This is a genomic window from Coleofasciculaceae cyanobacterium, assembly GCA_036703275.1.
Taxonomy (GTDB): domain Bacteria; phylum Cyanobacteriota; class Cyanobacteriia; order Cyanobacteriales; family Xenococcaceae; genus Waterburya.
Map to the genome: position 1 here is coordinate 1 of DATNPK010000011.1, position 115,343 is coordinate 115,343.

General features: G+C 39.2%; 85 protein-coding genes and 1 tRNA gene. 50 read left to right on the forward strand and 36 right to left on the reverse strand.

Features of this window, described 5'->3' with window-relative positions; all coding sequences use genetic code 11:
- Positions 1–849 (reverse strand): hypothetical protein (locus V6C71_01160; GenBank protein ID HEY9767098.1); only part of this gene is annotated, 849 nt, incomplete at its 3' end.
- 687 nt (positions 850–1,536) lie between these two features.
- On the opposite strand from V6C71_01160, the gene V6C71_01165 reads away from it, so the two are divergent.
- The 3 genes from V6C71_01165 to V6C71_01175 all read left to right on the forward strand — a co-directional run bounded on the left by V6C71_01165 (position 1,537) and on the right by V6C71_01175 (position 3,581).
- Positions 1,537–2,778 (forward strand): alpha-L-fucosidase, encoded by a 1,242-nt coding sequence (locus tag V6C71_01165; GenBank protein ID HEY9767099.1) that lies wholly within the window; start codon positions 1,537–1,539, stop codon positions 2,776–2,778.
- Between the two features lie 52 nt (positions 2,779–2,830).
- A complete protein-coding gene (locus V6C71_01170; protein ID HEY9767100.1) occupies positions 2,831–2,998 on the forward strand; it encodes a hypothetical protein in 168 nt (55 codons plus the stop codon).
- Positions 2,999–3,284: 286 nt separating this feature from the next.
- On the forward strand, positions 3,285–3,581 hold the full coding sequence (locus V6C71_01175) for a hypothetical protein (protein HEY9767101.1): 297 nt from the start codon (positions 3,285–3,287) through the stop codon (positions 3,579–3,581).
- 140 nt (positions 3,582–3,721) lie between these two features.
- On the opposite strand, the gene V6C71_01180 is transcribed toward V6C71_01175, so the two are convergent.
- Together V6C71_01180 and V6C71_01185 are read right to left on the reverse strand one after the other, a co-directional pair.
- Positions 3,722–3,919 carry a hypothetical protein gene (locus V6C71_01180; protein HEY9767102.1) on the reverse strand — a complete coding sequence of 66 codons (198 nt, stop codon included), beginning with the start codon at positions 3,917–3,919 and terminating at the stop codon, positions 3,722–3,724.
- Positions 3,920–4,354: 435 nt separating this feature from the next.
- Positions 4,355–4,687 (reverse strand): hypothetical protein, encoded by a 333-nt coding sequence (locus V6C71_01185; protein ID HEY9767103.1) that lies wholly within the window; start codon positions 4,685–4,687, stop codon positions 4,355–4,357.
- A gap of 602 nt (positions 4,688–5,289) precedes the next feature.
- Between V6C71_01185 and V6C71_01190 the strand changes: the two genes are divergently transcribed.
- The 4 genes from V6C71_01190 (at position 5,290) to V6C71_01205 (ending at position 7,677) form a co-directional block, all read left to right on the forward strand.
- A complete protein-coding gene (locus V6C71_01190; GenBank protein ID HEY9767104.1) occupies positions 5,290–5,937 on the forward strand; it encodes a COP23 domain-containing protein in 648 nt (215 codons plus the stop codon).
- Between the two features lie 115 nt (positions 5,938–6,052).
- Positions 6,053–6,814, forward strand: a complete 762-nt coding sequence (locus V6C71_01195) for a serine protease (protein ID HEY9767105.1) — start codon at positions 6,053–6,055, stop codon at positions 6,812–6,814.
- 232 nt (positions 6,815–7,046) lie between these two features.
- The gene (locus V6C71_01200; GenBank protein HEY9767106.1) at positions 7,047–7,331 is read left to right on the forward strand and encodes an IS1-like element transposase; all 285 of its coding nucleotides are present in this window, start codon (positions 7,047–7,049) and stop codon (positions 7,329–7,331) included.
- 223 nt (positions 7,332–7,554) lie between these two features.
- The gene (locus tag V6C71_01205) at positions 7,555–7,677 is read left to right on the forward strand and encodes an IS1 family transposase (protein ID HEY9767107.1); all 123 of its coding nucleotides are present in this window, start codon (positions 7,555–7,557) and stop codon (positions 7,675–7,677) included.
- Positions 7,678–7,766: 89 nt separating this feature from the next.
- Here the strand turns inward: V6C71_01205 and V6C71_01210 are convergent, their stop codons facing one another.
- Both V6C71_01210 and V6C71_01215 read right to left on the reverse strand, forming a co-directional pair.
- Entirely contained in the window at positions 7,767–9,527 is a 1,761-nt protein-coding gene (locus tag V6C71_01210) for an ABC transporter ATP-binding protein (protein ID HEY9767108.1), read from the reverse strand.
- 423 nt (positions 9,528–9,950) lie between these two features.
- Positions 9,951–10,253 (reverse strand): hypothetical protein, encoded by a 303-nt coding sequence (locus tag V6C71_01215; GenBank protein ID HEY9767109.1) that lies wholly within the window; start codon positions 10,251–10,253, stop codon positions 9,951–9,953.
- 395 nt (positions 10,254–10,648) lie between these two features.
- Between V6C71_01215 and V6C71_01220 the strand changes: the two genes are divergently transcribed.
- Positions 10,649–11,689, forward strand: coding sequence for a hypothetical protein (locus V6C71_01220; GenBank protein ID HEY9767110.1), 1,041 nt, complete (start codon positions 10,649–10,651; stop codon positions 11,687–11,689).
- A 145-nt stretch (positions 11,690–11,834) separates the two neighbouring features.
- On the opposite strand, the gene V6C71_01225 is transcribed toward V6C71_01220, so the two are convergent.
- From V6C71_01225 to V6C71_01235, 3 genes are all read right to left on the reverse strand, one after another.
- Positions 11,835–12,119 carry a hypothetical protein gene (locus V6C71_01225; protein ID HEY9767111.1) on the reverse strand — a complete coding sequence of 95 codons (285 nt, stop codon included), beginning with the start codon at positions 12,117–12,119 and terminating at the stop codon, positions 11,835–11,837.
- A gap of 89 nt (positions 12,120–12,208) precedes the next feature.
- On the reverse strand, positions 12,209–13,258 hold the full coding sequence (locus tag V6C71_01230; protein ID HEY9767112.1) for an ABC transporter permease: 1,050 nt from the start codon (positions 13,256–13,258) through the stop codon (positions 12,209–12,211).
- Positions 13,259–13,304: 46 nt separating this feature from the next.
- Positions 13,305–14,024: a DUF3120 domain-containing protein gene (locus tag V6C71_01235; protein ID HEY9767113.1), complete on the reverse strand. Its 720-nt coding sequence runs from the start codon at positions 14,022–14,024 to the stop codon at positions 13,305–13,307.
- Positions 14,025–14,395: 371 nt separating this feature from the next.
- Between V6C71_01235 and V6C71_01240 the strand changes: the two genes are divergently transcribed.
- Positions 14,396–15,538 carry an alpha-D-ribose 1-methylphosphonate 5-triphosphate diphosphatase gene (locus tag V6C71_01240; protein ID HEY9767114.1) on the forward strand — a complete coding sequence of 381 codons (1,143 nt, stop codon included), beginning with the start codon at positions 14,396–14,398 and terminating at the stop codon, positions 15,536–15,538.
- Between the two features lie 16 nt (positions 15,539–15,554).
- Entirely contained in the window at positions 15,555–16,106 is a 552-nt protein-coding gene (locus tag V6C71_01245) for a hypothetical protein (GenBank protein ID HEY9767115.1), read from the forward strand.
- Between the two features lie 139 nt (positions 16,107–16,245).
- Here V6C71_01245 and V6C71_01250 read toward each other — a convergent pair whose 3' ends face one another.
- From V6C71_01250 to V6C71_01275, 6 genes are all read right to left on the reverse strand, one after another.
- Entirely contained in the window at positions 16,246–16,806 is a 561-nt protein-coding gene (locus V6C71_01250; protein ID HEY9767116.1) for an N-acetyltransferase, read from the reverse strand.
- A gap of 91 nt (positions 16,807–16,897) precedes the next feature.
- The gene (locus tag V6C71_01255) at positions 16,898–17,863 is read right to left on the reverse strand and encodes a PRC-barrel domain-containing protein (GenBank protein ID HEY9767117.1); all 966 of its coding nucleotides are present in this window, start codon (positions 17,861–17,863) and stop codon (positions 16,898–16,900) included.
- Between the two features lie 346 nt (positions 17,864–18,209).
- Complete coding sequence (gene rbsK, locus V6C71_01260) at positions 18,210–19,139, reverse strand: ribokinase (protein ID HEY9767118.1); 930 nt, start codon at positions 19,137–19,139, stop codon at positions 18,210–18,212.
- Between the two features lie 181 nt (positions 19,140–19,320).
- Positions 19,321–20,637 (reverse strand): adenylosuccinate lyase, encoded by a 1,317-nt coding sequence (purB, locus tag V6C71_01265; protein ID HEY9767119.1) that lies wholly within the window; start codon positions 20,635–20,637, stop codon positions 19,321–19,323.
- Positions 20,638–20,686: 49 nt separating this feature from the next.
- Positions 20,687–20,759 (reverse strand) — tRNA-Thr (locus V6C71_01270).
- Between the two features lie 78 nt (positions 20,760–20,837).
- Positions 20,838–21,485: a response regulator transcription factor gene (locus V6C71_01275; GenBank protein HEY9767120.1), complete on the reverse strand. Its 648-nt coding sequence runs from the start codon at positions 21,483–21,485 to the stop codon at positions 20,838–20,840.
- Between the two features lie 407 nt (positions 21,486–21,892).
- On the opposite strand from V6C71_01275, the gene V6C71_01280 reads away from it, so the two are divergent.
- The 18 genes from V6C71_01280 to V6C71_01365 all read left to right on the forward strand — a co-directional run bounded on the left by V6C71_01280 (position 21,893) and on the right by V6C71_01365 (position 67,338).
- A complete protein-coding gene (locus tag V6C71_01280) occupies positions 21,893–22,477 on the forward strand; it encodes a nitroreductase (GenBank protein HEY9767121.1) in 585 nt (194 codons plus the stop codon).
- A 605-nt stretch (positions 22,478–23,082) separates the two neighbouring features.
- Entirely contained in the window at positions 23,083–28,563 is a 5,481-nt protein-coding gene (locus V6C71_01285) for an amino acid adenylation domain-containing protein (GenBank protein HEY9767122.1), read from the forward strand.
- Complete coding sequence (locus V6C71_01290) at positions 28,563–33,305, forward strand: SDR family NAD(P)-dependent oxidoreductase (protein HEY9767123.1); 4,743 nt, start codon at positions 28,563–28,565, stop codon at positions 33,303–33,305. The genes V6C71_01285 and V6C71_01290 overlap by 1 nt, the downstream gene beginning before the upstream one ends.
- A gap of 68 nt (positions 33,306–33,373) precedes the next feature.
- Positions 33,374–34,492, forward strand: a complete 1,119-nt coding sequence (locus V6C71_01295) for an LLM class flavin-dependent oxidoreductase (GenBank protein HEY9767124.1) — start codon at positions 33,374–33,376, stop codon at positions 34,490–34,492.
- 9 nt (positions 34,493–34,501) lie between these two features.
- The gene (locus V6C71_01300) at positions 34,502–35,746 is read left to right on the forward strand and encodes a glycosyltransferase (protein HEY9767125.1); all 1,245 of its coding nucleotides are present in this window, start codon (positions 34,502–34,504) and stop codon (positions 35,744–35,746) included.
- 42 nt (positions 35,747–35,788) lie between these two features.
- Positions 35,789–40,597: an amino acid adenylation domain-containing protein gene (locus V6C71_01305; GenBank protein HEY9767126.1), complete on the forward strand. Its 4,809-nt coding sequence runs from the start codon at positions 35,789–35,791 to the stop codon at positions 40,595–40,597.
- 43 nt (positions 40,598–40,640) lie between these two features.
- Entirely contained in the window at positions 40,641–41,642 is a 1,002-nt protein-coding gene (locus V6C71_01310; protein HEY9767127.1) for a TauD/TfdA family dioxygenase, read from the forward strand.
- Positions 41,643–41,684: 42 nt separating this feature from the next.
- Positions 41,685–46,265 carry an amino acid adenylation domain-containing protein gene (locus V6C71_01315; protein HEY9767128.1) on the forward strand — a complete coding sequence of 1,527 codons (4,581 nt, stop codon included), beginning with the start codon at positions 41,685–41,687 and terminating at the stop codon, positions 46,263–46,265.
- 37 nt (positions 46,266–46,302) lie between these two features.
- The gene (locus V6C71_01320) at positions 46,303–49,623 is read left to right on the forward strand and encodes an amino acid adenylation domain-containing protein (GenBank protein ID HEY9767129.1); all 3,321 of its coding nucleotides are present in this window, start codon (positions 46,303–46,305) and stop codon (positions 49,621–49,623) included.
- Positions 49,624–49,697: 74 nt separating this feature from the next.
- A complete protein-coding gene (locus V6C71_01325) occupies positions 49,698–54,449 on the forward strand; it encodes an amino acid adenylation domain-containing protein (GenBank protein HEY9767130.1) in 4,752 nt (1,583 codons plus the stop codon).
- Between the two features lie 60 nt (positions 54,450–54,509).
- A complete protein-coding gene (locus tag V6C71_01330) occupies positions 54,510–58,937 on the forward strand; it encodes an amino acid adenylation domain-containing protein (protein HEY9767131.1) in 4,428 nt (1,475 codons plus the stop codon).
- A gap of 121 nt (positions 58,938–59,058) precedes the next feature.
- Positions 59,059–60,501, forward strand: a complete 1,443-nt coding sequence (locus tag V6C71_01335; protein ID HEY9767132.1) for an aspartate aminotransferase family protein — start codon at positions 59,059–59,061, stop codon at positions 60,499–60,501.
- A 151-nt stretch (positions 60,502–60,652) separates the two neighbouring features.
- The gene (locus V6C71_01340) at positions 60,653–61,456 is read left to right on the forward strand and encodes a cupin-like domain-containing protein (protein ID HEY9767133.1); all 804 of its coding nucleotides are present in this window, start codon (positions 60,653–60,655) and stop codon (positions 61,454–61,456) included.
- Positions 61,453–62,430, forward strand: coding sequence for an ABC transporter substrate-binding protein (locus V6C71_01345; protein ID HEY9767134.1), 978 nt, complete (start codon positions 61,453–61,455; stop codon positions 62,428–62,430). The genes V6C71_01340 and V6C71_01345 overlap by 4 nt, the downstream gene beginning before the upstream one ends.
- Before the next feature lie 3 nt (positions 62,431–62,433).
- Positions 62,434–63,762 carry an MFS transporter gene (locus V6C71_01350; GenBank protein ID HEY9767135.1) on the forward strand — a complete coding sequence of 443 codons (1,329 nt, stop codon included), beginning with the start codon at positions 62,434–62,436 and terminating at the stop codon, positions 63,760–63,762.
- Between the two features lie 101 nt (positions 63,763–63,863).
- On the forward strand, positions 63,864–65,888 hold the full coding sequence (locus tag V6C71_01355) for an acylase (protein HEY9767136.1): 2,025 nt from the start codon (positions 63,864–63,866) through the stop codon (positions 65,886–65,888).
- 164 nt (positions 65,889–66,052) lie between these two features.
- On the forward strand, positions 66,053–66,415 hold the full coding sequence (locus V6C71_01360; protein HEY9767137.1) for a four helix bundle protein: 363 nt from the start codon (positions 66,053–66,055) through the stop codon (positions 66,413–66,415).
- Positions 66,416–66,450: 35 nt separating this feature from the next.
- On the forward strand, positions 66,451–67,338 hold the full coding sequence (locus V6C71_01365) for an AraC family transcriptional regulator (GenBank protein ID HEY9767138.1): 888 nt from the start codon (positions 66,451–66,453) through the stop codon (positions 67,336–67,338).
- A 3-nt stretch (positions 67,339–67,341) separates the two neighbouring features.
- Here the strand turns inward: V6C71_01365 and V6C71_01370 are convergent, their stop codons facing one another.
- The 3 genes from V6C71_01370 to V6C71_01380 all read right to left on the reverse strand — a co-directional run bounded on the left by V6C71_01370 (position 67,342) and on the right by V6C71_01380 (position 70,998).
- Positions 67,342–67,704 (reverse strand): DUF1636 domain-containing protein, encoded by a 363-nt coding sequence (locus V6C71_01370; GenBank protein HEY9767139.1) that lies wholly within the window; start codon positions 67,702–67,704, stop codon positions 67,342–67,344.
- A gap of 58 nt (positions 67,705–67,762) precedes the next feature.
- The gene (locus V6C71_01375) at positions 67,763–70,303 is read right to left on the reverse strand and encodes a TonB-dependent receptor (GenBank protein ID HEY9767140.1); all 2,541 of its coding nucleotides are present in this window, start codon (positions 70,301–70,303) and stop codon (positions 67,763–67,765) included.
- 329 nt (positions 70,304–70,632) lie between these two features.
- On the reverse strand, positions 70,633–70,998 hold the full coding sequence (locus V6C71_01380; GenBank protein ID HEY9767141.1) for a DUF6464 family protein: 366 nt from the start codon (positions 70,996–70,998) through the stop codon (positions 70,633–70,635).
- Positions 70,999–71,289: 291 nt separating this feature from the next.
- Between V6C71_01380 and V6C71_01385 the strand changes: the two genes are divergently transcribed.
- Together V6C71_01385 and V6C71_01390 are read left to right on the forward strand one after the other, a co-directional pair.
- Positions 71,290–71,925, forward strand: a complete 636-nt coding sequence (locus V6C71_01385; GenBank protein HEY9767142.1) for a hypothetical protein — start codon at positions 71,290–71,292, stop codon at positions 71,923–71,925.
- A 72-nt stretch (positions 71,926–71,997) separates the two neighbouring features.
- Positions 71,998–73,305, forward strand: a complete 1,308-nt coding sequence (locus V6C71_01390; protein HEY9767143.1) for a hypothetical protein — start codon at positions 71,998–72,000, stop codon at positions 73,303–73,305.
- Between the two features lie 220 nt (positions 73,306–73,525).
- Here V6C71_01390 and V6C71_01395 read toward each other — a convergent pair whose 3' ends face one another.
- Positions 73,526–74,737 carry a glycosyltransferase family 2 protein gene (locus tag V6C71_01395; GenBank protein HEY9767144.1) on the reverse strand — a complete coding sequence of 404 codons (1,212 nt, stop codon included), beginning with the start codon at positions 74,735–74,737 and terminating at the stop codon, positions 73,526–73,528.
- 261 nt (positions 74,738–74,998) lie between these two features.
- Between V6C71_01395 and V6C71_01400 the strand changes: the two genes are divergently transcribed.
- The 3 genes from V6C71_01400 (at position 74,999) to dnaB (ending at position 79,720) form a co-directional block, all read left to right on the forward strand.
- On the forward strand, positions 74,999–75,946 hold the full coding sequence (locus V6C71_01400) for a glycosyltransferase family 2 protein (GenBank protein ID HEY9767145.1): 948 nt from the start codon (positions 74,999–75,001) through the stop codon (positions 75,944–75,946).
- 211 nt (positions 75,947–76,157) lie between these two features.
- Complete coding sequence (cobJ, locus tag V6C71_01405; protein HEY9767146.1) at positions 76,158–78,020, forward strand: precorrin-3B C(17)-methyltransferase; 1,863 nt, start codon at positions 76,158–76,160, stop codon at positions 78,018–78,020.
- A 365-nt stretch (positions 78,021–78,385) separates the two neighbouring features.
- Positions 78,386–79,720, forward strand: a complete 1,335-nt coding sequence (gene dnaB, locus V6C71_01410; protein HEY9767147.1) for a replicative DNA helicase — start codon at positions 78,386–78,388, stop codon at positions 79,718–79,720.
- A 46-nt stretch (positions 79,721–79,766) separates the two neighbouring features.
- Here dnaB and V6C71_01415 read toward each other — a convergent pair whose 3' ends face one another.
- The 3 genes from V6C71_01415 to V6C71_01425 form a co-directional block, all read right to left on the reverse strand.
- Positions 79,767–81,338, reverse strand: a complete 1,572-nt coding sequence (locus tag V6C71_01415; GenBank protein HEY9767148.1) for a DHA2 family efflux MFS transporter permease subunit — start codon at positions 81,336–81,338, stop codon at positions 79,767–79,769.
- A 28-nt stretch (positions 81,339–81,366) separates the two neighbouring features.
- Positions 81,367–82,536: an HlyD family secretion protein gene (locus tag V6C71_01420; GenBank protein ID HEY9767149.1), complete on the reverse strand. Its 1,170-nt coding sequence runs from the start codon at positions 82,534–82,536 to the stop codon at positions 81,367–81,369.
- Between the two features lie 316 nt (positions 82,537–82,852).
- Positions 82,853–83,317, reverse strand: a complete 465-nt coding sequence (locus V6C71_01425) for a MarR family winged helix-turn-helix transcriptional regulator (GenBank protein ID HEY9767150.1) — start codon at positions 83,315–83,317, stop codon at positions 82,853–82,855.
- A 598-nt stretch (positions 83,318–83,915) separates the two neighbouring features.
- Between V6C71_01425 and V6C71_01430 the strand changes: the two genes are divergently transcribed.
- The 4 genes from V6C71_01430 (at position 83,916) to V6C71_01445 (ending at position 86,398) form a co-directional block, all read left to right on the forward strand.
- Entirely contained in the window at positions 83,916–84,299 is a 384-nt protein-coding gene (locus tag V6C71_01430) for a helix-turn-helix transcriptional regulator (protein HEY9767151.1), read from the forward strand.
- 13 nt (positions 84,300–84,312) lie between these two features.
- Positions 84,313–84,936 carry an ImmA/IrrE family metallo-endopeptidase gene (locus V6C71_01435; GenBank protein HEY9767152.1) on the forward strand — a complete coding sequence of 208 codons (624 nt, stop codon included), beginning with the start codon at positions 84,313–84,315 and terminating at the stop codon, positions 84,934–84,936.
- A 251-nt stretch (positions 84,937–85,187) separates the two neighbouring features.
- The gene (locus tag V6C71_01440; GenBank protein HEY9767153.1) at positions 85,188–86,051 is read left to right on the forward strand and encodes a M48 family metallopeptidase; all 864 of its coding nucleotides are present in this window, start codon (positions 85,188–85,190) and stop codon (positions 86,049–86,051) included.
- 62 nt (positions 86,052–86,113) lie between these two features.
- Positions 86,114–86,398 carry a DUF427 domain-containing protein gene (locus tag V6C71_01445; GenBank protein ID HEY9767154.1) on the forward strand — a complete coding sequence of 95 codons (285 nt, stop codon included), beginning with the start codon at positions 86,114–86,116 and terminating at the stop codon, positions 86,396–86,398.
- Positions 86,399–86,510: 112 nt separating this feature from the next.
- Here the strand turns inward: V6C71_01445 and V6C71_01450 are convergent, their stop codons facing one another.
- Both V6C71_01450 and V6C71_01455 read right to left on the reverse strand, forming a co-directional pair.
- Positions 86,511–87,158 carry a DUF2834 domain-containing protein gene (locus V6C71_01450; GenBank protein ID HEY9767155.1) on the reverse strand — a complete coding sequence of 216 codons (648 nt, stop codon included), beginning with the start codon at positions 87,156–87,158 and terminating at the stop codon, positions 86,511–86,513.
- 271 nt (positions 87,159–87,429) lie between these two features.
- Positions 87,430–87,600 (reverse strand): hypothetical protein, encoded by a 171-nt coding sequence (locus V6C71_01455; GenBank protein ID HEY9767156.1) that lies wholly within the window; start codon positions 87,598–87,600, stop codon positions 87,430–87,432.
- A 371-nt stretch (positions 87,601–87,971) separates the two neighbouring features.
- Here V6C71_01455 and V6C71_01460 point away from each other — a divergent pair, with 371 nt between their 5' ends.
- Complete coding sequence (locus tag V6C71_01460) at positions 87,972–88,535, forward strand: ferritin-like domain-containing protein (protein ID HEY9767157.1); 564 nt, start codon at positions 87,972–87,974, stop codon at positions 88,533–88,535.
- 107 nt (positions 88,536–88,642) lie between these two features.
- On the opposite strand, the gene V6C71_01465 is transcribed toward V6C71_01460, so the two are convergent.
- Both V6C71_01465 and fldA read right to left on the reverse strand, forming a co-directional pair.
- Positions 88,643–89,389, reverse strand: coding sequence for an alpha/beta fold hydrolase (locus V6C71_01465; protein ID HEY9767158.1), 747 nt, complete (start codon positions 89,387–89,389; stop codon positions 88,643–88,645).
- 501 nt (positions 89,390–89,890) lie between these two features.
- Positions 89,891–90,406, reverse strand: a complete 516-nt coding sequence (gene fldA / locus V6C71_01470) for a flavodoxin FldA (protein ID HEY9767159.1) — start codon at positions 90,404–90,406, stop codon at positions 89,891–89,893.
- A gap of 645 nt (positions 90,407–91,051) precedes the next feature.
- Here fldA and V6C71_01475 point away from each other — a divergent pair.
- Positions 91,052–91,762 (forward strand): (2Fe-2S) ferredoxin domain-containing protein, encoded by a 711-nt coding sequence (locus tag V6C71_01475; protein ID HEY9767160.1) that lies wholly within the window; start codon positions 91,052–91,054, stop codon positions 91,760–91,762.
- Between the two features lie 223 nt (positions 91,763–91,985).
- On the opposite strand, the gene V6C71_01480 is transcribed toward V6C71_01475, so the two are convergent.
- Positions 91,986–93,242 (reverse strand): sodium:proton antiporter, encoded by a 1,257-nt coding sequence (locus tag V6C71_01480; protein HEY9767161.1) that lies wholly within the window; start codon positions 93,240–93,242, stop codon positions 91,986–91,988.
- Between the two features lie 215 nt (positions 93,243–93,457).
- Between V6C71_01480 and V6C71_01485 the strand changes: the two genes are divergently transcribed.
- Positions 93,458–93,778: a hypothetical protein gene (locus tag V6C71_01485; GenBank protein ID HEY9767162.1), complete on the forward strand. Its 321-nt coding sequence runs from the start codon at positions 93,458–93,460 to the stop codon at positions 93,776–93,778.
- 67 nt (positions 93,779–93,845) lie between these two features.
- Here V6C71_01485 and V6C71_01490 read toward each other — a convergent pair whose 3' ends face one another.
- From V6C71_01490 to V6C71_01515, 6 genes are all read right to left on the reverse strand, one after another.
- Positions 93,846–95,321: an alpha-amylase gene (locus tag V6C71_01490; GenBank protein HEY9767163.1), complete on the reverse strand. Its 1,476-nt coding sequence runs from the start codon at positions 95,319–95,321 to the stop codon at positions 93,846–93,848.
- 214 nt (positions 95,322–95,535) lie between these two features.
- Positions 95,536–96,618 carry a TIGR00341 family protein gene (locus tag V6C71_01495; protein ID HEY9767164.1) on the reverse strand — a complete coding sequence of 361 codons (1,083 nt, stop codon included), beginning with the start codon at positions 96,616–96,618 and terminating at the stop codon, positions 95,536–95,538.
- A gap of 148 nt (positions 96,619–96,766) precedes the next feature.
- Positions 96,767–97,357 (reverse strand): DUF1003 domain-containing protein, encoded by a 591-nt coding sequence (locus V6C71_01500; GenBank protein ID HEY9767165.1) that lies wholly within the window; start codon positions 97,355–97,357, stop codon positions 96,767–96,769.
- A gap of 128 nt (positions 97,358–97,485) precedes the next feature.
- On the reverse strand, positions 97,486–98,493 hold the full coding sequence (locus V6C71_01505) for an MBL fold metallo-hydrolase (protein HEY9767166.1): 1,008 nt from the start codon (positions 98,491–98,493) through the stop codon (positions 97,486–97,488).
- Positions 98,494–98,523: 30 nt separating this feature from the next.
- Positions 98,524–98,790: a hypothetical protein gene (locus V6C71_01510; GenBank protein HEY9767167.1), complete on the reverse strand. Its 267-nt coding sequence runs from the start codon at positions 98,788–98,790 to the stop codon at positions 98,524–98,526.
- Positions 98,791–99,215: 425 nt separating this feature from the next.
- Positions 99,216–99,722 (reverse strand): MarR family transcriptional regulator, encoded by a 507-nt coding sequence (locus V6C71_01515; protein HEY9767168.1) that lies wholly within the window; start codon positions 99,720–99,722, stop codon positions 99,216–99,218.
- Positions 99,723–99,949: 227 nt separating this feature from the next.
- Here V6C71_01515 and V6C71_01520 point away from each other — a divergent pair, with 227 nt between their 5' ends.
- Together V6C71_01520 and V6C71_01525 are read left to right on the forward strand one after the other, a co-directional pair.
- Entirely contained in the window at positions 99,950–101,389 is a 1,440-nt protein-coding gene (locus tag V6C71_01520; GenBank protein ID HEY9767169.1) for an efflux RND transporter periplasmic adaptor subunit, read from the forward strand.
- A gap of 67 nt (positions 101,390–101,456) precedes the next feature.
- Positions 101,457–104,654, forward strand: a complete 3,198-nt coding sequence (locus V6C71_01525; protein HEY9767170.1) for an efflux RND transporter permease subunit — start codon at positions 101,457–101,459, stop codon at positions 104,652–104,654.
- Positions 104,655–104,709: 55 nt separating this feature from the next.
- Here the strand turns inward: V6C71_01525 and V6C71_01530 are convergent, their stop codons facing one another.
- A complete protein-coding gene (locus tag V6C71_01530) occupies positions 104,710–105,927 on the reverse strand; it encodes a PQQ-dependent sugar dehydrogenase (protein ID HEY9767171.1) in 1,218 nt (405 codons plus the stop codon).
- A 307-nt stretch (positions 105,928–106,234) separates the two neighbouring features.
- On the opposite strand from V6C71_01530, the gene V6C71_01535 reads away from it, so the two are divergent.
- The 7 genes from V6C71_01535 (at position 106,235) to V6C71_01565 (ending at position 111,667) form a co-directional block, all read left to right on the forward strand.
- Positions 106,235–106,765, forward strand: coding sequence for a pentapeptide repeat-containing protein (locus tag V6C71_01535; GenBank protein ID HEY9767172.1), 531 nt, complete (start codon positions 106,235–106,237; stop codon positions 106,763–106,765).
- A 107-nt stretch (positions 106,766–106,872) separates the two neighbouring features.
- On the forward strand, positions 106,873–107,595 hold the full coding sequence (locus tag V6C71_01540) for a class I SAM-dependent methyltransferase (protein ID HEY9767173.1): 723 nt from the start codon (positions 106,873–106,875) through the stop codon (positions 107,593–107,595).
- 201 nt (positions 107,596–107,796) lie between these two features.
- Positions 107,797–108,882, forward strand: a complete 1,086-nt coding sequence (gene mgtE, locus V6C71_01545) for a magnesium transporter (GenBank protein HEY9767174.1) — start codon at positions 107,797–107,799, stop codon at positions 108,880–108,882.
- 76 nt (positions 108,883–108,958) lie between these two features.
- Complete coding sequence (locus V6C71_01550; GenBank protein HEY9767175.1) at positions 108,959–109,042, forward strand: hypothetical protein; 84 nt, start codon at positions 108,959–108,961, stop codon at positions 109,040–109,042.
- A 187-nt stretch (positions 109,043–109,229) separates the two neighbouring features.
- Complete coding sequence (locus V6C71_01555; GenBank protein HEY9767176.1) at positions 109,230–109,922, forward strand: hypothetical protein; 693 nt, start codon at positions 109,230–109,232, stop codon at positions 109,920–109,922.
- Between the two features lie 53 nt (positions 109,923–109,975).
- Positions 109,976–110,878, forward strand: a complete 903-nt coding sequence (locus V6C71_01560; protein ID HEY9767177.1) for a metallophosphoesterase — start codon at positions 109,976–109,978, stop codon at positions 110,876–110,878.
- A gap of 111 nt (positions 110,879–110,989) precedes the next feature.
- Positions 110,990–111,667, forward strand: a complete 678-nt coding sequence (locus tag V6C71_01565) for an HAD family hydrolase (GenBank protein HEY9767178.1) — start codon at positions 110,990–110,992, stop codon at positions 111,665–111,667.
- 274 nt (positions 111,668–111,941) lie between these two features.
- Here the strand turns inward: V6C71_01565 and V6C71_01570 are convergent, their stop codons facing one another.
- Positions 111,942–113,189, reverse strand: a complete 1,248-nt coding sequence (locus V6C71_01570; protein HEY9767179.1) for an ATP-binding protein — start codon at positions 113,187–113,189, stop codon at positions 111,942–111,944.
- Positions 113,190–113,205: 16 nt separating this feature from the next.
- Positions 113,206–113,886, reverse strand: a complete 681-nt coding sequence (gene rppA / locus V6C71_01575; protein ID HEY9767180.1) for a two-component system response regulator RppA — start codon at positions 113,884–113,886, stop codon at positions 113,206–113,208.
- Between the two features lie 205 nt (positions 113,887–114,091).
- Between rppA and V6C71_01580 the strand changes: the two genes are divergently transcribed.
- Positions 114,092–114,481, forward strand: a complete 390-nt coding sequence (locus V6C71_01580) for a hypothetical protein (GenBank protein HEY9767181.1) — start codon at positions 114,092–114,094, stop codon at positions 114,479–114,481.
- 63 nt (positions 114,482–114,544) lie between these two features.
- On the opposite strand, the gene V6C71_01585 is transcribed toward V6C71_01580, so the two are convergent.
- Positions 114,545–115,240: a DUF2996 domain-containing protein gene (locus V6C71_01585; protein HEY9767182.1), complete on the reverse strand. Its 696-nt coding sequence runs from the start codon at positions 115,238–115,240 to the stop codon at positions 114,545–114,547.
- Positions 115,241–115,343 lie beyond the last annotated feature (103 nt).

The window sequence follows — 115,343 nt, forward strand, 5'->3', positions numbered from 1 at the left end:
TCCTCCTTTGAGTAAGATGTCTTCGCCATAAGTTCCAGGTTGATCCATGTGATATAAATACACAGTAGCTTTGCCACCTTCGCGCCACATATATCTAGAAGTAAAACCGTTGTTGCCGTTAGGTTTTGTTCCTCCAGAAGCGAGATCGCCTTCACCTAGTCCTGGTAGCTTACCACCACTATGTTTAGGACCGTCAAAATCAAAGCCTTTGTCGAACTTTAGCCAGTAGGAAAGATAATATTCTTTCTGTTCAGGAATTACCCACTTTGCCCCAGCATTAGATTGTTCATTATTCGGATAGTTCATCTTGAGAGAATTGTTACCTGAATGAGCGTCTGAACTAGAAATAGAAGCAAACTTGTCCATCTGATTAGACCAGTCAACGTTCCAGTCTTTACTTTGAGCTGCATTACTATACACGGTGCCGCCTTTGTGATTCTCAAATCCGACGGAGATAGCGCTTTTACTTAGTTTGGGTGCAGGCGCAGATATAGGATCGCTAATGGGTGACCCCATTAAAGAAGTGAATTTGGGGACAATTGCATTTTTACCCTGATCGTCAATAATAAAGATCGCTTTAACGGTTTCTCCTGGGTCTAGAGTCTGCCCGTTGCCTTGTCCGTCGATTGTATAGTTGCCCTTACCGTTATTGATGTTATACCCTTGTGGTACTAAATCTACGCCATAAGCTCCTCTGATACTGTAGTCGGCCAGGTTAAAGTTTAACTTCCAGTCTTTAGCAACTGATTCTGAAGTTAAATCTACTTCGAGTTTGTATCCTCCTTTCCAGTCTTGTGATACGTAGGTATTTGCCGAAAGGCTTGAGTTAGAAATTTTAGTGATAGCCATAGTACTTTAAGTAACGAGGTAATTGAATTAATTTGTTTAACTTAATTACCTTTATAAAAGCTTTATCTTGGCTAAAGAGTGACTTCACCAGTCTGGGATCGGACTTTAGGATCACACGGGTTAAGTGAGATAAAAGTTGTCTAATGAGTTAAAGCTATTGGCGATAAACCAAGCGCAATACGATGTAAATTATTAAAAGCGATCGCGATCGCACCAATCTATTTGTCTACATCTGCAATGGTGCTACCACCAGGAATATGAGCGGTAATATTTTGTTCGTGAGCCACTTTATTTTCTGATTGTTGTTCGTAGGTAAGCTCCTGCTCCTTTTGTGCTGCATCTGATGTGCCTTGTTTATCTGCTTCTCGTTCGATATAACTAGAAGGTTTTTTAGCCTCAGAAAAGTCTACGGGTTGATTATTTTAGTTGGTCATGTCTTTTAATTAAAGTTAACGCTTTACTTCACAGTATTGAAAAAGCTTTAATTAAAATAATTCTTCTAAGCAAAAAAAAAGTCTTAACAAGGCGGTAGTCTCCTGTAATTACTGCTCCACCTTGGATCGAGCTATAAAGTTCTCAATATAAATCCCAAGATCAATTGAACCATCTCCTGCCCCACCACGTCTTATTTATAATCTTCGGTAAACCTGCTAGCTTATTTGAGTAAACTACTGTGGAAATTTAAGCATGAATTGGTTTGAATCTGCACGATTGGGTATGTTCGTTCACTGGGGACACAGTTCCACAAAAGGATGGGAGTTATCCTGGCCTTTGGTTGGTGGTGTATTCAGCCTTCCTTATTGTCAAGATGTGGCAGTTGCCGAGTATCATCAAAATGCCGAGAATTTCAATCCTACCGCTTATAATCCCCGACAGTGGGCAACCCTGGCTAAAAGTTTAGGGGTACAGTATGTCATCTTAACCACCAAGCATCACGATGGTTTTGCTCTTTTTCCCACTGCAACCAGTAACTTTTGCTATGCTATGGGCGAACGACCAGACCTAGTTAAACAGTTCGTCGAGGCAATGCGTGAAGCTGGCTTAAGAGTAGGTTTTTATTTTTCCCTAATCGACTGGCATCATCCCGACTATCCCGCCTTTACCGAAGCCGATAAGCCCTATCGTTTTGACAAGCTGCCTCAACCCACACCGCAGCAATGGTCGCGTTTTACTGAGGTAATGTTTGAGCAAATACAAGAACTGCTAACTAACTATGGTCGCATAGATATCATTTGGTTTGATGGTAGCTGGGAACGTACCCCCGAACAATGGCGTAGTTCGGAATTAGGGCAAATGATTCGACAGCTACAGCCAGACATTCTGATCAACGACCGCCTGCCAGGACAGGGAGACTTTGCTACCCCAGAACAGTTCGTACCGCCTCAGTCCCCCAATGGTCTTTGGGAAGTATGTTTGACGATGAACGAAAGCTGGGGTTATAATACTGCCGACAACAACTACAAATCAGCCAGAGCTTTGGTACATACCCTTTGCGAAATAGCTGGCAAAGGAGGAAATTTACTGCTCAACATTAGTCCGATGGGTGACGGTTCAATTCCACCAGCCCAACAAGAGCGTTTATCAGCCGTTGCTGAATGGATGTCGCGCTATGGAGCGAGCATTCTTAACACTCGCTCGGGACTAGAACCCTGGCAGTTTTATGGTTCATCAACTCGCCAGGACAATTTTTACTATTTACACTTGTTAATGAAACCTTACGAAACCATTTCGGTACGCGGTATTCCCATCAAGCAAGTAAAATCAGTTAAAGTCGTCGGAAGTAACGAACCTCTAACTTATAGCACTCGCTGTTCGATCTTAGATGAGCTTACCCAACCCAATCCAAAGGGGGAATTAACAATTAGCGTTCCCGAATCGGTTATCGACCCTTTAGCTACTGCAATCGCCATAGAATTAGCGACCTCTTGACGAACAAAGTAGAATAATATTCTTGAGATCTCTAGCAATAGGGTAAATTTATATGTGGATAGTTGAGAAAAAAGTAGGCATCTTCACTCACTATTTAACCTTTTCGGGTAAGTTCCAGCCAGGAATGGAAAAAGCCAAACATTTCGCCTCTAAAGAAATGGCAGAGATTATGGCTAAAGCTCATGGTGGGGTAAGTCGCCAATTAGATGGGAGTAAGTAAATTGCTTTTCTACACTATTAGAAGATTTTAGAAGAGTTAGCTGGTTGATGGAGAGCGATCGCACATCTATTATTGTCGCTTCGCGGTTTTATCGCTTTTCCCCTCCGCCCCTCTGGGGAACCCGATTCACCTGCCTCTGGTCGTCTGTCTTCTCAGCTGGGTAAGCATCACACAGCAATCTCAGTATAATGACTTCAATAATGTCGCCTCGCGGTTTATATGCGGGGTGTCCCCGCACCCCGATATCGCTTGTCAAGGGCTTACGCAAGCTGCGCCGGTTTAGTCTGTGTTGCCCCTCGTTCTTGCTGACGTTCGGGTTTCGGTTGGTTCGGGGCGTGGCGTTGACTTGGTTTGTCGGTCTTTCTTTGCTGGTTCTGTTTCTCTGCTGGTGTTTTCCGTTGCTTCTGGTCGGTTTGGTTCGGGGCGTGCTGCTTTTGCCCGTCGTTCTTCTCGCTGTGTGCTTTTTGTGGCTTCGGGTTTTCGCGGTTTGCTGGTGGTCGTTCCCGTCGGTGCTTGCCCTGCTGGGGTTCGCTGGCGTGAGAATGACGCAGCCAATGGCGAGAAACGCTACCTTCAATTCTAGTCTCAGCAGCAGTATCGTTCACAATTTTTCTAATTTGTCTCGTTTGGAGAGGTTTATCGCCTTTACGAGAAGCAAAGACCCTGAAACAGCAGTCTTTGCTTCTCTTGGTAGCGAGTAAATCAGATCGGGGCTATAGTGAATCATGCACGGGCTACTCGATCTACCATTACTTGAATATCTAAATCTTTAGCGGACATCCCAGGAACTTCTAATTTTAGATGTAAAGCATCATCAGTTTCGGTCAATTCCGCAGCAGGAACTTTAGCTAAATTACCAAACTCACCAAGATGATCGAAAGTCAAAGCATCATCGAACAAGCGGTTTAATTGGCGTTGCATTGAGTTGATTTCTTGCCAAGGGTTGTAAAATTTGGACTTTAGATTAGACCTCAATGCAAAGACAGAAGAACAATGAACTCCAGCAGGATATTCATTTTACGATGGTCAACTAATTCGCGCTCCGTAGGCTAAGCTCAGCTTAATCGCTCTCATTACAGCCAATCAGAACAGATAAAAATGCTAAATAATCATCCTTTTTTTTACGCTTTGTGTGTCCTCAATGCAGACATAAGTTTAATCGAGAAAACCAAATAGTTCACTTTGATTGTTTTGAATGCGATTTTATTGATGATTCAGTGTGGCGATCACTACGGGTACACCCATTCGGGTAATCGCCTGAACATCTAACTCAAAGGCTGACAAAAAGAATCAGCCCTGGCTAAATAAACCAGGACTCGATTGTTGAGAGTCTAGAAAACAATGATGGTATGAATCTTAGTAGCCGTGAGGAAGGTATTGATTTACATCAACTTGGTCTTGAACATTAGTTTGATTCGCATCTTGACCGATGACGTTACCAGTACCAATAGCAGCAGCCGAATTAGCGTTTAATTGGACTGAAGTTTGAGCATCGGGAGTGGAAGGAATTCCATAACCACCCAAGTCTAATTGGTTTTGGTAACTGGTTTGGTCGGTGTTTTGGTGGATGAAGTTACCAGTGCCGACAGCAGCAGTCGAATTTTTATTGTTTTGAATGCTAGTCTGAGCGTCTTGAGCTTGGGCTACGCTCGGGTTTCCCGAGCTTGTAGAACCAAGCTGTTGTGCCAAAGCAGTTAGAGGAGCGAAAGCGATAACAGCAGTAAGAATCGATCATGTAGTTTTTTTCATGAGTTAAGACCTCGATCTGGTAAAAGTAAAATTTAGTAGTTGTTTTGCTTACATTCACTAGTTACGTAAAAGCTATTTTTTTTATGCAGATTTACTTTTAGTTGGTCAAGAAGCGATCGCAACATCTATAACGTCGCAAAGGGAGGCGGTTGCCAAGCAAGTCGTTAGACTCAGCTAGTCCTTTAGAGCGGTTTAATTGCTTTCCCCTCCACCCCTCCTCAAAAGGGTAGGTTTTTTACAAAGAGGTGAGTAACGGCTTGACTAAGAGTGTATAAGTAAAAAATTACTCAAAAGACTAGAGAGCATCAAATGGGATCTCTGGCATGGCAATGTTTTTGAAGCTTTACAGCAAATAGACGTATGGCAACGATTCACGAATTAAAGGGTCATATCGACGTCAAAGAATTGCACAGCAATAGTTTGAATCGTATTCCTTAAACTGTAAAGCATAAGAAATTGTTGATTAATTATAAGCATATTTGAAATTGGTCTTACGATTAAAATAAGATAATTTCAATGTATAAAATTACAATATATTGGTTATGAAACGTAAAGCAAGCTTGATTTATATTGTTATGGCAAGTTGTCTGGGCGCGATCTCTCTACCTAGTCTGGCTCAATTTCCTAATCCTACTCAAAACCCCGTGCCGACAGCCCAACCAGTAACAACTTCTGCTTCAACACCCCAGTCTGGCTTTTTTTGCGATACTAGTGGAAAAGTTCCGACAACTATGTATAAAAGTAGACAAGGAAATTCAGAACCCTGGATTCAGTGGGTCAGCGATCATTTTTCTGGTTCTGGATGGAGTCCAGATACACGTTGCAAAGAGGTCAGCTCTCGCTTGGAAACCTACCGCAAGGACAAGAAACTAAAATATGTGACTTTAGGCACGGTTAATAATCAATCAGTCATTTGTGTTGCTAGCAAAGATCAAGGACCATGTGAAGGAATTATCTACACTCTTAAGCCTGGTCAAGACGGAATACAAGCGTTAAATAATCTCTTTGCTTGGCGTCAAGGAGAGCAAGGCTTGGAGTCAAATTACGAATCAGTTATAGCAATTCCCTATATTAATGTAGGAACAAGACTAGATAAAACCACAGCCGAAGCAACATCAGAACCCAAAACTGGCACAACTAAAAAAACTGCACCGCAACAAGTAACTCCCGACAAATATAGAGAGTTATAAGCAAGCATGGCGCTCGAACAGAATGAAAATTTGTCGCAGACAATTCCCACTAAAAATTCTTAACTACGCGGTTCTATCTTTGCTAAATAACTATAAATGGAAAGTAAAAATACTCTTGCCTACTGTCATAATTTGTGGAGGTGTTTGGCAACAACCCGTACAAACCCAAGCAGTACCGAGTTACGTTCTTCCTGACGATACCTATAGTCAAGATATTTATGAATTAGCACAGTCTAGCACTGTCAGAATTATTTATGATAATGCTGCTGGAACGGGGGTCATTATTTATCAAGCAGGACAAACATATACTGTTCTTACTAACTGGCACGTTGTAGGGACTGATAATGTTTTTCAAGTTATGACTGCTGACGGTCAAATACATCAATTATTGCAACCTCCACAACAGCTAGGTAATTTTGATTTGGCTATTGTCCAGTTTCAAAGTCTTGAGAATTATCAAGTAGCTACCGTTGCTTCTGATAATCTAAAAGTAGGAGAAAAAGTATATGCAGCGGGTTTCCCTCTCTACGAACAAAATGATAGTTCGGTTAATACCATTTCCTTGGGAACTCAAGCATTCAGACTGACTCAAGGGGAAATATCTTTAATTCCGCCTAAGTCATTACCAGAGGGGTATCACTTAGGATATACCAATAATACAGAAATAGGCATGAGTGGAGGACCTATTTTTAATACCAAGGGTTTTTTGGTCGGGGTTCATGGTCGAGGTAAGTATCGTGACCCCGATTTTGGTGTATACACTTTTGAAGATGGTAGCGAACCAACGCCCGAAATGCTGGAAACCATGATTAACTCTAGCTGGGGAATTCCCATTTCAACTTATTTACAATTTACTTCCCAAGCATCACAAAACTAATTTACATATGAATCGTTTTTTTTAAATTCTAGTTTACTAACAAGTATTATATCGGGAACGGCAGTTACGGCAGCACTAATCATAATTCAATCTTCGGTAGTGTAGCAATAGTGTTGACAAGATAAGAAGATTTACGAGGCAATAAATCAGTGTAAAAATTGAGAAAATTATTAAATGACGGTTTCGATAGCAGTAACTTGTCCTAGTTGTAAATCTACCAAGGTGGTAAGAAATGGCAAATCATCTCAAGGAAAACAACGCTATCGTAAGGAGCAATAGTCAATGTTCTGGTTGTACTTTTAGCTTAGATTACGAACAAAACGGTAACAAGCCACAAGTCAGAGGAAAAATTACGCAAATGGCAGTCAATGGTAGTGGTATACGCGATCTAGCTAGATTACTCTCAGTAAGTACCCATATAGTCATGAAGACACTGAAAAAAACACCCCTTAATAGAAAACGTCAATCACCAATGGTGAGAGAATTTTGGTTCGCCAGAGCTAGTTGTCGAAGTTGAGAAAGTAGAAGTAGACCAAATGGCGAGTTTGGTTGGCCAAAAAATTTACTCGCGATGGCTGTGGCACGCTAAGTTGAAACAGCTACTCAAGCCGTTGGCAATTACCAAATTTTATCCGGATAAACTTAAAACTTACCCTGGTCATCTAACCAAAGATGAAAGGCAAATCAGTAAGTACAAGATGCAAAAGATTGAGCGCGAGACACGGCGAATTTAGTTCGCCATGTGTAATCGCGCTGTTGAGAAAAAGCATTTGACCTTAAGAACCAGAATTAAAAGATTACAGCGAAAAACTATCTGTTTGTCTAAAATAACTCAGATGCACGATTTAGTAATTGGTTTGTAGATTAACAAGTATGAATTTGGTAGAGAAATCTAGCTGTTTCAACACTGTTGCTACACTACCTTGCCATGACTGGATTACGACAGTATCTTTTAGCGCATTTCATTTATTGTTCTGCTACTTAGTTTTTCATCTTGAAATTGTCGGGCATAAAATCTAGCGTATACGCCATTTTTATCTAGCAATTCTTGATGACTTCCTGACTCAACTATTTGCCCTTTCTCTAAGACTAAAATGCGATCTGCTCGTCGTACGGTAGCTAAACGGTGGGCAATGACAAACACGGTACGATCCTGCATAATTCTTTCTAAAGCTTCCTGTACTAAGGCTTCAGATTCTGAGTCTAAAGCTGAGGTGGCTTCATCTAAAATTAGGATTCGAGGATCGAGTAAAATAGCACGGGCGATCGCAATTCTCTGTCTTTGTCCTCCTGATAAATTGACTCCTCTTTCTCCCACATAAGTAAAATAGCCTTGGGACAGTTCGCTAATAAACTGATGTGCATTAGCAATTTTAGCAGCGGCTTTAATATCTTTGTAAGCGAAATTGCTTTTTCCAAAAGCAATATTCTGAGCAATCGTACCAGAAAATAAGGTATTTTCTTGCGGAACAATTCCTATTTGTTGACGCAAGCTTTTGAGCGTAACATCTTGTATATTGACACCATCTATAAAAATTTGCCCACAATCTGCATTATAAAAACGAGGCAATAAATTTACTAAAGTAGATTTCCCAGCTCCTGAAGAACCGACTAAGGCAATAGTTTCTCCAGGGTAAGCTAGCAGGCTTAAATTATTAATTACAGGAATGCCTTTTTGATAGCTAAAGCTAACAGCAGCATATTCAACTTTACCCGTTACTGACTGTAAAGCGATCGCCTTTTCTGTTTCGATTACCGCTGGTTTAATTGTCAATAATTCAAAAATCTTATCTACTGAAGCTTGTCCTTCTTTGAAACTATTATAATTACTTGTGGTATGAGTAATCGGATCGATTAATAGTGCTACCCCCGTGATATAGCTCACAAAATCTTTTCCTGTAAGATTACCCAAGGAAATCTGCCAACCGCCTAAGAAAAAAATAAATAATACGGTCATTACCAACAAAAAACCGACCACCACAAATTGAAATGCTTTTGCCTTCTCTGCCTGATATTTAGCCTGTCGGTTAGCTTCTGCTTCATGACTAAAACGTTCCAGCTCATAACTTTCGGCGGCAAAAGCCTGGACTAAGCGAATACCTCCCAATACCTCGGTTAACAAAGCAGATAAATTAGAAATGCGGTTTTGACTACGCCGTGAATATTGCAATAACTTTTCGCCAAACGCCCCAATAATTAATCCCATTACTGGAGCTAAGATCAAAGTTGCGATCGTCAACTGCCAATTAAGCCAAAGCATATAGCCCAGCACCACAACTAACTGCAAAATACAGGGAACAAAATCATGAAAAAACTGATTAATTACTTCCCCAATGCGATCGATGTCTTCGGTTAAACGATAAGTCAGATCTCCTGTTTTAGCTTTTTCAAAGTAGTTTAAACTTAGCTTTTGTAAATGGCTATAAACAGACTTTCGCAGGTCTAAGGTGATGTTGAGAGCCGCTTTCGCCATCAATGAATCTTGTCCGTATTGAGCAACGCCCTGTAGGAGAAAAACAATCGCAGTTAATCCTGCTAGTCGAGCAATACTACCAGGATCTCCTTTGCCAATGTATTGACTTACTTCTCCTGCCAACCATGCTTTAATCGGCCAGAATACTGTAAATATGAGAGTACAGACAAAAGCCCAGACTATGATTAGACTTTGCGGACGAATAAACGGTATGAGTTGCCAGTAGCTACGATTCTTCAAAGCTGCCTTATAGAGTTTATGGTAGTCATCAGTCTACACTAGAGCTTGTTGCTGTCAATTAATTTTGTATTTTTGAGCTATCTATTCAAGGCTAATTGTCAAAAATTGACAAAAAAAAAGTGCGTTGTCTAAAGACGCACCCTGAAAATTGGTAAATAATAATGAATATCTAGTCTTAATATTTATTATTTCACAGCTTTTTTTAATCATCGCTATATTCATATAATCTTGTTTAAATAACAACAATCTTTATCTTGTCTTTATATAAATGCATTTGCGGTGATTTAGTAACCTTCAGATTTATGGCTTTTTAGCTATTGACTTTCGGTTTTAAATCATTATTTATTGTTCTAGAGTTGAGGTCAAAAACTGACTTTTTAGGCTCTGACTTATCAATGCCATGATTAACTATTAACAGCCAGGCTAAAATTCGTTCTCTTCTATATAGCGTAAAGCTAAATACATTAGTCCGACAAAGACAGCCATACCAATCAAAATTATGCCAATGAGGCTATTTCCTGCCCTAAAGGCGATCGCGATCGCTGCCAAGAAAGGAATAACCAAAACTGCCAACACTATACTCAGCTTAACAGGAGTCCAGTGAATATCTTTCCAGGTAGTTTCAATCTTACCGTTGCCTCCTATCTGTGGTAATTCCGCCTTTTGAGATTTAGCAATTCTGCCTTGGACTAATCTTTTGGGTAGGTTGTGCTTTTCTGGTGTCATAGCTAGGGAGCAAAAATTAATTAAAGTTTGCACGATCAATATTCTTTCGTGATTGACCAGGGCTTCGCCCTTCGAGGTATGAGGTATGAAGTATCAAGCTAGCTGCTTACTTGCTCCTGACTTCAAGACACAAGCCTTTTTCAAAGAGCGTGAACTTCGTACTTCATACTTTTTTTGACCAAACAAAATATCAAACTCAGGCATTCAGATTAACCACTTAACCGAGAGAATGACAGGATCTGCGTAAATATAGTTATTAATACTTAAAATATTGTGATAAATATTAGTTTAAATTCATTAAACAACCAAAGCTTACTAGTTTTCTGTAGACAGCGCAATTTTGCTCGTTTAACCTTTCAGTAGATCGAGACTGTATTAAATATGAATGAGGCTGTATGAGTGGAGATGCGATCGCCTTGGCTAAAAAGATCAAAATTCAGTTTGAACATTGCCAAAAGCGAAGGCAATATTCTCAGATGGCAAAACTGATAACTTATGCTTTACAGGTAATTCCGAGTAATTATAATCAGCAGATTTTTGGCTATATTCCCAATCTATTTTCACAAGTTGAACTAGATCTTACTTCTCAAATACAGGCAAAGGAGTTATTGATTGGCGAACCTGTAGTTTATAAAATCTATTATCCTGCTCAACAAGAACTATACGGCATTCCCTATTTTTATATTTTTTGCTATCTTCAAGAAAATTCTCAACAGCTCAATGTTTATTTTCAAAGCGCACATCCACGCTCTAAAAATTTATCTCCCGAGCAATACTATTTAAACCAATCAACCATAAATTTTGAAGGGGGTATATCCGCTTTTAATTCTAACAACCTATCGGTAATTAGCATTAGCGATCCTGGACATTTTATTCCTGGATTAACCTCTAGTTACTATGCAGGATCGGCAGAATTAAACTTTACCAAACTAATTGCCCAGGTATTAGAACAAATCTGTAATTTAGCAAAGATTAAGCTTAATAATACAATGCTGTTTGGTTCTTCAGCAGGTTCATTTGGCGCATTGCTTAGCAGCACCTATTTGCAGCAAAAGACTAACGTTTTAGCAGTAAATAGTCAAATTTACTTACAAAATAGAAACCATTTAATGAAGTTTTTGTTTGGAGTTAATCAACCTCAAAAGCTCTTGACAAAATTTGGCAATCAAATTGACTGTTACTATAGATTTAAACAAGATTTGAGGAGCATTCCCAACATTTATATCTTGGCTAACATCAACGACCATCTACATCAAAGAAACTTCGATTTTTATCAATTATATTTATCTAGATTTACTCAAAAAGGTCTTAATAATCAATCCGTTTTTGATAGCTACTATGGCATAGAAGGTCATGGTCGCCCTGAAACAGCTTCTTTAAAAGCTAAAATCGAAATTGCTAGAAAAATTTTAACCATGAAGTCAAGCGATCAATAATTCAACTTAAAGCAAAATAGGATAATTAAAGCGATTACCCGAAGGGTATCCGTGATAGAGTCCTTTAGGGGACATTTATTTCTACAGCCAGATCTCAGGCACCTCAGTCTACTACTAAATCTCTGATTACTTTTGAGCAATGCTATTAAGCGACAAACTGAATATCCGGTAATAGCGGATCTTTAACAATACCAAAACCAGCGTAATTCCAACGCTCCATTAAGCCTTTGAGTTGAATTGGCGAAGCTGTTTCTACGGTAAGGCGATCGCGAAATTCTTGACCGTGAGTATTAATGTAGCTCATGGCATCATAATCATGCTGAAAGACTAACAGATAACTTGCTTCAACACCTCTTGATTCGGGCATCCGAGCCACTAAATATTTGCCGTCTTGCTTAGAACGAATTAAGTAATTAATTTGTAGTAACATTCTTGCTCCTGCATCCCGATCTATATTTCTGGATGGAACTTAATTTTAAAGCATTGCATTTGTCTTGTATCAGCTTAGCGAACTGATGGCTACTTGAGATCTGCCAATTTAATTTTGGGGTCAACCGCTTTTAAGAGCAAATCCGCCAGCAAGTTACCGATAATCAACATAGTTGCTCCCATCATCAGACTTGCCATAACTAGATATTTATCTTGAGCTTGAACTGCCTGCAAAGTTAAACGTCCCAAGCCTGGCCAATTAAAGAAAAATTCAGCGATAAACGAACCACCGAGCAAGCTGGCAAATTCAAAACCTAACAAAGTGATTAGAGGATTAATGGCATTGCGCAGTGCGTGAACATAAATAACTTTGTTTTCTGGCAAACCCTTGGCACGAGCGGTTTGAATATAGTCTTGACGCAGTACATCTAGCAGTTGACCTCTGGTTAAACGCTGCAATCCCGCGAAACTAGTAATACTCAAAGCTATGGTAGGCAACACCATATGCCAGGCAATATCGAGTATCTTACCCAGAGGCGATAGCTCTTCATGATTGATAATAGTCATGCCACCTACGGGAAAAAGAGGAGACAAAAACTGAGCAATAATTAAAAAGATTAGGGCGGTAATAAAGCTGGGAAATCCTTGTCCAAAATAACTCAGCACTCGCAGAACTTGATCGACACGACTATTTTGCTTGACTGCGCTGAGAATCCCCAAAGGAATGGCGATCGCCCAAGTCAGCACGATCGAAGCGATCGCTAAAGCTAGGGTGGCAGGAATCCTTTCGATCAGTAGCGAAGAAACGGAACGAAAGTAAACGAAGCTTTCGCCGAAATCAAACCGAGTAATTACTCGCCACAGCCAGCGAAAATATTGAACCATGGCTGGCTGATCTAAGCCAAACTGTTCGGTTAGCTCGTTAATCCGTTCGGGGGTAATCTGAGGGTTTTCTCTGAGGGTATCAAGATAGTCTCCTGGTGCTATTTCGACAATGGCAAAACAAAGAGCAGAAGCCAAAAGTAGAGTTAATACAGCCTGGAATAATCTCTTGAGAATGTATAGAGTAGTTTCACTATAGAGAATATTTTGAAGCTGAGATAATGGCGATCGCGCGATCGCATTGTTACTTTGAGCCATAGATTTATCCAGTTAACTCGTTAATCAAACAATAGCCGAGTGGCAATTAAGCGAAATAGGCTGCAATCCAAAATAAACTATCGACTAAAATTGTGCTTAAAACTGCCCCAGCAAACGCCCACCAGTGTAGCTCGGTTTTTTTCAAAGACCACCAGCTAACCGCTAATAAAATATTAACCAAAACAATTGCCCAACTAATACCCCAAAAAGTTTGAACTTGAGTCAAGGCGGCTTTAAATATTGGCGAAGCCAAAGCAGGATCTAGATCGACAGTCATTAACTCGCGCCAGTAAGGAATTACCTCAACCAGATAAAAGTACAAATCGGTAATAGCTGTACCCAGCAACGAGCCAAGATAAAAGAAATTACCAATTTTTCCCCAACCGCGCCAAATACACCAGAGGGCAAAAGGTAGACCAATAGATTCAATTGGAAGATGAATTAAAGGTTCAGACCTCAACCAACCCCAATAAATTGAACCAGCCAGCCAACTCCAGCTAAAGCCTAAGATAATATCACCCCACCAGCGGCTTTGAGGTCGTTCCCACAAATACCATCCTAGTCCCACCCAAAACAGAGTCAACAGCAGGCTAACCTTAGGAAACAGTCTGACTATTGGAGCTTGAAAAAATACTGGTACGGAAACCAAAAAAGAAGCTGTAAAAAATACGCGCCATGCTTTACGCTCTTGGCTTTGTTGCAGAGTCAAACTGAGAATGTTGGGGGTCGTCGCTGAAGAGCAGTCGGAACTTGAAGAAGATGTCACAAGCAGAATAAATAATTGTGTTGGGTGGACTAAGTTTAATTTTTGTTACTTATCTTTACCTTTATTCAAAATACCACAGTTTTTTGGTCGGGGATCTGCATAACCAAGATTAAGAACAGGATTAATTTTAGTCCTAAATAGAATATCGACCTTAAATTATCTAAATCGCCTTAAGCTTTTTTAAAGATTTGCTGCTAATTTTAAAGCCCAAGTGATATTTGCATTTAAAGACTTTACAGCCGAGCGCCAACATGAATCGTAATAATTAAATATTATTTTAATATGATTAATTCAAGGCTAAACCTTCCTTAACTTATCTTTGACCATAAATGTCCTAAACTGCAAGTTAATTATAGATAGAGCTACAACAGATGCAGGAACAAATCTATACAAATTACCGCTTGCTCTTACCTACAGAAGAAGTATTAGGCACGATCGCAGTTAAAGATGGCATCATCTTAGATATACAACCAGGGATAGTATCCCAAGGGCAAGATGGCAATGGTAACTATCTTGTACCTGGATTAATTGAACTTCATACCGATAACTTAGAAAAGTGTATTTCTCCTCGCCCTGGAGTCAGGTGGAATTTAGCTGCTGCCGCAGTCAATCACGATCGCGATTTAATCAGTTCGGGTATTACTACAGTATGTGATGCGATCGCGATTGGTGATGTTACCCCCAGAGACGATTCTTTGAGGTTACATCATTATGCACCAATGATCGAGGCGATCGCCCAAGGACAAGCAGCAGGAAGGTTTAGTGCCGATCATTGGCTACACTTGCGGTGTGAATTAGGTTACGAACATCTTTACGACATCATTGAACCCTTAGCACAGCATCCTTTACTAGCACTGATATCTTTGATGGATCATACTCCTGGTCAACGTCAGTTCGTCAATACTGAGAAGTACAAACAATATTACGTCGGTAAGCATGGAATACCAGTTGAGAAGATGGAAGAGTTTATCAAGATGCGTCTAAACAACCAGAGACAATATGCGGTTGAAAACCGACAGGCGTTAGTAAAAATGACGACAGAAAAAGGAATATCTCTAGCTAGTCATGATGATGCGACAGTGGATCATGTACGAGATGCGATCGCCGAGGGAGTCGTTTTGGCTGAATTTCCCACTACGATTGATGCAGCCCAAGAAGCACACAGCAACGGTTTATTAGTGCTTATGGGTGCGCCAAATCTGGTTTTGGGTGGTTCGCATTCTGGTAATGTTTCGGCAATAGAACTAGTGAAATTGGGTCTAGTTGATATTATTTCATCTGATTATGTTCCTAGAAGTTTATTACAATCAGCATTTATTATCACTCAACAAAGTAATCAACCACTGTATCAAGCGATTAAGCTGGTTACGCTCAATTCAGCTAAAGCGATTAATTTAGATCGGCAAATTGGTAGTTTAGAAGTTGGGAAGGTAGCCGATTTTATCACAGTGCATGACGATAAAATTGTCCCCAGAATTTTAGAAGTATATAAACAAGGCGATCGCGTTGCTTAAACCAGAGGAATAAAGGATGAAGGATGAGATAAACCATTGTCAGTATATTATTTATGCATGTCCTGTCAAAGACTTGAATACTCAACTTGAAACTTATTTTGCTCAAAGCCTTAAGTTGTTTGGTGAGAATACGGCACATAAATATATGCCACACTGCACTTTGACTGGGTTTTTTAACGCTCCGTTGAGTTTAGTTGCGCTTTATCTTCAGGCTTTAGATCGAGCCTATATAGAAGCCAAAAATAATTTAGCTTTAGATATAAATATTAAACAACTAACTTTTAAAGAAAATTGGCATGGTTTAGAATTACGGGCTGATGGAGTAAAACAATTAATTAGCCATTTTGCTCGCTTAGAAAATTCTTTAACTCGCCCAGAAAAGCTCAGATTAAAAGATTGGCTGCACCTCAGCTTGGCTTATGGTTTTAGTTCTAAAGATAGCGATAATTTACGTAAGTTGGCAACAGAAACTATCAATCTAAAAGCCGATGTAAATTGGCAATTACGTTTCTATCAAAAAAATGCCGATTGGTCTTGGAAATGCTTAAAAACTTGGGATCTTGATTAAAAACATCTTCTAAATATATAGCAAGCAAATTATAGTCTAAGGCTTGAAAATTTTGTTAAAAAGGGAATAGAAAGTTGATTGAAAATGACCTGCTATGAGAGCGATCGCCAAGATTTTCTCAACTAAAGGACTCGCATTATTAGACATTGTTAAAAGCTAAAGGACATCTGATTTTCCCTCGATAATTTTTACTATCTTGGGTTAAAAATTTCACCATAAAATATTCATTAGGTACATCAAAGGGTGATTGAATCCCATAATCACTTGCGGGTTTAAATCCAAATCGAGCATAAAATTTAGCATCACCTAAAACTATAACTATTGGTGCTAATATTTTGTCAGCTATTTCTAAACCAGTTTGAATTAATAAGCTGCCTATTCCTTTATTTTGATATTCTGGTAACACTGCCACTGGTGCTAAGGCTAATACTTGAGTAACTTCTTGGGCAATTAGATCTATGTAGCTAAATATAATATGACCAATTATTTTCTCGTCTAATACCGCTACTAAAGATAGTTCTGGAATATAGCGATCGCTGTGTCTGATTTTGTCTATTAGTTGTGCTTCATTCTCTTGTTCAAATGCTAAGTTGTTAACCAAAGCTATCTTGGAATAATCTGGTAATTCTTCAGCACGTATTGTTAAATTATTGATTATTTGACGATCGCGCTCGCCTTTTATTTTTGGTTCTTTGCTCATTCGCCTGACTAATACTAAACATAAAATAAAAACTGCTTGCTCTTTTATTAGCAAACAGTCTTTAATTACTTCTTACTTCCGCAAAGCGATATTAGCCTGGTTCTTCTTCATATTCAGGAGCTTTTTGCTTCTCAGGAATATTTACTGGAGGAGGGTTATAAGGCTCGGGTTTGATATCGTCATCCCAGACATCTTCTGTAGTTGCTTTCTCATATTCATACTCTTTCACTGGAGGAGCGTCGTATACCTGTGCTTTATATACCTCTGGTTCAACGTCTTCCCAGTTGTTTTCTTCGTATTCTTCCTCATAAGGAATTGCTTCTGCCTGTTGTCTCATCGGAGGCGGTGCAACGCGAGCTTCTTGCCATTCATCCTCATCCCAGCGTTCCTCTAATACAGGCTCTCTAGTATCTACGGTCGTAGATATTGGCGGACGAATAGGAATTCCTGTTGGTAGCTGATTTTCGGCTTTAATAGTTTGAGGATAATATTCCTCGCGATCGTTTTCCCAAGGTGGACGACCAATACCAAGGCGTTCCAAAAGTCCAACAGAGATTTGCTGGATACGTTCTTCCGAGCCTTCAAAAACAATTAGGCGATTTGGACCACTACTAACTACTTCTTCAATAGATAATTCATAGGTACTAATGAACTGTTCGGGGATTTGCGGTATCCCCAAAGAAGCAATTACGATCGAGTTGACTGCACCATTTTCGGCATCAAATTGAAAGTCCCTAACTTTGCCCAAAGGTTCTCCAGCTTCGGTAATAACCTCGCAATTGATCAGCTTGCTATATATTTCGATATCGATATCTTCGATGGCATTCTCATCGTCTACTAAAATTACATCTCCAGTTTGACGAATGCTCTCGAGATACATATATTTTGGTATACCAGACACCGAAAGTAAGTTATCTCGTAGTCCCAAAGCTACCACTTCTCTACGGTCTATATCTACCAAAACCTCTTTTACCACCCCCAATCTCTTGCCACTATTGCGCGCAATCACTTGAGTGTTAATAAATTCAGAACGTAGATGTATGTTTTCAATTGTCATTTTGCTGTTTGGTTAATGTAAGCTACTGCTTGCACTTGCTGCTTATATAGTATTTTTTTTAAATCTGGAACAATTTAAGCTGTTGTTTCAAAATGATGCCATAAAAGCTACCAAGGTTCTTATTTTACAATTATTGGAATTAATCTTCCGTAGTTTTTTATAAGATCATTCTAGCTAATCCCGCAGCAATTGCCCTATTGGAGCATGAATACTAACTTTTGGCAAGAACATAAATTGAGTTACACTAAACTCACACAGCTAAAGCTAAGCAACCTATTTGAGCAAAAAATCCGAGTTGCAGATTATCTCCATCTAATGTTATTTTCGAGATCTACAATAAGAGCTATTAGTCTAATGGTACTTGTCGATTTAGTAACTGCTGAAAACTATTTAGGTTAGGCAAAGATGATTGTGCGCCATTTTTAGTCACAGCCAAAGCCCCTGCTACTGTCGCCCACTGTACCGCTTCCTTAATAGATTTGCCTGATGCTAAAGCAACTGCCAAAGCACCATTAAAAGCATCGCCAGCAGCTACGGTATCTACAACAGGTACAGCAATAGGTTTGATCCAAAAATCTTCTGCTTCGTTACTATAGATTGAGCCTTGGCTTCCTAAAGTAACAATGACGTTTTTAACTCCCATCTGGTGTAAAAAAGAAGCTGCTTGTTTAGCAGTAGTGACACCATCGACAGTAAAGCCTACTAGTTGACTGGCTTCAATCTCGTTGGGTGTAATAATATCTACTAAGCTGTATAGCTCTTCGGGTAGATTTGAGGTAATTGGAGCAGGATCGAGTATTAGTAAACAATCATGAGCTTTCGCTTCTCTAGCCGCGGTTAAAACTGTGGCAAGGGGAATACCTAGTTCTAACAGCGCGATTTTAGCTTTGGGAAGTAAAATCTTAAATTGCTCTATTTCTTTATCTCTAACTAAATTATTTGCTCCTGCCGCACAAGAAATTGTGTTTGCACCTTGGCGATCGACTACAATCGAGGCAATACCTGAATAAGTATGAGGGTTTACGATAATTCCGCTGGTATTCACCCCCGCCGTTTGTAAACCTTCGATCAAAGTTTTACCAAAGCTATCGTCACCAATTTGACCAACCAAACTCACGGCTGTACCTAGTTTAGCGATCGCCACCGCTTGGTTGGCAGCTTTTCCTCCAGCAGCCGAAAAGAAGCGATCGCCAATTACCGTTTCTCCCTTTACAGGTAAATGAGAAACCTCGATCGTCAAATCTAAATTAATACTGCCCAAGACAACTACGGTCATTATGCTTTATATCTAAATCTCGGATGTTTATTGATTATAAGTCTTACTTACTTACTCGACAAATCGGCAATTGCCATAAACCCCTCTATCTAAAATTTCAGAATGGTTGGGTTAGGGATAAAACTTAGAGGCAACGATCGCACCTCGCTGGCAAAATCGGTTAACCCAACCTAAGAAACAATTAAATACCCAAGCGTTGATAAATTTCATCCAAATTTTTTAAGTGATGATTTGGATCGAAACAAGCATCTATTTCAGCGGGGGATAAAGTGTTCGTTACTGTCTCATTCTGAGAAATTAATTTACGGAAGTCGCCATCAATTTTGTTCCATGCCTCATGAGCGCATTCTTGCACTACCCGATAAGCTGATTCACGATTCATGCCTTTTTCAACTAGGGTAAGCAAGACTCGCTGACTAAAGATTACTCCACCATAAACATTCATATTGCGCTTCATGTTTTCTGGATATACCAGCAGGGTTTTCACCAAACCAGTAATTTCTTTGAGCATAAAGTGAGTCAGTATGCAGCTATCAGGCAAAATAACTCGTTCTACAGAACTATGAGAAATATCTCGTTCATGCCACAATGCCACGTTCTCTAAAGCAGCTACCGCGTTACCACGGACAATTCGCGCCATCCCAGTTAATCGTTCCGAACGAATTGGATTGCGTTTATGAGGCATAGCGGAAGAACCTTTTTGCTTTTTAGAGAAAAATTCTTCAACTTCTAGGACATCTGTACGCTGTAAATTACGAATCTCTACGGCAAAACGCTCAATAGAGGCAGTTAGCAAAGCCAACTGCTGAACATAATCAGCATGGCGATCGCGAGAAATAACTTGAGTTGAGGCACAATCTGGTTCTAAACCCAACTTCTGACAGGCGATCGCTTCTATTTGAGGATCGACGTTAGCATAAGTACCTACTGCCCCAGAAATCTTACCTACAGCAATTTCTTTACGTAATCTGACAAGGCGATCGCGGTTACGTAATACTTCAGCCAACCAGCCAGCCAGCTTGAAGCCAAAAGTAATCGGTTCGGCATGAATTCCGTGCGATCGACCTACCATTACCGTATAGCGGTGTTGCTGCGCTTGATAACGAATTGCCTGAATAAGCTCTTCTAGACATTCTAGGATTAGATTGAGGCTAACCACCATCTGTAGAGCAATTCCAGTATCTAAAACATCGGAACTAGTCAATCCTAAATGAATATATCTGCCTGCATCGCCGACATACTCATTGACGTTGGTTAAAAAGGCAATAACATCATGGCGCACTTCAGCTTCAATTTCCAAAACCCGTTGTGGATCGAAATTAGCCTTGGCTTTAATCTCATCAACAGCTTCTTGGGGAGTATAACCTAGTTCTGCTTGTGCCTCGCAGACTGCTATCTCAACCTGTAGCCATGTTTTGAGTTTATAGTTATCAGTCCAAATTTCGCCCATTTCGGGCAGGGTGTAGCGTTCAATCACAGTCTGTTCAGCAGAATACAACTGTCAATTGTACAACTATGTATGTAAAAGTGAGTTAATCTATTTCTTAAGCTGGCAACAGGACTTGAACCTGCGACCGGCTGATTACAAATCAGCTGCTCTACCAACTGAGCTACGCCAGCACTAGAAATACATAATAACAGACTATTTAATATCTAAGCAAATTTTTTTTAGATCTAACTGTAAAATAAACCTAACCCTCATGCCATACTGCTTTCAATTGCCCAGCGGGCCAACTCAGTACGATTATTCAAGCTGGTTTTATTAAGCATATTAGAGACATGACTTTCAATGGTTCGTTGACTAACATTCAATTGTTTGGCGATTTCACGATTTGCCATCCCCTTAGCTACTAGTTGAACTACCTTTAATTCTGTAGGAGTCAACTCCACATTGTGAGGAACATGAATGGTTGGTGCACCATCCAAACCTTTGGGACGGCCTTGTTCCCAACGTTTAATTTGTTTAAGAGAAGACTCAACTTGGGCAACTAATTCTTCTGGTTCAAAAGGTTTGGACATATATACATCAGCACCTTCGTTTAGACCTTTAACTTTGTCTTGACTTTGACCCTTAGCAGAAAGAAATAGTACAGGAATACGATTGGTCGTTGGTTCTTGGCGAATATGCTTAACTAGAGAATATCCATCCATCTCTGGCATCATTACATCACAAATAATCATGTCAGGAACGTTATGATCTAAAACCTCTAAAGCTTCTCTACCATTTTCGGCGGTATCTACGTTATATCCTCTAAATTCGAGATAGTCTTTAACTAGCAAAATCAAATTAGGATCGTCATCTATGAGCAGCAGTTTCTTATTATCTCTCTGAGGATTGTCTTTCATAGGTATTAATATTTAGTCTTTAGCGTAAGCACGGATTTATTCCGCTTTAGTTATGTATCCCTGTCTATAATTTAAGTCTGGGAGGGAATATTCAATTGATAAATTTAAGAATATGTTAATTCAACTAGATCATCGGCAACTTATTGTTGGCTGATATAACTGTAAAATTACACAATACCTAATTTAACCTCAATCTTGTTTTTCGACACCCTTTTGCTAGCAAATAGCTTGAAACTAAATTTAAGTCCCCAATGTAGTTATCCCTGATTATCAATATTATGATTAATAATCTCCAAATTGACTATTTTTTATAATTCAGTAATCATCCTGATTATTTTAGGTACAAATTTTTTAAAAGATCATATTAAATAAGTTTTATTAACTTTAGACATATTATTTTTTCAATCATGGTCATTTTTACCGAGCAAGTAAATGAATTAATGAGATCGCGGCGTTCTACTAAACCAAGATTATTTAACGGCAACAAAATTAACGACAACATCATTTGGGAAATCCTGGAAAATTCTAATTGGGCACCCAATCATGGTTTGACTCAACCTTGGCGATATAAAGTTTTCAATGGTTCTGGATTAAATAAATTAGCAGAGTTTCAGGCAAATTTATATCAACAAACTACGTCAGAAGCCGAATTTAAGCTAGAAAAATATGAGCGGATGAAGACTAATATACTTAAGTCTTCTCATGTAATTGCTATCTGTATGGAACGGCAAAAATCCGCCAAAATTCTGGAAATAGAAGAAATAGAAGCTGTGGCCTGTAGCGTGCAAAATATGGCACTAACTGCTGCTGCCTACCAAATTTGCAGTTTTTGGGGTTCTGGTGGGGTGACTTATACTCAAGAGTTAAAAGAGTTTCTTGGTTTGGGAGCAAAAGATAAATGTCTTGGGTATTTATACTTGGGATATAGTGACAGTCCAACTACTAAAAGCCGTCGGGATCCAATTAAGCAAAAGGTAGAATGGATTACCTAGAGTATTTTTCAGTTTTTAATATCGCAACAAAAAACTAATCTCGATGTATTGCTAGATTATCTTAACCGCCATACGGATATAGATCGACATTTAATCGGCTTCAAGTTTTGCTCTTCGGATTAATTGTTTTATAGTTAATAAAAAATATTTGCAATAAACTATACCCTATTTTGAGAGCGAGTTACAAATATTAAGATTTTATTGGGCTTTATTAGCTAACTTACAACTCTATCACTTATTGAGGCTACAAGCTAGTTAAGGCAAAGTTTAAAAGGTCATTTTAAATAAAGTCTAATGCCTGAAACTAAATAGCGTCTAGAATTTATGACCTAATTAATCAACTGTTTTGAATCAATAGTGTAAATTAATGTGAATAAATTATTGATATTAATTAGCAATAAATGGTAGCTTGATTTCAGCGAAAAATCATTGCAGTTCCATTCTGGATTAACTAAAAGCCAAATGTTTAATTCAGCCGAAGTTACTGCATTTTAATGAGTTTGAATAAGTTTCAGCATGGAGTTATCAGTCAAATCAAATAAGATTTTGAGACTGGAGAACTTCATCAAGTTAAAAATCACTTTGATAGTGAGAGGAATTTTGTGATGGATAATTGTTCGACGATAGTAGAGCTTTTGCAATATAGAGCTTCGTCACAATCTCAGAAAGCGTCTTTTACGTTTTTAGAGGATGGAGAAATAGAAACAAAGACACTAACTTATGTAGAGTTAAACCGACGAGCAAAAGCGATCGCCAATAAACTACAAACACTAGACTTAAGAGAAGAAAGGGCGTTATTACTCTATCCCTCAGGATTAGATTATTTAGCTGCTTTTTTTGGTTGTCTGTATGCAGGAGTGATTGCTGTTCCTGCTTATCCTCCTCAGAGTCAACGGAAAACTCCCCGAATACAAGCTATTACTAAAGATGCGCAAGCTGCGATCGCTTTAACTACTGAGACACTTTTGCCTAGAATGCAGTCTTTGTTAGGCACAATAGATAATTTACAATGGCTCGCTACAGATAACTTAAAGGTGGGAATTGAAGCTAGTTGGCAACAACCAGATTTAGATACCAACACAATTGCCTTTTTACAATATACATCGGGTTCTACTGGTACGCCGAAAGGAGTGATGGTAAGTCATGGTAATTTATTGCACAATGCAGCAATGACTTATCGCTGTATGGGGCATTCTCTTGAGAGTAGGTTTGTTTCTTGGTTGCCGATTTATCACGACATGGGGTTGATTGGTGGTATTTTGCAACCTCTCTATGGCGGTTTCCCTTGTGTGTTGATGTCGCCGACTTCTTTTTTACAACGCCCTTATCGTTGGTTACAAGCTATTTCTAAATACAAAGGAACTACTAGCGGTGCGCCTAATTTTGCTTACGAACTATGTATTAATAAGATTACTGATAAACAACGTGCCACTCTCGATTTAAGTAGTTGGCAGGTGGCTTTTAATGGGGCTGAACCTATTCGTCATGAGACTTTGGAACAATTTAGTAATAGTTTTGCTGGCTGTGGTTTTCGTCGGGAGGCTTTTTATCCTTGTTATGGGATGGCGGAAGCAACTTTGTTGGTTTCTGGAGGGAGGCGTAAAGACGCGGAGACAGAAAGAAATGAGATTGTGTTTCAAAGTAAAGCTATAGATAGGTTGGCTTTGGCTGAAGATCGGATTGTCAAGGTGTTTGGGGAAGAAGATAGTAAGGTTTTGGTTGGTTGTGGTAGCAGTATTCCTGGGCAAGAAGTTGCGATTGCGAAGCTAGCCGTCCTAAAGGATACCGCTTCGCATAAAGGCATCGTTAATCCTGAAACTCGTGTAATTTGCCCGTCTGGAGAAGTAGGGGAGATTTGGGTAAGAGGAGATAGTGTAGCTAAGGGTTATTGGAATCGTTTGGAGGAGACTGAAGAGACGTTTCGGGCGATCCTCCCTAACCCACGGCAGTCGCTACAACGGAGGAAACCTCCGCAACGCGCTGCCTCCCCTTATCAAGGGGAGAAAAGCACAGGGGAAGATTTTAAGGAAGAGTATTTTTTGCGTACTGGTGATTTGGGGTTTTTGGATGATTCGGGGGAGTTGTTTGTTACTGGGAGGCTTAAGGATTTAATTGTTATTCGAGGGCGTAATCTTTATCCGCAAGATATTGAATTGACGGCGCAAAGAAGTCATGACGCTTTGCGTTTGGGCAGTAATGCTGCTTTTTCGGTAGAGATAGGTAATGAGGAAAGATTAGTAGTCGTACAAGAGTTGGAGTTTCGGGCTAAACCGAATTTGGAGTCGGTGGTTACTGTTATTCGGCAAGCGGTAACTGAAACTCATGAGATAGAAGTTTATGGTGTGGTTTTGATTAAGCCTGGAAGTATTCCTAAAACTTCTAGTGGTAAGATTCAACGTCGGGCAACTCGAAATAAATTCTTGAAAAGTACATTAGATATAGTTGCTAGTAGTGTTGTTAAAACTAACGAATTTGCTGATACAGAAACTAACTTAACTAGGGAAGAACTTTTACAACAGTCTCCTCAAGAAGCCCAGTTACTTTTGGAAGCATATCTGCAAACAAGAATTGCACGGGTACTTAAAAGATTGCCTCAAGAAGTTGAACTTGATCATCCTTTAACTGGTTTGGGATTGGATTCATTAAAAGTTTTTGAATTAAAAAATCAAATTGAAGCTGATTTAGGAATAACAATCGCGATCGCGGATCTCTTTTCTGGATTAAATACGCGATCGCTTTCTACAAAAATATTAGCTCAATTAGAAACAACTAATTCTACAGAATCTAGATGTTTAAAAAGAATTACTACAGATAATAATATTCATCCCGTTTCTTTTGCTCAAGCCAGACTTTGGTTTCTCGATCGTCTTAAAACTGGTAATCCTGCTTATAATATTTCGTTTGCAGTGCGAATTACAGGCAAACTGAAAGTTAAGCGTTTAGAAGACTCTATCAATCAAGTTATTTCTCGACACGAAATACTTAAAACTTCTTTTTCTACATCCGACGGGAACCCAGTACAGGTTATTAATCCAACTTTAATATTACCCTTATCAGTAGTAGATGTATCAGAGTCAGAAGTTAAGGTAATTACAACACAAGAACATCAACAGCCTTTTGATTTAACTACAACACCTTTATTAAGACTGAAATTATTACGTCTGGCATCAGAAAAATATATTTTACTGTTGACGATGCACCATATTATTGCCGATGGTTTGTCAGCAGAAGTCTTTATCACGGAAGTTGCCCAATCCTACCAACGATCAACTGTTCCAGAATTACCCATACAATATAAAGACTTTGTTTATTGGCAGCGTCAACAGCTTGAAGAAAATTTTCACCAACACTTAGATTATTGGCGAGAAAAATTAAAAGACGCACCACCGCTTTTACAACTACCTACAGACAAACCTAGACTATCAGTACAAAGTTATCAAGGTAGATGTCAGTCTTGGGAAATATCAAGCAGTTTGACAAAACAGTTGCAAAGTCTCGCCCAAAGTGAAGGTGTTACTCTGTTTATGTTGTTGCTGGCAGCATTTAAAACCTTACTATATCGATATACTGGACAAGAAGATATTATTGTTGGTTCACCTATTGCTAACCGTAACCATGAGCAACTTAAAGGTTTAATTGGCTTTTTTGTTAATACTTTAGTATTGCGGAGTAATTTAGCAGGAAATCCTAATTTCTCAGAATTATTATCTCAGATACGTCAAGTAGCTTTAGAAGCCTATGTCCATCAAGATTTGCCATTCGATAAATTAGTAGAAGCATTACAACCAGTAAGAGATTTAAGTTATACACCTGTATTTCAGGTAATGTTTGCTTTACAAGATGCGCCTCAGTTAGCAACAATACCTAGCTTAATTTTGAGTGAGTATAAGGTTGATAGTCAGATAGCGCAATTCGACTTAAGTGTCTCCATTGAGAAGAAAGACAAAACCCTAATTGCTACTTTTGAATACAATACAGATCTGTTTGATGATGCCACTATTACCAGGATGGTTAGTCATTATCAAAATTTACTCGAAGGTATTGTATTTAATCCTCAGCTCAGACTATCAGAGTTACCTTTATTATCAGATAAAGAAAAACAGCAATTATTAGTTGATTGGAATCCAACTTTAGTTGATTATGCTCAAGTTTCGATTCAGGAGCTATTTGAGAAACAAGTACAGAACAATCCTAATGCTGTAGCGATAGTTTTTAATAACCAAGAATTGACTTATCAACAGTTAAATAATCAAGCAAATCAACTGGCAAATTACCTACAAGATCTTGGAGTACAACCAGAGGTATTAATTGGAGTATATCTAGAACGTTCTTTAGAAGTTTTTATTGCTATTTTAGGAATTATTAAAGCAGGTGGTGCTTATCTTCCTCTTGATCCAGAATATCCTCCTGAACGAATTGCTTGGATGCTGCAAGATGCTTCTTCATTTATTATTTTGTCTCAAGAATATCTAAAAGAACAACTATCAAATCATTCAGCTAAAGTAATTTGTTTAGATACTGAAGGGAATAATATTACCCAAAAAAGTCCGAAAAATTTAAATATTCAAACAACACCAGAAAATGCTGTCTATACAATTTATACATCAGGTTCGACAGGAAAACCTAAAGGGGTAGTTTGCACCTATGGCGGTTTAGTTAATACATATCTGGCTTGGCAAAACGCTAACTTGTTACCTTACGGTAACGGCGATTCGCGAATCGCCCCTACGTGTTATTTACAAATGGCGAGTTTCTCTTTTGATGTTTTTACGGGAGATTTAATTAAAGCCTTATGTTCAGGAGCAAAATTAGTTATTTGTCCTAAAGAGTTGCTTTTAGAATCCAAAAAACTTTATCAATTTATGGTGCAAGAAAAAATTACTTGTGCCGATTTTGTACCAGCAGTTTTAATGAATTTAGTAGATTATTTAGAGCGAACTGGACAATCTCTAGATTTTATTAAATTATTGATAGTTGGATCTGATCGCTGGTATATCAGAGACTATCAAAGAGTTAAAAAGTTGTGTGGTTTAGATACTAAATTAATTAATGCTTATGGTGTGACTGAAGCAACTATTGATAGTACCTATTTTATAGCAGAGGGCGAACTGCCGTTAGCCCTTACAAAAAGCGATCGCCTTGTTCCTATTGGTCGTTCTTTTCCTAATACTCAAGTTTACTTATTAGATAATAATTTAGAACCTGTTCCTATTGGAGTTTGGGGTGAAATTTATCTTGGTGGTAGTAGTCTGGCAAGAGGATATTTAAATAATCCTGAATTAACCAAAGAACAATTCATTGCTAATCCATTTAATAATCAACAATCAACAATTAATAATCAACGATTATATAAAACAGGAGATAAAGCACGCTATCTATCGAATGGAAATATTGAGTTTTTAGAACGAATTGATAATCAAGTTAAAATTCGTGCTTTTAGGATTGAGGTAAGTGAAATTGAAGCAGTAATTAATCAGCATGAAGATATTAAGCAAGCGGTAGTTATTGCTAAAGAAGATTTGGCTGGCAATAAAATTTTAGTGACTTATATTGTTTTAAAACAGCAAGAACAAAATGAAGATATAGGCAAGACAATTCAACAACTAAAAAATTATTTAAAAGAGCATTTGCCAGATTATATGATACCTGCTGATTGGCAAGTATTAAAAGAATTACCATTAACTTCTAATGGCAAGCTTGATCGCCAAGCTTTGAAAACAATTAAACGCAAGGGCAAACAGCCGTTCATCCCTACTAGCAATCAACAGGAACAAATTATTGCTGAGATTTGGCAAGAACTACTTCAGCGAGAAAATATTGGAGTTAATGATAACTTTTTTGATGTTGGCGGTCATTCTTTACTGTTAGCTCAAGTTCAAGCAAAGTTAGAACAATCTTTAGAAATAAATATAGCTATAACGGATTTATTTAAATATCCCAGTATTAGTTCTTTAGCTAATTATCTCAGTCAAAAAGAAAATGATTTATTAACGAGCAACGATAAATCAGAACAAGTTTTTAGTCGCATTGATAAACAAAAAGCAGCATTAGCTCGTCAAAAGCAATTACGTCAGGTAAAGAAATAATGAATAATACAGCAAGTTTAAATATTGCAGATAGCATTGCAATCATTGGTATGGATGGTCGTTTTCCTGGAGCTAAAAATATTGATAAGTTCTGGGATAATCTTAAAAATGGTCGAGAATCTATTACTCATTTTAGCGACGATGAATTATTAGCTATTGGGATAGATAAAACTATCATTGATGATTCAAATTATATAAAAGCAGGAGCATTTTTAGAAGATATCGATTTATTTGATGCCAACTTTTTTGGTTACAATCCCAAAGAAGCTTCGGCGATCGATCCGCAACATCGGATATTTTTAGAATGTGCTTATTCTGCTTTAGAAAATGCTGGTTATAACTCAGATAAATATGCAGGTAAAATTGGAATTTTTGCTGGGGTAGGTTGGAATAACTATTTATTATTTAATCTTAATCCCAATGAAGATTTCTTTAAGACAGCTTTGGGTTATCAAACAGTAATTGGGAATGAGAAAGATTTTTTAACTACTCGCATTTCTTATCTGTTAAATCTTAAAGGAATAAGTATAGATTTACAGACAGCTTGTTCAACTTCTTTAGTAGCTACTTCGATCGCCTGTCAGAGTTTACTTACTTATCAATCTGACATAGCTTTGGCAGGGGGAATTAGTATTTCTAGCCTTAAGCAAACAGGATATTTTTATCAAGAAGGCGGAATCTTATCACCCGACGGGCATTGTCGCGCTTTTGATGCCAAGGCACAGGGAACTGTACCAGGAAGTGGTGTAGGTGTGGTTGTCTTAAAACGTTTGGAAGATGCTTTGGCTGATGGTGATTGTATTCAAGCGATCATTCGCGGTTCGGCAATTAATAATGATGGTTCTGGTAAAATTGGCTACACTGCCCCTAGTATCGACGGGCAAGCAGAAGTAATTGCGGAAGCTTTGGCTTTGGCAGAAGTTGAACCTGAAACTATTTCTTATATTGAAACTCACGGCACGGGAACAGCTTTGGGCGATCCCATTGAAATTGCTGCCTTAAACCAAGTTTTTCAGGCTGGTAGGGGCGATGGGTGTGCGATTGGTTCGGTAAAAAGCAATATCGGGCATTTAGATGCAGCAGCAGGGATTACAGGGCTGATTAAAACTGTTTTGGCACTTAAACATCAGCAAATTCCTCCTAGCTTGCATTTTCAGCAACCTAATCCTAAAATTGATTTTGCCAACAGCCCTTTTTATGTCAATACTGAGCTTAAAGAATGGAAAACACCAGGATATCCCCGACGGGCAGGGGTTAGTTCTTTTGGTATTGGTGGTACGAATGTTCATGTGGTATTGGAACAAGCACCCGAAATCGTTGTAGAGAAAGGCTGTTCGCCCCTACCAGAATTATTGGTTATTTCGGCGAAAACTGAAACTGCATTGGAAACGGCAACTGATAATTTGCTAAGGGCGTTTCGCCCTAAAGGACTCCTAAAGGATACCGCTTCGCGACGCGTAGCTAGTGCTAAAGCATACCGCTTCGCATATCCTTTAGGGCATATAGCTTCGCGTCGCGAAACGCCCCTACTAGATTTGGCTGATGTGGCTTATACCTTGCAAGTGGGGCGTAGGGAATTTAATTATCGTCGCATGGTAGTAGGACAAGATATTGAAGATGTGGCGATCGCTCTTCAATCAAGAGATCCTCAAAGTGTTTTAACTCATCATACTCAACAGAATAATCACTCGATTGTGTTTATGTTTCCTGGGCAGGGTTCTCAGTATGTAAACATGGGGGAAGAACTGTACAAGACTGAGCCTGTATTTCGTGAGTGGATCGATCGCTGTTGTATATTATTAGAACCTGAATTGGGGTTAGATTTGCGATCGCTAATTTATCCCAAAAACTCAGAATTAGAAACTGCAACAGATAAATTAAAACAAACCCAAATAGCTCAACCAGCTATATTTATTATTGAATATGCTTTGGCTCAATTATGGATGTCTTGGGGTATTAAACCACAAGCTGGGATCGGACATAGCATTGGAGAATACGTAGCTGCAACTATTGCTGGTGTTTTTTCTTTAGAAGATGCTCTGCGTTTAATAGCACGACGGGGTAAGTTAATTCAACAGATGCCTACAGGTTCAATGCTGGCGGTGTCTTTATCGGAGGCAAAAGTAAAAGAATTGCTGAACGATGAATTATCATTGGCTGCTATTAATGCTCCTAATTTATGTGTCATTTCGGGTAATGATGAAGCAATAGCTAGGATAAATGAAGAACTGACTAATAAAGGTATTGAATGTCGTCATCTACATACATCCCATGCTTTCCATTCTCCGATGATGGATAGTGCGATCGCGCCTTTACAACAAGAGCTTGCTAAGGTTAAATTAAATCCGCCTCAGATGCCTTTTATTTCCTGCGTTACAGGCACTTGGATAACCCCAGAAGAGGCGACAAATCCGAATTATTGGGCAAAACACATGAGGGAAACAGTTCGTTTTGCTGCGGGAGTTTCCGAACTATTACAAGATCAAGAACATATCTTGCTAGAAGTAGGCGCAGGTAGAACTTTATCTACTTTCGTCAAACGCAATTCTGCTCAAGCAGCAGGGCAAATAGTTTTGTCTTCCTTACCTCATCCTAAAGAAACAGTTGCCGATAATGCTTTCATTCTTAATATGTTAGGTAGGCTGTGGCTAGCAGGAGTAGAAATTGATTGGTGCAATTTTTCTGCTCACAAACAACGTCAGCGAGTACCTTTACCTACTTATCCTTTTGAACGTCGGCGTTATTGGATCGATCCTCTTCAAGATCAAGCAAATATCCAAAGTAGGGGTGCAAGGCTTGCGCCCAATGAATCTCTAGGTAAAAAAGATAATATTTCTGATTGGTTTTATCTTCCTGCTTGGAAAGCCATACCTTTAGTTACAACAAGCAATATCAGTCAAGATAGCTATTTGATTTTTGTCGATGAGTCGGGAATTGGCAAGCAAATAATCGAACAATTAAACCAAAAGGACAAAGAAGCGATTATCGCAGTATATCGCGGAGATAATTTCAGCCAGGATCGCCACAGCTACATTATTAACCCCACTAATTCAAAAGATTATCACAGTCTCTTTCAGGAGATCTCCAAATTAAGCAACATTCCCAATAAGATTATTTACTTGTGGAGTATTGATAACTCTTTAAACAACCAAGGAATTAATTTCCGAGCAAATGATGAGACTCAACATTTCTGGAGTCTTATTTATCTCGCCCAAGCACTCGAACAACAGCAACTACACAGCAAGTTTCAACTCCTTGTCGCTACCAACAATCTTTATGATGTTATTGGCGATGAAACCTTGTCTTACGAATCAGCAACAGTATTAGGTGCGATCGCAGTTATTCCTCAAGAGTATCGGGATCTCAATTGCCGTCAAGTCGATCTTGCTATCTCAGAATCAAATACAGATCGCATGATCGAACAGTTAATTACCGAATTTACTACAGATTCAGCAGATAAATTTGTTGCCTATCGCAAACATCGCCGTTGGGTACAAATATTTGAACCAATTCCCATTACTGAAAATACTCCAGAACAATCTAAATTACGCTCAGGAGGCGTTTATTTAATTACAGGCGGAATGGGTGGTATTGGTTTGGTATTAGCTGAACATTTAGCTCGTACAGTACAAGCCAAACTTATTTTACTAGGACGTTCTTCATTACCTGCAAAAGAATCATGGGAGGAATGGTTAAGCAGTCACGATCGAGAAGATTCTATTAGCCAAAAGATTAGTAAGATTAAGAATCTAGAAGCCCTGGGTGCAGAAGTTTTCCCCTTGACTGCGGATGTCTGCGATCGCAATCAACTAGAACAGGCGATCGCCTTGGCTTTAGAACGTTTTGGCACTATCAACGGTGTAATTCATGCTGCTGGGGTGGCTGGCGGTGGCATTATTCAACTTAAAACTCCAGAAATGGCTGAGAGTGTCTTTGCTCCCAAGGTAACGGGTACATTAGTTCTTAATAAGGTATTACAAGCAATAGATTTAGATTTCTTAGTGCTTTGTTCTTCTCTCAGTTCTATTGTTGGCGGATTTGGACAGGCTGATTATTGTGGTGCCAATGCCTTTGTAGATGCTTTTGCTCGTTGTAATAATGTTCATTGTCATACGGTGGCAATGAACTGGGATGCCTGGCAAGAGGTTGGCATGGCGGTAAATACACATATTCCGCCAGAAATGAAGCAATGGCAAGCGGATCATCTTCACAAAGGATTGTTGTCTGCTGAAGCAGTAGAAGTGTTCGAGCGTGCTTTAGCTAGTGGGTTATCTCAAGTGATTGTCTCGACTCAGGATTTAGCAGCAACGATCGAAGAAAATAATGATTTTCTGGCTGCTTATTCGACTCAAAAAACCGATGCTATATCTAGCTTACACAAGAATGTGAGTCAAAACTATGTTGCTCCTCGTAACGAAATTGAAAAAACTATTGCAAATATTTGGCAAGAAGTGATAGGGTTTAATCAGATTGGAATTTATGATAATTTCTTCGAATTAGGCGGGCATTCGCTGTTAGCCGTACAGGTAACTTCTCGCCTACGAGAAGCCTTTTATCTAGATTTGCCCTTACGGACACTGCTGTTCGAAGCTCCTACCATCGCCAAATTAGCTGCGGTAATAGATGAACAAGGCAGTTCAACAGCTAAAAATGACGCAATAGAACAATTATTGGCAGAAATAGAGAATCTTTCTCCAGAAGAATTGGAAAAAGAACTGGCTCAAAAATCCCAAATAAGTTAAGCAGCTCTCTTTTTTGTCTTATTAATTGCAATTAATTCTTAAAAAGTAAGATAATTATCGGTTGGGCATTGCCTACTACTACTAACTTTCAAATTCAACCTGGTATCGAGATGGAATTTAGCCTACTATACTTTTCTGGAGACGGATCGACAACGCGAAGAGATAAATACGATCTCTTACTAGAAACAGCCAAATATGGAGATCGCCACGGTTTTAAGGCGGTATGGACTCCAGAAAGACATTTCCATCCTTTCGGGGGACTTTATCCCAACCCCTCGGTCATAGCTGCTGCTTTAGCGACAGTAACCGAAAAAATCCAACTGAGATCGGGTAGCGTAGTTCTGCCTTTACAAAATCCCGTTAGGGTTGCAGAAGAATGGGCAGTAGTAGATAATCTTTCTCATGGTAGGGTGAGTATTTCCTTTGCTTCTGGTTGGCACGCGGATGATTTTTTACTGCAACCAAGCAATTATCCTAACCGCAAAGATGTCATGTGGTCAGGAATAGAAGTTTTTAAACAGCTTTGGCAAGGGGAAAAAGTAGAATTTTTAGGAGGTACAGGGAAACCTGTCAAAATTCAAACTTTTCCTCGACCAATCCAGAAACAAGTCCCAATTTGGATTACTTGTGGGGCGGATGAAACTTTTATTGCTGCGGGTAAAATTGGCGCGAATGTTTTAACCTCTTTACTGTATGAAACTACCGATAATTTAGCCAGACAAATAGCTCTATATCGTAATTCTTTAGCAGAACATGGTTACGATTCTAAGCAAGGAAAAGTAGCTTTAATGCTCCATACTTTTATTGGTGATGATGAAGAATTAGTTACAAATCAAGTTAAAGAACCTTTTTGTAACTACATCAAAACTCATTTTGGTTTAGTAGAAAGATTAGCCAAGCAGATCGATTTTTCGGTCAATCCAGACACATTTACTGAAGACGATCGCGCCTGTCTATTTGATTTTGCCTTTGAGCGTTATCTTCAGGGAAGAGTCATGATTGGTACTCCAGAAACTTGTAGTCAAACAATCGAACATATGGAAAAAATAGGCGTAGATGAAATTGCTTGTTTGATTGATTTTGGTTTGGATTATTATTCTGTAATGGATAGCTTGAATAAGTTAACTGAATTAAAAAATAGGCAAACTAAACATCCTGTTGGATATTCAGCCTTGAGCGTTTTTTAATAGATAATTATGAATATTACAGTTGTTGCTTGGGGAGGACAAGGAGATTTTATTCCCTGTGCTGCCTTGGCATTAGGACTACAAAAAGCAGGTCATTCAGTTAAGTTTGCCACTCATATTGAGGAGCAAGAATTTATTGAAAGTTTGGGCTTAGAATGTTTACCAATAGATTGGGAGGCAGCAGAAAGTCCAATTTTAATAAATCGTCAACCTTTTATTACGATTATTCAAAACAGCGATCAAATAAAATTACCCAAAAATAGTTTATTAAATGAACTATGGCGAGTTTGTCAAAATACCGAAGCAATTATTTTTAATGGGCCATCATATCCCTGTTATTATATTGCTGAAAAATTAAATATTCCTTGCTTTGCAGTATCACCTCAACCCCATCATCAAACTATAGCTTTCCCTCATCCTTTTGTAACTGATGGCAAATCGAAAGGGAGTATTTACAACTGGTTAAGTTATCTTGTATTCGACCAAATTTTTTGGCAATATATCCGCCAACCAATTAATCGTTGGCGACAGGAAAAATTACAATTACCTCTACTATCTTTTTCGGAAGGCTTAGTAGGTAGAATGAAGCGAGAAAAAATACCTTTCTTATATAGTTATAGTTCGGCTTTTTTACCTCAACCAGCAGATTGGGATAATGATTATATTCATGTTACTGGATATTGGTTTTTAGAGCCATCTAAAACCTGGGAAGCGCCTCAAGATTTAATCGATTTTTTATCGACTGGTGAGCCTCCGATATATATTAGTAATATTTGGCATCAAGAAACTTTAGGAACAGAATTAGTAAGGGAAATTTGTCAGCTAACTAAACAGAGAATAATTGTTCATGGCTTAGATAATGATGACTCGGAAATCGAAGCATCAGAGCAAATATTTTATGTTCAAGGATTTATTGCTTATGAATGGTTATTTCCTCAAGTTTCTGTAGCGGTGCATCATGGTGGCTGTGGAACAATTCATAGTTGTTTGCGGGCTGGAGTACCAATGGTGGTAATTCCTTATCAAAGTGATAACGATCAAGCTTTTTGGTCACTGCAAATAGAAAAGTATGGTTTAGGTATTGCTTTATTGCCTGAAAAAGAAACAATATCAGCAAAAAAGTTAGCTAGTGCAATTCAAAAAGTTATTGGCGATGAACAAATTCAGCAACGAGTAAAAAATATCGCTAAACAAGTTCAATTAGAGGATGGAATAAATAAAGCAATTGAAGTTTTCAATGGTTATTTTAAATAAAAAATTAGGCTTTTGCCGATAGTTAATTAACTTTTTAAAATTATGAGTGGTATTAAAGAAAGAATTGCCGCACTATCTCCAGAACAAAGAAAACTTTTGGAGTTACGGTTAAAACGAAAACAAACCAATTCAGAAATAATTAATGCGATCGCTAAAAGAAAAGCATCCGATCCTGTCTTATTATCCTTGATGCAAGAAAGATTATGGTTTGGACATCAATTACAACCAGAACTACCTTTATATAATGAATCAAGTTTATTTAAACTTATAGGTACTCTTGACATCGCTGTTATCGAAAAAAGCATTAATAAAATTATTCAGCGTCACGAAGTTTTGCGTACCTGTTTTGAAGTTATTGATGAAAAAGTAACTCAAAATATTGCGCCAGAATTAATAATATCTGTACCAGTTATAAATTTAAAACAATATTCAAAACCCGAACAAGAAGCTCGACTTCCAGAAATAATTAATAATTATTGTTGTCAAGCTTTTAACTTAGAACAATTACCGTTGTTAAAGACTATTATTATTTCTTTGTCAGAACAAGAACATCTCATGCTAGTTACCATGCATCATATTGTTTCTGATGGTTGGTCTTGGAGCGTTTTTTATCGAGAATTAGCAACACTCTATCAATCTTTGGCTCAAAATAAGGCTTTGTGTTTAGCAGAATTACCAATTCAATATGGAGATTTTGCCCTGTGGCATAGAAAATTTATTCAAAACAAAATTACACCACAGTTAAATTACTGGAAACAACAACTTAAAAATGCACCACCAATTTTAGAATTACCTACAGATTATTCTCGTCCTAGTCAGCAAACTTTTCAAGGTAAGCGAGAAACTTTTAGATTTTCTCCGCAGCTTACCAAAAGTCTAAAAAACTTAAGCAAACAAGAAAATATAACCTTATTTATGTTGCTATTAGCTGCATTTAAAACCTTACTTTATCGCTATAGTCAACAGACAGATATTTTAGTCGGTACTCCAGTTGCCAATCGTGATCGCCTTGAAACAGAAAGTTTAATCGGATGTTTTATTAATACTATTGTTTTAAGAACTAATCTCGATCGCAATCCGAGTTTTTTAGAATTATTACAACGGATAAAAGCTACTACTTTAGCTGCATACAATCATCAAGATTTACCTTTTGAAGAGTTAGTTAAAGAACTACATCCCGAGCGATCGCAGGCTGCCAATCCTTTATTTCAAGTAATGTTTGTTTTTCAAGATACCCCATTACTGAGTTTACAACTACCAGGTTTGACGATAACTCCTTTGCCTATAGATAATGGCATTGCTAAATTTGATTTAACGTTATATATCGAAGATACCCAAGAAGAATTAATTGGATTTTTAGAATACAGTAGTGATTTATTTCACGGCGACACTATCAAAAGAATGATAGCGAATTTTCAAACCTTATTAGCAGGAATTACTACCAACCCTACTATTAATATTTCTCAGCTACCTATATTAACAGCATCAGAAAGAAATAAACTATTAGTTGAATGGAACGATACCAAAAGAGATTACCAATTAGATGTATGTCTGCATCAGTTATTTGAAACCCAGGTAGCTAAAACACCCGATGCAGTAGCAGTAGTATTTGATGACCAAAATCTTACCTATAGTGAACTTAACCATAAAGCAGATCGACTAGCTAATTACTTACAGCAGCTAGGAGTAGGCAAGGATGTTTTAGTCGGTATTTGCTTAGATCGTTCTTTAGAAATGGTCATCGGACTTTTAGGTATTCTTAAAGCTGGCGGTGCTTATCTTCCAATCGATCCAAGTTATCCTTGGCAAAGGATTGACTTTATTTTAAAAGATGCAGAACTAAAAATTATTCTGACGCAACAACATCTCAGTCAGCGTTTGTTTTCTAATCGATCGCAACTTATCTGTCTTGATACAGACTGGGAAAATACCGCTCAAGAAAACCAAACTCATCCGATTAATCACTCCACCGCTGAATCTCTGGCCTATGTAATCTACACATCTGGTTCTACAGGTACACCTAAAGGTGCAATGAACACCCATCGAGGAATCTGTAACCGTCTGCTATGGATGCAAGAAACCTATCAACTAACTACCGCCGATTCGGTATTGCAGAAAACCCCTTTCAGCTTTGATGTATCGATATGGGAATTCTTTTGGACTTTAACCACAGGCGCACGTTTAGTAATAGCCAAACCAGGAGGACATCAAGATAGTACTTATTTAGTCAAACAAATAGCACAGCATAACATTACTACTATACATTTTGTGCCTTCGATGCTGCAAATCTTTTTAGCAGCACCAGGATTAGAAAGCTTAACCAGCCTCAAGCGAGTTATTTGTAGTGGGGAAGCCTTATCCGTTGGACTACAACAAAGATTTTTTGCCAGATTAGATAGCGAACTGCATAATCTTTATGGCCCTACAGAAGCAGCGATCGATGTGACTTACTGGCAATGTCAACCAGAATGTAGGAGAGAACGGCAATTGGATCGCGGCAATATGCTGGCTACCGTACCTATCGGTCGGCCTATCGCTAATACAGAAATTTATATACTCGATAATCATCTCCAACCTCTTCCCATTGGTGTACCTGGTGAATTGTATATTGGTGGAGTTGGTATCGCTAAAGGTTATTTAAATCGTCCCGAATTAACCAAAGAAAAGTTTATTCCAAACCCTTTTTCAGTTAACAGTAATAATAATTATTCCCCATTCCCCATTCCCCATTCCCTAATTTACAAAACAGGAGATAAGGCACGATATTTCCCCACCCTAAAGGATACTGCTCCGCGTCCTTTAGGGTGGGGAAATATAGAATACATAGGGCGTATAGATAATCAAGTAAAGCTGCGGGGTTTTCGCATTGAGTTAGGCGAAATCGAATCTGTACTATCGGGACATCCAGGAGTAAGAGAAGCAGTAGTACTAGTTAAGGAAGAACAAAAGTCTTTAGTAGCCTATATCGTACTTCAGCAATCAAAAACATCGATGAAGGAAGTACGTTGCTTTTTAGATCGGCAGCTACCAGAGTACATGATTCCCAATGCGTTTGTATTCATCGATGCCTTACCCTTAACTGTTAATGGCAAAGTAGATCGTCGTAGCTTATTTACTCTCGAGGTAGCACCTACTTCTATAGAAAATAACTATACTGCCCCCACTACACCTATTCAAGAAATATTGACAGGAATTTGGGCGCAAATCCTTAATCTGACTCAAGTAGGCATTGAGGATAACTTCTTTGAATTGGGAGGACATTCTTTATTAGCAACGCAAGTAATTTCCCAGGTAAGAAAAACTTTGCAAGTAGAGATTCCTTTGCGGGAATTATTTACAGCCCCAACAGTAGCACAATTTGCTCAACTAATAGAAACGGCAATAAATAGCCAGCTTCAATTAGAATCTGTGCCTTTAAAACCAGTTTATAGAAATACTGATTTGCCACTCTCTTTTGCTCAACAAAGACTCTGGTTTCTCCAGCAATTAGAACTAGATTCTACTGCTTATAATGGTTCTAATGCTTTATTAATGGAAGGGATTGTTAACCTAGAAGCACTTGCCAATAGCATTAACGAAATTGTCAGACGACATGAGATATTGCGGACGAGTTTTGAATTTGTAGATGATCGACCTATTCAGAAAATTATCTCTAAATTAAAGATTCCTTTAACAGTTATAAATTTGCAAAAGTTATCAGAAACAGAACGTCAAGTAGAGGTAATAAGATTAGAAAAAATCGCTGCCCAAGAACCCTTCGATCTTACTCAAGCACCTTTATTAAGACTGACTCTTTTACAACTGGAAACAGAAAAACATATTCTATTAGTGACTATGCATCATATTATCTCTGATGCTTGGTCGGCAGGGATATTTATTCAAGAAATATCGGCACTTTATCAAGCTTTTTCTACAGGAAAACCATCACCACTGTCAGAATTACCAATTCAGTATGTAGACTTTGCTGTCTGGCAACAACAATGGTTACAAGGGGAAGTTTTAGAGAGTCAGTTAGCTTATTGGAAAAGACAGTTACAGGGTGCTAAAACAATACTGGAATTGCCAACAGATAAACCTCGTCGAGAACAAACTTATATTGGTAAGAAATATACTTTTTCTTTAACTGTCAAGTTATCTCAGCAGTTAGAAATTTTTAGTCAGCAACAAGGAGTCACTTTATTTATGACTCTGCTAACAGCTTTCAATACTTTACTTTATAGTTATAACCATCAAGAAGATATCTTAGTAGGTTCTCCGATTGCTAATCGTAACCGTAGCGAACTTGAAGGATTAATTGGCTTTTTTGTTAACACTTTAGTGTTGCGAACAGATTTATCTAACAATCCAAGTTTTAAAGAATTATTACAAAGAGTTCGAGAAGTTGCCTTGGGTGCATACGCCCATCAAGATTTACCTTTTGAAAAATTAGTATCAGAATTAAAACCCGAACGTTATCGCGATCGCTCTCCTTTATTCCAAGTATGGTTGGTGTTGCAAAATGCACCTACTGCTGACTTGAAATTACCAGGACTGAATTTAAGTTTACTAGATGTTGAAAGTGGAATGGTACGCCACGCTCTTAAATTAGATTTAACTAAAACTGAGTCGGAAATTACGGGTTTTTTTGAATATAAACAAGACTTATTTTCTGAGAGTGCGATCGCAGTTATGGCACAAAGATTGCAAATATTAATTGGTTTAATTATCGAACAGCCAGAACTTAGGTTGAACGAGTTACTAAAAGTTGTTATGACGACCGAACGCGGACAGCAAAAATTAGAGAGCGATCGCTTTAAAAAGAAACAAATTCAACAATTAAGTCAATTTAAACGCAAAACAATCAACCCGTAGTTACTGACGAATCACTTTTAGCAAAAGCAGAGGAAATACAACCATGATTGATTTAAAAAATATTAGACGAAAATCAGTTAATTTTACTCCGGAAAATTTAATCAAAACTGAGTTCATCGAACAAAACAAGCAATTAATTCTAGTAATTAAACCCACAATAAGCGAACTAGATTTAATTAATTGGGTTGTTAATAATCGTAGTTGGATTGAAAATAAATTATTAAAATATGGTTGTTTATTATTTCGCTACTTTCAATTAGACTATCAAACAGAATTTGAGCAATTTATTCAAGCTATTTCGGGAGAATTAGTTGATTATTCCTATCGTTCGACACCCCGTACCTTAGTCAACGGAAAAATCTATACTTCAACTGAATATCCCGCCGAACAATTTATTCCTCTACACAATGAAATGTCTTATGCCCGTAACTGGCCAATGAAAATTTGGTTTTATTGTGTTGAACCAGCAGGAAAAGGTGGAGAAACACCGATTGCAGATAGTCGAAGAGTATTTAACAAAATTCCTGCTCAAATTAAAGCAAGATTTATCGATCAAAAAGTTATGTATGTCCGTAACTACGGCAAAGGATTAGATTTAGACTGGCAAAATGTTTTTCAAACTAATAATAAATCGGCAGTAGAAAGTTATTGTCGCCAGGCTGAAATTGAATTTGAATGGATCGGTGAAAATCATTTAAGAACCCGCCAAGTTTGCCAAGCTGTTGCTACTCACCCCACAACTAAAGAGATAGTTTGGTTTAATCAAGCTCATTTGTTTCATGTTGCTAGTTTACCTTTCAAGATTCGCAAATCTTTACTGTCAATGATGTCAGAACAAGATTTACCTCGCAATGCTTTTTATGGAGATGAAACACCTATTGAAGATTCAATTATCGAAGAAATTAACGATATTTATCGACAAGAAGCGATTACTTTTCCTTGGCAAGCAGGGGATATTTTAATGCTAGATAATATGTTATTTGCTCATGGAAGAAATCCTTTTCTTGGTTCGAGAAAAGTTTTAGTTGGTATGGCGGGACATTGAGCATTGAACAATGATAAATGGACATGAATATTGAACAAAGTAATGGAAGTAAATGAAGAAGTGAAAATGGAAAATTTAAGTAGCGCAGGGTTTGAAATTTCTCCTCAACAAAAAAGTTTATGGACGTTACAGCAAGCAGGAGAAAGTAAAAATTATCGAGTTACGGGAACAATTTTGATTGAAGGTAATTTAGATGAAATAATTTTAGAAAAAGCTATTAAAAAAGTTATTCAAAATAATGAAATCTTACGGACTGGTTTGAAAGCGATCGCGGATTTAACTATTCCCGTGCAAATTATTTGTCGTGGAGATAATTTTTTCTTAAATTATTATGACCTTAGCAATTTCAATACACTAGAACAACAAGATAAAATTGAAGCAATAATTTTTCAACTCAATCAAACCTCATTCGATTTAGAGCAAGGTGTTGTTTTCTATGCCACTTTAATTAAATTAAATCAAGACAAAAATATTTTAGCGATCGCAATTTCTGCTCTTGGTGCAGATGCAGTGTCTTTTTATAATCTCGTCCGAGAAATTAATGAGACGTATCAAAATTGTTTAGCAGCAAAATCAATAAATAATGAACCTTTACAATATGCCGATTTAGCTGCTTGGCAAAATGAATTATTAGCTGCACCAGAAGCTGAAGCAGGTAGACAATATTGGTATCAAAAAAATTTAGCTAATTCTACTATTAATAAACTTCCCAGTGAAAAAAAAGTTAATTCTAAACTGCAATTTAGCCCCAAATTTATTAGCCTTAATCTCGAGCCAAATTTAGCAACCAAAATCGAAGCAGTAGCGCAAAATTATTATCTTTCTGTGGCTACTTTATTAATGGCTTGTTGGCATATATTGTTATGGCGTTTAACCGACAATAAACAGATGGCAGTTAAAACTTGTTTTGATAATAGAAATTATGAAGAATTAAAACCAGTAGTAGGATTATTAGCCAAATATATTCCTGTCAATATTGAACTAGCAGAAGATTTAAAATTCTCTCAAATTTTAGCTCAACTAGATCGAGAGATTGATGAAATCAACCAATGGCAAGAGTATTTTCTATATAATAACTTGTTCCTACCTTTTGCCTTTGAATTCAACTCTCAGGGTAATACATATCAGACTAATAATTTAACCTGGACGATTCAAAACGTATCAGCCTGTATCGATCGCTTTAAAGTGAAACTTGCTGGTTGGCGTTACCATAATTCTCTCACGATCCAATTACATTACGATGTCAACTTGTTTGATAAACAAGACATAGAGCGCTTGGGTTCAGAATTTCAAACATTATTACAAAGTACCGTAGATAATCCCGAAACTGCGATCGATAAATTAAATATTCTTAGTCCTCAACAACGGCAACAACTATTAATTGAATTTAATCAAACCGCTACTCCTCTATCTCCTTATCAATGCTTACATCATTGGTTTGAAGCACAAGTAAAAAATACCCCTGATCGCATTGCCGTTATTTATGAAAATGAGCAATTAACCTATCAAGAATTAAACACCAAAGCTGACAGAATTGCTCACTATTTAATATCGTTAGGAGTTAAACCAGAAACTATTATTGCCCTTTGTGTCGAACGTTCTCTAAACATAGTAATTGGAATTCTTGGCATTCTTAAAGCAGGTGCTGCTTATTTACCTCTAGAACCCAATTTACCCATCGAAGCATTAACTTTTAGGTTGCAAGATGCCCAAGTGCCAATATTATTAACGCAACAACATCTCAAAGAACAACTTAAACCCTGTGTAATTAGAGATAAGATCCAGATCGTATATTTAGACTCAGATATTCAATATTTAGCTGAAAATAGGACAAATAAAGTACAAATTAAGCTCCCTAGCTACCAAAACTTAGCCTACGTTATTTATACTTCTGGTTCGACAGGAAAACCCAAAGGAGTCGCCGTCGAACACCGACAAATAGTTAATTATCTTAGTGGTATTTTAGCCAAATTAAAATTACCAGAAGCTGCTAGTTTTGCCACAGTTTCCACCTTCTCAGCCGACTTGGGTAACACCTCTATCTTTGGTGCTTTGTGTACTGGTGGCTGTTTGCACATTGTTAGCGAGTCAAAGGCAACCGATCCCATCGCCCTAGCTGACTATTTTAGTCAGCATCAGATTGACTGTCTCAAAATTGTTCCCTCTCACCTATCTGCTTTACTTACATCTGCCGATGCAGCCAAACTTTTACCTCGCCAACGCTTAATCTTGGGTGGAGAAGCTCTAACCTGGAGATTAGTCGATCGGGTAGATAAGCTAGCACCAGATTGTCAAATCTTTAATCATTATGGCCCGACGGAAACTACTGTCGGGGTACTAATAAATCGCGTTGATTCTGTAGGGGCAAACAGTCGTTTGCCCCTACTGGGTTGTCCTTTAGGCAACACCCAAATTTATATATTAGATAAACATCAGCAACCAGTGCCTATCGGTGTGGCAGGAGAGATTTATATTGGTGGCGCTAATGTCGCGAGAGGATATCTTAACCAACCTGAATTAACTGCCCAAAAATTTATTTCTAATCCTTTCCAAAACTCTGTTCTACAAAATCCAAGATTATATAAAACAGGAGATAAGGCACGCTATCTCCCAGATAGAAATCTAGAATTTCTAGGACGTATCGACAATCAAATTAAGCTACATGGCTATCGTATCGAACTAGGAGAGATAGAGACAGTATTGCGTCAACATCCACAAGTACGGGATGCAGTAATAACAGTTAGAGAAAATTCAAGCAATAAGTATCTTGTCGCCTATTTTGTCGCTGAATCAGCAATAGTTGCCGAATTAAGTAATTTCTTAACTCAAAAACTACCCGAATATATGCTGCCTTCCCATTTCATGCAACTGAAGGCTTTCCCATTAACAGCCAACGGCAAAATCGATCGCGACAGTTTACCTTTACCAGAAACAATTGATTTAGAATCAGCCGCATTTGTTGCGCCTCGTACTTCAGTCGAAACCGCACTAACCCAAATATGGGCAAAACTTTTAGAAACAGAAAAAGTTAGTATTCATGACAATTTTTTTGAACTAGGTGGAGATTCAATAATTAGTATTCAAGCGATCGCTCTTGCTAATCAAATCGGTTTACGCTTAACTCCCAAACAGATTTTTGAACATCAAACTATTGCTAAATTAGCTGCGGTTGTTGAAATTAATCACACTTTTACTTCAGAACAAGGTTTAGTTATAGGTGCGATGCCTTTAACTCCTATTCAACACAGCTTTTTTGCGCAAAATTTACCCGAACCTCATCACTGGAATCAATCCGTTTTACTGGAATTACAACGAGAAATTGACCCCAGACAGTTAGAAGAGGGAATAAACCATTTACTACAGCATCATGATATATTGCGATCGCATTTTCACCAAGACACTGAAAAATGGCAATCTCAAATTAGTGAATCTATCCCAGAAATATCATTTACCCAAGTAGACTTTTCTCATCTTTCAGAAGCTAAACAAAATATTGCGCTCAAAACAACTTGTATAAAACTACAGGCTAGCTTGAATTTGTCAGCCGGAAAATTAATCCAGATAACTCTATTCAATTTGGGTAAAAACAAACCCAACCGTTTACTAATTGTGATTCATCATTTAGTTATTGATGGTGTTTCTTGGCGCATTTTGCTAGCAGATTTGTCAACCGCTCTAGCACAATTAGATCGAGGTCAAACAATACAGTTACCACCCAAGACAACTTCTTTTAAACAATGGGCTGAACGTTTACAAGAATATGGACAAACCGAACAACTGAAAACTGAATTAAATTACTGGTGTTGCATCTCAAGAAAACAGATTAAGCCTCTACCAGTAGATGATGCAGAGGGTATTAATACCGAAGCTGTCGCCCGCACTGTATCTGTATGTCTGGGCGCAACAGAAACCAAAGCTCTATTACAAGAAGTACCCGCAGCTTATCATACTCAAATTAATGATGTCTTGTTAGCTGCTTTAGTAAAAGCCTTTGCTGAATGGACGGGAGAATCTCAGCTATTAGTCAGTTTAGAAGGACACGGACGAGAAGATATTTTTCCCGATCTAAATTTATCGCGTACTGTAGGCTGGTTTACTAGCGTCTTTCCAGTGCTTTTGCACTTAGAACCAGCTAATTCAGCTAACGATCTGCTCGAAACAATTAAAGAGCAATTACATCAGATACCTAATCACGGAATTGGTTACGGCATACTTCGCTATCTCAGCCGAGATCAAACAGTATCTCAGGCTTTAGCCGCTATGCCTCAAGCAGAAGTTTGTTTTAACTATTTAGGGCAATTTGATCGCTTTGTAGCCGATTGTGATTGGTTTAAATTAGCTTCAGAATCAGATGGCGCAACTCGTAGTCCCTTGGGCAAACGTCGCTATTTATTCAATATCAATGGTTATGTTATCAACGGTAAATTAAAACTAGATTGGATTTATAGTTCTCAAATACATCGAGACAAGACGGTTTTAAATCTAGCCGAATCATTTATTCACAGGCTACGAGATTTGATTAATTTGCGATCGCTTGCAGTAGAAAGCTACACTCCTTCAGACTTTCCTCAAGCCAACTTGAATCAACAACAACTAGACCAGTTTTTGGCAACCCTAGGCTGAATAAACGAGAAATGAAAAACAATTGACAGACAAAGTGATGAATAAAGAAAATATTGCCGATATTTACCAGTTATCACCCCTACAACAGGGTATTCTGTTTCACAGCATCTGCGAACCAGAAACAGGAGTTTATTGTATCCAGCTTGGCTATCGCTTACGAGGCAATCTTAATGTAAAAGCTTTTGAACAAGCATGGCAGCAGGTAGTCGCCAGACATACGGTTTTACGTACTGCTTTTCATTGGGAGAAACTAGAAAAACCCCTACAGGTTGTTTATCGACAAGTCCCAGTTAGCATTCAGTTTGAAGATTGGGGGACTAAGAGACTTGAAGACGAGGAAACATTAGCGGCTTGGTTAGAAAAAGAGCGAAAAGTCGGTTTTAATCTTGCTCAAGCACCTTTAATGCGCTGGCATTTAATTCGTTGTGCTGAAGATGATTACTACTTTGTTTGGAGTAAACACCATTTAATTTTAGATGGTTGGTCAACGGCATTAGTTTTACAAGAAGTAGTTCAAATATATCAAACTCTCTGCCAATCAAAACAACCCAGCTTAGACACAATAATTCCCTATAGACAATATATTGCTTGGTTACAAGAACAGGATCTATCTCAAGCTCAACAATTCTGGCAAACCTCACTCCAAGGAATTAAAACTCCTACTCCCCTTGGAGTGGGAAAACAAGGCGACGGGGAAATAGGACAACGGGACGAAGCATCGTTCAAACTATCTTCAGCAACTACAGCAGCATTGAAAAGTTTGGCTAAAGAAAATCAATTAACCTTAAATACGATAATTCAAGGTGCTTGGGCATTACTTTTACATCGCTACAGTAGCGAGACGGATATAGTCTATGGAGTAACGGTTTCTGGTCGTCCTACCAATCTTACAGGGGCGGAATCAATGGTAGGATTGTTCATCAATACTCTACCAGTGCGAGTACAAATAGAAGCGGAAGAATGTTTACTTAGCTGGTTAAAGCAGCTGCAAACTCAACTATTAGAAATTCGCCACTATGAATATAGTCCTTTGGTAGAAATACAAGGATGGAGTGAAGTACCGCGAGGCTTACCCTTATTTGAAAGTATTTTAGTCTTTGAAAACTATCCAATCGATCGCACTTTACAACAGCAAGGAAGTTTAACCATTGAGAGTGTCACAGCTTTTGACCATACCAACTATCCCGTAACTGTTACGGTTATACCAGGAGAAGAATTAGAAATTGCGATCGCCTATACTACCTGTCGCTTCGATGCTGCTACTGTAACTCGAATGCTGGGGCATTTACAAACCTTACTTGAAGGCATGATAACTAAACCCCAAACCAAGGTAGTAGATTTACCTCTATTAACCGTAGCCGAACAATCACAACTATTAGCATTCAATCAAACTTCTACCACAATTGCCGTAAACAAACTCCAGCAGTGCATCCATCAGTTATTTGAAAGTGTTGTAGAGAAACAACCTGATGCAGTCGCAGTAGTTTATAATGATCGCCATATTACCTATCAACAACTAAATCAACAAGCCAACCAAATTGCCCGCTATTTGCAAAAACTAGGAGTAGGTGCGGACATCTTAATTGGGATCGAGAGCGATCGCTCTTTAGTAATGATAAGTGCTATCTTGGGTATTCTCAAGGCTGGAGGTGCATATATACCACTAGATCCAAATCTACCAGAACCAAGATTAGCCTTTATGCTGCAAGATAGTGGTTGTGAAATACTGCTAACGCAAAAGCATTTATTACCAAGGTTGAATAATTATTCAGGGAAAGTAATTTGTTTAGATAGCGACTGGGAATTAATTACTCAAGAAGCAGATACCAACTTAGCCCACAACCCCGAACCAGACAACCTCGCCTACACTATATATACCTCTGGTTCGACAGGTAAACCCAAAGGGGTAATGGTCAATCATTCCAGTTTAGTTAATGCTTACTTTGCTTGGTCAGAGGCTTATCAACTCAGTTCACTCAAAAATCATCTCCAGATGGCAAACTTTTCCTTTGATGTCTTTACTGGGGATTTGGTTCGCGCCTTATGTTCTGGAGGAAAATTAGTTTTATGTCCCCGTGACTTATTGCTAGAAGCCGACAAACTTAATCAACTCATACAACAGCATCAAATAGACTGCGCTGAATTTGTCCCAGTGGTATTGCGAAATCTAATGCAGTATTTAGAACAAACTCAACAGCAACTAGATATGGATCTAGTTATTTGCGGTTCAGATAGTTGGTATGGCAGAGAATACGTGCAATTTCAACAATTTCTCGGAAAAACAACCAGATTAATCAATTCCTTCGGCGTAACTGAAGCTACGATCGACAGTACTTATTTTGCCAAAGATACAGGCAAAATATCGCCCGAACAATTAGTTCCCATTGGCAAACCTTTTGCTAATACACAACTTTATATTTTAGATCCTCAAATGCGATCGCTCCCTGTTGGTGTTGCTGGAGAACTTTACATCGGTGGATTGGGAGTAGCACGAGGTTATTTAAATCGTCCCGAATTAACTAAAGAGAAGTTTATCAATAATCCTTGTTTAGTTAACAGTAATAATAATTATTTCTCAGTCCAACCATCTCTCGATTCCCTAATTTACAAAACAGGAGATCGAGCGCGATATCTCTCCAATGGTAACATTGAATTTTTAGGACGCATTGACAATCAAGTAAAACTTAGAGGTTTTCGGATCGAACTGGGAGAAGTTGAAACAATCCTAAATCAACATTCTTTAGTAAAAGAAAACGTTGTTATCATTAAAGAAGACAACCCAGACGACAAACGATTAGTAGCCTATATTGTTCCTCAATCCCAACAGATCGACAATTCCCGAACAAAACTACAGTTACGCAACTTTTTAAGAGAAAAACTACCAGAATACGCTATTCCTTCAGCCTTTGTTTTTCTAGAACAACTCCCCATATCGGCTAACGGCAAAATAGACAGAAAATCCTTGCCAATACCGACAGAAACATTCGATTCAACTAATAACTATATTCCAGCAACAAATGCGATCGAAGAAATTTTAGCTGGAATTTGGGCAAAAATTCTTCATCTACAGCGAGTTGGCATTCACGATAACTTCTTTGATTTAGGCGGACATTCTTTACTAGCTACCCAAGTCATCTCTCGTATTCGCGAAGCTTTTGCGATCGAACTACCGATACGCTGTTTATTTGAATCGCCTTCAGTAGCGCAATTAGCCCAAACTCTAATCGAAAGAGAAGCTAAACCAGGAGTTACGGCAAAACGAGCGCAAATTCTCCAAAAAATCGCCAATCTGTCTCCAGAAGAAGCAAAACAACTACTTCAGCAGAGAAAAGACACCGCCAAAGCAGCTTTAAAATAAACCTTTTGTGTGAGTAACTGATGTTGGCCGATGAACGCAGATAAACACAGATAATTTTAGCAAATTTACATAAGATGGATAAAATAGATTTAAAAAACGACTTTTCTGCCGAAAAATTAGAATTATTAGCATTGTTGCTAGAAGAAGAAGGCATAGAAGCATCTACTACAGAAACTATTCCCCCACGCAAAACTAACGATAACTTACCACTTTCTTACGCCCAACAACGCTTGTGGTTTCTACAACAGCTAGAACCAGATAATCCTTTTTATAATATCCCTTCGGCTTTGCGTTTGCGAGGTTCTTTGAATGTATCTATTCTAGAAAGCTGTTTTAACCAAATTATCCAACGCCATGAAAGCTTACGAACCAAATTCAGCAGCATCGATGGACAACCAGTACAGATAATAGAACCAGAACTAAACCTTACCTTACCAATCATCGACTTAAGTAACCTGTCAGTTAAGGAAAAAGAAGTAGAGGCGCAAAAACTTATCGACAAGGAAGCACAAACGCCTTTCAATTTAGCAATACCACCCTTACTCAGAAGCTGTTTACTTCGTTTAGAGGATGCGGAGTATATCTTAATCTTTACCATGCACCATATTGTTAGTGATGGTTGGTCAACAGATATATTAGTCAGCGAAATAATCACCCTGTATAAAAATCTAACTTGCGATCGCGGAGCGTACCTGAAAGGTTATCGCTCTTCAGTTTTACCTCAACTCCCCATTCAGTATGCCGACTATGCAATTTGGCAGCGTCAATGGTTAAAGAAAGAGGTATTAACCAAACAACTTGATTTTTGGCAGCAGCAACTAGCGGATATTCCCTCGGTTTTACCTTTACCTCTGGATAAACCTCGACCTCATATTCAATCTTATCGAGGAACTAAACAAGCTTTTGTTATCTCTGGCAAACTGACCAACGCCCTTAAAACCCTCAGTCAGCGGGAAAATTGTACTCTATTTATGATTTTGTTAGCAGCGTTTAAAGTGCTGTTATCCCGCTACACTGCCACTGAAGATATAGTAGTTGGTTCGCCCATAGCTAATCGCAATCGCACAGATATAGAAGATTTAATCGGCTTTTTGGTTAATACTTTGGTATTGCGGACTAATTTGGCAGAAAATCCCACTTTTGTCGAGTTACTAGCCAGAGTGAAAGATTGCACTCTATCAGCTTACGCTAATCAAGATGTACCCTTCGATCTAGTGTTAGACGCAATTAAAAGCGATCGCCATCTCAGTCATACACCTGTATTCCAAGTAATGTTTGTACTGCAAAATGCCCCACAGTCGAACATTGAACTACCAGCCTTAACCTGGGAATCTTTAGAGATAGAAGCTAAAACTACTAAGTTCGATCTCACCCTGTTAATTGAAGAAACGGAAACACAATTAAAGGCTTGTTGGGAATACAACACCGATTTATTTAATCCCGATACGATCTCCCGTATGAGTGTGCATTTTCAAACTTTGTTGACGGGTATTGTGACTAATCCACAACAGCCGATAGCTCAATTGCCTTTATTAACAGCAAAGGAACAACAATTATTAGTAGAGTGGAATGCTACTCAGGCTGAGTATTCGCTGGATAAATCTATCGATCGACTATTTGCCGAACAAGTAGCCAAGACTCCCGATGCTGTAGCTGTAGTATTTGAAGATTTTCAGTTGACTTATAGAGAATTAAACCGCAAATCTAATCAATTAGCTGATTATTTACAAGAAAATGGCGTCAAACCAGATATCTTGGTCGGAATTTGTCTGAATCGCTCTCTAGAAATGGTTATCTCTTTGTTAGCCGTTCTCAAAGCAGGTGGTGCTTATGTACCTCTCGATCCTAATTATCCTCCAGAACGTTTGCGGTTGATGATCGAAGATGCCAATTTATCAGTTCTCTTAACTCAAACAAAGTTACTCGATTTAGTTTCTAATTCTCCAGCAAATACTATTTGTCTCGATACACAATGGCAACATATTGCGCAAAATTCCCCTGTTAATCCAGTTAACATCGCTACCGGTGATAGTTTAGCCTACGTAATTTATACATCGGGTTCGACTGGAACACCCAAAGGTGTAATGATTCCCCATCGCGCCCTTTGCAACCATATGTTGTGGATGCAAACAGAATTATCATTCACTTCGGGCGATCGCTTTTTACAAAAAACTCCTTTTAGTTTTGATGCTTCGGTATGGGAATTTTACGCACCTTTGTTAGTAGGCGGAACATTAATTTTAGCCAAACCAGACGGACATCAAGATCCTGATTATTTAACCGAGTTAATTATTCAAGAAAATATTACTATCCTTCAATTAGTTCCCTCTCTGCTGCGAGTGTTGTTAGAAGAAAATAGGGGCAATAGACATATTGCCTTCAATAACTGTCAATCTTTACGAAAAGTATTTTGTGGTGGTGAAATTTTACCTTGGGAACTACAACAACGTTTTTATAATCAATTAAAGCACTGCCAACTATACAATCTCTATGGCCCTACCGAAGCCACAATAGATACTACATATTGGTTATGTCCCCAACAAGAACAACCAATTAATTCTATTGGTAAACCGATTAGTAATGTTCAAGTATATATTTTAGATGCTAATTTACAACCACTTCCCATTGGCATACCAGGAGAAATCTATATAGGTGGTGCAGGTTTAGCCCAAGGGTATCTCAATCGTCCAGAATTAACTCAAGAAAAGTTTATTCCAAATCCTTTTTATCCCTCTACAGCCCCTCACTCTCCTCAACTCTACAAAACAGGAGACAAAGCCCGCTATCTCCCCGACGGCAAGATTGAATTTTTAGGACGTATTGATAACCAGGTAAAACTGCGGGGTTTTCGGCTGGAATTAGGGGAAATCGAAACCAAACTCGAAGAACATCGCCAAATCAAAGAAGCTGTAGTCGAAGTTCGAGAATATGAAACTAATACTCAGCGTTTGGTTGCTTATTTAGTTAGTCGAGAACAACCTCCCGCAACTAGCGAACTGCGTAGTTATTTACAAGGAAGACTACCACAATACATGATTCCTGGGATTTTTGTCTTTTTAGATTCTTTCCCACTAACACCTAACGGCAAAATAGATCGCCGTGCTTTACCAATACCAGAGATAAAAATCGATCGCCAGTTCACAGTAACTCCCAGCAATCAAATTGAATCTACTCTAGTCAATATTTGGACTGAAGTTTTACAAGTAGATAACATCGGCATCGACGATAACTTTTTTGAATTGGGTGGGGATTCTATTCTAAGTTTACAAGTCATTGCCAAAGCTAGAGATGCAGGTATACAATTAACTCCCAAACAGATTTTTCAAGCCCAAACTATTGCCTATTTAGCGACAGTCGCTAATACAACCACAACGCAGATAGCAGAACAAGGCTTTGTAACGGGTACTTTTCCCCTCACTCCCATTCAACAGAGATTTTTTGCCCAAAATTTCATTAATCACCATTGGAATCAATCAGTAATTTTAAAAGTACGCAATTGTCAGCCAACGTTGTTAGAAAAAGCTGTACAACATCTATGGGAACATCATGACATATTGCGATCGCGTTTTTTTCAAACCGAATCTGGTTGGTCAGGTGCGATTTCGACAGGGGTGGATAGCCATCCGCCTTTACACAGTTATCAGTTGTCACAATTATCTGAGGATCGACAAAAACAAGAAATAGAAGCGATCGCATCCGAACTACAGAGTAGTTTTAATCTAAATCAAGGGCAATTAATCAAAATAGTTTGGTTTGATTTGGGTAGACAACAATCTAGCCGATTGTTGATTATTGCTCATCATTTGATTATTGATGGGGTTTCTTGGCGCATTTTATTGGCAGATTTAGAAACTGCTTATCAACAATTAAGTCAAGGAGAACCGGTTCAGCTACCAGCTAAGACTACTTCTTATAAGTATTGGACCAAACAACTGCAAAAATATGCTCAATCTGAATCAGTAAAGGAAGAATTAGATTATTGGTTGAATTTATTTGAGAAAACGGCGAATCGAGATAAATCTCAGGTTTTACCTGTAGACTTTCTTGGGGGCGATAATACAGTTGCTTTGGCTACTACAGTATCTGTAACCCTTACAGCAGAGGAAACACAAGCCCTATTATCGGAAGTACCATCAGCATATCAAACTCAAATTAATGATGTTTTACTTACTGCTTTAGTGCAGGCTTTTCAAGAGTGGACGGATATTAATTCTCTGCTAATAGAATTAGAAGGGCATGGAAGAGAAGATATCTCAGCCAATGTCGATTTATCTGGTACAGTAGGCTGGTTTACGACTATATTCCCAGTTTTATTGGATTTAGGCAACAATTCTCATCCAGGAGAAACTTTAAAAACTATTAAAGAACAACTCCGTAGCATTCCCTACCGAGGCATTAATTACGGCGTACTGCGCTATTTAAGTCATGACGCATCAATTAAGGAAAAGCTAGAGAAATTGCCCCAAGCAGAAGTCAGATTTAACTATTTAGGGCAACTAGACCAAATAACCAACAAATCTCCCTTTTTTCAACCCGCAAGCGAATCTACTGGTAATAATCAAAGTCTGAGAGGACATCGAGATTGTTCGCTTGAAATTAATAGTGCGATCGCCAACGGTCAACTATTTCTGGATTGGACTTATAGCCAAGCATTATATCGAGAAACAACAATTCAGCGATTAGCAGAAAACTCACTCAATAAATTGCGATCGCTGATATACCATTGTCAATCTCCTGACTCTGGAGGCTATACCCCTTCCGACTTTCCTCAAATGCAATTCGATTCAGCAGAACTAGATTTATTACTTGCAGAACTTGATAATTGAGGGCGCAAGCCTCGCGCCTCTACAGACGATTGGTAAAAATTCTTGAAATAACTATCTATTATGAATCAGAAAAATATTGCAAATATCTATCCCATGACACCCATGCAGCAGGGCATACTTTTTCATACCCTGAATGCACCCCAAACAGGAATTTATGTAGTTCAAAGTAGCTATCAATTTAATAACCAGATTAACCTACCTGCTTTTAAACAAGCTTGGCAACAAGTAATTAACCAACATTGTGTTTTACGAACTTCTTTTCATTGGCAACAACACCATGAACCATTTCAAGTAGTACATAAACAAGTAGAATTACCCTGGCGGGAATGGAGACAAGGAGACTTCGGGATCGAAAATAATGAACGAGAACAATTAGAAGCTTGGCTAGAAAAGGATCGACAAGAGGGTTTTAATCTTAACCAAGCACCTTTAATGCGCTTGAGTTTGATTCATTTAGCTAACAACACTTATCAATTTATTTGGAGTTGTCACCATTTAATTTTAGACGGCTGGTCAACCGCCTTGATCTTAAAACAAGTATTAGATAACTATCAAGCATTATCTCAAGGTCAACATTTACTTTTAACGCCAAGTCGCCCTTATGCCGACTATGTTGCTTGGCTACGACAACAAGACTTATCTCAAGCTAAGACATACTGGCAAAAAGCACTTCAAGGTTTTACCGCACCTACTTCTATTTTCCGCCTTTTTCCAGGGGAGATTGAGGAAGAATCGAAAGAGGCTTCGCTTAAGTTATCTTTTGAAACTACAGCAGCATTACAATCTTTAGGCAAAAAGCATAGATTGACTTTCAATACTATTTTGCAAGGTGCTTGGGCTTTGCTTTTGAGTCGTTACAGTGGTCAAGAAGACATTGTGTTTGGTGCAACTTCCTCTGGTCGACCGCTTAATTTAGTAGGATCTGAATCAATGGTGGGTTTATTTATCAATACCCTACCAGTCCGAGTCAAAGTACCTGCTAACGAATCCCTAATTCCTTGGCTACAAAAACTGCAAAATCAACAAATTGAAGCACATCAATATGAATACACTCCTTTGGTGCAGGTACAGGAATGGAGTGATGTACCCAAAAATTTGCCCCTGTTTGAAAGTGTTTTAGTTTTTGAAAACTATCCTGTAGATACTTCAATCGCCAAATTTGCTAGTCAAATGCAGATTGAAGAAATTAAGTCGATAGAATCAACTAATTATCCTTTGGCTATTTCAGCAGGATTAAGCGATGAGTTATTTTTAGAAATTTTATTTGATCGCGCTCGCTTTGATGCTGTTACTGTTAGGAGAATACTGGGACACTTAGAACATTTGTTAGCAGAATTTGTTGCTAAACCCGAAGCTAACTTAGCAGACTTATCAATCCTCACAAATGCTGAAAAACAGCAAATATTAATCGATCAAAATAATAATCGAGTTAATTACAAAAATAATCTCTGTATTCATCAATTATTTGAGCAACAGGTAGCCAAAACGCCCGATGCTATAGCCGTAATTTCCCAAAACCAACAATTAACTTATCAAGAATTAGATCGACGCGCCGAACAGTTAGCTGTTTATTTACAAAGTATCGGAGTCAAATCAGAAGTCATTGTTGGTATTTGTCTAGAACGTTCTCTAGAAGTAGTTGTCGCGATTTTAGCTATTCTCAAAGCTGGTGGTGCATATCTACCTCTCGATCCAGCTTATCCCCAACAACGCTTAGATTATATCGTCCAAGATGCTCAAATCTCTCTCGTATTAACCCAACAACCTCTAAAAGACAAAATACGACAGCAGTCAATTAGAGTTATAGCAATAGATACCCAATGGCAAACAATTATACGATCACAGCAGCAAAATCTCACTCGCCATGTCAATCCAGACAGTCTCGCTTATGTAATTTATACCTCTGGTTCGACAGGAAACCCTAAAGGAGTGTTAGTGGATCACTATAATGTAGTTCGCTTATTTACTGCTACTCAAGATTGGTATAATTTTGACCATAATGATGTTTGGACGCTATTCCATTCTTATGCTTTTGATTTCTCAGTTTGGGAAATTTGGGGTGCTTTAATCTATGGCGGAAAATTGGTAATAGTACCCTATTTAGTAAGCAGATCTCCCGATAGTTTTTATCAGCTTCTCCTAGACGAGAAAGTTACAGTATTAAACCAAACTCCCTCAGCTTTTTCACAATTAATCCAGATAGACGAACGCTCAAATCTAAATTCTCGGTTAAATTTGCGTTTGATTATTTTCGGCGGAGAAGCATTAGAGATACACAGCTTGAAACCCTGGTTTGAACGGCATGGCGATCGCCAGCCGCAGCTAGTAAATATGTATGGCATCACTGAAACAACCGTACACGTTACTTACCGTCCACTTACCATAGCAGATACTAATCATCAGAGCAGCGTTATTGGTTGTCCGATTCCTGACTTAAAGTTATATCTACTCGATAGCTATTTACAGCCAGTTCCTATTGGAGTTGTGGGAGAAATGTATGTTGCTGGTGCAGGTGTAGCGCGGGGTTATCTCAATCGCGAACAGTTAACTCAAGAGAGATTTATCAAAGATCCTTTTAGTAACAACTCAAAATCTAGATTATATAAATCTGGGGATTTGGCGCGTTATTCATCTACCGGAGAACTAGAGTATTTGGGGCGTATCGACCATCAGGTAAAAATTAGGGGTTTCCGCATCGAATTAGGTGAAATTGAAGCTTTATTAGCTAGTCACGAAGATATTGGTCAAACAATCGCTATCGTAAGGGAAGATCGATCGGGAAATAAACACATTGTTGCCTATGCTATTCCCAAACCTAACAAAGTTATTGATGTTAAAACAATACGTCAGTATCTTCAAGCACATTTACCTGACTACATGATTCCTGCTGCTTTTGTAACTTTGGATTCTTTCCCCTTAACCAATAATGGCAAAATCAACAGGGATGCCTTACCCACACCAGATTTAATTAATCCTGTAACTAAATTAGATTACGTTGCGCCTCGGACTAATACGGAAAAACAAATGGCAGAAATTTGGCAGGAAGTTTTAGTTATATCCCAAGTGGGAATTTACGATAATTTCTTCGATCTGGGCGGACATTCTTTATTAATAGTGCGTTTATTTGCCAGTATCCGTGCTGTTTTTAAAATAGATTTACCTTTCCAGTTTTTGTTTGACGCACCTATTTTGATTGATTTTGTCGAGAAACTAGAAAATAAAAAGACGGGGAGACTAGGAGACGGGGAGACTGGGAGACTGGGTTTGGAGTTAAATAAGGAGGCTGTTTTAGATTGCACTATTTCTCTTCAAGATCGTCAATTTGAATATCCAGATTCAATTAACAGTATTTTTCTGACGGGTGCAACGGGTTTTTTAGGGGCATTTTTATTATCCGAACTTTTACAGCAAACTGAAGCCAATATTTATTGTTTAGTACGTGCTAATAATCTGGAAACAGGCAAAGATAAGATCGAGCAATCTTTAGTCAATTATCTTCTGTGGCAAGATGTTTTTAGTTTCAGAATTATTCCCATTATTGGCGATCTATCTCAACCGTTTTTAGGACTTTCAGAAGCAAAATTCCAATCTCTAGCAGAATCAATCGATCTCATCTACCACAATGGTGCTTGGGTACATCATACTACTCCCTATTCAACACTCAAAGCAGCTAATGTCTTGGGTACCAAGGAAATCTTACGATTAGCTAGCATTAATAAAATTAAACCAGTCCATTTTATTTCCACCATTAGTGTTTTTTCTGGAGTTAATAATTCTGGCGATCGCTTAATTACAGCCACCTCTAAAATCGATGATTTTGGAGTACCAGAAGGCGGCTATGCTCAAAGTAAATGGGTTGCTGATAAATTAGTTACTCTTGCTCGCGATCGCGGTTTACCTGTTACTATTTATCGCCCTGGAAGTATATCGGGACATAGTAAAACTGGAGTATTTAATCCTAATGATTTCTTGTACAGATTGCTGATTGGTTGTATCCAGTTAGGTTGCATCCCTCAAGGAGATTTGTTAGATAGTTTAGTACCTGTAGATTACGTCAGCCAAGCAATTGTTAGTATCTCTGTGCAACCACAATCTCTAAATAAAGCTTTCCATTTAGTTAATGGCGATTGCGCGGAGCGCACTGCCGAAGGAGATCGCCTCGATTTAAATATCTTAACTAATCTGATTCGTGATTTTGGTTATGAGCTAAAAGAGCTTTCTGAGGAACAATGGCAAATAAAATTAGCTGAAATTGCTGAAAATCAGCCAGAACATCCTTTATATCCTTTGATTTCATTGCTGTCTTTTTCAGGCGCTCGCGAAAACTTACTCCCTTTACAATTCAATTGTCAAAACACTTTGCAAGCCTTAAAAAATACTGCGATTTCTTGTCCGTCGACGGATGAGAAGTTACTACGTACTTATTTATCTTATCTGAGGGAAAATGGTTTTCTTGATACCTCACGACCACCAGTTATGAGTAATTGAAAAGAATCTCGCGCAGAGGCGCAGAGGCACAGACGAGAAGAGGCGAAAGTTATAAACAAACATACCTAATTCATCATCACCAAAGTGTAATTATTCAACAAACAGGACTTGAGATTAAACTATGCTGAAAAAAAATAGTTCTTCGGTAACACAAACTGCATCGGGAAAAGAAATTTACCAACAACTACCAACTAATATTGAGGAGGTTTATTTAGAAAAATTCATCGCTGAATATTGCGATCGCACTAAAACTTCAAAACAACTAGCCCAAGCTTTTCGCCCGACCTTAGCCGATCCCAGGGTTGCAGCAGGGTTTAGTTTACCCCTTAAAGAAATGTGCTATCCCATTGTGGCTAAAAAGTCTTTTGGTTCAAAAATTTGGGATGTAGATGGCAATGAATATATAGATTTAATTATGGGGTTTGGGATTAATCTTTTAGGACATAATCCGTCTTTTATTAAGCAAGCTCTGATCGAACAATTAGATCGGGGTATCGAAATCGGCGTACAAACTCAACTAGCGGGAGAAGTTGCCCAGTTAATTTCCGAATTAACTGGTATGGAGAGAGTTACCTTTAGTAATACTGGCACAGAAGCAGTAATGACAGCGATTCGTATTGCTAGGGCTGCTACTAAGCGTAACAAAATAGCGATCTTTTCTGGTTCTTATCACGGACATTCTGATGCTACTTTAGTCGATATTAAACAAATTAACGGCAATTTACAAACAGTCGCTAAAGCCGATGGTATTCCTGATGGTGTTGTGGGAGATACTCTAGTTTTAGATTATGGAAATTATGATTCCCTGGAAATAATTAAAAATCATCATCCAGAATTAGCTGCTATTTTGGTCGAACCCGTACAAAGTTGTCGTCCTGACTTGCAACCCCGCGAATTTCTCCAACAATTGCGTAAATTAACCGCAGAATTAGGAATTGTGCTGATTTTTGACGAAATGGTCACGGGTTTTCGCGTTCATCAAGGAGGTGCGCAAGCTTGGTTTGACGTACAAGCAGACATTGCTACCTATGGCAAAATTGTTGGTGGTGGCTTACCGATTGGCGTAATTGCGGGGAAAGCTGCCTATATGGATAAAATTGATGGGGGAATGTGGCATTATGGCGATGATTCTTCTCCAAGAGTACAAACTACTTTTTTTGCTGGTACTTATTGCAAACATCCTCTATCTTTAGCTGCTGCTAAGGCAATTTTAGAGTATCTTAAAGCCCAAGGAAATACATTACAAATACAGTTAGGCGATCGCACTACGCAATTTGCTAGAGAATTAAATAATTGTTTTGCTAGTTTCCAATTACCGATTAAGATAGCTAATTTTGGTTCTTGTTTTGACGCAGTTTTAGATACCAATTCTGCCCCATCATCTAGCTCTGATTCAGTTAGTCGGGGCATCGATTTATTGTCCTATCATTTACTCTATAAAGGCGTACTAATTCGGGCTGGTAGTGGTTGTTTATCTACTGCCCATACAGATGTAGAACTTAATTATGTAATTGAGTCAATTGAAGATAGTTTAAAACAATTACGACAAGCAAATTTACTTTAAAATCCCTTGAACTGTGTTTACCAAACCTTCAACCTATTTAAGCTCAGCTCCAAATCAAAAGCAATAAATTAGAAACTATATCTGCGTTTATCTGTGTTCATCTGCGGATAAATAATACTCAATTCAATTTGGAAAAAACCAGATAATCAAAATGAAAATCAAACCAATCGAACGAATTAATCGACCAACAAATAAAGAATTCAATCGCTATATAATTCAAAACCAACCAGTTATTATCACTGGAGTTGCTAATCAATGGCAAGCTTGTGCTAATTGGACTATAAAAAGTTTCAAACATATGTTTGGCGATCTCACAGTACCTTTAAGAGCCAGTGACAATGAAATTGATGTATTTTTTGGCGAAGACAATCAACCAAGATTTCTACGTTTTTCTGAATATATCGACCTGATTTTAAATTGCGATCGCTTAAATAAAAGACCACCATATTTTGGTAATATTCTCCTTAACGATCCTGAAATTAAAATGATTGTCGAACCAATTATTAAAGATTTTGATTTTCCTCAATATTTTACTGATAGTACCAGGAACGATCTACAGCTTTGGATTGGCGCAGCTAATCAAAAGTCAACAATTCATAATGACAATTATCAAAACTTAAATGCTCAAATTTATGGTAAAAAAACATTTTTATTATTCTCCCCCGAACAACACCGATTTCTTTATCCTGTCAAAATTGATCGCGAATTATGGTCTAGCCCTATCGATCCTCAAAATCCAGATTTAGTAAAGTATCCCTTATTTGCTCAAGCATCTTGTATAGAAGCTATTTTAGAACCAGGAGAAATTCTATTTATTCCTGTTTTTTGGTGGCATCAAGCCAGAGCAATTACTACTGCAATTAATCTCAATATGTGGGCATTTACTAAAAAAATAAGTCAATACTGGAATGAAGATAATCCAATGTTTAGAAACTGTTTAAATTTAGTTAAATGAAATTATCTATTCAGCGCATTTTAAAATTACTGACAATGATGCTGGTTAGCACATTAATCATGATAGCCTGTAGTAATAATTCACCAGAGACAACCACCTCTAAATTAGCATCATTATCAACAGCAGAATATCGAATAGTCAAAGATGCGATCGCGCAAATAAAAGTTCCTCTTAATCCTCAAAGAATAGTAACTTTACATGGGAAAGCCTTAGAAAGTATTTTAGCTTTAAATGTCAAACCAGTCGGGACGACTTTAAATGGCGATCGCGATCGACAACCAGATTTTTTAAGTAAACAATTAGCTAATGTTGAAATTTTGGGTTCTTTTGGCGAACCTAACTTAGAAAAAGTTTTACTACTAAAACCCGATTTAATTTTAGATTGGGATACGGAAAATATTTACTCCCAGCTATCTCAAATTGCTCCGATTATTGTTACTGAAGATAATCCTAGTAATAGCTGGCAGCCCAATTTAAAAGTTTATGCTGAGGCGTTAGGTAAACCAGAAGCAGCAGAAAAAATTATTGCTAATTATTACGCCAGACTCAAACAATTTAAAGCAGAAATCAATAAAAAAGGTAAGCCACTAACAGTTTCGGTGATTCGTATTTATCCTCAAGGAATTGCTTTTTATCAACCAGATTCTTTTTCTGGTTCAATTTTAACCGATGCGGGTTTATCTCGTCCTCCATTACAAAGACAAGGAGGAGGACAACAGCTAATTAGTCAAGAATTAATTAGTGAAGCAGATGCCGATGTAATTTTTTACTGGGCTTATGGCGATGATTATTACAGTAAAGCAGAACGAATAGAGAATAGTTTAGAACAATTTAAATCCGATCCTTTATGGTTACAATTAAATGCAGTTAAACAAGGAAAAGTTTATCAGGTCCCAGACTATTGGATTGGTTATGGCCCTTTAGCTGCTAATGCCGTAATTGACGATTTATTTAAATATTTACTCAATAACTAAATTTTGAACCCACTAAATAATTTACCTGCAAATCTTCGTCCGTTTATTATTCTTTGGATTGGTCAACTAATTTCTATTTTAGGTTCAGAAATAACTGATTTTGCCATTACAATTTGGGCTTGGGAAATTACAGGCAAAGCCACTCCATTGTCTTTAATTTTGTTATTTGCCAAAATACCGAGTATTATTGCTGCTATTTTTGCTGGTGCAATTGTAGATCGTTATAATCGTAAGTTTTTAATGTTTTTTGGCGATACTGCTTCTTGTATTTCTACCATTTTTTTACTCGTACTTTTATTAACTAATCGTTTAGAAATTTGGCATTTATATGTTACGGCTGCTATCAACGGGTTATTTGGTTACTTTCAAGATTTAGCTTATTCATCTTCCCTATCTTTACTAGTACCGAAACAACACTATACAAGAGCAACAGTGTTAAATGATTATGTCAGTGGATTTGGGGCAAATATTCTTGCTCCAGCCTTAGCAGGAGGACTATATTATGTAATCGGGCTGCAAGGCATTATGGCGATCGATTTAATTACTTTTTTCGTCGCAATTTATTCATTATCTTTAGTTAAAATACCACAACCAGTTACTAACACTAATTCACCTGAAAATAATAATTTATGGCAAAATTTGACCTTTGGGTTTCGCTACATCATCAAACGCAAAAGTCTGCTAATAATGGTAATTTTTCTAATTATTTTCTATTTCATCGATCGCGTTATGTCTGGAATCGAATCGCCAATGATTTTAGCCCGTAGTGGCAACAATACAGCTATTTTTGCCAGCGTTCATACTGCCACGGCCATTGGAGGTGCGATCGGCGGTATCTTATTAAGTATCTGGGGCGGTTTTCAGCGTCGTATTCACGGTTTCTTACTTGGGACAATCTTGACCTTTACCAGTGCGATCGCCTTTGGCTTGAGTAATCTACCTCCTCTGTGGCTAATTACTACCTTCTTTGCTGCTTTATTTTGGCCCATTATCGGTAGTTCAGAACTTTCGATTTGGCTAGCAAAAGTACCCCCCCAAATCCAAGGCAGAGTATTTGCAGCCCGCTTTTTAATGACCCAAATTTCTGTCCCGATTGCTTTAGCAATGACAGGATTTTTAGCCGATCGTGTTTTTGAACCAGCGATGATGCCTGGAGGTAGTTTAGCACCTATATTAGGTAGTTTATTTGGCACTGGTTTAGGTTCGGGAATGGCAGTGCAATACACTTTATTTGCCATGTTTGGCGTAATTCTAGGTTTAGGCGGATACACCTTGACTCAACTGCGAGATATTGAGACGATACTACCTGATGCAGATTTAGAGACTGGGTAACAAAATAAAGACAAATTTTATGAGTAAATTTTTTAAATCTTTCTAAATGTTAAATGTTAAATGTAAAGTCAGCTTTTTTTCTAATTAGTTTATTGATCGTTTTGACGATCGGACAAACCAATTTACTGAGTAAGAACAATACCGAGATTCTTTGGGATAATTACGGCGTGCCTCATGTTTATGGGATTGATAATCAAAGTACCTTTCAAGCCTTCGGTTGGGCGCAAATGCACAGCCACGGCAACTTAATTCTACGTCTTTATGGTCAAGCTAGAGGCAGGGCTGCCGAATATTGGGGAGAAGACTATTTAGAGTCCGATCGATGGGTTGTCACCATGGGTATTCCCCAACGGGCAACAACTTGGTACAAGCAACAAAATGCTACTTTTCGCAGCTATTTAGATGCCTTTGCTGCTGGAATTAATATTTATGCCCAGGAACATCCCGAATTAATTGACGATGAAGTGAAAGTAGTCTTACCAGTAACGGGAGAAGATGTTCTCGCCCACGTTCAACGAGTACTTAATTTTACCTTTGTCGTAGACCCAGAAACCGTTACAAATCTTGGTCAAGAACAGAAGCATTTTAAAGGTTCTAACGGTTGGGCGATCGCGCCTTCTCATTCGGCTAGTGGCAATGCCATGCTACTGGCTAACCCTCATTTGCCTTGGTCAGATTTATTTCTCTGGTATGAAGCACAAATTACCGCACCTGGTATGGATGCCTATGGCGCAACTTTGGTAGGTATTCCCGTTTTGGCGATCGCTTTTAATAATAATCTTGGTTGGACTCATACCGTCAATACTTTCGATGGTTGGGATCTTTATGAATTAACGCGATCGGGCAAGGGATATCTATTTGATGGTCAAGTGCGAGATTTTGAACAGAAAACCGCTGAAATTAAAGTCAAACAACAAGATGGCACATTACAATCAGAACAACTTGTTATACAAAGCTCTATTCATGGTGCGGTAATCAAGCAAGAACCAGGAAAAGCTCTAGCTTTAAGAGTTGTCGGTTTAGATCGTCCTGGAGTATTAGAGCAATGGTGGGATATGGCAAAAGCTAATAACTTTAAGCAGTTTGAAACAGCACTTAAACGTCTACAGCTGCCCATGTTTACTGTCATGTATGCCGATCGCGAGGGGCATATTATGCACCTATTTAACGGTCAAGTTCCTATTCGCGATCGAGGAGATTTTGAATATTGGTCAGGTATTATTCCGGGTGATACCTCAGATACTTTGTGGACTAAAATCCATCCCTATCAAGATTTACCTCGTATTGTCGATCCGACCAGCGGTTGGCTACAAAATGCTAACGATCCTCCCTGGACAACTACTTTTCCCAGTGCTATTGCACCTGAAGATTATCCTCCTTACATAGCACCCCAAGAAATGAATTTGCGATCGCAGCGTTCGACTCGTATGTTAGCAGAAGATGATAAAATTTCTCTGGCAGAAATGATTGCCGATAAACATTCAACTCGCATGGAAATTGCGGATCGTCTCCTCGACGATTTACTCCCTGCATTACGTCAAGAAGCTAGTCCATTGGCTGTAAAAGTAGCCGATATACTGGAAAAATGGGATCGGCAAACTAATGCCGATAGTCAAGGGGCAGTATTATTCGCTGCTTGGTTAGAAGAAACTGACTTTGATACCTTGTTCAGTCAACCTTGGCAAAAAAACTCTCCTCTTACTACCCCCGATGGTTTAGCCAATCCTCAGCAAGCAGTAGCAACACTCTTAGCTGTAGCCACCAAGATCGAACAAGACTATGGCGCAATAGATGTTCCCTGGGGTGAAGTGTTTCGGCTTAACTACGGTAATGTAAATTTACCCGCTAATGGTGGCCCAGGGTACTTAGGTATTTTTCGAGTAGTTAATTTTATGCCGATGGAAGACTCCAAACATTTTCAAGCCTTTGATGGAGATTCTTTCGTCGCTGCCATTGAGTTTTCCCAACCAGTCAAGGCAATGGCACTAACTACCTATGGTAATGCTACTCAACCAAACTCTACTAATTCTGACGAGCAATTAAAGTTATTTACTCAAAAACAATTGCGTCCCATCTGGCGATCGCGCCAAGAAGTCGAAGCTCATTCATTGAACATTGAACATTAAACATTGAACATTGAACATTGAACATTGAACATTGAACATTGAACATTGAACATTGAACATTGAACATTAAACATTGAACATTGAACATTGAACATTGAACATTGAACATTGAACATTAAACATTAAACATTGAACATTGAACATTGAACATTAAGTATTTGGGGATGGATAAAAATAATGTAACTTATGATAAGGCTTATCAGTTTGCTATTAGAATTGTTAATGCTTATAAGTATTTAATTAAAGAAAGAAAGGAGTTTGTTTTATCTAAGCAATTATTAAAAAGTGGTACATCTATCGGTGCAAACGTTGCCGAAGCTAATGGGGCAATTTCTTCTGCCGACTTTTCTGCTAAAATTTCTATAGCTTATAAAGAGACTTTAGAAACAAAATATTGGCTATCTTTATTAAAAGATACTGGATATATAGACATCAAATCTTTCAATAGTATCTATCAGGATGCAGATGAAATAGCCAAAATATTATTTTCAATCTTAAAAAATACCAGAATCAACAGCAAATCATAAATTAGCCATGCTAAATGATAAATGCTAAATGTTAAATGTTAAATGTTAAATTACGACCTGGATTAGAATTAAGTATCGAACATTATCAACTGCACGATCGCTGGAACATCCCAAAGTGCGATGAGGCTCTGCCTCCGCTTAGCGATAGCCTTAATCGATTCGAGATGTGTTTTCAAATTAGCAGACAAAACTGCGATCGAGACGGTTTTATGGGTGCAGGACAAACTACATTTTGCGCTAGTGGTTTGGCGGTGTCTGGAGAGTGGGAGCAACTCCAGCAACACCCAGTTATGAGTGTAAGTATGCACATCGAACCCGAATTAGTCGTCGATTTCTGGGGAGAAGACGATCGAGATATTGATGTGAACTGGAACAAATTATTTCAAACAGAACAACCCTGTTTCGTAGATTCTGGCTCGATTACGCCCCAGATGCAGGTGGCATTACAACAAATCTTAAACTGTCCCTATCGAGGTGCGATCGCACGGATGTATTTAGAAAGTAAAGTCTGGGAGCTAATGGCGTTACAATTAGCTCAGATGAAAGACGATAATCGATCAAACCAATATTCTCTGAAATCAGAAGATCGCGATCGCCTTTATCTAGCTCAACAAATTTTAGGCGATCGCTTAGATCATCCCCCTTCTTTAACCGACTTAGCTCAAGAAATTGGCTTAAATGAGTGCAGCCTTAAACGCGGTTTTCGTCAACTATTCGGCACAACGGTATTTGGTTACCTCTATCAACAACGCATGGAATATGCCAGACAGCTTTTACAACAGCGAGAATTGAATGTTGGTCAGGTAGCCAAAAAAGTAGGTTATGCCAGCCAAAGTCGTTTTGCCACTGCATTTAGAAAAAAATTTGGCATTAATCCTAAAGTATTTGCTCGGCGATCGCTAGGTAATTTAACTATCTATTAGCTATTAAGATGGCTTAATTGGGGGAATACGGGCGATATTTGCTGATTTAAGTACTTGAGGAAATTTTTTATAAGGAATAGATTCACCTTGGCGATCGAGATAAAAATTTGCAACCTCAAGCAAAGCTTCAGGACTTTCTCGAACGGGTAAGTCAGTAAATAAATAGGTAAATCGATCGCTTGCAGAAAGTGCAACGACACAGGCTTGTTCGCACATCCACAGGCATCCTACGGCTTGAATAACAAATTTATCTTCATCATTCAGTTCGTTTAGTCTATCTAACAGGCAAGCACCTTCAGATAGTTCTGAATCCTGGTTAGAAGTAGTATTACAAGATTTACAGACGAACAAGACGGGTTTTGACATGACAAGAATTTCTCGTTTTTTTAATTACTTAGCTGCTGGTTTTGGTTATTTTTGATCCTCAAAATTCCACTGAAACCGAACCAATTACCGTAAAAGGATCGCCTGGTCTAACTGCTTCTCTAAAGGTTTCACTCGACCTAATATAGTCAACGTCGAAGAGGTTTTGAAAGTTAAGATTAGCTTGCCAATTGTCTTGACGATAGAAAAGAGCAGCATCGGTACGGACATAACTAGGTAGAGTAAAAGTATTATCTAAATCTCCTTGGCGATCGCCAACAAAAAAGACCCCTGCACCTACACCTAAACCCTGTAAGCTTCCCTGCTGAATTTGATAACTCGTCCAGAGACTCGCGCTATTTTCGGGGACGTTTGCTAATTTATTTCCCACAGGAAATTCATTATCTTCGGTAATCTCGGCATCGGTATAAGCATAAGCAGCAATAACATTCCAACCAGGTAAGATTTCTCCTGCAACATCTAATTCAATTCCGCGACTGCGAACTTCTCCCGCAGCAATACTAAAATCTGTGTTATCGGGATCGATAGTAGCAAAATTATTGCGCTCGATTTGATAGAAAGCCAAGGTACTAGTAAGTTTTTGATTCAGAAATTCTCCTTTAACTCCAAGTTCGTATTGATTACCAGTAGAAGGTTCGAGGACATCACCAGCAACGGTAGTGGAATTAAACGGATCGGGATTAAAGGAAGTGCTGTAGCTGGCATAAAGAGAAATAGGCGCGATCGGTTGATAAACTATACCAAGGCGAGGACTAAATTTTTCTTGAGACTGTTCGGAAGTTAGATTTTCGGTAAAATCAATTGATTCTTGATCGTAAATATCTAAACGTCCGCCAGCCAAAAACTTGAATTGTTCTGAAAGAGAGATTTGGTCTTGTAAATAAATACCAATTAAATCCGCACGAATATTCTCGTCTCGCACAAATGAAGTTAAATCTTCAGGTTCGATATTCGGAACGGGATCTGCTTCTTGGGTAAAGACATCAATTAAAAATATGGGGTCGTCTGGTAGTCTTCCCTGTCTTCCCACACTAGTGGTGCGGTCTAAATCCACACCGACTAAAAGCTGATGTTCGACTTTTCCTGTCGCAAATTCTCCAACTACATTGGTTTGTAAGCTATAGTTTTCTCGAATATCTTCATTACGGCGAAATCCCCTTTCTAAAATCCCCGAATCGTCAATCAATACAGAATCAAGACGAAAATCAGATGTATCTCCAGAAACCAAGCGAAAACTATTACGAAGTTTCCATTTATCGCTAAAACGATGTTCTAATTGATAACTAGCACTCAACTGTTCTAATTCATATTCATCATCGGGCTGTTGGAAAATGCGATCGAAGGGAATATCGGCAACACCATCATCAATAGCTACAATACCGCGATCGAAGGGGTTAGCTTGGTTAATATAGCTGAAATCTATGAGTAAATCAGTGTTCTTGCCGATTTGCCAGCTAATAGTTGGTGCAAGAGATAAACGAGTTGCATCTTGGTCAAAATCACGGAAACCATTATTGACTTCAAAAGCAGCATTCAGACGATAGAGTAAGTTTTGCTCGGAATCGATCGCATCGGAGAAATCAAAACTAGATTGAAATAAACCAAAGTTACCCAATTCTATTTTCGTTTCGGCAAAAGGTTCTGATAAAGGCTTTTTCGTCACTAAATTAATTACGCCACCAGGTTCGAGATTACCATATAAAATTGAGGCAGGCCCTTTTAAGACTTCAATCCGCTCTAATCTTTCTGCACTAGGCAATCCTTGTCCAAAAGCAGTCTGGCGAAATCCATTAATCAAAGTGGTGTCTTGAGCAAAACCGCGAATGACAAATCTTTCTGCCGTACCACCAAAACTATCCCCCGTACTAACTCCACTGACATTCCGTAGTGCATCTTCTAGTCGGTTGGCTTGTTGATCTTCAATCACTTGTTGCGGTACAACTTGAATTGACTGGGGTATATCTTTTAAAGGTGTATCGGTGCGAGTGGCTGTAGTAGCTTCGGGAACAGTATAATCGTCATCTTCTTCCTCTCCTTCTCCCGTAGCAATGACTTCTATCTCTTCATCGGGTGTTTGTTGTGCTGTAGCTTCTGGTGTAATATTTAAAACTAAATTTTGCGATGATGGTACTACTTCCGCGCTTGGTGCCTGGTTTTCTCCTGTAATGGTTAAACGAACATTACTTTCATCTATCTGAGTAACTGTAATTTCTCTAATTCCTGGTGCGGGATTGCTTTGTTTGAATTCATCCCCTGCTGGTAAAGCCAGAGTTGCATCTAAAAGATCGATGACTAAATTATTCCCTTCAGGCAAAATTAACGGAACTAATTTTTGTTCTCCTGCTGCGGTTTGTAAAATTAACTCCAACTCTGACTCAGTTTGATTAATCTGTACCCCCGTAACTCTAGTAATGCCTTGCGCAATTAAATTAGAAATTGGCTTGATAGAATGGCGATCGCTTTTTTTTGTCTCCCAGTCTCCCTCCTTTGCCTGAATCAAATCTCTTTTTTGCAAATTATTATGATTAATTTTTTCTTGGTTTTTAGCTGCTACGGCTCGCTCAGACAGCGCACATATCATAGTCAGAACACTTAAAAAAAACAATAAACTATTATTCCAAAACTTAAATTGATGATGTAATTTCACTCTTGCCCCTGAATACTAATAAAAATGATTCTCAAGTAATTCAGAATACATCAATTGCTAGCAGTTTTTACGCAGAGTTTGCGCCTCAAAAGTAATATTTTGCGCCTCAAAAGGATAAGACTTTCAACGCGCAGTGAAAGAAAATTCTGGCGCGATCGCTTTGGAACATCTTTTATTAGCCAAAAAAATGTAATTTACAAACAATCTCAAGCGGGCGATCGCAGCTAAGCTAAAAAATCCAGCCCTAATTAACCAATACCAAATTATCTGTCAACTGGTTCAAAATAACGACATCCTTGACACGGACCTTCTGGATTAACAGCACAACGCATAATTTCTGAACGAGCGTTGAAGCGACAATTAGCATTGCCTATTATCTGGCGCTCGCCTATTTGAGTAGTTTCTTCAGGTCTTTTAGATTCTTGAACATGGAGAGTGGCTTTATCAAAGCGATAGCCTCCGACGCGATATTGATAGAAATGATGACGCTCAAGAATAGCGTAAGTTTTCCCCTCAAAGTCTAAATAATTACCAGGCTGAAGCCGACGATTAAGATTAAGCTTGCCAATGCAATGACTAGTAGGGGTGAGAATAATTTCTGTAGGTAATAAGTTTTTCTCGCTCAACATGAATACAAATTAAAGTCTCAACTTTATTGAAAAATAGTAACGTGTTCCGTGGTTTTAACGGCAGCAATTGATGAACATTGAGGCAAAGTTAAAATCACATTTATACGACTGCTACTGAACTGAATTGTTACCAATTCACCACCGCTGTTAAGTACATCATGCAGTGTATTTCCCGATCTAGCCACCAGCTACGAAAAAGGTGCTTAACGGTTATTTTAGCCGTTAGATATCGTTTAAATAACATTTTGGGGAATCATAAACTCAATACTGCGATGTTTTGGTTGTGTGGTTATGGATCGAGAATTAATTGTCAAAGCCTTAAAAAGTGTCTGTGGTAATAAAAACTTGCGGTTTCAAGTCATTGTTCACGAAGATCGACTACACATCTATGTCAACCGCAAAGCAGATTATCAGCCAGATTACATTATGTTAGAGTCAAAGGTAGCTGATGCGATCGCATCTTTAAAGCTCGATTCTCTTGATGCGGTCTGGCTCTACTGTCGTCAGTTAGGTAAGCTAGAACCAGACTGGCAAACTTTTGTGGAATTACCCACGCAAATCAATTCAGAAAGTGAAGCTACTCTTGACAGTACTGACAATCTAGATACTGAAATAGATGTTCCTAAGTTGTTAATGGAAAACTTAAGCGTCGAAGATAGTACTGGCGATACAGGCTTGCTACAGAATCAGGGAATGGTTCATGGAACTCCCCTCAAAGAAGAAACAATAAATACCTTTGCCGACAATTTAACTAATTTAGAAGTTGCTACTGAATTACCTAATTCAGGCGATTACCCTTCGGATACCCTAAAGGACTCGCTTCTTACAAAAGTTGCTCATGGGGGAAAGCCAAGGCGCGTTTTGAGTGGGAAGCTTCCCACTCAAAAGCCGCCGCCCCAAGACCGCACTTTTGCCCTAAAGGACTAACTTCGTGTCGCGCTTCGCGTCGCGCTTGGCGAACGCAATTTGGCTCAATACTGTTGGATTACCAATAAAAAATTGCTTACCAGCGAGATCATTCCCCCTGAAAAAGAAATAATGCGTCTGGTAAAGTTTTTCCATAACTTGTCTGAGAAGAATCAGGATCGCCTATTGCCAATTTTAGACAGTTATTTCCAACACGCTACAATCCCCGATCTCAAAAATTTATCTATGGTAGTGCAAAAGTGGTTTAAACAAATCACCGAATTAGATGACGATCGACGACGAATAATGGCTATTTGGCTGAGTCGCTACTGTTTTGATAGTTCTGCAACATTAGCAGAATTCAACGCTGTGGCTGTCAAAAACACTACAAATGCTACTCACAAAAAAGCTAAGAGTTACAGTACAGGATATAGCTTCAAGCCAGCTAAGGTTAATTTAGCTAAGAATAAGCAGCCAGACGAACTTGCTGAGACAAAATTTTTACTCCCACAGGTAGTCAAAAAGTTTATCCTGCCTGTGGTATGGACAATAGCTACGGTAATCTTGCTCGTTTTAGGCATTGTGAGCAATAATTCTAATACTGTAGCTTCTGAACAAATTCCTGCTCTGTGTAACAATACGATTGGTTCAGTTGATTACTGTAGTTTGGCGGTTAATTTGGCAGGAAAGAGGATAGCGCGATCGCCTCGAAGTATTTTTCCGCTAACTGAGGTAACGGAAACTGTCGCTACCTATGGTTGTGAAAGATATGCTAATTTCAAAGCAGGAATATCGACTAATCTTATTGCTCCGCAACAGACTCCAGTAATATCTAGCTATGGTGAAAAAGTTTGGCCTCATATCTATGTAGTTGAAGCACAACAGAAAAATGCTCAGCAGCCAGGCAATATCAAGGTAGGATGTGTTTACACTACAGGGCAAGAACAGCGATCGCCTAAACTATTAGCTGCCGATCTTATTGCCTTTAATTGGCCAGCTGAAAGCTACCAAAAAGAAGCTCGATTGAATGCCAACCTTGACTGGGGGATTTACACTAACCCCATTAATCTGGGTTTAAATACTCTATTTGCTGGGTTAGGCATTGCGATCGCTTCCTGGTTAAATTTAGGGCTGAAAATCAATCATGCCGATACTATTTATTTGGCAGCTTTAATTCTGGGCATTGTGCAGTTAATTACAGCTTCCTTGCCAGCTTTTGCCTTGTTTGGCGCGATCGCTTTACCAATTTTAACTATCTTGGTGATGAGCTTATTAATTAAAGATTTTAAAATTAATTGGAATCATAGTTATCCTCTAATAGCTGCCAGTATGTTCACAATTATCGCAGTTCAGTTTTTGCTTTATGGTTTTTGTTTAGGACTGTTAAATAGCTTGGTATAAGCAGTCAACTATTATTTGAGCAATATCACAGCTACTTGTGATCGAAATCATAATTTTTCTAAATCGCATAGATCATATTAGAGAAGAGATAGAGCTATGCAACAGATATTCTCTGTTACATAAAATTCCCCCAGTTTGGTACCTGGGGGCTTTTTTTTGCTCATACTTCCATAAATTTTGCTGTTCCAAAACAGTTAAATTAGGTCAGCGGTAATTTAAATTACGATGAGCGATTTTTATTCGGCAAATCTCTTTCAGTTTTGAGCCATCTGCTTTGAGGTTTAATCAGAAACTTAAGATAAATGGGAATTTTTCCCAAAACATAGAATGGAATCGCCACTAAATTTTGCAAAGGCAGATCGCCTCGTCCAAATTTACTCCAGGCAAGCAGCACCCCACTGATTAAAAATATTCCCGCAATGCTGACAATAACTACAGGAATGAGCGAAATTCCCATAACTATAGCTGCTAGCCAAGCCACGATCGCGCTAGCCAGCCAAGCCATAACCAACAAAGACAGAGGCGGAATAAAAATATCTAAAGCCAATCCTAAAGCAGCAAAATTACCAGTGGTTAAGAAAGCTTTCAACAGACGAGGAACTTCGATCAAAATCATCTCTAAATGTCCGTGTTCCCAGCGCGATCGCTGGCTTTGAGCATCTTTATCTTTCATCAGACGACCAACTACTAAGGCATTTTCGCAGAATACTGGGGTAGAACCCGCCAAAGCCAAGTCTACCGTCAGCTGCATATCGTCGGTAGTTTTACTTCCTGCCAAGCTAACTTGGCTAATTAATAACCAAGGAAACGCCATTCCCGAACCTGTTAGTAAACTATGCCAACCCAGACGATTTAAACCTAATAATCGCACCTTGTTTTTGACCTTGAGAGAAAACATCGAAATATTATCTTTGAGGCTAGGATTTTCAGGCTGTTCCATCAGATAGGTAGCCTGTACTGGTCTGCCTGTAGCGATCGCCATACAGGTAATGTTTTTGATGGTGTTGGGTTCAATAATACAGTCACCATCTAAAATTACCAGGACTTCTGGAGGATCGTGTTTAATTTGCTGTATGGCATAATCCAAAGCATATCCTTTGCCTCGCTCAATCAAATTCTCTCTTTCTAAGACCCTTACTCCTGTTGATTTTGCCAGTTCTGCGGTATTGTCGTGGCAATTATCAGCAATAACAATTATTTGGTCTTGTTCTGTTACTTGTGGGAGTAGCACCTCGACTACATTTTTGATTTGCGCGGCTTCATTATGAGCTGGAATTAAAATAGTCGTTCTGGGTTGTTCAGCTTTTAAATCCCAACTAGAAGCGGGCAAAATAAAAGCTGCCAAACATTCTAAAAAAAACATTAAACAGGGAATCAAAATAATCATTCCTGCCGTAAAAAAAATCATCTCAACTATATTATTAAATTCCATCTGAGTAATCTTAAATGCTGGCTTATTAGTAATAACATATTAACCTTACGACTATATTGAGCCTTTTTGCTCTTGGTTTAAGACACGACTTTGATTTGGGAGAGATGTCTGAGATAAATCATGTTAAATTTGGTAAATACAAGTAGTCTGGTGCTGATAAATTACTGCATTTAAATATTACTAGTCAGCAATGATTCAAAATATAGTTGTGCAATACGTTGTGTTAGTAAGATGATCTTGGTATTTTAAAATTTAAAGAATATGCTTATTTCTATTTGTATTATTACTTTTAAGCGTCCCGAAGGCTTAAAAAGATTACTAAAAGCGATCGATAAACTAACCTTTAAAACACTCAAACAACCTGAAATTGAAGTGATAGTGGTGGACAATGACACTTATCTTGCAGCTGAAAAAATTTGTCAGCAAATAAAACCAGATTTTCAGTGGGTTTTGAAAACAGACATTCAACCTCAAAGAGGCATTACCTATGCTCGTAATAAATCTATCAGCTTAGCCTCTAAAGCAGCAGACTTTATTAGCATAATTGATGACGATGAAGTACCAGAACCATCGTGGCTCGAAGAATTATTATTGACACAGCAGAAATTCGGCGCAGATGTGGTAACAGGGCCAGTTTTACCCTATTTTCCCAATAGTGATGTTCCCGATTGGGTAAAAAAGGGCGGTTTTTTCGATGCGGATCGCTATCAAACTGGAGAACAGCGTCATGTAGCTTTTACCAACAACGTTATGGTTCGGGGTGAAATTATCCGACAATACGAACCAGTATTTGATAATCGCTTTGCCATCACAGGAGGTGAAGATTCACATTTCTTCTACGGGCTTAATAAGGCTGGTTATAAAATTGTTTGGGCAGATGAAGCAGTGGTTTATGACTGGGTTCCCGCTTCTCGCACCAATTTAAAATGGATTCTCAATCGAGGTTTTCGGACTTGGGGTACTCATAGTCTAGTAGAGAAAGAGTTAGATCCCTCACTGTCGGTTCAATTTATCAGAATGATCAAAGGGCTAGGCTTAATTTTACTTGGTGTTATTGGGCTGATTCCCGCGTCTTTGATAGGTAAACCAGCGATTGTTAAAGCTTTATTATTTATTTATCGTGGTGCAGGTACTTTTGCTGGTTTATTAGGTGTAGATTACAAGGAATATAAAACAGTTCATACCGATTTTGGCATTAACAAGCAGTAAGACTTAAGCGATTTGAGGTATAGAATTTAGGGCAATAAATAATCTTCGCGCCATGAGTTCCGAACCAAGACTGACAAAGCTCTGACTTGCTATGAGCTTTTTTTAAACTTTTAAATAAGTTTTATAGTTCATAAAAATGATCTCATGAATACCAGAATTTGCTATATATTATTACTGTTGATATTAATCAGCATCTAATCAGGACAGCACCTTGAACAACCCTTGTTTTGAACAGTTTGCTCCAATTACAGCGATCGCCACTCATCCTCAAGCAGCGCAAATTATAGCACCGTTAGCTCAAGACTCTGATATTCAACTGTGGTTGCCCACCTCTATCGAACAACAGGGCAGTTCTCAACCCTACGATAGTTCTCTTAAAGAACATCTGGCATCGATCTGGAACGAAAACCGAGCTTTTATTTTTTGCTTGGCGACTGGTGCGGTGGTTAGATTAATTGCACCCCTGCTGCAAAATAAAGCTGAAGATCCTGCGGTGGTGGTGGTAGATTCTCAAGGAGATTATGTTATTAGTCTTTGTAGTGGACATCAGGGCAAAGCAGATTTACTAGCTCGCTTAGTTGCCAGCCAAATTGGCGCTACCCCAATTATTACGGGAGCAGCTCATGGTTTGTCTTTACCCGCAATTGATGTTTTAGGCTTTACCTACGGTTGGCAAAAAGGTAAAGGAGATTGGACAGGAGTGATGGCAGCAGTAGCTAAACAAGAGACAATACAGATCATTCAAGAAGCTGGTTCAACTCTATGGCAAGAACATTTACCCCAACAACATCCCTTTTATTTTGGGTTTTCTGATAATCAAACAGAAATTAAGCCACGAGCAAAAGTTTGGATTAGTCCGACTAAAAGAAAAATTGCCCCTCAAAACGATTTGTCTACGGTACAGTGGCATCCCAAAGTTTTATGGGTGGGCATTGGCTGCGAAAGAGGTACATCTACAGCTTTAATCGAGACAGCTATTGATGAAACCTGTAAAACTTACCATTTGGCTACGGAAGCGATCGCCGGAATCACTAGTATTAATCTAAAATCAGACGAGGCAGGAATTGTAGAAGTATGCCGGCGACGCAACTTAATCTTTAAAACTTTTGATGCCGAACAATTAGATCGGGTGGATGTTCCCACTCCCTCAGCAGTAGTTAAGCAAGAAGTAGGAACTCATAGTGTTGCCGAGGCTGCTGCCATCTTAGCAGGACAAAACTTGCTGGTATCGAAGCAAATCTTTAAATCAGACAATCAATTAGGGGCGGTAACGGTAGCGATCGCTCAAGCCGACAAAGAGTATATTGGGCGTAGAGGCAAGCTCTATTTGGTTGGCATCGGTCCAGGAAATTTAGACCAAATTACTCCGGCTGCTAAAACTGCTATTACTGAAGCCGATGCGATCATTGGTTACAGTCTTTATACAGAGCTGATTAAATCTTGCCAACGTTCAGGACAAATAGTTGAATCTTCCCCCATTACCCAAGAGCAACAGCGAGCTAAAAGAGCCATTGAACTAGCCAAGTGGGGTTTAACCGTGGCAGTGGTTTCCTCGGGAGACTGCGGTATTTATGGTATGGCGGGCTTAGTGTTAGAAGAACTGCAAGCAATCGGTTGGAATGGTAAAACACCCCAGGTACAGGTATTTCCTGGCATCTCGGCTCTACAATCAGCAGCTTCTAGAGTTGGTGCGCCTTTGATGCACGATTTTTGTGCTATCAGCCTTAGCGATCTGCTTACTCCTTGGGAGATGATCCAAAAACGACTAACCGCAGCAGCCAGTGGTGATTTTATTACCGCTTTGTATAATCCGCGATCGCAAAAGCGCACCCAACAAATTGTCACCGCCCAATCAATCTTCTCCCAACACCGTCAGCCAAATACTCCAGTAGCGATCGTTCATGGAGCATATCGGGACGATGAACAGGTGATTTTAACCACTTTAGAAAAGATGCTAGAGCAACCTATAGATATGCTCACCACCGTGATTATTGGTAACACCACAACCCGCAATCATGCCGAATGGATGATTACCCCTAGAGGATATCTTGGTTTTTCTCAAGAAGGAGAATAGTCTTGATGTCAATGTTCAAAACTATAAAGTTATTAAGCTTCTACTTTTATAGACTTTTCTACATATTTGCTTTGAGTCAAATAGATGACTCTACCTTTTAAAAATTTAGCTACTCCATATATATCATCTACTATTGTTTTAATTTAATCGAGCAAATCCATAGAACTAACCTATATAAAATGCTTTAATTTATAAGTTAATTTTCGCCACTAAAAAATTTACAGATATTCTTATATTAAATAAATTTCTCCCAAAAAGCGATCGCCGTAATCAACCAGCAGTTTTAATCTCCAAACTTTTCTTAAATCAGACAAGACAGTAGAATATTTGTTCTATGGTAATGATGTAAGAATTCAGAATCGTTAATGGCAGAAATCAACAACTTACCTCCAGCTAGTATTGAGGCGGAAGAAGCAATTTTAGGCGGTATCCTGTTTGATCCAGAAGCGATTACCAGGGTAGCAGAATTAGTAGTCAAAGATGCCTTTTATGTGAAGGCACATCAAGAGATTTATCAGGCGGCATTGAACCTTAATAGCAAAGGTAAACCAACAGACTTTATTTCTCTAAGTACTTATTTAAGCGATCGCGATTTACTCGACCAGGTAGGCGGTACAGCTAAATTAGCACAGTTGCTTAACCGAACTGTATCGGCGGTTAATATTGACCGCTATGCCAACCTGATTATGGAAAAGTATGTCCGTCGTCAATTAATTACTTCGGGACACGAAATTGTCGATCTCGGGTACGATAATACTTCAGAATTAGAAGTAGTTTTAGATGCTGCCGAACAAAAGATCTTTCGCCTTGCCCAAGAACGTCCTCAAGAGGGTTTAATCCCAATTGCGGAAACACTAGTCAACACTTTCAATACCATTGAAGAACTCCATCAGGAAACGGCTTTACCTGGTGTTCCCTCTGGTTATTACGATTTAGATGCGATGACCAGTGGTTTTAGTCGTTCTGACTTAATTATCATCGCTGGTAGACCATCAATGGGAAAGACGGCATTTTCGTTATGTATGGCTTCAAATATTGCCAGAGATTCTAAATTACCCATTGCCGTTTTTAGTTTAGAAATGTCGCGAGAACAATTAACCCAAAGGTTGCTATCTAGTGAGGCGAGGATTCCGAGTAACCGCTTGCGTTCGGGTAGAATTGCTCAAAATGAGTTTGGACAATTAATCGATGGAGTAGAAAAACTTTCAGAACTGCCCATATATATCGACGATACGGCAAACTTAACGGTAATGCAAATGCGATCGCAAGTACGCCGTCTTCAAGCACAGCAAAAAGATCCTTTGGGTTTAGTTATGCTCGACTATCTTCAGCTAATGGAGGGAGGAGACAACGACAACCGCGTGCAGCAGCTATCGAAAATGACGCGGAGTTTAAAAGGTTTAGCCAGAGAATTGAATGTGCCGATTGTTGCCTTGTCTCAATTAAGTAGAGGAGTAGAACAAAGAACCAATAAACGACCTATGCTGTCTGACTTACGTGAAAGTGGCAGTATTGAGCAAGATGCGGATTTAGTCATGATGATTTATCGTGATGAATATTATAATCCTGATACCCCAGATCGAGGGATTACTGAAGTTAGTATTGTCAAACATCGCAATGGTCCTGTCGGAACAGTTAAGTTGCTCTTTAACGCCGAATTAACTAAGTTTGAAAGTTTAGCTAAACCCAGCGGATATTAAACTTGTGGTGATTTATTTAACGCCTACTCGCTCATTATGGAATGGTTTAATGGGCGATCGCATTACCACCAGCCTTGACTTTCTTACAAAAAATTAGAGTCAAACCGCAGAGTAAAATGGCAAATCCCATAAAATAAAAGCAATCATTATAAGCCATCGTGTAGGCTTCATGGCGGACGATATTATCGATAGTTGCGATCGCCTGTTCTTTTGCCGTAACGGCATCGCTACCGCGACTGATAAAGGTTTGAATTAATTGATCGATTCTTTGCTGAGTTTGAGGGTTGTATAGGGAAACAGCTTCGCCGATGCGACTAGAATGAAACTGCTCTCGTCGTGACAATAAGGTTGATAGGGCAGCAATGCCCATCGAACCACCTAAGTTACGCATCATATTAAACAAGCCAGAAGCCGATCCTGCTTGTTCTGGTTCAATATTGCCCGTAGCAATTGTGGTTAGAGGTACAATCATCAAAGGTTGTCCTAATGCCCTAACTAACTGCGACCAACGCAATTGCGTAATATCCGTCTGACTGGTCATGTTGGAATTCATAAAGCAGCTAAGAGCAAAGATGCTAAATCCGACTGCTGCTAGAAACCTGACATCAAAACGCTGCATTAGTTTAGGAACTAAAGGAATTAATAATAACTGTGGTAAACCCGACCACATAATTACTTCCCCAATTTGCATTGGCGTATAGTCTTGAATCTGAGCCAGATATAAGGGCAAGATATAAATTGAGCCGTATAAACCCAATCCTAAAGCCAGTCCCGCAATACTACCGATACCAAAGTTACGCCGTAGCAGTAGACGCAGATTGATAAAAGGTTGACGACGATTTAATTCGATCCATAAGAAAATACCGATAAAAATTACGGCAAATATAGCGCAACGGGTAATCAACTCCGAACCAAACCAATCTTTGCGATTACCTTCTTCTAAAAATATTTCTAAAGAACCCAAACCGATTACCATACTAAAAATACCCCACCAGTCACCTCGCTTGAGTAGATTAAGCTGCATCGGTTGGGCAGGAATCGCATAGGCGATCGCTGCTATCATGATTACTCCAGGAATTATGTTGAGATAAAAGTTATATTCCCAGCCGATATTATCCGTCAGCCAACCACCAATAGTTGGACCAATTGACGGGGCAAAGGTGGCAGTCATGGCAAATAACGCCATGCCAACGGGCTGTTTTGACTGGGGTAAAAAGGTCAAAACAATAGTCAGTGCCATCGGAATTAAAATTCCTCCCGTAAACCCCTGACAGGCACGAAAAACAATCATCATCCCCAGGCTAGACGATTGGGCGCAAGCGATTGAAAAGAAAATAAATAAAGCGACATTAACTAAGAGATAGCGTCGCACCGAAAATACTTTAGATAACCAGCCTGAAATCGGAATCACCACAATTTCCGCAATGAGGTAAGCTGTAGAAATCCAAGAACCTTCTTCTAAAGTTGCTCCTAAAGCTGCCTGAATTTCCTGTAGCGACGAGTTGGTAATTTGAATATCCAGCACCGCCATAAATGCGCCCAACATGGCACCCATGACACCGATCCAGGTTTTGAGACTAACTGTATCTTTCCGCTGTTGTTTGACTGTATTTATCATTTAACATTTAATGTTTAATGTTTAATGTTTAATGGTCATTTTGCGGTAACTCCACGTTAACAACTGCCGACATTCCTGGGGTGATACGCGACTCGTATCCTTTGATACTCTGAGGATCGAGGACTATTTTTACGGGAATGCGCTGCACCACTTTGGTAAAGTTACCTGTAGCATTGTCAGGAGGCAGCAAAGCAAATTCTGCTCCCGAAGCAGGGGAAATGCTATCTACCCTGCCTGTAAAAGTGCGATCGCCAAAGGCATCTATTTTCACTTCTACCCTTTCTCCTCGCTTAATTTCTCCTAGTTGGGTTTCTTTAAAATTAGCTGTAACCCAATAATCATTACCGACAATTGCCATTAAAGGTGTTCCAGGCTGGACTCTTTGTCCTATCTCTACTGACTTACTGCCAACTTTACCCCCAGTCGGAGCAGTAATATTAGTATAAGAAAGTTGCTGGCGGGCATCATCGAGAGCAGCTTTAGCTTGAGCTATTTCGGCTTGAGCAGCAGCATAGTTTGCGCGGTTGGCTTCGGTTTGTTGTCCGCTTGCGGATACTTGTTGCAGTTCACTTTTAGTAGCAGCCAGTTTAGCGTTGGCACTATTTACTCCCTGTTGAGCCTGTTCTAACTGTGCCTGTGCCTGTTCTACTCCCTGTTCGACTGCATTTTTTTCAGCCTGTGCCACTTGATAAGCAGCTTGTGCATTATCTAATTGTTGGCGGGTAACTGCTCCTTTTTGGTACAGCGTAGAATAACGATTATAGTCTTGTTGAGCTTTGTTTAAATTGGCATCTGCTTGAGCTACCTGGGCTTGTGCCGAGGCAATTCCCGCTTTGGCTTCAAATACTGCGGATTTAGCTGTAGAAACGTTAGCAGTAGCATCGCTAATATCACCCTGAGCCTGAGTTGATTTAGCCTGGGTAGTTTCTGATGCTAAGGTAATGTTTGCCTGGGCTGCTTTAGCTTGACCTTGGGCGATTAACAAAGCTGCCTGTGCCTTTTCTACTTCGACTTGAAGATCCCTTGGATCGAGCTTGACTAATAACTCTGTTGGTTTAATCTGCTGATTATCGTTAACTTCTACATCAGTTACCGTCCCTGGAATACGGCTACTTATCTGATGTATGTGACCTGTAACATAAGCATTATCAGTGCTTTCGTGGGTAGAAGCATAGTTCCACCAGCGATAGCCAAACACACTAGAGGCGATCGCACCAATCCCTACTGCTGCCCAAATTAAACCTTTTGGTAGTTTTTTACGCGGTTTTTCAGGAGTTTTGAATTCTCGGTTGCGAGCTTTTTCTGACGCAATTAGTTTATGATTAACTATTTCTATTTCTCGTTCTCGATCTAACGATTTGCCGTTTAAAGTTCTTATCTGGTTAGTTTCTTAGATAATTTTAATATTGTTGCGTAATTAATAAGTGCTCTTTTATTTCGTGTACGTAGTATTTAGTTTGGCAAATAGACGATTAAAACTACATCTTTCAAAAGGCGGATTGGAGTTTAATATCTTAGGCTAGATTAGCGATCGCGCGATCGATTAATTGGGAAAACTGCTTTCTTTCGTTATTTGAAAAACCTGTCAGAACTCGTTCTCGCAAGTCTAGAGCCATTGGTGGCAAAACTGTTTCGAGTTCTTTTCCCGTATCTGTAAGCCAAATTCTCACCATACGGCGATCGGTGCGATCTCGTTCGCGACGAATCAGTCCTCTGTCTTCCATGCGGTCTAAAACCCCTGTTAGAGTTCCTCCCACCTGCTGAAGTTTGCCCCCAATTGCCGAAGTTGCCAAACCGTCTTCTGACCAAAGACAGCATAATACTACCCAGTGGAAAGGAGTCAGTCCCAAAGGTTCTAATTGTTCTTGAAAATTACGACTCAAAAGTTGAGACAGTAATTTGAGGCGATAGCCAATACCCTGTGGGGCTAAAACTTGTTGATACTGCTCGGAATTAAAATTAGCGGGCTTAGCGGTCATTCACAAAATACTTAGGATACGTAGTATTATTATGACAATTTTAGGCAATTTTTTCAACGCGTTGATAGTGTTACTGTTAAACCTGGTATGAGTTTTTTACCGCAAGTAGCGATCGATCAGCACTTTGCTCAACGAGGTAGTAGCGCGTCTAATATTAATTTGTTGGGTATTGCAAATTAGTTTGAGCCCCCTAACCCCCAAGCTTGTGGGAATTAGCCCAGCATTTTAGCCTAGACGTGGTAGTAGGTTAGGTAGATTTGTGTCGGCTTTAATCCAACAACCTGCTGTATTACGATTTGCTATTGATGAAAATACGACGATCGCAGTTAACGGAGATGAAGTAGAAGTAATCGGCGACGGTTAGTAACCATTGTTGATGTTGCCAATATTGAATGTACTAACCTTAACGAATCTTTGCACGATCGGTTTTTAGCAATCTGTGGGGCAAAGTTATATATTTTACTTTATGGTTATCGTTTTAATTTAAAACAGAATTAGCAACAATTTATTTCTTGCTGGGAAAAAATTGGTTTTGTTGATTCTTTATTCAAGCTAAACTATGATTAGATTGAGCGTTTAGTCAACAGGAATAATAAAAGTGAAAGACGATTTTGGAAATCTGATTCGCCAAGCCCGAAAAGAGCAAAAATATTCTCAAAGAGAACTAGCCAAGTTACTTAAAATAGATTTTACCTATCTGTCTAAATTGGAAAATAATCGAGCGGATTATGCGCCAAAAGAAGATGTAATTCGTGGCTTGGCAAAGCATTTAAAATTAAATGAAGAAGAGCTAATTTTCCTGGCAGGAAGAATTCCTCAACAGGAAGAAGACCTACTTAAACAACACTATAAAGATATGCCTGCTTTATTTCGTCGGATGCGAGAAAATCCTGAATTTGCTCAAAGAGTATTTCGTGAAGCTTCCACGACACGGACATCTCACGGGCTGGAAGGCGATTCAAGCTACGTGTCCCCAGATTAGGAGTTGAAGGCTTGTGAGCGTTTTTCGTCCATTTCGATTTGTCCCGAAACTGGAAATCGAGGCTTGCGCTTTAGATATTTGGTTGCAGATGGAACGAGCGCGGGGAGAGCCTCAACTACCAATAGATGCTAGTATTATTGCTGAATTTCTCGACTTAAATCTGGTTTGGGACACAATTCCTGATGATCAACAAGGAGCGATCGCCGCGAGAATTTTGCCCTTAGAAAAGCTAATTGAAATCAACGAAAACATTCCCAAACTTAAAGGCGGTTTTGGCGAATCAACTATCGCCCATGAAATCGGTCATTGGGTATTACACATCGATACTGAAAAAGTTGAACGTTACATTAGGTTGAAGCAAAAAGGTGTTGATATTCGAGTCAAGCCTTTTCTCTGTCGCAGCAGTAATTTAGCCAGAATTGAATGGCAAGCTCAATACTTTGCAGGATGCTTACTTATGCCACAACACATCTTAATTAGATTAAAGCAAGATAAAGATTTAACTAAGTGGCAGGATCTTTATCAAATAGCAGAGAAATTGGGAGTAACCATATCTAACCTGACAACTCGTTTACAGGATCTCGGCTGGATATCCCTAGATGCAGAGACGCGCAAAATTTATTCCAACCATGTTTAGTTTTAAAACATATATTTTAATAAGTCTAATTAAAGCAATAAGTATTAACAGAATGTTTGTCGATCATTCGATTAGGCTGATAATTCAACACTGGATATACAATCGTTTAACTAATTCGTACCAACACGAGCAAATACGGCGATTGCTATATTTGAGTTAAGCAAAAACATGCTGAAAATACTAAGATCTATAGTAAGCAGCTAATCTAAATTTCCTACCTATCTACTATCCTAAATTGTAATCTCGCCCTCATGAATTTATCAAAAAAAGCTTTAATTGGTTTGAAAGCTGATCGCTTTCGCCATCCCTTAGACTTACAGGCTACTAACACCCTCAAGCAGCTACCAGGTGCAGATGTAGCAATTCGGAGCGTTTTGGGTTCAGTAGCGGAACAGTTTTTTTATCTGAATAATATTGCTTCTAGTGTTTTAGTCAGCGAAAAACAGTTACCCGATCTCCATAAACTATTAATTGAAGCCTGTGAGATTCTCGATCTTGAAGCACCTCAGCTATACGTGCAGCAGAATCCTACGCCTAATGCCTACACTTTTGCCATGAAAGGTAAACAGCCATTTGTGGTGCTGCATACTTCCCTAATTGAAATGCTAACTCCCGAAGAAATTCAGGCGGTGATTGCTCATGAATTGGGACATCTCAAGTGCGAACACGGGGTTTATTTAACGATGGTCAATGTGCTGGTGTTGGCAGCTAATATGCTACCACCCTGGGGAACAATTTTGGCTCAATCTTTACAAGATCAAATGCTGCAATGGGTACGCTGTGCCGAGTTCAGTTGCGATCGCGCTGCGCTTTTGGCAATTCAAGATCCTAAAGTAGTAATGTCAGTTTTGATGAAGTTAGCAGGCGGCTCTCCAACCCTTGCCCCTCAGCTCAATTTAGATGCCTTTATCGAGCAAGCCAAAGCCTATGACTCTATTGGTACAGACAGCTTGGGAGAAATGCTGCAAGCGGCACAAACAGCTCAGTTAACTCACCCAGTACCTGTAATTAGAGCTAGAGAAATAGATCGCTGGGCAAGTTCTGTTGAATATCAAACTATTTTAGATCAGCGAGAGTCAGCCAATGGTAAAAAGCTAGGCTGGAGCAACTGGTAGTTTAAAAGCTAACAGCTATCCAAAAAGGATTATTATCAACAGTAGTTATTTAATTAAAAAAAATGCCTAAAGCAATTTGGAACGGTCAAATTTTAGCCGAAAGCGATCGCACAGAAGCGGTTGAAGGCAATCAATACTTTCCACCAGATTCAATTAATCAAAAGTTTTTTAAAGACAGCTCAACTCATACTAGCTGTCCTTGGAAGGGTCAGGCTAGCTACTATACTATCGTCGTTGACGGCAAAGAAAACCAAGATGCTGCCTGGTACTACCCAGAAACTAAAGAAAGAGCTAACAATATCAAAGGCTATGTTGCCTTTTGGAAAGGGGTGCAGGTAGAAGCATAGGCGATCGCGCTCTTGGTAATCTGATCGATCTGTGATTAATCTATTTTCTTTTATTGTGAGCGCGATCGCACCCGCTCAATTCATGGATCGAGATTGCACCAAAACAAAGCAGCTAAAGTGTTGTTCTCAGTGGCGATCGCCAGCTAAGGTAGATAAGAGGGCCCAACAGTGGCACTAAGGCAATAAGCCAAAACAATTGGGAATCTCTCAAGTAACCGCGACGAGTCATATCATCCCCTAAAACCAGCGGAAATAACAGGCAAAATAAACAAAAAGCCAAACTCATACCGTTAACGAAGCGATCGCCTTGAAAAAGCAGCCAAAATTCTCCCCAGTCTCCAGCGAGTAGGGCATAGATAAGTAAACCAAGCGTAAACAGCATCAGTACTATTCCAGTCGCACGTGAATCTAACAGAGTTAGCCACAGATCTTTCGTACCACTAAATTCTGTATTGGGTTCTCGCAGAGCTAGGTAAGGAATTAGCCCAATTACACCCGTACCTAAAGAAAGAATAGCAAATGGATAAAAAGGAATCGGCTGCATTCTGCCATCAAAAAACAGCAGACTACTATAAATTAGTATCCAAACTCCAATCAAAGAGAATAAAGAAAAAATAACTGGATTAATAGCGTTCCATTGCAAAGTTAGTAATTTAACTATTAACGATTTGGTAAATTCCCAATGAAACGGGGGCGCGAGTAACAAAAGATAGACGATAAAGCCTACCCACAACAACCAAAGAAGCAGTTTTTTATTCATAATGTGCGATCGCTTATTTAATGTATAACGAGTCTCAGTTTAAAATAGGTAATAGATTAAACCAGAGGTATCTGTCCCTCGACCGATTCCACTTATTGTTCATTTAGAAAACACATAGAAAATAGGTCACAAGTGAAAGAACCACAAAAAAACACATTAAATATTGATGCAGGAACGATAGTTTTAATTATCTCTGTGCTTATTTTATTACCCCTATTATTGACGGGCTTTATTTCCCACTAGGTAAGGATTCAGATCTAAGATTGAGGGATTAAAGAAAGGCGATCGATAATACTGATAGTAGTGATGATAGATAAATCGCAGTAGCATCACTACTAGGACTAAAGTTTGTGTCTGGATTGAGCAAATGTGCGATCTCAAAGCTATGAAGTGAATAATGGCGATCGCTCAAAGAAAAATTGCTCTGACTAGAAGTTCTCAATTATCAATTAGACTATCTGTATAAACGATCGTCTAAGTATATTCTCTAGCAGCTTCAATGATAACTATTGATAGCTATACTCTGAAAGTAGGTAATCCTGAGCTACAGACTTTTGTCTTAAAATTACCGAGGTGATCTTAGAATCTTTCTAGGTATATATATATAAGCTTATTGATAATATTAACTTGATCTAAGCAACTATAACAACGCATTTATTGAACGTCGATAGTTCGTATTACCTGACAAATAAAGTCATAGCGAGCCTAAAAACTATAATTTAAGCTAAAAATTAAGTGCATTTTGATTCGCAATAAGCTTTTCGTGTTAGATTGAACTTATTATTAAAATTTACTTAACGAGAGAGCAAGAGTATGTCCACAACAACAGGTTTACTCCGTCCGTTTGGTCACGTAGAAGAGAATCCGATCTTATTGGACAAGAGCGTGACAGAACCAGTTTGCGAAGGTTTCAATGCTGTCTTGTCTAGCTTCCAAGGCTTATATCTACAGTATCAAAAACATCATTTTGTGGTTGAGGGTTCAGAATATTATTCCCTACATGAATTTTTCGCTGAAAGCTACGCAGAAGTACAAGAACACGTTCATGAAATAGGCGAAAGACTCAACGGCTTAGGTGGCATTCCTGCCGCTACCTTCAGCAAATTAGCTGAATTGTGCTGCTTCGATCAAGAAGAAGATGGAGTCTTTAACGAGCGTGAAATGGTAGAACACGATTTAACTGCTGAACAAGAGATAATTAAATTAATACGTCAGCAAGCAGCTCAAGCAGAAAGTTTAGGCGATCGCGCTAGTCGCTATTTATACGAGCAAATTCTGCTAAAAACTGAAGAAAGAGCCTATCATTTACACCACTTCCTCGTTCACGATAGTTTGACTCTGGCTTTTGTTGGCAACAGTGCTAATGGCGCGCATTAGTAGTGTAGTTAAATACGTACGTACGGCAAGTCTCTTTTAAAATTATTGGTTTAGAAGAGACAATTTATTTAAATTTATTTAATTTAATTTAACCGTTTTCCTTAATCTTAAGATACCAAAATGTTGGCCTCCGCGCCTGAAAGTTGTTCAACACGATGCCAGAATTGAACGACTTGCCTTCCTGTTTGTTCGGGGAAAAAATAGTGAAAAAAATGATGTCCCAAGGGATTTATCCAGAGTAAGTCACCATCTTTTAAATGATCTGACCATCTTTGCAAAGCAGGGCGATCGACAATACCATCATTCTCGCTACCGCATACCATTAGAGGCACTGATACTCCGCCAGAATCGACTCTATCTAATTGATAAAGAGAGTGAGCAGTAGGTGCGGTATCTAAATCTTGTTTGAGAATTTTGATTAAATCTAAAACATTCGTTGGACTTTGATGACCGAACATCATCTGTACCATCCGTGCCAAAAGAATGTCCTGACTACACGGTAATAGTTTTCTCATCTGATAATAGTGCGTTTGCCAGTCGATCGCAGGATTAAAACCTACTCCTAACAAAGTCAAAGATTTTACTCGGTGAGGATATTTACGAGCGTAAAGTAACCCTAATAAACCTCCTGTACCATGACCGATCAGATCGATTGGCTGTGACCTAGATTTAAGGTAATCATGGAGCAGTGTTAAAGCTATATTCGTTGAACTTGGTTCGTCTAGATTCTGGTCATATTGCCAATAGGCGATGGGTATTTGCCGAGATAAATAGCGAATAATTCGTCCATCGAAACATTTAAAACTAGGATTAGCATTAATCCAAACGGGGGCTGTTGAGGGAGATATCTTCATTGTTAAGGTTAGGGAATTTAAGCTTAAATACTGAAAGGTTATTTGTTACCTGTTACTACACTTGTTCGTGGCAAAACAGCTACCAGTAATTTTTGGCTGATTATTGTGCCTATCACTCTTTTTATTGATAAAGTCTCGGCAGCCAATTGCTGTTTCAGTCATTGCAACCATCGGATTTATCGTACACTTAAGTCGATAGTCTCCTGTAAAGTAGGCACATTTGGAGCAGGGGATTCGGTGAAGGCTTTGGAGATGAGCGATCGCGCCTTTGACAATTGTGACGAATCGCTAAAATAAGCAGACAGAAATTAAACTCCAAACACTGAAACACAAGACTAGATGCAGCATGGTTTGTTGATAAGAGTGGTTGTTGGAAGAAAAGGGAAAAGGCAAAATAAATTTGGCTCATTATATTTAGGCACTTTTCCCAGTTATTGGAGAGGAGAATCTCCAAACTTTTAAACCCGCGAAGCCTTTAGCTATATAGCTAAAGGCTTCTTGTTAGAGAGCGAATTCAGACTTTAGTTGTGTCGTCCATGACTGAATTCGCTTGTCGGTTAATTCTGATTGATTGTCTTCATCTAAAGCTAATCCAACAAACTTACCATTTTTTTCAGCTTTAGATGCTTCATGTTCATAGCCGTCGGTAGACCAATAACCTACTGTTTCGCCACCTAAACTAGAAATCTTTGCTTCTAAAATTCCCATTGCATCTTGAAAATTATCAGGGTAGCCAACCTGATCTCCTGTACCAAAATAAGCAACTTTTTTACCACTAAAATCAATTTGGTCTAGATCGTCTTCATAGAAGCCTTCCCAGTCGGACTGCAATTCGCCGACATCCCAAGTAGGACAAGAGATAATTAGGCGATCGTAGTTAGAAAAATCGTTATCGGTAACATCAGCGATTTCGTGTAAAGCGACTATATTTTCACCGCCTAGAGCATCTTGAATTGCCTCGGCGGCTGCTTCTGTTTTGCCTGTAGTGGAACCGTAAAAAAGACCAACTTTAGCCATGATGTTTTTCTATTGATTTATCTGCTAGTTTTATGGCGCTATATTGCTGAGTGAAATTAAGAACTAGGAATTAGCTTGCCAAGAAGCTCAATTCCTAATGATTTAAGGTCTGAGGAAAAACCTCTTCAATATCATACAGCTAGTTGATAATTATTTGCAACAAACTAAAAAAATTTTACTGAGAAATTTTGTCATCGTTTTCGCTATAAGTTTTTTCGTCTAGACTTCCAATGAGGTTTGACCAACGGTCACAGCAGCACGAAGTTGCCCTCATGGGTAAGGGTAAACGTTGCCCTAAAGGATACCGCTACGCATATACCCTTTAGGGAATCCTTTAGGGCTAGTCTATCACGACGGATAAGCTTCGAGACCGAAGGGCGGAGTGCGGTTTATCCGTGAATCCGTGATTGGCATATCATGCACGGGCAAGCGGCGGAGTAATCTGTGACTTCGTAATTTGCGTACATGAAAGATTATTAATTTTAGTTGCCATAGTCATAAATTTTCTAATCTAATTATTGCAATATAACTTCAATAAGCTTTTTAATTTAGCCGCTAACTAAAAAGCATTTATTGATAAGTATTTTCTTTTACACTTGAAATATAATCAATTAACATAAACTAAACTTACTCGAGATATTCACTATGGTCGCAGTACAGCCCCTCGTTTCCGAATTCACTATTATTGGTCGATTAGAAGATTTTGTGGTTGGTTCTAAAGCTCGCCTTAAATATCTGTATTTATCTACCCCAGAAGCAAACTATTCGATTGAAGTAGCTAAGTCACATAAAAGTGTCCTCAGTGACAGATTACTTGACCGCGGGGCTGATAGAGGGCGGAACCTGCCGATTTCTAATCCGCCAAAGCAGGAGTGCGGCTTGAGCGTGAATGCGCACCAAGACACAACCGAAGCAGGAGTGCAGCTTGACCGTGAAACCCCCACCCGTTGGTCTGCTGAAACCGTTGGTCAACATCTTCAACGTGGATGCTGGCTAGAAGTGACAGGAATGCGAAAGTATGAATTACACAAACAGCAAATTAAGTACAAAGCCTATAAAATAAAGTTACTTTCTGAATCAACTACTCCACATCGATTAAGTACCGCTACTAAACCGAAAGCCAAAGTATTAATTTGCCAAAGTTCAACCTGCTGGAAAAAAGGTGGAAAAGCAGCTTGTGAATTGTTACAGGCCCAATTGCAAGCTAAAGATATGATGGACAAAGTAGAAATTAAAACTACTGGTTGTTTGAAGCAATGTAAGCAAGCTCCTAATTTGGTCATAATGCCAGGGGGAATTCGAGCTAGTAGAGTGCAACCCAAACAAATATTTGAGTTAATCGCCAAACATTTGTGATGAGAGCGAATAAACAAACGTGAACACATAATAAACTTAGCCATTAAAGCTGTAGCGTTGAGGATAGTTAGTTTTGCCATAAATATTAAACGAAATAGTTGGTTCATCTCCTACAGATTCTAGTTTCTCAAGAAATTCACTACTTAGGCGATCGCTTCGAGAAACGGTTTTTTATCGCTTTTTTGCTCACCAGACTAGATTAAAACCAGGAGGATCGGCTCGATTATTTACCGACTGCTTTGTCAGTTATGGAAGATTTAGGATCTTGTTTGATTTTCTCGTACCAACTCATCAAAGGCGCAGCACTAACCCCATGAAGAATTATCGAAAATACCACCACTGTAAAGGTAATCCAGGCAATTTGCTCGGCGGCATCTCCCTTCAATCCTTCACCCAAGGCATAAGTCAAATAGTAAATTGAACCCAATCCGCGAATACCAAACCAACCCATTAGGCTGCGAGTTTTTTTGGGTAGATTTGCTCCTAAGGTACTAAGCCAAACTCCAACAGGGCGCACGAGGAAAAGTAACGCTCCTGCGATTAATAAAGATTGCCCTGCATATTTAAGCATGGGTTCAACCAACAAAATTGTGCCGAGAATTATAATTATGGCTACCTCTGAGAGTTTTTCAATCTGTTCGCTAAATTCTAACTGCTCTATCCGCTTCTCATGTTGACCATAATAACTGCGCTGTACTACCAAGCCTGCTACAAATACGGCTAAAAATCCATAACCATTGATTAATTCGGTTAGAGAGTAAGTTAATAAAATAATGCTTAAAGCTACAAAGTCTTCGAGAAGATCGTCGACTTGACGACGTTTTTGTAAATTGCGATCAATCCAGACAATTGCTTTTGCAACTATGATGCCCATGACAATACCTGCGATAATCGCCCACAGCAGATCGATCGCCACCCATTTTTTCAACCAGTTATTTAAGTTAGGATCTTTGAACCAGTAAATACCGAAATAGACAAAGGGAAACGCCAAAGCATCATTTAAACCGCCTTCAGACGTTAAAGCAAAACGTAACTCATCTTTATCGGTAACATGAGCTAACTGCACCTCTGAGGCTAATACGGGGTCAGTTGGAGCGAGAATTGCCCCCAACAACACCGCGGCACCCCAACCCATACCCAAAAGATAATGAGCGATCGCGGTCAAGGCTAAGATAGACATTGGCATTAATATGCCAATTAGCCTAATTGTAGATTGCCAAGCCCAAAGCTTAAGCGGACGATTTATTTTAAGTCCGCAGCTAAATACCGATACAATGACGGCAAACTCAGTTGCTCTTTCTAAAAACTCAGTCTCAGGTCTCATCTTAACTAAACCCAAGCCGTAAGAACCTAACAAAACACCAACAACCAAATAAATTAAGGCATAAGAAAGAGGAAGACGCTGAATCCAACCCGAACCTAATGTCACTGCCAGTAACAATAAGCCAATCACCAACAGGCTGAGTATATAATTATTCATGATTATTGTTTGATTTAAGCTGTTTCAACCTATCCCAAGATTACAAAAGATTGTATCAATCATTGGCTATATCTTAAGCTATACATAAAACAAATGATTAGTAAATCACCAAAAACCTAATTGCCAAAAGGTCAATCTTAAGGATGATGTTGAGCAGTGTTAAATGTTGGGTTAATAGATAGTTGAAATATTATTCAGTCTTATTGGATAAACTAATGTTGTTATTCTCAAAAATCGATTTACGTCGTATCTTTGCTGTCTGTTTAGTTTTAGTTACTTTATTTGTAGGTTCAGCCATAGGAATCGGTTATCAAGAACAGGCTTTTGCCGAGGTGCTAGAGCGAGATACGTTAGGCATATCAGGAGAAAAAGCGCTGAGCGATGAAGAATATGAATCAGCAAAAGCAAATCGCAACCAGTTACAGGCAGAATTATCAAAACAAGCTGATGACGAAAATGATTCTAAAAGTGTGGCGGAAAAACTCAACCTAGATGAGATTGTTCCTCCAGCGGTTAAAAAGACTTTGGATGATTAAGTATTAAAAACGGCTGAGAAATATATTTGTTTCTCAGCCGTTTTTACTATAATTTCAATCTATAAAGCTAACCTGGCACCCACACAGAAACCGAACCTGCTTGACAACTAAAATTTGCCCAGCCTTCTTCATTGGTAGTAATCGGCTCATCAATATGTTCAGTTAAATCGATATAAATTTGGTTGGGTTGACCCACTTCCATCCATTTAGTACCAGCGTCACCATTACTTAATACTACAGCTATTCCTCCTGGATGCAATTCATCACCTATTCTTGTCCAGCCAATACAGTTAGCATGGTCAAAATAATCATACTGCTCGCCGTAGGCATAGTCTTGGCGTGTCTGTAGGAATTTATCAATCAGCCACTGATGTGAGTCCATAAAAATTTCGTATTCCTGTCCATCTTTACCAGTATCTTTATAATGTGCGCCATAATAATCGGCATAAAAAACACAAGGATAACCGTCTCTTCTTAACAAGATTAAGGCATAGGCTAAAGGTTTGAACCAAGCTTCAACTACTGATTCTAAAGACTGTAAAGGCTGGGAATCATGGTTTTCGACTAAAGTTACAGCTAAAGCAGGTTGATCTTTGACTAACGTGCCGTCAAAAATGGAGCGCATATCGAAGTTGCTACCTGTTTTACTAGCTTCGGTAAAGTTGTAGTGTAAAGGCGCATCAAACAAAGCCACATCGCCACCGGTAACATCAATAAAATGATGCAGGGCTTCTATATTATTAGACCAATATTCCCCAACGGCAAATAAAGGCTTACCCGAATATTTTCTAACGTGATTTAACCATTCAGGAAAGAATCCTGCCTTGACGTGCTTAACGGCATCAAAGCGGAAACCATCAACATTAGTGGTGTCGATATACCATTCACCCCAGTATTTCAATTCACTTCTTACTTCTGGGTGTTCCATATCGAGATCGCAACCCATTAAGTAGGCAAACGAACCTTTTTCTAAATCTACCTGTTCGTCAAATTGTTTATCTTTGAATAAGTAAATTGCATCAGCATCTCCATCATAAACATTGTAATCAACAGCGTCGAAGTGCCACCAGTGCCACTCTAGGCTAGAATACTTTCCGTCGCGTCCAGGAAATGTAAAGTGTGTCCAGGTTTTCACTTTTTGGAGATCACCTATAGCCTGATGGCGATTATCAGGGTCAAAAGGAGTAGCTTCGACTTCCTCCTGTTTATCTGCACCAAGTTTGTGATTTAATACTACATCTGCATAGGTGCGTAGACCCGCTTCATGGGCAATTTTGAGTGCGTGGACATATTCTTCTTTGGTACCATATTTAGTTCTAACTGAACCTTTTTGGTCAAATTCTCCCAAGTCAAACATATCGTAAACGGCGTAACCAACATCACAACCACCGTCCGTAGCTTTATAAGCTGGAGGTAGCCAAAGGGAAGTAATACCAACTTTAGCTAAATCTGCTGCCTTGGAAGCCAATTCATTCCATAAATTGCCATTGGGTTCAATGTACCAGTGAAAGTACTGCATCATCACCCCATTAAACTCAGACATTTTACACTCCTGACCTTGAAAGCTAAATATTAATATGTAGATAAAGTTTTTGGCTCGAAAAAAGGTAGCGAATATATTAATATTGTTTAATTTTCAATCGAGCAATACGAATATACTACGCAAATTATGATAATGTAAATCAAACTTAAGATAGATTTAATATTAATTACTTTATACATACCGTTCTATTTCACAAGTATAAGGCAATTAATTGTTAGGAATTGTTGGGAGCTGTTAAACGTCTTATGGGAATAACTTGCACATCAAGATAAATCTCTTGTCCAATCTGTCGGGAAAGATCATCTTTAACCTGATTGATTTGTGGTTGAGAAATTGAATCAAGGGGTGCGGTGAGTTCTATATTTACCCTGATGTAGCCATTTGCAGGTATAACTTGAATTGAGCCGATATCTGTATTGGCAAAGGTATTAGTTTGATCGACAATAAAATTTTCAATTTGATGACGGACATTTTTTTTGACAATCAACTCCCGCATCGAAAGAGTTAGGGGGATACCCAACACGAACATTATTGCCGTAGATAATGCCAATCCTTTTTTGGCTCTATTAAGATTGCCATAAGATTGAAATAGAAATACTAGGCTGCCAAAAAAGACAATGCAAATTAAGTTGGTCAAAAATAATAGCAATGCACCAAAGGCAATACTTCTCTCACCTTGTGCTAGACCAATACCGACTACACTAAGAGGAGGAACTAAAGCAACGGCGATCGCCACTCCTGGCATAGCACTAGAAATACTGCGACGAGTATTAGCAAAAGCCCCTGCTGCCCCTGCTGCCATAGCAATACCGAAATCAATTAAAGTCGGCTTAACCCGAGACATAATTTCTGTGTCTACAGTTTGCAAATTAATAATTGTGGTGACAATCCAGGAAACTGCAATAGTAAGCAGAATGCCTTTGAGTACCGTAAAGCTAGAACGACGTAACAGCTTACGATTACCCATCGCTGTAGAATAAGCCATCCCGACAATTGGCCCCATTAAAGGGGCAACAATCATCGCCCCGATAATTACCGCAGCACTATTAGCCAGCAATCCTAAAGTGGCAATAATCGTCGATAAACCCAGCATGAAATGAAAGCTAAAGGAGGGGACAGACAACCGCCAAATACTGCGATTTAAACTGGCAATGGGTATTGGCTTTTCTTTTAGCCAGTGCCAGTTGCCACTATCCTGTTCCCAAATTTTTCTTAGATTAAGCTGACGATTAATTTTGCGCAGTAAATATTTAACGCGGACAAAGTATCGAGGATTATAGGTAAGCAGAACTGTCATAAAAATTATTCATAAAGCGATAAATTTAAGAACAAATAGTTAGTTAGATCGAGCATTAATCAAAATTAACCTCATCATTTGCTAAACAACCAATATTTCAATCATCCTGGAGATATATTCGCTGATTTAGCAATTTATAAAGATAAAGTTATGATTGCGATTCGCTCTTTTCTAGATTTTCCTGTAGGATATTGAGGACAACCTGGGGATCGATTGCCTGCTGCATCATCTGCGCCTCTAAATCATCACGATCGCGTATATCAGGAAGATCTGCCCGTAATTCTTCAATTAGTTCAATTAGTTTGCCAATCTTTTGTTCGGTTAGCAGATTAATTTGTAGAGTTAAATGCGATCGCTGTTCGGCAAGTTTATCCTGACGGCTTTGCTGTACTAATACTCCAGTGGCAATCAGTAAGGCAGCAACATCTATTCCCATTTCTCTCGCATCAAAGGGTGGTAATCCGAAGGGTAATAGCTGCGGTGCTAAATGAGTGCAGATAATCCAGCCTACAAAGAACAACAATTGCAGATATAAAAACTTGGATTTACCAAAAAAAGCAGCTATTTTTTCGATCGCGCGATCGTGTAGCGGTAGTTTTTCTGCTTGTTTTGCCTGAAATCCAATGATTGCCTCAATGTTTTTAACTACTTGTTCTGACAAGGGATATTTTTGACCGTTAATGTAAACAGACTTGGCTGAAGACGGAACTATAGAAAATGATTTATCTAGCGAAACCATATACTCAACATTGCAATAAAGATTATCTAAATTTTAATCTGCTTATTGTTTTTAAGATTTTTGGCGTTGGTGAATCAAGGCATGATTTTTAATTGTAGGGGCGAACGGGCGTTCGCTTAATTGAGCAATCACTTTGCAAAGTCTTGACATCCAGCGACGCATTCTCCTATTTCATTGAACTCCATCGTTTTTCCGCTTAAAGGAAGATATACAGGCATATCGGCTGTTTGAATAAATTGGTCGGTTTTCGTGCCTAAAATAACCATTCCGCCTTTGGTAGCTGCTTCGTTGGCATGAGAGGCGATTACTGAAGTAGGTTGAATTAATTCATTGACTACATACCCTGCTTCATCTGGACCAGTTGTAAAAGTATCGCCAATGTTAATTACTGCTAATTGAGCATTATATTGATCGCGCACCACGGTTTTTTGTTCGGCGGTAACTCCAGTATCACCTGATAAATATACTACCAACCCATTGCTAAATGTAAGTATATAGCCTGTTGGCGGACCGACATAGGCAGTAAGACCAGCAGCTTTGAGATGTTCCCCCAACTCGCCTTCAATAAACTCACCACTCAATCCATTCGAGTGAACTGCGGGTACGGTGGTGATTTTTACCCCAGCTACATTGCTAGAACCACCAAAGCGGACAAGCTGCACCGACTCAGGATCGCCGCCTGAAGTTTCAATCTTGTTGGCTAAAAAACTATTAATTTCACTACCGACGACGATTTGCGCTTTTTTAGTTACGGCAATATCGACGGTATTAGAGTTAGGGGTAGTATTTACGTTAGTTTCTGGTCGATCGCATTTACCCATATTTACTGTCGAGATACGGCGATCGCCTAAATGATCTCCATGAACATGACTTAGTAAAACCACATCGATGTTGCCAAGACGTTCATCTTCTCCACCAGCAACGGTTTGCCCAGCGTCGTAGAGGAGGCGCGTTCCATTGGGATCTTCAAAGATCAATGCGCGATCGCGGCTGCAAAATTCGCCATCATGACTACCTAGTGGAGTAATTTTTACTTCAGAAGCATGACTAGCCGAAGCGGTTAAAAAAGCGATCGCCAAGGTAATTACCCCTGAAAAGCATTTTTGCATGATAATCGAGAAGATTTGTTCAATCAATATTGTAGAGTATGTTTTAATCGTCTCATATCAAATCATAAGTATTGACGTAAATTTAGCAACGTCCAAAGATGGTTTCGGGTTGGTTTGATTGAGATACTGATAGGGAAAGTATTCAAGAAGTTTGATATCCCAAAGACCTTTGATTTGATAGGTAATACCGCGCCATTCTACTTGTCGGGTTAACATAGTCTGCCAAAGTGCGCTCGCTAAAACTAACTGGGTTGCGGGGATAGCTAACATGAGTTTTCCCAAAGCGATCGCTGACATTTGAGGCAGTACTTCTTGGCGCATCATTAATTTTCGTCGCCCTGCTCGTTTTTAAATGCCAATAAGGATCGCTAATATGACGATATAAGTACCTAAACTGCCTCCCCGTACAAATTGTCGATCTTGTAGCTCATGGTAAATCAAACAAACAAATAGCCCGTAAATTAAAAATTAGCGAGTGGACGGTATCGACTCATTTACGACGTATTTTTATCAAACTGGGGGTTGATAGTCGTGCGGCAATAGTCTATCGATTGCAAAAATTTTTAGTATATAGATAATAAAAGATCGCTATTTTGCCAATAAACCAGCATATTATTGATATTTTTGTCAAAAACCAGCTAAAAAAAGTATTATTTTTAGCTCGAATAGTGTAGTAATTTAAGTAGTTTATTAAGATTTTTTCAAGGTGTTGCTGATTTAAAGAGCGATCGCTCTGATTGAGAATCAAGTCACGATCTTTGAGGGCGATCGTCATTATTTCCCTCAGAAAATATAGTCTCTAGCAAGAGCAAACCTGCGATTATCTGACTATTCTGCTGGTCAGACAGTGAATTAAGCTTTTGCTCAATGGAAGCCAAGAGAGCTTGATACACCTGTTGCTGATATTTACCACCTGCTGAGGTCAGAGATAATAGTATGCTCCTGCGTTCTTGAGGATCGTTGACTCGCAGAACCAAACCTTGCTGTACTAAGCGTTCGATCGCTTCAGACATAGTCGATCGCGTTACATCTAAATGTTTAGCAACTTTAGATAAAGAAGATTTTGGATAATGGTTCAAAAAATACAAAATTCGCAGTTGAGATAAAGATAATCGAGGTTCGCCATACTGTCGCACTTCATCGCGCAAAAAGTGAGTTATCTCAGGGATAACTTGCAAGATTTTGCTAGCGCATTGTTGTGCAGTATCTGCTGCGGTTTTAGCCGAGGGTAACGAAGAAGAATTGCTTTTTATCATAACTTTCAAATTTAACTAAATTGAACACTTTGTGTTGCTTATATATTCCCAAATCTAACTATAGGTTGATTTTTACTTCTGATAGCTCAGGCAATACTTTTATTGACTACAATCATAAAATAGTTAGGTGTCCAAACAATTAGATTGTTGCTTATTTAACTCTTACTTAGCCAACCTTGTTTGTTGAGCCTATTCTTGAACTTTCCAGTCAAAAATCGATTCAACCAATGCAGTCAAACTCCTCCCGCTATTCGCCAAAATCTGAAGAGACACTTCAGCCTAAAGTTACTAAAGAACAAACAAAGCACGATTATCCTGTTCAAAATGGTAAAACTTCTACTCCTCCCAAGCCCAAGCAACCCTGGCAGATAGTGCTGGGATTGATTCTGTTATTATTACTGGGATATGGAGGATGGCGATGGTGGCAAAGTAGCCAAGCCAATAACGAGTCTCCTCAAGCGACTCAAGTTCAAGCTGCACCTGTAGGCTTAAAAACACTACAATCCTCTCCCATACAGGAAACCTCTCAATTTATTGGTAGTTTGACATCTCGCCAGTCGGTAACGATTAGCCCAGAGATTGAAGGCAGGGTCAGCAACATTTATGTCTCAGAAGGGGATGAGGTGCAGGCTGGACAGCCTTTAGTACAGCTTAGACCCAATCGTCAAACGGCAGAGTTAAGTGGCTTGCAAGCAGCCCTCAATTCCGCCCAGGCTGCAAGAGCTAACGCCCAAGCACAACTACAATCGGCACAGTCCGAGCGAGCGGCAGCAGCGGCAGAAGTAGAACTACAAAACGAGCAGTATCAACGTCGTCAATTTTTGGTTGAAGAAGGGGCATTATCGCAAGAAGAACTAGATTTAGTCCAACGCGATCGCCTTGGCGCTGTGGCTCAACTCAATTCCTTTGATGACCAAATTGAAGCAGCCCGTGCCAATCTTAACCAAGCTGAGGCAGCAGTAGCAGAAGCCGAGGCTAATGTGGAAGTTTCTGAAGACCAACTGCAAGACACCAATATAGCTGCCCCGTTTGCTGGCGAGGTAGGCAATATTATCGTCAAACTAGGAGAATATGTTGCTCCTGGCAATCCATTGACCAGCGTGACCCAAAACGACCCTTTAGAATTAGAATTGGCAATTCCAGTACAGCGTCGCGCCGATCTCCGTACTGGTTTACCAGTCGAACTCGAAGATACGCAAGGAAATTCTCTGGGCAGGGGAAGTATTACTTTTGTATCACCTCAGGTAAATGCCAATAGCCAAACAATATTAACCCAGGCTCAATTTTCCAATCCCGACGGTCAGTTGCGCGATAGTCAGGATGTACGCGCACGGGTGATTTGGTCTGAGAGACAGGGAGTTTTAGTGCCTACAACTGCCGTTAACCGCATTGGAGGACAGGCTTTTGTTTATGTAGCTCAAAAACCAGAGAATACAGAAGCAAGATCTCAAGGTCAAACTCAAGGACAAACTCAGAACCAGCCTGAATTAGTTGCCCGACAAGTTCCCGTAGAATTAGGAGAAATTCAAAATAACAGCTATCCAGTTTTAGAAGGACTTCAGCCAGGCGATCGCGTCGTCGTATCGGGAATTCTTAATCTTTCTAATGGTGCGCCGATTCAACCCCAAGCCGAAGACCAGCTTCAGATTCAACAAGGCAGTAAATAGTAACTAATAAGTAAATTAACTTCTGACTTTTGACTTTTGCCCCTCCGCCCCCTCCGCCTTCTAAATTATGTTCTCATCCTTCTTTATCAAGCGACCTATCTTAACTAGTGTTTGCGCTTTACTAATCCTATTGTTAGGTGCGGTGAGTATTCCTACACTGCCGATCGCCCAGTATCCTGAGATCGCTCCTCCCCAGGTTACGGTTTCGGCTAACTATATTGGGGCTAGTGCCAACGTAGTCGAAAATACGGTAACAAATGTACTGGAACGAGAAATTAACGGGGTCGAGGCATCGCGCTATATTTCCTCAACCAGCAGTAGCGGTAGCAGCAGTATTAATATTACCTTCGATCCCTCTAGAGATGCTGACTTAGCAGCGGTTGACGTACAAAATCGGGTTTCAATCGCCGAGGGACGGCTACCCGAAACAGTTCAGCGCACTGGGGTAACGGTACAGCGAGAAAGTGCGGGCTTTTTGATGGCGATCGGAATTTATGCAGAAGGCGATCGCTATAGTCCTCTGTTTCTGAGTAACTACGCCGATATTTCCATGGCAGAGGCACTACAACGAGTCAACGGGGTGGGGAACGTCCAAATTTTTGGCGAACGTCGTTACGCGATGCGGTTGTGGTTGAACCCTAATTTACTGGCAAGTCGCAATCTAACCCCTCAAGATGTGGTGGATGCCATTAACGAACAGAATGTCCAGGCAGCAGTTGGTGGATTGGGACAACAGCCCTCTTCTGATGACTTGCTCTATCAAATCGAGCTAGAAGCCAATACTCGCTTAACTAACGTAGAAGAGTTTGAAAATATTGTCGTTAGTTCGGAAGAAGATGACGCGCTGATTAAGGTCAAAGATATCGGTCGAGTCGAGTTGGGGGCGCAAGACTATAGTACCTTCTTAAGATTTAACGGACAGGAAGGGATTGGTTTGGGGATTTCTCAGCTTCCAGGCAGTAATGCTTTAGAAGTCGCCAGTGCGATTAAAGAGGAATTAGCTCGTTTAGCGGAAAGTTTTCCTCCAGGAATTAAATATCAGATTGCTTTTGATTCGACTGCTTTTGTGAATGAATCTCTTTCGGAGGTAGTTTTCACCTTAGTGCAAGCGATATTGCTGGTAATCTTAATTATTTTTATCTTTTTGCAAGATTGGCGCACCACAATTATTCCCGTTTTAACCATTCCCACCTCTTTAATCGGCACGTTTATTTTTGTCAAAGCGTTTGGTTTTTCTCTCAATACCCTGACGCTATTTGGATTAACTCTAGCAACGGGGATCGTGGTAGATGATGCCATTATTGTCGTGGAAAATATCAGCCGACTGATTGAAGAGGGGGAGAGTCCTGGCAAAGCTGCGATCGCTTCTATGGAAGAGCTTTCTGGTGCAGTCATTGCGACTTCTTTAGTCTTAATGGCGGTATTTATTCCCGTGGCATTCTTTCCAGGGGCGACAGGAGCAATTTACCGTCAATTTGCTTTGACTTTAGCATTTTCCATTGCCGTTTCTACTTTTCTAGCACTTACCCTCGCTCCTGCTGTCTCGGCACTGTTGCTGCGTAAAGAAAATCAGCCCCCCCGTTGGCTAAACTGGTTTTTTACTCGATTCAACCGCTTTTTAGATTGGGTACGGCGCAAGTATCGCGGTTTGTTAGAGAAATTAACTCATCTCAAAAGTATTGCGATCGGTATATTTGTCCTGTTATTAGGATTGACTATCTTCCTCTATAACCAAGTTCCTAGCGGATTTCTCCCTGAAGAAGACCAAGGATACTTTATTACTATCGCTCAAGGACCTCCTGGGGTGTCTCTCGACTATACCAGACAGGTGTTAAAAAAAGCGGAAGCGGATATGTTAGAACTGCCAGAAGTCGAGGCTGTGTTTACCATTGGTGGCTTCAGTTTTGGGGGTGGCGGTGCTAATAGTGGCTTGATGTTTACCAATCTCAAACCTTGGTCGGAACGAACAGAAGCTAACCAGTCAGCCCAGGCAATTATTGGCAGATTAAGACAGCAGTTTGCTGCAATCCCAGAAGCGAGAATCTTACCTAACAACCCGCCAGCAATTCGCGGACTCGGCTCTTTTGGTGGATTTACGCTCCACCTGCAAGAACTTAACTCTGGAGGAGATATTAATAATCTCGTTGATGTATCGAATCAATTTATCCAGCAAGCAAATGGGCAACCAGAGCTAAATTCGGTCTACACTACTTTTACCGCTAATACTCCTCGCTATGAGGTAAGTATCAATCGCGACGCAGCGGAGGCACTTCAGGTAAATATTGATGATATTCTCTCTACATTGGGCATTGCTCTAGGTTCTAGCTACGTTAATGACTTTACCCTACAACAGCGCAACTATCGAGTTTACGTCCAAGCAGACCAACAGTTTCGCGCTCGACCAGATGATGTCAGACAACTGTACGTTCGCTCTGCCAATGATGAGATGATTTCTCTGGCTAATTTAGTTACCCTAACTCCCACCTCTGGACCTTCTACCATTCCCCATTTTAATTTATTCCGAGCGATTGAAATTTCGGGTTCGGCAGCAGAAGGCTATAGTTCTGGAGAAGCAATTTCTACCATTGGCGAGTTGTCCGAAGAAGTCTTACCATCGGGCTATGATTATGCCTGGTCGGGAACGGCATTAGAAGAACTTAGTTCAAGCGGTCAAGCACCAATAATCTTTGGACTGGGGTTAGTGATGGTATTTCTGGTACTAGCTGCCCAATACGAAAATTATTTCGACCCGCTGATTATTATGATGGCAGTACCCCTAGCAGTGTTGGGAGCATTGCTAGCCCTATCTCTAAGAGGATTAGAAAATGATATTTACGGTCAGATCGGTTTGGTAATGTTAATCGGTTTGGCAAGTAAAAATGCGATTCTAATTGTCGAATTTGCCAACCAACTGCGAGAACAGGGGTATTCCACTGTCAAAGCTGCTGTAGAAGCTTCCGAACAACGCTTGCGTCCCATCCTGATGACCGCATTCTCTACCATCGTCGGTCTATTTCCTCTGGCGATCGCATCTGGGGCGGGTGCTGCTTCCCGTCAATCTTTGGGAACTGTAGTAATTGGCGGGATGCTTGTCGCTACTTTCCTCAGCTTACTGATCGTTCCCGTACTGTATATCGTAATTTCTGGCGTGAGCGATCGCGTTGCTAAACATCTACCTTCTCCTCCTACCGATCGACAAACCAAAAACGGCAAACGAGATGTAGCTCTTACTAGTTCTATAGAAGCAAATAATTCAAGGCAATAGGGCATAGGCGTTTATTGAAGCTAATAGCTAATAGCTGGGGCGAAGCTGCTCATGATTAGCGAACTATTCGCAGAATCTTATCTTGCTCTGGCGGGCAGCTTCCTCGACCGTCGCAGTTACTGGTTGTAATATATAGTTCTCCCTCAGGAGATGCGATCGCTTCTCTCAGCCTACCTAATTCATCTTGTAAATATACTTCATGTGACTGAATCGAGCCGACCGACTGAGAATCGAAAACAACGCGGTGTAAATGTTGAGAACCGAGAGTAGCAATGATCAAACTACCTTGCCACTCGGGAATAGCATCACCAGTATAAATAGCTGCACCCCCTGGCGGTACTGCTTCACGCCAAACCAGAGAAGGAGTTACCGCATCTTTCTCTGCCTGACAGTTTTCAGTTGTGGGCCAACCCAGGTTATCCCCTGCCTGGGCAACCAGAACCTTATCTTCACCCCTTCTGCCCAATTCTCCGCTAGGGCCGTGGTCGGTAACTACTAAAGTAGATTCATTGAGCCAATCAAATCCTTGAGTGTTGCGAATGCCGATAATGAAGGCTGGATTATCGGGAAAAGGATTATCTTGTGGTACTTGTCCATCTGGTGTCAAGCGCAAAATTTTTCCCGCCAGGCTATCGATATTCTGAGCAGTTTCTGGATTTCTCGCATCCCCCGTACCAATATAAAGCATTCCATCAGGACCAAAGCGCAGACGACCGCCATTGTGATAAACTGCCACGGGAATATCATCAATAATTATTCCCTTTGGAGTTGCGCTAAGCTCATCTTGGGATAGTTGCCATCGCTCGACGCGGTTGACCTCCGCACCGTTGTTATTAACAGTGTAATAGACATAAAAAAGCCGATTATCGGCAAAATCTGGATGGGCTGCAATGCCCAGTAAACCCCCCTCACCACTGTCTGTAACGCCAATGGTAGCTATTGGCGAGGATTGAAGTTCGCCGTCTCGTACTAGCCTAATTCGTCCCGCTCTTTCGGTTACCAGCATATCTCCATCGGGTAAAAAAGCAATTCCCCAAGGTACTTCCAAACCCGTTACTACCTCTTCCACCTGTATGTTTACCGTTCCTGTGGCACCAAAACCCTCTTCAACTAAAGTACATTCGCGATCGCTTTGGCTGGTTGGTTGTTGTGCCGTCGTTTCCTGAGCCTTGGAAGTTGCTTGTTCGGCAGGAGTAAAGGTGCAGGAGGTAAGCCCTACCAAGATTGTCGTTAGGAGTAGCGTTTTGTTAGGAAAAATATTAGTAAACTTCATGTTTATCTCTAAATCATTAAAATTGTCTGGTGATTTTGGCGAGAAAATAATCAGCTAAGGTCTGGTTGAATATTTAATTTTTCAATAAAAACTTTTAAATAGCGATCATAAAAATCAAACGTGACAGAAAAATGACAGAAAAAAATTGATTTAGCTAGTAAATCTTTTGACCGCAGTAGGCGGAGTAACGTTCACTAGATATTGTTATTGTGCAAAAAATATTGTGCAAAAAAGTCGTCACTTTTTGGTCATCTTTAAATTTCAGGCTGAGTATAAATTCAACAGGAATTGAAAATCTATTGAAAATATGAGTTTTTTAAAACAACCGATAACCTATGGAGCGATCGCTCTAATGTCACTAATTTCTCTTAGCTGCACAGAATTCGAGCAAGCTCAACAGCCAGCAACAACTCCTCCACCGCCTTCTACGACTCCAACTGTATCCGAAGTAAACCGTTTACTGTCTACGAAAGAATGTTCCAGATGCGATCTAAGCGGTCAAAATTTGGTAGAAGCAGATTTAGAAGATGCCATTCTAACAGAGGCTGATTTAAGCAATGCTATACTGAGCGACGCTGATCTAGAAAACGCCAATTTAACAGGAGCAAATTTAAGTGGTGCTAATCTACAAGATGCAGACTTAGATAATGCCATTCTTAATAATACTGACCTGAGTGAAGCTAATTTACAAGCAGCAAGCCTTGAAGGAGTAGATTTGACGCAAGTAAATTTAACCAAAACTAATTTGCGAGAAGCAAACATTGACGACGCTAACTTAGCCGAAGCAGAATTTGACGAAACCATTATGCCAGATGGTATTATTCGTAATTTGGAATAGTTTTACCCAGTAGCAATTTGTTTGAGCCAATGTGCCTTACCATTGTCTATTTACTTGTTAACGCGAGTTCGGGCTAAAAAAGAAAGCTTAGTATAATATCTGAAACTATGAATACCCTAAAAATCGTCAAACAATGTGTAGAAACATCCGATTCTAGACTCGATCTGTGGATTAGTCTGGTCAAATCCTCTAAGGTCAAAAGCATGGCGGAAGTAGGGGTTTATAAAGGAGATTTTGCCTATCAACTGCTTCAATGGTGTGATTCAATAGAAAAATATTATATGATTGACCCCTGGCGACACTTAAAGAATTGGAATAAACCCGCAAATAAGAATAACAATACTTTTGAGCAATTTTTCTTAGAAGCAACCGAAAAAACTAGTTTTGCAGCCGATAAAACAGTCATATTACGTGGCAAAACAGCCGAGGTAGTTGAAAAAATACCCAGTAGGGCGCTTGACTTGGCCTATATTGATGGTGACCATACCTTAAAAGGAATTACGATTGATTTAATCCGCTTGTTTGACAAAATTCGGGTTGGGGGATGGATAGGAGGAGATGACTTTAGTAGCTCAATTTGGCAACACACCCCAAATTATGAGCCTACTTTAGTTTTTCCCTTTGCCGTGTATTTTGCTGAAGCTGTAGGCGCTACGATATACGCCTTACCTTATTCACAGTTTTTAATTGAAAAAAACGAAGTTGAATCATTTTCCTTTATAGATTTAACAGGCAAATATAATCACTTAGAGCTTAAAAGCCAATTCAATCCTTGGAAAATTTTCAAAATCAAAATGATGGATATATCTTCTTTCATTAAATCAAAATAATAAATATATCTTTCTTCATTAACCAAAAACTTAACCTAAACGGTAATTATGCCAGAGAGTAATATTCTCAATTGGCAATAGTTTGACACAGTAGCTATTTGTTTACGTGTTATAAAACTAACGCATGGTGGATTTATGACTTAACCTCAAGATTCTGCTGTATCTCACTACGCCTCTTCTCACCAAGAAATAAGAGAGTTAGTGCGCTCTCAGCTACAAATACTACTAGAACAAGAAAATTTTCAGGGTGCTAAAGCATTACTGATACCCGTACAGCCTCCTGATATTGCTGATGCTATTGAAGAATTGCCAAACCCAATGCAATTGATTGCTTTCCGCTTACTTCCTAAAGAGGCAATTAGTGTTTACGAACATCTTCAACCAAACTCACAGCGATCGCTATTAAAACAATTCAAGCATCAAGACGTTCTTGATATCATTGATCGGATGTCGCCAGAACGAGAAGCTAGTTCTCTGCTATTGGGTTATCAACCAGAAACGGCGGGGAGAATCATGACTCCAGAGTATGTTTCACTCCGAGAAAATCTAACCGTTGCCCAAATTTTAGAGCGACTTCGTAGTTTAGCTAGTACTACTGAAACTATTTACTATTTGTATATTATCGATGCTTCTCGTCACCTTACAGGAATTGCTTCTTTGCGGGATTTATTAACTGCTCAGCCAGAGCAAAATATTGACGAAATAATGACTCGTAATGTGATGTATGTAGAGACAGGCACTGATCGAGAAGAAGTGGCGCGAATTATCCAGCACTACGATTTTGTAGCCTTACCAGTGGTAGATCGAGAGCGTCGTTTGGTAGGCATTGTGACTATTGATGATGTCATGGATATTTTAGAACAAGAAGCAACCGAGGATATTTATACTCTTGGTGGAGTTGAATCTAAGGGCGATAATTATTTTCAAACTAATTTATTGACGGTTGCTCGTAAACGAGTTGTCTGGTTGTTTGTTCTCCTCGTTGCCAATACAGCCACCAGTGCTGTAATTCAAAATCAGGAAGATATTCTAGAGCAATTTGTGGCTTTAGCTGCCTTTATTCCTTTATTGATAGATGCAGGGGGAAATGTTGGGGCGCAATCTTCAACAGTTGTCATTCGCGGCTTGAATACAGATGAAGTGCGCATCAATGAAGCAATCAGAATAATCCGCAAAGAAACGATTACTGGAATATTACTGGGAGCGATTTTAGCAATAGCGGTGACGGTGTGGGCTTACTTTCTTCAGGGAAACTTAGGCGTGGCAGTCTCTGTCGGTATTAGTTAACTGGCGATCGCTATCTTAGCTTCAGTTTTGGTTCTGCTCTTTCTTATTTGGCTGGCTGAATTTAGATCCAGCTTTAATGTCTGCTCTCTTTATTAAGTCTGTCGTTGACGTTGTGGGTGTCTTTATTTATCTTGCCGTTGCTCGACTAATTTTACAGTAAGAAAACTTGCTAGTTAATTGATTGTGTTGGTCAGCCTCTGTCTCAAGTTAAAAAATTATTAAATTCCCAAAAACGATTGAGATTAATTCAGTCATTTTTTAGTCATATTTTATCTTTAAATTAAAAATATACAAATAGCAAACCAATTGGAAATTTAACGTTATCGTTTTCTAGAAATAGGTAAATTATGAAATTAACTTTAACTCAAAAAATAATTTCGATGCTCGGTATTACAACTTTTACTCTTATTTTAGGCGGACAAATAGTACAAGCAGAAACTACTGTAAAGCCTGATAAGTTTAATAACGAGCAAGATACAATAAAACAATCTCTTCCTGACAGTATTGCTGTTGAAGGAACAAGCAATTCCGCTGATTTTCAACAATCCACTTCCGCTTCCGATCTCAACATTAGATCGAACAACTCTCAAACTCTAGAAATAACCCAGGGTAATTTTGAGGTAGAACCAGGAACAACAACTCGTTCTGGCTCTAGTTATATTGGAATAGGTGGTAATATTGGTCTTAGTGGAGATACGACCGTTGGAAATGGATCTTTTGCAGTTATTAGTAAAATAGGACTAACCAATTACTTATCTGCTCGTCCTTCGGCTTTGATTGAAGACGATGCGGTATTTCTTTTACCCGTAACATTTGATTTTTCTGGAGATGAAGTACCAAATGCTGAGTTTAGCATCGCTCCTTATTTAGGAGGCGGATTAGCAATTTCTACAGGTAGAGATGATACGGTTGGCGCACTTATTTCTGGCGGTTTAGATATTCCCCTCTCTTCTGAATTTACCGCTAATGCTGGAGTTAATGTGAGTTTTATTGATGATACTGATGTGGGACTGCTGTTAGGAGTTGGCTATAATTTTTAGTAAATAATTTTGAGCCAAGTAGTTTAACAATAAATTTGCGATCGCTTATAACTATGAAAAATATTTCTCAAAAACTTAAATATACTGTTTTAGGATTATTTAGCGCGATCGCTTTATTAGCAACCTGGAGTTTTATTGAACCGCGCGTACTCAATACAGAAACAGAAACGGCAGCAATCTCCAATCTTCCTACCTCTTGGCAGGGCAAACAAATTGGTCAAATCTCAGATTTTCAAATTGGATTATGGGGTGACAATCGCACTACCGTTCGTCGTAGCGTGGCTAAATTAGTTGAAGCCAAGCCTACGGTGGCATTAATTAGTGGCGACTTCATCTATCATCCAGGGGATAATCCCGAATCAGAAATTGCTACAGCAGTAGATTTAGTTCGTCCTTTGGTCGAAGCAGGTATTCCTACTTATGCAGTGTTGGGCAATCATGATTATGGCATGGATAAAAGATCCGCACGGCCTAATGTCGAATTAGCTAATCGTGTGGAAACGGCTTTAGAATCTGCTGGTATACAGGTATTAGAAAACGAAGCAGTGCAATTGCCACTTTTAGAGAGTAACGAGCCTTTATATCTGGTAGGAGTTGGTTCGCTATGGGCAGGTAGAGATAACGTACAGCAAGCTTTGAGCGATGTACCAGACAGCAGTTCTCGAATTGTGATGATGCATAATCCCGATACCTTCGAGCAATTTCCTGCCAATACGGCACCATTATCAGTAGCGGGGCATACTCATGGAGGGCAAGTGCGTATACCAGGCGCACCACAATGGTCATGGCTAAGATTTACCCAAAAAGATAAAGTCTATGCCGACGGTTGGGCAAAAGGTTTTGGCGAACCTAGTAATCAGCTTTATGTCAACCCTGGCATCGGCATGAGCATCGCACCGATACGTTTATTTTGTCCTCCAGAATTAACCTTTTTTACTCTTCAGCAAGATGGATAATTGATAATCAATCGATCAATTTTCAATATTCTCCGAGAAATATTCATTGCGACTGAGGTTATTAAATTTTGCAGCAGATAGCATGAAAGCGTTGAGAGGAAAAATTTAAGTATGACTTTTTCAGGTGTAATGTTAGATATGGACGGAACGCTAGTATTAAGTAACGATGCTCATGCTCAAGCATGGGTAGAAGCATTTGCTGCGTTTGGTCATGAGTTAGAATTCGATCGAGTTCGTCCTTTAATTGGCATGGGTGGCGATCGCATCATTCCTAAATTTTTGCCAGGATGTTCTGACCAAGAAGGAGAAGGTAAAGAAATAGCCGATCGTCGTAAAGAATTAATTATTGACAAATTTGCCGCTAATTTAGCTCCTGCTAAGGGTTCGCGAGATTTAACCATTAAAATGCAACAGCAAGGTTTACGGTTGTTAATTGCTAGTTCGGCAACTAGTGAAGAACTGTCAGTATTACTTAAGGTGGCGCAAGTTGACGATTTGCTCAGTCAAGACGAAGCAACTACTTCTAGCGATACTGAAGCTTCCAAACCAGAACCAGACTTGATGCAGGTGGCATTAGAGAAGCTGGGAATGCCAGCCGAGCGCGTAGTCATGATTGGTGACACACCTTATGATATTGAAGCAGCGAAAAAAGTAGGAGTTGCCACAATTGCTTTTCGTTGTGGAGGCTTTAGCGATGAGCAATTAAAAGATGCGATCGCGATTTACAATGATCCAGCCGATTTATTAGAACATTACGATGATTCGCCCCTAGTAGCGCATCCAGATTAATTAGTTGGTATTGAAAATTAGTTTGAGTCCCTAACCCCCTTCTCGCGCATTCACTCGATAGCCGCATTCCTGCCCTTGCACCCAATGCGGTGGGTGCTTGTCCTTACCGCAATGAGGATAAACACCTTTCGGCGATATGCTCGTGCATGATATGCGAAGCGGTATGCTTTAGCATTTGCGTAGCTTATCCTTTAGGGGGTCGCTCGTCTTGGGGAAACAGCCCAGCATTCTAGCCTAGACGTGGTACTAGAGTAGGCCAGACTTGAAGCCAAACTTACAAAGGTAGTTTGATAGTAAAAGTAGTTCCTCGTTCCACCTGTGATGAGACGGTAATTTTACCGCCATGAGCTTCAACTATCTGTTTGACGATCGCCAGCCCCAAACCAAAGCCACCTGTAGTACGACAGCGATCGTTATCCACTCGATAAAATCGCTCAAAAATGTGAGGCAAATCTGCTTTGGGAATGCCAATTCCGCTATCTTCGATTTCGATTACCGCTTGACGCGATTTTTCCCACAGACGCAACTTTACTTTGCCCCCACTCGGCGTATATTTACAGGCGTTAGTCAGTAAGTTAATTATTGCTTGAGTCAATAGAGTCGGTTCGGCTGATATTTGAATTGCTTGAGAAGGTAGATCACAGGTGAAATTCAAGTTTTGTTCTTGAGCTAAAGTCTGATAATCATCAGCAATTTGTTGCAGTAAATTAGTTAAATCGAGCTTTGCTAAAGACTCGGGATTAAATTGTTCTTCGTGACGAGCTAAAAATAGTAAATTACTAACTAAAGTGCTGATTGACTCTACCAGATGGGTGATTTTTTCCAAGCGAAACAGCTGCTGCGAACCATCTTTAACTGGGGTAATCAATCCTACTTGAGCGTTAGTCAAAATTGCTGCCAGGGGTGCGCGTAATTCGTGAGAAGCATCGGCAGTAAAACGCTGAAGCTGGCTATATGCCTGTCGAATCGGCTGCATGGCAATTCCCGCCAATACCCAACCAGTTACGCTGATTATGCCCAAAGAAACTGGTACGGCTATAGTTAAAACTAAGCGTAACTCAGTCAGGTTATTCTGAGTAACGGTTAAAGGAGTGCCAACTTGAAGATAGCCGATAAGTTCTTGTTTTTGATAAACGGGTAGCGTAATTTGTCGAATCCAGGGTTTATCGCCTTTAATAGTTTCTAAACCAGAATCAAGCATTAACCGTTCCGTGCCAGGGCTACCAAAAAATTGTCCTAGTTGCTTTTGAGAACTGTACCAACGGGCATATACTAGTTCGGTGTCGAGCAAGCGCGTATTACTTCCGAGCAACGGCACATTTTCCAGATTGGCAGCGTCAGATTTTACATTGTATTTGACGTTGGTTGCCATCACTCTTGTCTTACGATAGAGCAAGCGATCGAGTTGTTCTAGCTCGTCTACTGCTTCTACATAGTAAAGTACCCCGGCAAAAATTATTAAAATGCTGCTCATTGAGAAGGTAAACCAACGAGCCAAATTACGACGGCTACGATAAAACATCAAGCGACAATGGATATTATTGCAGTTGGGGAGGATTGAGACGATAACCCATACCATACACTGTTTCAATCCAGTCTGCTGCTTCAACTGATTTCAAACGCTGTCTGAGTCGTCGCACGGCTGCGGTAACAGCATTACTTTCTGGTTCTTCGCCCCATTCCCACAGATATTCTTCGATTTGATTGCGAGTTAAAACTTGATGGGGGTGTCGTAAAAAATACTCTAACAACTGAAATTCACGGGCTGATAGTTTTACCGTGGCTGTATTTCGTTCTAGGCTCAAGGTATTCATCTGTAGCTTTAGATCCCCAACCACCAGGGTATCCCCTTGCCATAAGGGCGATCGCCTTGACAAGGCTCTGACTCTTGCGAGCAGTTCGATAACGTTGGCAGGCTTAACTAAATAATCGTCAGCACCCGCATCTAAACCCATAACTTTATCGCTTATCGTATCTTTGGCAGTCAATATCAATACTGGTGCAGTTTTTCCTGCATTTCGATATTGACGACAGAGATCTAAACCGCTAACTTTGGGCAGCATCCAATCTAAAATTAATAAGTCATAATCTTTGTGAGACATTAACCACTGTGCGGTTTCTCCATCTTCAATACCATCCACCAAATAACCAAATTCTGATAGAACTGCCTGCATCGGTTCCAACTGTTCGAGATCGTCTTCTACCAAGAGAATTTTCATATCGTTGCTGCGGTTAAATCACTATCTATGGCCGATAGTTCAAGCTCTTAAATAAACACAATATAGATTTAGCGATCGCTATACATCCGACTAGAGTTGGATTTTGGATTAACTAGATTCACTCTGATGATAGAGAAAACAAAGCGACGTTTGACTTTAATTTATTTATTAACCTGATTAATATCAATTTCCACTACCCAAACCTATGTCATCATCGCGCTGGTTACAACGAGCATCTAATCTCAATTTAGATTTTTGGCTGCTTCTGCCTATATTAGCTTTGGCTTTTTGGCTTGGTGGCGAGCTTATTGCCGATCGAGTTTTAAGTCGCCCTTATGATGTTGTTACCGAACTAAAAGCCGATCAACTTACCCAGATTGAGCTTTCTTTTAAAGTGGAGGTAATTCAAGTTTTAATAGATCGAAATAGGGGAATGACTCAGGTAAAAGTTAAAACCAATGATTCGGAACTAAAAAAATTAGAGTTTGAGTTTCCCATCACTGAATTTGAGCAGGTAGAGAAGAAGATCGCCAAAGAATTAGGTTTATCCAAAGCAAATGTTCAAAGATTGGCACGTTATCAGCTCGAAGATTAATTATTGCTGCGCTTTTCGCTTAAGTAGAATACACACGTCAAATGGTATAGCTACCAGTTTTGCTTAATTCCTTCCCAGCCATTTTTCAGCATTTAGTCGTTGATAAACGCCGAGTAGCAGCAAAGGAAGTGTCACTTTGCGTTCATCAATTAGAAAAGGTTCGAGAGTGCTAGGATTAGAGCCAGAGTCGGCACAGGAAAAAGCTTTAGGACTTTTAAGATCTTCTTGGCTAAAATACACGGTAAATTGCCGTCTATCGTTCTGCCAACGTCCTATTACCTGCCAACAAGTATCTTCTGGCTCGTAACCTAAAATAGGAATTTTTTGATTTTCAAAGGTTAACTTTAAGTCTTGAATACCTCGTTCTTCCAGATATTTTTTTAAACTTGGTAAATAGTCTTGCTGGATAAATTCGGCAAAAGGTTTATTTTCCAGAGCCGGCTTTTTCTCTTTAGCTGGTTTTTCCTTTTTGTCTTTTACTGCTTTGGCTGAAGTTTTGGTTTTTTTTGCCTCTGCTTTATCGGCTTGCTCTGGTTTGGAAGCGGCTGTTGTCGGATCTGGAGAATATGATGTGGCCATTTCAGCCGATTTATCAACAGTCGTACTGTGCAAGCTATCGACAACAACATCAGGTGCGCTTTGAGCTACGCTGATATTTTCTTCGGTTATAGAAGGCTCTTTTTCAGTAGTATTCTGTTCGGTGACTTGTTGCTCTGTTTTGTCTTGATTCGATTCTGCCTCAGTCGTTTTATTAGCCATAAATCTAGATACTTTATTAGCAATTTCAAGCCGAATAAGCTAAAGCATTAACTTTTTTTAGTCTAAAAAAAAAAGTTAATGCTGAAATCTTTCTCAAGCCTGA

Bases quoted from the DNA above. Each gene is read 5' to 3' on its own strand.
- V6C71_01320 (HEY9767129.1), top strand. From the start codon at position 46,303: ATGAATAAAGAAAATATTGCCGATATTTACCAGTTATCACCCCTACAA.
- V6C71_01310 (HEY9767127.1), top strand. From the start codon at position 40,641: ATGATTGATTTAAAAAATATTAGACGAAAATCAGTTAATTTTACTCCG.
- V6C71_01315 (HEY9767128.1), top strand. From the start codon at position 41,685: ATGGAAGTAAATGAAGAAGTGAAAATGGAAAATTTAAGTAGCGCAGGG.
- V6C71_01275 (HEY9767120.1), bottom strand. From the start codon at position 21,485: ATGAAAGACAATCCTCAGAGAGATAATAAGAAACTGCTGCTCATAGAT.
- V6C71_01495 (HEY9767164.1), bottom strand. From the start codon at position 96,618: ATGACAGTTCTGCTTACCTATAATCCTCGATACTTTGTCCGCGTTAAA.
- V6C71_01345 (HEY9767134.1), top strand. From the start codon at position 61,453: ATGAAATTATCTATTCAGCGCATTTTAAAATTACTGACAATGATGCTG.
- V6C71_01240 (HEY9767114.1), top strand. From the start codon at position 14,396: ATGCAGGAACAAATCTATACAAATTACCGCTTGCTCTTACCTACAGAA.
- V6C71_01490 (HEY9767163.1), bottom strand. From the start codon at position 95,321: ATGTCTGAGTTTAATGGGGTGATGATGCAGTACTTTCACTGGTACATT.
- V6C71_01230 (HEY9767112.1), bottom strand. From the start codon at position 13,258: ATGGCTCAAAGTAACAATGCGATCGCGCGATCGCCATTATCTCAGCTT.
- V6C71_01360 (HEY9767137.1), top strand. From the start codon at position 66,053: ATGGATAAAAATAATGTAACTTATGATAAGGCTTATCAGTTTGCTATT.
- V6C71_01515 (HEY9767168.1), bottom strand. From the start codon at position 99,722: ATGATAAAAAGCAATTCTTCTTCGTTACCCTCGGCTAAAACCGCAGCA.
- V6C71_01550 (HEY9767175.1), top strand. From the start codon at position 108,959: ATGTCTGCTCTCTTTATTAAGTCTGTCGTTGACGTTGTGGGTGTCTTT.
- rppA (HEY9767180.1), bottom strand. From the start codon at position 113,886: ATGAAAATTCTCTTGGTAGAAGACGATCTCGAACAGTTGGAACCGATG.
- V6C71_01415 (HEY9767148.1), bottom strand. From the start codon at position 81,338: ATGATAAATACAGTCAAACAACAGCGGAAAGATACAGTTAGTCTCAAA.
- V6C71_01335 (HEY9767132.1), top strand. From the start codon at position 59,059: ATGCTGAAAAAAAATAGTTCTTCGGTAACACAAACTGCATCGGGAAAA.
- V6C71_01165 (HEY9767099.1), top strand. From the start codon at position 1,537: ATGAATTGGTTTGAATCTGCACGATTGGGTATGTTCGTTCACTGGGGA.
- V6C71_01190 (HEY9767104.1), top strand. From the start codon at position 5,290: ATGAAACGTAAAGCAAGCTTGATTTATATTGTTATGGCAAGTTGTCTG.
- V6C71_01380 (HEY9767141.1), bottom strand. From the start codon at position 70,998: ATGTTGAGCGAGAAAAACTTATTACCTACAGAAATTATTCTCACCCCT.
- V6C71_01565 (HEY9767178.1), top strand. From the start codon at position 110,990: ATGACTTTTTCAGGTGTAATGTTAGATATGGACGGAACGCTAGTATTA.
- V6C71_01450 (HEY9767155.1), bottom strand. From the start codon at position 87,158: ATGAATAAAAAACTGCTTCTTTGGTTGTTGTGGGTAGGCTTTATCGTC.
- V6C71_01535 (HEY9767172.1), top strand. From the start codon at position 106,235: ATGAGTTTTTTAAAACAACCGATAACCTATGGAGCGATCGCTCTAATG.
- V6C71_01585 (HEY9767182.1), bottom strand. From the start codon at position 115,240: ATGGCTAATAAAACGACTGAGGCAGAATCGAATCAAGACAAAACAGAG.
- V6C71_01290 (HEY9767123.1), top strand. From the start codon at position 28,563: ATGAATAATACAGCAAGTTTAAATATTGCAGATAGCATTGCAATCATT.
- V6C71_01300 (HEY9767125.1), top strand. From the start codon at position 34,502: ATGAATATTACAGTTGTTGCTTGGGGAGGACAAGGAGATTTTATTCCC.
- V6C71_01340 (HEY9767133.1), top strand. From the start codon at position 60,653: ATGAAAATCAAACCAATCGAACGAATTAATCGACCAACAAATAAAGAA.
- V6C71_01370 (HEY9767139.1), bottom strand. From the start codon at position 67,704: ATGTCAAAACCCGTCTTGTTCGTCTGTAAATCTTGTAATACTACTTCT.
- V6C71_01395 (HEY9767144.1), bottom strand. From the start codon at position 74,737: ATGGAATTTAATAATATAGTTGAGATGATTTTTTTTACGGCAGGAATG.
- V6C71_01245 (HEY9767115.1), top strand. From the start codon at position 15,555: ATGAAGGATGAGATAAACCATTGTCAGTATATTATTTATGCATGTCCT.
- V6C71_01325 (HEY9767130.1), top strand. From the start codon at position 49,698: ATGGATAAAATAGATTTAAAAAACGACTTTTCTGCCGAAAAATTAGAA.
- V6C71_01215 (HEY9767109.1), bottom strand. From the start codon at position 10,253: ATGACACCAGAAAAGCACAACCTACCCAAAAGATTAGTCCAAGGCAGA.
- V6C71_01440 (HEY9767153.1), top strand. From the start codon at position 85,188: ATGAATTTATCAAAAAAAGCTTTAATTGGTTTGAAAGCTGATCGCTTT.
- V6C71_01170 (HEY9767100.1), top strand. From the start codon at position 2,831: ATGTGGATAGTTGAGAAAAAAGTAGGCATCTTCACTCACTATTTAACC.
- V6C71_01285 (HEY9767122.1), top strand. From the start codon at position 23,083: ATGGATAATTGTTCGACGATAGTAGAGCTTTTGCAATATAGAGCTTCG.
- V6C71_01525 (HEY9767170.1), top strand. From the start codon at position 101,457: ATGTTCTCATCCTTCTTTATCAAGCGACCTATCTTAACTAGTGTTTGC.
- V6C71_01425 (HEY9767150.1), bottom strand. From the start codon at position 83,317: ATGACCGCTAAGCCCGCTAATTTTAATTCCGAGCAGTATCAACAAGTT.
- V6C71_01480 (HEY9767161.1), bottom strand. From the start codon at position 93,242: ATGAATAATTATATACTCAGCCTGTTGGTGATTGGCTTATTGTTACTG.
- dnaB (HEY9767147.1), top strand. From the start codon at position 78,386: ATGGCAGAAATCAACAACTTACCTCCAGCTAGTATTGAGGCGGAAGAA.
- V6C71_01225 (HEY9767111.1), bottom strand. From the start codon at position 12,119: ATGTTACTACAAATTAATTACTTAATTCGTTCTAAGCAAGACGGCAAA.
- V6C71_01220 (HEY9767110.1), top strand. From the start codon at position 10,649: ATGAGTGGAGATGCGATCGCCTTGGCTAAAAAGATCAAAATTCAGTTT.
- V6C71_01500 (HEY9767165.1), bottom strand. From the start codon at position 97,357: ATGGTTTCGCTAGATAAATCATTTTCTATAGTTCCGTCTTCAGCCAAG.
- V6C71_01475 (HEY9767160.1), top strand. From the start codon at position 91,052: ATGGTCGCAGTACAGCCCCTCGTTTCCGAATTCACTATTATTGGTCGA.
- V6C71_01305 (HEY9767126.1), top strand. From the start codon at position 35,789: ATGAGTGGTATTAAAGAAAGAATTGCCGCACTATCTCCAGAACAAAGA.
- V6C71_01365 (HEY9767138.1), top strand. From the start codon at position 66,451: ATGTTAAATGTTAAATTACGACCTGGATTAGAATTAAGTATCGAACAT.
- V6C71_01385 (HEY9767142.1), top strand. From the start codon at position 71,290: ATGGATCGAGAATTAATTGTCAAAGCCTTAAAAAGTGTCTGTGGTAAT.
- V6C71_01465 (HEY9767158.1), bottom strand. From the start codon at position 89,389: ATGAAGATATCTCCCTCAACAGCCCCCGTTTGGATTAATGCTAATCCT.
- V6C71_01510 (HEY9767167.1), bottom strand. From the start codon at position 98,790: ATGATGCGCCAAGAAGTACTGCCTCAAATGTCAGCGATCGCTTTGGGA.
- V6C71_01485 (HEY9767162.1), top strand. From the start codon at position 93,458: ATGTTGTTATTCTCAAAAATCGATTTACGTCGTATCTTTGCTGTCTGT.
- V6C71_01520 (HEY9767169.1), top strand. From the start codon at position 99,950: ATGCAGTCAAACTCCTCCCGCTATTCGCCAAAATCTGAAGAGACACTT.
- V6C71_01255 (HEY9767117.1), bottom strand. From the start codon at position 17,863: ATGACAATTGAAAACATACATCTACGTTCTGAATTTATTAACACTCAA.
- V6C71_01280 (HEY9767121.1), top strand. From the start codon at position 21,893: ATGGTCATTTTTACCGAGCAAGTAAATGAATTAATGAGATCGCGGCGT.
- fldA (HEY9767159.1), bottom strand. From the start codon at position 90,406: ATGGCTAAAGTTGGTCTTTTTTACGGTTCCACTACAGGCAAAACAGAA.
- V6C71_01460 (HEY9767157.1), top strand. From the start codon at position 87,972: ATGTCCACAACAACAGGTTTACTCCGTCCGTTTGGTCACGTAGAAGAG.
- V6C71_01530 (HEY9767171.1), bottom strand. From the start codon at position 105,927: ATGAAGTTTACTAATATTTTTCCTAACAAAACGCTACTCCTAACGACA.
- V6C71_01580 (HEY9767181.1), top strand. From the start codon at position 114,092: ATGTCATCATCGCGCTGGTTACAACGAGCATCTAATCTCAATTTAGAT.
- V6C71_01445 (HEY9767154.1), top strand. From the start codon at position 86,114: ATGCCTAAAGCAATTTGGAACGGTCAAATTTTAGCCGAAAGCGATCGC.
- V6C71_01180 (HEY9767102.1), bottom strand. From the start codon at position 3,919: ATGCAACGCCAATTAAACCGCTTGTTCGATGATGCTTTGACTTTCGAT.
- V6C71_01375 (HEY9767140.1), bottom strand. From the start codon at position 70,303: ATGATATGTGCGCTGTCTGAGCGAGCCGTAGCAGCTAAAAACCAAGAA.
- V6C71_01205 (HEY9767107.1), top strand. From the start codon at position 7,555: ATGTGTAATCGCGCTGTTGAGAAAAAGCATTTGACCTTAAGAACCAGA.
- rbsK (HEY9767118.1), bottom strand. From the start codon at position 19,139: ATGACCGTAGTTGTCTTGGGCAGTATTAATTTAGATTTGACGATCGAG.
- V6C71_01560 (HEY9767177.1), top strand. From the start codon at position 109,976: ATGAAAAATATTTCTCAAAAACTTAAATATACTGTTTTAGGATTATTT.
- V6C71_01400 (HEY9767145.1), top strand. From the start codon at position 74,999: ATGCTTATTTCTATTTGTATTATTACTTTTAAGCGTCCCGAAGGCTTA.
- V6C71_01555 (HEY9767176.1), top strand. From the start codon at position 109,230: ATGAAATTAACTTTAACTCAAAAAATAATTTCGATGCTCGGTATTACA.
- V6C71_01250 (HEY9767116.1), bottom strand. From the start codon at position 16,806: ATGAGCAAAGAACCAAAAATAAAAGGCGAGCGCGATCGTCAAATAATC.
- V6C71_01200 (HEY9767106.1), top strand. From the start codon at position 7,047: ATGGCAAATCATCTCAAGGAAAACAACGCTATCGTAAGGAGCAATAGT.
- V6C71_01540 (HEY9767173.1), top strand. From the start codon at position 106,873: ATGAATACCCTAAAAATCGTCAAACAATGTGTAGAAACATCCGATTCT.
- V6C71_01570 (HEY9767179.1), bottom strand. From the start codon at position 113,189: ATGTTTTATCGTAGCCGTCGTAATTTGGCTCGTTGGTTTACCTTCTCA.
- V6C71_01330 (HEY9767131.1), top strand. From the start codon at position 54,510: ATGAATCAGAAAAATATTGCAAATATCTATCCCATGACACCCATGCAG.